The sequence below is a fragment of the Kitasatospora sp. NPDC052896 genome, from assembly GCF_044547075.1.
Taxonomy (GTDB): Bacteria; Actinomycetota; Actinomycetes; order Streptomycetales; family Streptomycetaceae; genus Kitasatospora.
The window spans coordinates 113,821-200,908 of record NZ_JBITZU010000005.1; the positions used below are offsets into that span (position 1 = coordinate 113,821).

75 protein-coding genes (1 of these 75 cut by a window edge) are annotated in these 87,088 nt (G+C 71.8%); 47 read left to right on the forward strand and 28 right to left on the reverse strand.

Annotation, left to right across the window (positions count from 1 at the left end; all coding sequences use genetic code 11):
- The 3 genes from uvrB to ACIGXM_RS13215 all read left to right on the forward strand — a co-directional run.
- Positions 1-1,454 carry the 3' portion of an excinuclease ABC subunit UvrB gene (gene uvrB / locus ACIGXM_RS13205; RefSeq protein WP_396560086.1) on the forward strand. 643 nt of this gene lie to the left of the window's left edge, so 1,454 of the gene's 2,097 nt are visible here — the last part of the coding sequence; its start codon lies off the left edge, out of view; the stop codon is at positions 1,452-1,454.
- A 193-nt stretch (positions 1,455-1,647) separates the two neighbouring features.
- Entirely contained in the window at positions 1,648-2,229 is a 582-nt protein-coding gene (locus ACIGXM_RS13210) for a TerD family protein (RefSeq protein ID WP_396560088.1), read from the forward strand.
- 218 nt (positions 2,230-2,447) lie between these two features.
- Positions 2,448-3,413: a TerC family protein gene (locus ACIGXM_RS13215; RefSeq protein ID WP_396560090.1), complete on the forward strand. Its 966-nt coding sequence runs from the start codon at positions 2,448-2,450 to the stop codon at positions 3,411-3,413.
- A gap of 39 nt (positions 3,414-3,452) precedes the next feature.
- On the opposite strand, the gene ACIGXM_RS13220 is transcribed toward ACIGXM_RS13215, so the two are convergent.
- Positions 3,453-4,106: an MBL fold metallo-hydrolase gene (locus ACIGXM_RS13220; RefSeq protein WP_396560092.1), complete on the reverse strand. Its 654-nt coding sequence runs from the start codon at positions 4,104-4,106 to the stop codon at positions 3,453-3,455.
- 52 nt (positions 4,107-4,158) lie between these two features.
- Complete coding sequence (locus tag ACIGXM_RS13225; RefSeq protein WP_396560094.1) at positions 4,159-4,923, reverse strand: maleylpyruvate isomerase family mycothiol-dependent enzyme; 765 nt, start codon at positions 4,921-4,923, stop codon at positions 4,159-4,161.
- Between the two features lie 319 nt (positions 4,924-5,242).
- On the opposite strand from ACIGXM_RS13225, the gene uvrA reads away from it, so the two are divergent.
- The 11 genes from uvrA to ACIGXM_RS13280 all read left to right on the forward strand — a co-directional run bounded on the left by uvrA (position 5,243) and on the right by ACIGXM_RS13280 (position 18,391).
- Positions 5,243-8,146, forward strand: a complete 2,904-nt coding sequence (uvrA, locus tag ACIGXM_RS13230) for an excinuclease ABC subunit UvrA (protein WP_396560096.1) — start codon at positions 5,243-5,245, stop codon at positions 8,144-8,146.
- A 117-nt stretch (positions 8,147-8,263) separates the two neighbouring features.
- Positions 8,264-8,701, forward strand: a complete 438-nt coding sequence (locus ACIGXM_RS13235) for a Rieske (2Fe-2S) protein (protein ID WP_396560098.1) — start codon at positions 8,264-8,266, stop codon at positions 8,699-8,701.
- Between the two features lie 188 nt (positions 8,702-8,889).
- Positions 8,890-10,932, forward strand: coding sequence for an excinuclease ABC subunit UvrC (gene uvrC, locus ACIGXM_RS13240; RefSeq protein WP_396560100.1), 2,043 nt, complete (start codon positions 8,890-8,892; stop codon positions 10,930-10,932).
- Positions 10,898-11,899 (forward strand): RNase adapter RapZ, encoded by a 1,002-nt coding sequence (gene rapZ / locus ACIGXM_RS13245; protein ID WP_396560102.1) that lies wholly within the window; start codon positions 10,898-10,900, stop codon positions 11,897-11,899. Before uvrC ends, rapZ begins: the two co-directional genes overlap by 35 nt.
- A 43-nt stretch (positions 11,900-11,942) precedes the next feature.
- Positions 11,943-13,022 carry a uridine diphosphate-N-acetylglucosamine-binding protein YvcK gene (gene yvcK / locus ACIGXM_RS13250; protein WP_396560104.1) on the forward strand — a complete coding sequence of 360 codons (1,080 nt, stop codon included), beginning with the start codon at positions 11,943-11,945 and terminating at the stop codon, positions 13,020-13,022.
- On the forward strand, positions 13,013-13,993 hold the full coding sequence (whiA, locus tag ACIGXM_RS13255; protein WP_396560106.1) for a DNA-binding protein WhiA: 981 nt from the start codon (positions 13,013-13,015) through the stop codon (positions 13,991-13,993). Before yvcK ends, whiA begins: the two co-directional genes overlap by 10 nt.
- A gap of 392 nt (positions 13,994-14,385) precedes the next feature.
- On the forward strand, positions 14,386-15,390 hold the full coding sequence (gap, locus tag ACIGXM_RS13260) for a type I glyceraldehyde-3-phosphate dehydrogenase (RefSeq protein ID WP_396560108.1): 1,005 nt from the start codon (positions 14,386-14,388) through the stop codon (positions 15,388-15,390).
- Between the two features lie 152 nt (positions 15,391-15,542).
- Positions 15,543-16,748 (forward strand): phosphoglycerate kinase, encoded by a 1,206-nt coding sequence (locus ACIGXM_RS13265; RefSeq protein ID WP_396560110.1) that lies wholly within the window; start codon positions 15,543-15,545, stop codon positions 16,746-16,748.
- 4 nt (positions 16,749-16,752) lie between these two features.
- Entirely contained in the window at positions 16,753-17,538 is a 786-nt protein-coding gene (gene tpiA, locus ACIGXM_RS13270) for a triose-phosphate isomerase (RefSeq protein WP_396560112.1), read from the forward strand.
- 100 nt (positions 17,539-17,638) lie between these two features.
- The gene (secG, locus tag ACIGXM_RS13275) at positions 17,639-17,875 is read left to right on the forward strand and encodes a preprotein translocase subunit SecG (protein WP_396560697.1); all 237 of its coding nucleotides are present in this window, start codon (positions 17,639-17,641) and stop codon (positions 17,873-17,875) included.
- A gap of 180 nt (positions 17,876-18,055) precedes the next feature.
- Entirely contained in the window at positions 18,056-18,391 is a 336-nt protein-coding gene (locus ACIGXM_RS13280; protein WP_035841977.1) for an RNA polymerase-binding protein RbpA, read from the forward strand.
- Between the two features lie 127 nt (positions 18,392-18,518).
- Here ACIGXM_RS13280 and pgl read toward each other — a convergent pair whose 3' ends face one another.
- The 5 genes from pgl to tkt all read right to left on the reverse strand — a co-directional run bounded on the left by pgl (position 18,519) and on the right by tkt (position 25,359).
- Positions 18,519-19,298 carry a 6-phosphogluconolactonase gene (gene pgl / locus ACIGXM_RS13285; protein ID WP_396560114.1) on the reverse strand — a complete coding sequence of 260 codons (780 nt, stop codon included), beginning with the start codon at positions 19,296-19,298 and terminating at the stop codon, positions 18,519-18,521.
- Positions 19,295-20,404 (reverse strand): glucose-6-phosphate dehydrogenase assembly protein OpcA, encoded by a 1,110-nt coding sequence (gene opcA, locus ACIGXM_RS13290; RefSeq protein ID WP_396560116.1) that lies wholly within the window; start codon positions 20,402-20,404, stop codon positions 19,295-19,297. Before opcA ends, pgl begins: the two co-directional genes overlap by 4 nt.
- Positions 20,401-21,924, reverse strand: a complete 1,524-nt coding sequence (gene zwf, locus ACIGXM_RS13295) for a glucose-6-phosphate dehydrogenase (protein WP_396560699.1) — start codon at positions 21,922-21,924, stop codon at positions 20,401-20,403. The genes opcA and zwf overlap by 4 nt, the downstream gene beginning before the upstream one ends.
- A gap of 95 nt (positions 21,925-22,019) precedes the next feature.
- A complete protein-coding gene (tal, locus tag ACIGXM_RS13300; protein ID WP_396560118.1) occupies positions 22,020-23,165 on the reverse strand; it encodes a transaldolase in 1,146 nt (381 codons plus the stop codon).
- A 94-nt stretch (positions 23,166-23,259) separates the two neighbouring features.
- Positions 23,260-25,359 (reverse strand): transketolase, encoded by a 2,100-nt coding sequence (gene tkt, locus ACIGXM_RS13305; protein WP_396560119.1) that lies wholly within the window; start codon positions 25,357-25,359, stop codon positions 23,260-23,262.
- Positions 25,360-25,811: 452 nt separating this feature from the next.
- Here tkt and ACIGXM_RS13310 point away from each other — a divergent pair, with 452 nt between their 5' ends.
- Complete coding sequence (locus ACIGXM_RS13310; protein ID WP_396560121.1) at positions 25,812-26,759, forward strand: heme o synthase; 948 nt, start codon at positions 25,812-25,814, stop codon at positions 26,757-26,759.
- A gap of 187 nt (positions 26,760-26,946) precedes the next feature.
- Positions 26,947-27,285 carry a hypothetical protein gene (locus tag ACIGXM_RS13315; protein WP_396560123.1) on the forward strand — a complete coding sequence of 113 codons (339 nt, stop codon included), beginning with the start codon at positions 26,947-26,949 and terminating at the stop codon, positions 27,283-27,285.
- Between the two features lie 94 nt (positions 27,286-27,379).
- Here the strand turns inward: ACIGXM_RS13315 and ACIGXM_RS13320 are convergent, their stop codons facing one another.
- Positions 27,380-28,351, reverse strand: a complete 972-nt coding sequence (locus ACIGXM_RS13320; protein WP_396560125.1) for a heme A synthase — start codon at positions 28,349-28,351, stop codon at positions 27,380-27,382.
- A 356-nt stretch (positions 28,352-28,707) separates the two neighbouring features.
- Between ACIGXM_RS13320 and ACIGXM_RS13325 the strand changes: the two genes are divergently transcribed.
- Positions 28,708-29,391 carry a hypothetical protein gene (locus tag ACIGXM_RS13325; protein WP_396560127.1) on the forward strand — a complete coding sequence of 228 codons (684 nt, stop codon included), beginning with the start codon at positions 28,708-28,710 and terminating at the stop codon, positions 29,389-29,391.
- Between the two features lie 87 nt (positions 29,392-29,478).
- Here the strand turns inward: ACIGXM_RS13325 and ACIGXM_RS13330 are convergent, their stop codons facing one another.
- Together ACIGXM_RS13330 and ACIGXM_RS13335 are read right to left on the reverse strand one after the other, a co-directional pair.
- A complete protein-coding gene (locus ACIGXM_RS13330) occupies positions 29,479-30,252 on the reverse strand; it encodes an ABC transporter permease (protein WP_396560129.1) in 774 nt (257 codons plus the stop codon).
- Complete coding sequence (locus ACIGXM_RS13335; RefSeq protein WP_396560131.1) at positions 30,249-31,178, reverse strand: ABC transporter ATP-binding protein; 930 nt, start codon at positions 31,176-31,178, stop codon at positions 30,249-30,251. Before ACIGXM_RS13335 ends, ACIGXM_RS13330 begins: the two co-directional genes overlap by 4 nt.
- A 165-nt stretch (positions 31,179-31,343) precedes the next feature.
- On the opposite strand from ACIGXM_RS13335, the gene ACIGXM_RS13340 reads away from it, so the two are divergent.
- The 8 genes from ACIGXM_RS13340 to ACIGXM_RS13375 are packed head-to-tail and all read left to right on the forward strand — an operon-like array spanning position 31,344 to position 38,199.
- Complete coding sequence (locus tag ACIGXM_RS13340) at positions 31,344-32,207, forward strand: helix-turn-helix transcriptional regulator (RefSeq protein WP_396560133.1); 864 nt, start codon at positions 31,344-31,346, stop codon at positions 32,205-32,207.
- Positions 32,200-33,615 carry a Fe-S cluster assembly protein SufB gene (gene sufB / locus ACIGXM_RS13345; RefSeq protein WP_396560135.1) on the forward strand — a complete coding sequence of 472 codons (1,416 nt, stop codon included), beginning with the start codon at positions 32,200-32,202 and terminating at the stop codon, positions 33,613-33,615. Before ACIGXM_RS13340 ends, sufB begins: the two co-directional genes overlap by 8 nt.
- A gap of 57 nt (positions 33,616-33,672) precedes the next feature.
- Positions 33,673-34,923 carry a Fe-S cluster assembly protein SufD gene (gene sufD, locus ACIGXM_RS13350; RefSeq protein ID WP_396560137.1) on the forward strand — a complete coding sequence of 417 codons (1,251 nt, stop codon included), beginning with the start codon at positions 33,673-33,675 and terminating at the stop codon, positions 34,921-34,923.
- Positions 34,920-35,237, forward strand: coding sequence for a non-heme iron oxygenase ferredoxin subunit (locus tag ACIGXM_RS13355; protein WP_396560139.1), 318 nt, complete (start codon positions 34,920-34,922; stop codon positions 35,235-35,237). Before sufD ends, ACIGXM_RS13355 begins: the two co-directional genes overlap by 4 nt.
- Positions 35,238-35,242: 5 nt before the next feature.
- Entirely contained in the window at positions 35,243-36,007 is a 765-nt protein-coding gene (sufC, locus tag ACIGXM_RS13360) for a Fe-S cluster assembly ATPase SufC (RefSeq protein WP_396560141.1), read from the forward strand.
- Positions 36,008-36,045: 38 nt separating this feature from the next.
- A complete protein-coding gene (locus tag ACIGXM_RS13365) occupies positions 36,046-37,299 on the forward strand; it encodes a cysteine desulfurase (protein WP_396560701.1) in 1,254 nt (417 codons plus the stop codon).
- Positions 37,300-37,313: 14 nt separating this feature from the next.
- Positions 37,314-37,766 (forward strand): Fe-S cluster assembly sulfur transfer protein SufU, encoded by a 453-nt coding sequence (gene sufU / locus ACIGXM_RS13370; RefSeq protein ID WP_396560143.1) that lies wholly within the window; start codon positions 37,314-37,316, stop codon positions 37,764-37,766.
- A 43-nt stretch (positions 37,767-37,809) separates the two neighbouring features.
- Positions 37,810-38,199, forward strand: a complete 390-nt coding sequence (locus ACIGXM_RS13375) for a metal-sulfur cluster assembly factor (RefSeq protein WP_396560145.1) — start codon at positions 37,810-37,812, stop codon at positions 38,197-38,199.
- Between the two features lie 401 nt (positions 38,200-38,600).
- Here the strand turns inward: ACIGXM_RS13375 and ACIGXM_RS13380 are convergent, their stop codons facing one another.
- Complete coding sequence (locus ACIGXM_RS13380; RefSeq protein WP_396560147.1) at positions 38,601-39,029, reverse strand: hypothetical protein; 429 nt, start codon at positions 39,027-39,029, stop codon at positions 38,601-38,603.
- Positions 39,014-48,763 (reverse strand): LamG-like jellyroll fold domain-containing protein, encoded by a 9,750-nt coding sequence (locus tag ACIGXM_RS13385; protein ID WP_396560149.1) that lies wholly within the window; start codon positions 48,761-48,763, stop codon positions 39,014-39,016. Before ACIGXM_RS13385 ends, ACIGXM_RS13380 begins: the two co-directional genes overlap by 16 nt.
- A 358-nt stretch (positions 48,764-49,121) precedes the next feature.
- Between ACIGXM_RS13385 and ACIGXM_RS13390 the strand changes: the two genes are divergently transcribed.
- Complete coding sequence (locus ACIGXM_RS13390) at positions 49,122-49,661, forward strand: hypothetical protein (protein WP_396560151.1); 540 nt, start codon at positions 49,122-49,124, stop codon at positions 49,659-49,661.
- Between the two features lie 62 nt (positions 49,662-49,723).
- Here ACIGXM_RS13390 and ACIGXM_RS13395 read toward each other — a convergent pair whose 3' ends face one another.
- Positions 49,724-49,936 carry a DUF397 domain-containing protein gene (locus ACIGXM_RS13395; protein WP_396560153.1) on the reverse strand — a complete coding sequence of 71 codons (213 nt, stop codon included), beginning with the start codon at positions 49,934-49,936 and terminating at the stop codon, positions 49,724-49,726.
- A complete protein-coding gene (locus ACIGXM_RS13400; protein WP_396560155.1) occupies positions 49,936-50,793 on the reverse strand; it encodes a helix-turn-helix domain-containing protein in 858 nt (285 codons plus the stop codon). Before ACIGXM_RS13400 ends, ACIGXM_RS13395 begins: the two co-directional genes overlap by 1 nt.
- Before the next feature lie 265 nt (positions 50,794-51,058).
- Between ACIGXM_RS13400 and ACIGXM_RS13405 the strand changes: the two genes are divergently transcribed.
- The 4 genes from ACIGXM_RS13405 (at position 51,059) to ACIGXM_RS13420 (ending at position 53,437) form a co-directional block, all read left to right on the forward strand.
- Positions 51,059-51,502 carry an ATP-binding protein gene (locus tag ACIGXM_RS13405; protein WP_396560157.1) on the forward strand — a complete coding sequence of 148 codons (444 nt, stop codon included), beginning with the start codon at positions 51,059-51,061 and terminating at the stop codon, positions 51,500-51,502.
- 5 nt (positions 51,503-51,507) lie between these two features.
- On the forward strand, positions 51,508-51,795 hold the full coding sequence (locus ACIGXM_RS13410; protein ID WP_396560159.1) for a hypothetical protein: 288 nt from the start codon (positions 51,508-51,510) through the stop codon (positions 51,793-51,795).
- Between the two features lie 141 nt (positions 51,796-51,936).
- The gene (locus ACIGXM_RS13415; RefSeq protein WP_396560160.1) at positions 51,937-52,596 is read left to right on the forward strand and encodes a Uma2 family endonuclease; all 660 of its coding nucleotides are present in this window, start codon (positions 51,937-51,939) and stop codon (positions 52,594-52,596) included.
- A 181-nt stretch (positions 52,597-52,777) separates the two neighbouring features.
- A complete protein-coding gene (locus ACIGXM_RS13420) occupies positions 52,778-53,437 on the forward strand; it encodes a Uma2 family endonuclease (protein WP_396560161.1) in 660 nt (219 codons plus the stop codon).
- 5 nt (positions 53,438-53,442) lie between these two features.
- Here ACIGXM_RS13420 and ACIGXM_RS13425 read toward each other — a convergent pair whose 3' ends face one another.
- A complete protein-coding gene (locus ACIGXM_RS13425) occupies positions 53,443-54,765 on the reverse strand; it encodes an MFS transporter (RefSeq protein ID WP_396560163.1) in 1,323 nt (440 codons plus the stop codon).
- A gap of 310 nt (positions 54,766-55,075) precedes the next feature.
- Between ACIGXM_RS13425 and ACIGXM_RS13430 the strand changes: the two genes are divergently transcribed.
- Complete coding sequence (locus tag ACIGXM_RS13430; protein ID WP_396560165.1) at positions 55,076-56,707, forward strand: hypothetical protein; 1,632 nt, start codon at positions 55,076-55,078, stop codon at positions 56,705-56,707.
- 31 nt (positions 56,708-56,738) lie between these two features.
- On the opposite strand, the gene ACIGXM_RS13435 is transcribed toward ACIGXM_RS13430, so the two are convergent.
- Complete coding sequence (locus tag ACIGXM_RS13435) at positions 56,739-57,182, reverse strand: VOC family protein (protein WP_396560167.1); 444 nt, start codon at positions 57,180-57,182, stop codon at positions 56,739-56,741.
- A gap of 175 nt (positions 57,183-57,357) precedes the next feature.
- Between ACIGXM_RS13435 and ACIGXM_RS13440 the strand changes: the two genes are divergently transcribed.
- Entirely contained in the window at positions 57,358-58,551 is a 1,194-nt protein-coding gene (locus ACIGXM_RS13440) for a hypothetical protein (protein WP_396560169.1), read from the forward strand.
- A 15-nt stretch (positions 58,552-58,566) separates the two neighbouring features.
- Here the strand turns inward: ACIGXM_RS13440 and ACIGXM_RS13445 are convergent, their stop codons facing one another.
- Positions 58,567-60,180, reverse strand: coding sequence for a PucR family transcriptional regulator (locus tag ACIGXM_RS13445; RefSeq protein ID WP_396560171.1), 1,614 nt, complete (start codon positions 60,178-60,180; stop codon positions 58,567-58,569).
- Positions 60,181-60,360: 180 nt separating this feature from the next.
- Between ACIGXM_RS13445 and pruA the strand changes: the two genes are divergently transcribed.
- From pruA to ACIGXM_RS13465, 4 genes are all read left to right on the forward strand, one after another.
- Entirely contained in the window at positions 60,361-61,989 is a 1,629-nt protein-coding gene (gene pruA, locus ACIGXM_RS13450) for an L-glutamate gamma-semialdehyde dehydrogenase (protein ID WP_396560173.1), read from the forward strand.
- A gap of 139 nt (positions 61,990-62,128) precedes the next feature.
- Positions 62,129-63,058 (forward strand): proline dehydrogenase family protein, encoded by a 930-nt coding sequence (locus ACIGXM_RS13455; RefSeq protein ID WP_396560175.1) that lies wholly within the window; start codon positions 62,129-62,131, stop codon positions 63,056-63,058.
- A 175-nt stretch (positions 63,059-63,233) separates the two neighbouring features.
- The gene (locus tag ACIGXM_RS13460; protein WP_396560177.1) at positions 63,234-64,973 is read left to right on the forward strand and encodes an ABC transporter permease; all 1,740 of its coding nucleotides are present in this window, start codon (positions 63,234-63,236) and stop codon (positions 64,971-64,973) included.
- 27 nt (positions 64,974-65,000) lie between these two features.
- On the forward strand, positions 65,001-66,344 hold the full coding sequence (locus ACIGXM_RS13465) for a nitrate/sulfonate/bicarbonate ABC transporter ATP-binding protein (RefSeq protein WP_396560179.1): 1,344 nt from the start codon (positions 65,001-65,003) through the stop codon (positions 66,342-66,344).
- A 13-nt stretch (positions 66,345-66,357) separates the two neighbouring features.
- Here the strand turns inward: ACIGXM_RS13465 and ACIGXM_RS13470 are convergent, their stop codons facing one another.
- From ACIGXM_RS13470 to ACIGXM_RS13480, 3 genes are all read right to left on the reverse strand, one after another.
- Positions 66,358-67,971 carry a peptide chain release factor 3 gene (locus ACIGXM_RS13470; protein WP_396560181.1) on the reverse strand — a complete coding sequence of 538 codons (1,614 nt, stop codon included), beginning with the start codon at positions 67,969-67,971 and terminating at the stop codon, positions 66,358-66,360.
- A gap of 155 nt (positions 67,972-68,126) precedes the next feature.
- On the reverse strand, positions 68,127-69,242 hold the full coding sequence (locus ACIGXM_RS13475) for a TerD family protein (RefSeq protein ID WP_396560703.1): 1,116 nt from the start codon (positions 69,240-69,242) through the stop codon (positions 68,127-68,129).
- A gap of 122 nt (positions 69,243-69,364) precedes the next feature.
- A complete protein-coding gene (locus ACIGXM_RS13480) occupies positions 69,365-70,423 on the reverse strand; it encodes a hypothetical protein (protein WP_396560183.1) in 1,059 nt (352 codons plus the stop codon).
- A gap of 561 nt (positions 70,424-70,984) precedes the next feature.
- On the opposite strand from ACIGXM_RS13480, the gene ACIGXM_RS13485 reads away from it, so the two are divergent.
- Positions 70,985-71,521 carry an SsgA family sporulation/cell division regulator gene (locus ACIGXM_RS13485; RefSeq protein ID WP_396560185.1) on the forward strand — a complete coding sequence of 179 codons (537 nt, stop codon included), beginning with the start codon at positions 70,985-70,987 and terminating at the stop codon, positions 71,519-71,521.
- On the opposite strand, the gene ACIGXM_RS13490 is transcribed toward ACIGXM_RS13485, so the two are convergent.
- The 4 genes from ACIGXM_RS13490 to ACIGXM_RS13505 all read right to left on the reverse strand — a co-directional run bounded on the left by ACIGXM_RS13490 (position 71,437) and on the right by ACIGXM_RS13505 (position 75,524).
- Positions 71,437-73,002: a GAF domain-containing protein gene (locus tag ACIGXM_RS13490; protein WP_396560187.1), complete on the reverse strand. Its 1,566-nt coding sequence runs from the start codon at positions 73,000-73,002 to the stop codon at positions 71,437-71,439. The genes ACIGXM_RS13485 and ACIGXM_RS13490 overlap by 85 nt on opposite strands.
- Before the next feature lie 162 nt (positions 73,003-73,164).
- Positions 73,165-74,112: a carbohydrate kinase gene (locus ACIGXM_RS13495; RefSeq protein ID WP_396560189.1), complete on the reverse strand. Its 948-nt coding sequence runs from the start codon at positions 74,110-74,112 to the stop codon at positions 73,165-73,167.
- A gap of 27 nt (positions 74,113-74,139) precedes the next feature.
- Entirely contained in the window at positions 74,140-75,132 is a 993-nt protein-coding gene (locus ACIGXM_RS13500; RefSeq protein ID WP_396560190.1) for a M56 family metallopeptidase, read from the reverse strand.
- Positions 75,129-75,524 (reverse strand): BlaI/MecI/CopY family transcriptional regulator, encoded by a 396-nt coding sequence (locus ACIGXM_RS13505; protein WP_396560192.1) that lies wholly within the window; start codon positions 75,522-75,524, stop codon positions 75,129-75,131. Before ACIGXM_RS13505 ends, ACIGXM_RS13500 begins: the two co-directional genes overlap by 4 nt.
- 111 nt (positions 75,525-75,635) lie before the next feature.
- Here ACIGXM_RS13505 and ACIGXM_RS13510 point away from each other — a divergent pair, with 111 nt between their 5' ends.
- The 5 genes from ACIGXM_RS13510 (at position 75,636) to ACIGXM_RS13530 (ending at position 79,608) form a co-directional block, all read left to right on the forward strand.
- Positions 75,636-76,295 carry a DedA family protein gene (locus ACIGXM_RS13510; protein ID WP_396560194.1) on the forward strand — a complete coding sequence of 220 codons (660 nt, stop codon included), beginning with the start codon at positions 75,636-75,638 and terminating at the stop codon, positions 76,293-76,295.
- Entirely contained in the window at positions 76,292-76,936 is a 645-nt protein-coding gene (locus ACIGXM_RS13515) for a phosphatase PAP2 family protein (RefSeq protein ID WP_396560196.1), read from the forward strand. The genes ACIGXM_RS13510 and ACIGXM_RS13515 overlap by 4 nt, the downstream gene beginning before the upstream one ends.
- A gap of 210 nt (positions 76,937-77,146) precedes the next feature.
- Positions 77,147-77,659: a pyridoxamine 5'-phosphate oxidase family protein gene (locus tag ACIGXM_RS13520; RefSeq protein ID WP_396560198.1), complete on the forward strand. Its 513-nt coding sequence runs from the start codon at positions 77,147-77,149 to the stop codon at positions 77,657-77,659.
- Between the two features lie 112 nt (positions 77,660-77,771).
- Positions 77,772-78,893: a TIGR03364 family FAD-dependent oxidoreductase gene (locus tag ACIGXM_RS13525; protein ID WP_396560200.1), complete on the forward strand. Its 1,122-nt coding sequence runs from the start codon at positions 77,772-77,774 to the stop codon at positions 78,891-78,893.
- 13 nt (positions 78,894-78,906) lie between these two features.
- A complete protein-coding gene (locus ACIGXM_RS13530; protein WP_396560202.1) occupies positions 78,907-79,608 on the forward strand; it encodes a phosphonatase-like hydrolase in 702 nt (233 codons plus the stop codon).
- Positions 79,609-79,866: 258 nt separating this feature from the next.
- On the opposite strand, the gene ACIGXM_RS13535 is transcribed toward ACIGXM_RS13530, so the two are convergent.
- Together ACIGXM_RS13535 and ACIGXM_RS13540 are read right to left on the reverse strand one after the other, a co-directional pair.
- Complete coding sequence (locus tag ACIGXM_RS13535) at positions 79,867-80,859, reverse strand: hypothetical protein (protein WP_396560204.1); 993 nt, start codon at positions 80,857-80,859, stop codon at positions 79,867-79,869.
- The gene (locus ACIGXM_RS13540) at positions 80,856-81,212 is read right to left on the reverse strand and encodes a PadR family transcriptional regulator (protein ID WP_396560206.1); all 357 of its coding nucleotides are present in this window, start codon (positions 81,210-81,212) and stop codon (positions 80,856-80,858) included. Before ACIGXM_RS13540 ends, ACIGXM_RS13535 begins: the two co-directional genes overlap by 4 nt.
- A gap of 222 nt (positions 81,213-81,434) precedes the next feature.
- Between ACIGXM_RS13540 and ACIGXM_RS13545 the strand changes: the two genes are divergently transcribed.
- On the forward strand, positions 81,435-82,517 hold the full coding sequence (locus ACIGXM_RS13545) for a hypothetical protein (RefSeq protein ID WP_396560208.1): 1,083 nt from the start codon (positions 81,435-81,437) through the stop codon (positions 82,515-82,517).
- A 15-nt stretch (positions 82,518-82,532) separates the two neighbouring features.
- On the opposite strand, the gene ACIGXM_RS13550 is transcribed toward ACIGXM_RS13545, so the two are convergent.
- Both ACIGXM_RS13550 and ACIGXM_RS13555 read right to left on the reverse strand, forming a co-directional pair.
- Complete coding sequence (locus tag ACIGXM_RS13550) at positions 82,533-83,267, reverse strand: NUDIX domain-containing protein (RefSeq protein WP_396560210.1); 735 nt, start codon at positions 83,265-83,267, stop codon at positions 82,533-82,535.
- Positions 83,257-83,472 carry a hypothetical protein gene (locus ACIGXM_RS13555; protein ID WP_396560212.1) on the reverse strand — a complete coding sequence of 72 codons (216 nt, stop codon included), beginning with the start codon at positions 83,470-83,472 and terminating at the stop codon, positions 83,257-83,259. Before ACIGXM_RS13555 ends, ACIGXM_RS13550 begins: the two co-directional genes overlap by 11 nt.
- Before the next feature lie 34 nt (positions 83,473-83,506).
- On the opposite strand from ACIGXM_RS13555, the gene ACIGXM_RS13560 reads away from it, so the two are divergent.
- The 4 genes from ACIGXM_RS13560 to ACIGXM_RS13575 all read left to right on the forward strand — a co-directional run bounded on the left by ACIGXM_RS13560 (position 83,507) and on the right by ACIGXM_RS13575 (position 87,045).
- On the forward strand, positions 83,507-84,757 hold the full coding sequence (locus ACIGXM_RS13560) for a Scr1 family TA system antitoxin-like transcriptional regulator (protein WP_396560214.1): 1,251 nt from the start codon (positions 83,507-83,509) through the stop codon (positions 84,755-84,757).
- Positions 84,754-84,963, forward strand: a complete 210-nt coding sequence (locus ACIGXM_RS13565; protein ID WP_396560216.1) for a DUF397 domain-containing protein — start codon at positions 84,754-84,756, stop codon at positions 84,961-84,963. The genes ACIGXM_RS13560 and ACIGXM_RS13565 overlap by 4 nt, the downstream gene beginning before the upstream one ends.
- A 565-nt stretch (positions 84,964-85,528) precedes the next feature.
- Positions 85,529-86,278, forward strand: coding sequence for a DUF4232 domain-containing protein (locus tag ACIGXM_RS13570; protein WP_396560218.1), 750 nt, complete (start codon positions 85,529-85,531; stop codon positions 86,276-86,278).
- A gap of 584 nt (positions 86,279-86,862) precedes the next feature.
- On the forward strand, positions 86,863-87,045 hold the full coding sequence (locus ACIGXM_RS13575; RefSeq protein WP_396560220.1) for a hypothetical protein: 183 nt from the start codon (positions 86,863-86,865) through the stop codon (positions 87,043-87,045).
- Positions 87,046-87,088 lie beyond the last annotated feature (43 nt).

The following is an 87,088-nucleotide window of genomic DNA, read 5'->3' on the forward strand; positions in this document are numbered from 1 at the left end:
ACGAGGAGCTGGCCGTCCGGATCGAGATGTTCGGCGACGAGATCGAGGCGCTCTACACCCTGCACCCGCTCACCGGTGAGATCATCAGCCAGGACGACTCGGTCTACGTCTTCCCCGCCTCGCACTACGTCGCCGGTCCGGAGCGGATGGAGCGCGCGGTCAACGGGATCGAGCGGGAGCTGGGCGAGCGGCTGGCCGTCCTGGAGAAGCAGGGCAAGCTGCTGGAGGCCCAGCGGCTGCGGATGCGCACCACCTACGACATCGAGATGCTCCGGCAGATCGGCAGCTGCTCCGGCGTCGAGAACTACTCGATGCACTTCGACGGCCGCGAACCCGGCACCGCGCCGAACACCCTGCTCGACTACTTCCCGGAGGACTTCCTCCTGGTCATCGACGAGTCGCACGTGACGGTCCCGCAGATCGGCGCGATGTACGAGGGTGACGCCTCGCGCAAGCGCACCCTGGTCGAGCACGGCTTCCGGCTGCCCTCGGCGATGGACAACCGCCCGCTGAAGTGGGAGGAGTTCCTGGGGCGGGTCGGGCAGACGGTCTACCTCTCGGCCACCCCCGGCCCGTACGAACTCTCCCGCGGTGACGGCCAGGTCGAGCAGATCATCCGCCCGACCGGCCTGATCGACCCGGAGGTGATCGTCAAGCCGACCGAGGGTCAGATCGACGACCTGGTGCACGAGGTGCGCCAGCGGGTCGAGCGGGACGAGCGGGTGCTGGTCACCACGCTCACCAAGAAGATGTCCGAGGACCTCACCGACTACCTGCTCGGCCTGGACATCCGGGTCCGCTACCTGCACAGCGACATCGACACGCTGCGCCGGGTCGAGCTGCTGCGCGAGCTGCGGGCCGGGAAGTACGACGTGCTGGTCGGCATCAACCTGCTGCGGGAGGGCCTGGACCTGCCGGAGGTCTCGCTGGTCGCGATCCTGGACGCCGACAAGGAGGGCTTCCTCCGCTCGGGAACCTCGCTGATCCAGACCATCGGCCGCGCCGCCCGCAACGTCTCCGGCCAGGTGCACATGTACGCCGACCGGATCACGCCCGCGATGGAGAAGGCGATCGAGGAGACCAACCGCCGCCGGGCCGTCCAGCAGGCCTACAACGAGAAGCACGGCATCGACCCGCAGCCGCTGCGCAAGAAGATCGGCGACATCCTGGACACCCTGGCCCGGGAGGAGATCGACACCGAGGAGCTGCTGGCCACCGGCTACCGGGACACCGGCAAGGGCAGAGCCAAGCCGACGGTGCCGGCCCTCGGCGCCGACCGGAAGCCGGCCAAGAGCCGTCCGGCCGCCGAACTCGCCGACCTGATCCAGCAGTTGACCGAGCGGATGCACGCCGCCGCGGCGGAGCTGCAGTTCGAGGTGGCCGCCAGGTTGCGTGACGAGGTTGGGGAGTTGAAGAAGGAGCTGCGGCAGATGCGCGAGGCCGGAATCGCCTGACTCCGGGGCGGTGAGACGGGGGCTCCCCTGGTCGGGCCGTCCCCGCAGGCCCTAGGGTTGGCCTGCGGGGACGCCGGGACGGCCGGCGCGCCGGCAAGTACAGGGGGGCCTCAGCCGGGGGACGGCACCGGGGTGAACCGAACCGTGGTCCGTGCGCGTCGTGTGTGTGCGGGACGAACAGAGGGGAAGCACCGTGTCGGTGAATCTGGCCAAGGGCCAGCAGGTCAGCCTGCGCAAGGCCTCGGGGGAGACGTTGAGTCTGGTCCGGATGGGCCTCGGCTGGCGGGCGGCTCCCAAGCGCGGGCTGTTCGGCAGCCGTACCCGGCAGATCGACCTGGACGCCTCGGCGCTGCTGTACGCCGAGCGCACGCCGTCCGACGTGGTCTTCTTCCAGCAGCTGGTGAGCCGGGACGGCTCGGTCCGGCACACCGGGGACAACCTGGTCGGGGGCGCGGGCGCGGGCGGCGACGACGAGTCGATCGTGGTGGACCTGACCCGGATCCCGGCGCAGATCACCCAGGTCGTCTTCACCGTCAGCTCGTACACCGGGCAGACCTTCTCCGAGGTGCTGGACGCGCACTGCCGGCTGGTGGACGAGACCAGCGGGCTGGAGCTGGCCCGTTACGAGCTGGCCGGCGGCGGCGCGCACACCGGGCAGATCATGGCCAAGGTGTACCGCGACCCGGCGGGCGGCTGGGGCATGCAGGCGATCGGCGCCCCGGCCCGGGCCCGGACCTTCCAGGACCTGCTGCCCGCCATCGAGCCCTTCCTCTGACCTGGTCGGCCCAGGGGTCCTTTACCTTCTTTACCGTTTCTTGGTCTGTTCTGTTACCGTTCGAAGAACGGAGGGGAGTATTCCCCGCACAGTGTTCCCGTCATCACGATGACCCGCCCGAGTGGTCATCCGGGTCCACTGGCCCGCACGGTCCGTGCGGGTGGAAGAGACCTCCGGCAGCCGACGTATCTCCCGCCGACCGCCGGAGGAGCAGTTCCGTGGACGTTTCCGTTGCCATGTGGGTCACCACCATCGGTGTGCTGATCGCACTGATCGTCGCCGACTTCTTCATCGGCGGCCGCAAGCCGCACGAGGTCTCGCTCAAGGAGGCCGGCGCCTGGACCGCGGTCTGGGTGGTGCTGGCACTCCTCTTCGGCGGCTTCCTCTGGTGGCACTCCGGTGCCCAGCCGGCCGGCGAGTTCTTCGCCGGGTACGTCACCGAGAAGTCGCTGAGCGTCGACAACCTCTTCGTCTTCATCCTGATCATGGGCAAGTTCGCGGTGCCGCGGATCTACCAGCAGCGGGTGCTGATGGTCGGGGTGATCATCGCCCTGGTGCTCCGCGCGGTCTTCATCGCCGGCGGCGCGGCCCTGGTCACCACCTTCTCGTGGGTCTTCTACTTCTTCGGCGCGTTCCTGGTGTGGACCGCCTGGAAGCTGATCAAGGAGGCCCGGGAGGACCACCAGGACGAGGAGTTCGAGGAGAACCGGCTGCTCAGGTCGATCGAGCGGCGTTTCCCCTCCACCGACCGCTACCACGGCACCAAGCTGCTGATCAGCCAGAACGGTCGGCGGCTGATGACGCCGATGCTGATCGTGATGCTGGCGATCGGCACCACCGACCTGCTGTTCGCACTGGACTCGATCCCGGCGATCTTCGGGCTCACCCAGCAGCCGTACGTGGTCTTCACCGCCAACGCCTTCGCCCTGATGGGGCTGCGGCAGCTGTACTTCCTGATCGGCGGGCTGCTGAAGAGGCTGGTCCACCTCTCCTACGGGCTCTCGGCGATCCTCGGCTTCATCGGCGTGAAGCTGGTGCTGCACGCGCTGCACGAGAGCGGGGTGCACGTGCCGGAGATCGGGATCCCGGTCTCGCTCGGCTTCATCGTGCTGGTGCTGGCGGTCACCACGGTCACCAGCCTGGTCGCCTCGCGGCGGCAGCCCGGTGAGCGGGTGGGGGCCTGACCACCGGCGGGGCCGCCCGGGCGGCCCCGCCGGTGTGCGCTACCAGCCGCGCTCGCGCCACTCGGCGAGCTGCGGGCGCTCGGCGCCCAGCGTGGTGTCCTTGCCGTGGCCCGGGTAGACCCAGGACTCGTCGGGGAGCACGTCGAAGAGCTTCTCGGTGACGTCCCGGTAGAGGGTCCGGAAGTTCTCCGGGTTGCCGAAGGTGTTGCCCACCCCGCCGGGGAAGAGGCAGTCCCCGGTGAAGACGTGCGGGTGGCCCTCGGGGTCGTCGTAGACCAGCACGATCGCGCCCGGGGTGTGGCCGACCAGGTGGCGCACGGTGAGGTCGACCGAGCCGACCCGGAGCAGGTCGCCGTCGGAGAGCAGCAGCTCGGTGGGCACGTCGATGCCCTCGGCGTCGTACCGGCCGGCCGCCGTCCGGGCGCCGGTGGCGGCCACCACGTCGGCCAGCGCGGCCCAGTGGTCGTGGTGCCGGTGGGTGGTGACCACGGTCGCCAGCTGCGGGCCGACCGTCTCCAGCAGGACCGGCGCGTCGGCCGCCGCGTCGATCAGCAGCTGCTCGTCGGTGGCCCGGCAGCGCAGCAGGTAGGCGTTGTTGTCGAACGGGCCGACCGCGACCTTGGTGATGATCAGGTGGGCGAGTTCGCGCACGTCCGGCGGCCCGCCGACCTTGACCGATCCGTGGTAGCTCAAGGGATCACTCCTCGCTGTTCGACTCCCGATGGGTTGGCACCTCCATGATCCGTCAGCCCATCGGCGGAAGCGTCGGCAGGGCGGAGCGCGGGTCGGCCAGCGGGCCGCCGTCGCGGTGCACCTGCAGGCCGTCACCGTCCGAGCGGCCGGAGAGCCAGGCGGTGAGCGCCCGGACCGGGCCCTCGACCCGCAGCTCGGAGGTGTCGGAGCCGAGCCGGGCGCGCTCGCCGGTGTCCTCGGCGAGCAGGTCGAGGCCCGGGATGCCGTCCAGCTTCGCGAACATGGTGGCGAGCTTGCCGAACTCGGCGGCGGCGAAGTCGGCCGGCCAGTGCGCGGGGGTGTAGCCGGCGGCCAGGTCGACGTGGTGGTACTCCAGTTCACCGAGCCGCTTGAGGGGCAGCTCGGCGGCCGGGAAGGTGTAGCCGTGCCGGTGCCTGAGGGTGGCGGCCCAGGCCTCGGCGGGCAGCGCGGCGGCGGCCTCGGCGAGCCGCCCGGCCGACTCGCGCAGGTCGGCGAGGTGCTCGGGGAGCGGGCGGCCGGCGCCCTGCTGGATGCCGTCCTCGCGGGCCTGCTCGCTCGCGTACTGCGGGATGTCCCGGCCGGTGCGGGCCGACTCCAACAGGTTGACCAGCGAGTCGGCGTTGCGGGCGAGATGCGCCAGCACGTGGCCGCGGGTCCAGCCGGGCAGCCCGGAGGGCTCGACGAGCGCCGCTGGGTTCAGCTCGGCGACCGTGTGCAGCAGGTGGCCGGTGCTCTCCGCGACGGCGCTCAGCGCGGCGGCGGCCTGCTCGGCGGGGGTGGGCTGCGGGTCGGTCATTGGACGGGCCTCCAGTGGGTGCGTGGGCGTTGCCCGGGTGGCGCGGGCTCGTTGGACCCCGGGGCGGCGGTGTGCCGCGAGTCGCAGGCTATCGCCGGGTGGTACGGGCTGGCAGCGGGTTTCGCGGGGTGGTGCGGGAGCCTGGCGCGGAGCCCGGAGAAGGGCCATTTCCGGCGACTCTCACTCGTTCGGGTGGTTCCGGCTGGACAAGGTCGATAATCGAACGCCTGAGCTATACGCTGGTCGGCGAAACTGGAAGAAAACCCACCACCTCACGCGTTGGACCAGTGTCCGATCCCGGAGAAAGGCGCCAGTAGCAGTGGCCGACCGCCTCATCGTCCGCGGTGCTCGCGAGCACAACCTCAAGAACATCTCGCTGGACCTGCCCCGGGACTCCCTGATCGTCTTCACGGGGCTCTCCGGGTCCGGCAAGTCCTCGCTGGCCTTCGACACCATCTTCGCCGAGGGCCAGCGCCGCTACGTCGAGTCGCTGTCCTCGTACGCCCGGCAGTTCCTGGGCCAGATGGACAAGCCGGACGTCGACTTCATCGAGGGCCTCTCCCCGGCCGTCTCGATCGACCAGAAGTCCACCAACCGCAACCCGCGCTCCACCGTCGGGACGATCACCGAGGTCTACGACTACCTCCGGCTGCTCTTCGCCCGGATCGGCAAGCCGCACTGCCCGCACTGCTCCCGGCCGATCGCCAAGCAGTCCCCGCAGGCGATCGTCGACCGGGTGCTGGAGCTCGCCGAGGGCACCCGTTTCCAGGTGCTCAGCCCGGTGGCGCGCGAGCGCAAGGGCGAGTTCGTCGACCTCTTCGCCGACCTCCAGTCCAAGGGTTACGCGCGCGCCCGGGTGGACGGCCAGACCATCCAGCTGACCGAGCCGCCCAAGCTCAAGAAGCAGGAGAAGCACACCATCGAGGTGGTCATCGACCGCCTCACGGTCAAGGAGAGCGCCAAGCGCCGGCTGACCGACTCGGTGGAGACCGCGCTCAAGCTCTCCGGCGGCATGGTGGTGCTCGACTTCGTCGACCTCCCGGACGACGACCCGGAGCGCGAGCGGATGTACTCCGAGCACCTCTACTGCCCCTACGACGACGTCTCCTTCGAGGAGTTGGAGCCGCGCTCGTTCTCCTTCAACTCGCCCTTCGGCGCCTGCCCGGACTGCACCGGCCTGGGCAGCCGGATGGAGGTCGATCCCGAACTCGTCGTCCCCGACGAGGAGAAGTCGCTCGACGAGGGCGCCATCCACCCCTGGTCCGGCGGCCACAGCAAGGAGTACTTCGGTCGGCTGATCGGCGCGCTGGCCGGCGAGTTGGGCTTCCGCACCGACATCCCGTGGCGCGGGCTGCCGGCCCGGGCCCGCAAGGCGCTGCTGTACGGCCACAAGGCGCAGGTCGAGGTCCGCTTCAGCACCCGGTACGGGCGAGAGCGTTCGTACATCACCGGTTTCGAGGGCGCGATCCCGTTCGTGCAGCGCCGGCACGGCGACGCGGAGACCGACAGCAGCCGCGAGCGCTTCGAGGGCTACATGCGCGAGGTGCCCTGCCCGGCCTGCGAGGGCACCCGGCTCAAGCCGGTGGTGCTCGCGGTCACCGTGCAGGGCCGTTCGATCGCCGAGGTCTCGGCGATGTCGATCAGCGACTGCGCCGAGTTCCTGGGTGCGATGAAGCTGACGGCCCGGGACAAGAAGATCGCCGAGCGGGTGCTGAAGGAGGTCAACGAGCGGCTGCGGTTCCTGGTCGACGTCGGCCTGGACTACCTCTCGCTCAACCGGGCGGCCGGCACCCTCTCCGGTGGCGAGGCGCAGCGGATCCGGCTGGCCACCCAGATCGGCTCGGGCCTGGTCGGCGTGCTCTACGTGCTGGACGAGCCCTCGATCGGCCTGCACCAGCGCGACAACCACCGGCTGATCGAGACCCTGGTCCGGCTCCGCGACATCGGCAACACCCTGATCGTCGTGGAGCACGACGAGGACACCATCAAGATGGCCGACTGGGTGGTCGACATCGGCCCGGGCGCCGGTGAGCACGGCGGCAAGGTGGTGCACTCCGGCTCGCTCGAGGAGTTGCTCCGCAACAAGGAGTCGATGACCGGTCAGTACCTCTCCGGCAAGCGCTCGATCCCGATCCCCGAGGCGCGTCGCCCGCGCGACCGCAAGCGGCAGATCGTGGTGCACGGCGCCCGCGAGCACAACCTGCGGGACGTCACGGTCGGCTTCCCGCTGGGGACGTTCACCGCGATCACCGGTGTCTCCGGCTCCGGCAAGTCCACCCTGGTCAACGACATCCTCTACACCCACCTCGCCCGCGAGCTGAACGGGGCGCGCAGCGTGCCCGGCCGGCACACCCGGATCACCGGGACGGACCTGGTGGACAAGGTGGTGCACGTCGACCAGTCGCCGATCGGCCGGACCCCGCGCTCCAACCCGGCGACCTACACCGGCGTCTTCGACCACGTCCGCAAGCTCTTCGCGGAGACCACCGAGGCGAAGGTCCGCGGCTACCTCCCCGGCCGGTTCTCCTTCAACGTCAAGGGCGGCCGCTGCGAGAACTGTTCGGGCGACGGCACCATCAAGATCGAGATGAACTTCCTGCCGGACGTCTACGTCCCCTGCGAGGTCTGCCACGGGGCGCGGTACAACCGGGAGACCCTGGAGGTGCACTACAAGGGCAAGTCCATCGCCGAGGTGCTGGACATGCCGATCGAGGAGGGGCTGCACTTCTTCGAGGCCGTCCCGGCGATCGCCCGCCACCTGCGCACGCTGAACGACGTCGGCCTCGGCTACGTCCGGCTCGGCCAGCCCGCGCCGACCCTCTCCGGCGGCGAGGCGCAGCGCGTCAAGCTCGCCTCCGAGCTGCAGAAGCGCTCCACCGGGCGGACGGTCTACGTGCTCGACGAGCCCACCACCGGCCTGCACTTCGAGGACATCAGCAAGCTGATCAAGGTGCTCTCCGGCCTGGTGGAGAAGGGCAACACGGTGATCGTCATCGAGCACAACCTCGACGTGATCAAGACCGCGGACTGGGTCGTGGACATGGGCCCCGAGGGCGGCAGCGGCGGCGGCACGGTGATCGCCGAGGGCACGCCGGAGGAGATCGCCGGGATCACCGCCAGCCACACCGGCAAGTTCCTGCGGGACATCCTGGGCGAGCGGATCAGCGACGCGGCCGTCCCGGCCCCGCGTACCCCGCGCAAGCGGGCCGCGGCGCGCAAGTAGTCGCGGGCGCCGGGTCGTGCTCCCTCGCGCGCCGAGGGTGAGCGGCCCGGTGTCCTCATCGGGCGCGGCTAGACTGCGGAGCCGACCAAGCCGAGCCGTCCGCAGGGAGCGCCACCGATGACCGAGGCAGCCCAGACCCCCGCCACCAGCCGCCGCACGCTGCTCTGCTGCGGCGCCGCCGTCCTCGCCGGGGGCACCGCGCTGACCGTGGCGGGCTGCTCCGGCAACTCCACCGCCAAGTCCTCGTCCTCCGCCGACAACGCGGTCGAGGTCGGCGCGGTGGCGGACGTCCCGGTCGGCGGCGGCAAGATCTACTCCGACCAGAAGATCGTGGTCACCCAGCCGACCGCCGGCCAGTACAAGGCGTTCAGTGCCACCTGCACCCACGCGGGCTGCACGGTGGGCCAGGTGAAGAACGGCCTGATCATGTGCCCCTGCCACGGCAGCCAGTTCAAGATCGAGGACGGCTCGGTGGTGGCCGGCCCGGCGCCCGAGTCGCTGCCCTCCTACCAGGTGACCGTGCAGAACGGGAAGTTCGAGGTCACCGAGAGCTGAGCCGCCGCGCGGCCGTCGGCCGCCCCCGGGAATCCTGGGACCCCTCCGAGAGTCGGAACACCATCCGAGTGACCGCTGGACGGCGGCTGTCCGCGCGCTGAGTGCTTCCTGAGTGCGGGCTGAACGGCGTGCTGTCACCGCGGGACGCTAGGGTTCCAGTGTCACAGCTGTCCAAGGGGGACCGACCAATGGCTGACCCGTCCACCTACCGCCCGGCGCCCGGGGCGATCCCGCTCTCGCCCGGCGTCTACCGGTTCCGGGACGCGCACGGCCGGGTGATCTACGTCGGCAAGGCGAAGAGCCTCCGTCCGCGGCTCTCGTCGTACTTCCAGGATCTGGCCAACCTGCACCCGCGGACCGCCACCATGGTCACCACCGCGGCCTCGGTGGAGTGGACGGTGGTCGGCACCGAGGTCGAGGCACTCCAGCTGGAGTACTCCTGGATCAAGGAGTTCGACCCGCGGTTCAACGTCAAGTACCGCGACGACAAGAGCTACCCGGAGCTCGCGGTCACCCTGAACGAGGAGTTCCCCCGGGTCCAGGTGATGCGCGGGGCGCACCGGAAGGGCGTGCGCTACTTCGGCCCGTACGGGCACGCCTGGGCGATCCGCGAGACGGTCGACCTGCTGCTCCGGGTCTTCCCGGTCCGTACCTGCTCCAACGGCGTCTTCCGGCGCGCCCAGCAGGTCGGCCGCCCCTGCCTGCTCGGCTACATCGGCAAGTGCGCCGCCCCCTGCGTCGGCCGGATCTCCGCCGAGGACCACCGCGAGCTGGCCGAGGAGTTCTGCGACTTCATGGCCGGCCGCACCGGCAACCACCTGCGCCGGCTGGAACTCCAGATGCAGGAGGCCGCCGCCGAGCTGGAGTACGAGCGGGCCGGCCGGCTGCGCGACGACATCGAGGCGCTCAAGCGGGCCATGGAGAAGAACGCCGTGGTGCTCGCCGACGGCACCGACGCCGACCTGCTGGCCGTGGCCGAGGACGAGCTGGAGGCGGCCGTCCAGATCTTCCACGTCCGCGGCGGCCGGGTGCGCGGCCAGCGCGGCTGGGTCACCGACAAGGTCGAGGACGTGGACACCGCCGCCCTGGTCGAGCACGCGTTGCAGCAGCTCTACGGCGGCGGCAGCGAGGCGGTGCCGCGCGAGGTGCTGGTGCCCGCCCTGCCCGAGCCGGCCGACCCGGTCCGCGAGTGGCTCAGCACCCTGCGCGGCTCCCAGGTGGACCTGCGGATCCCGCAGCGTGGTGACAAGAAGGACCTGATGGCCACCGTCGGCCGCAACGCCCAGCAGGCGCTGGCGCTGCACAAGACCAAGCGCGCCTCCGACCTGACCACCCGCAGCCGCGCCCTCCAGGAGATCGCCGACGCGCTGGAGCTGGACTCCGTGCCGCTGCGCATCGAGTGCTTCGACATCTCGCACCTGCAGGGGCAGGACGTGGTCGCCTCGATGGTGGTCTTCGAGGACGGTCTGGCCCGCAAGAGCGAGTACCGCCGGTTCCAGATCAGGAGCTTCGAAGGCCAGGACGACGTCCGCTCGATGCACGAGGTGGTCGGTCGCCGGTTCCGCCGTTACCTCCAGGAGCGCGAGCGGACCGGCGAGTGGGCGGTCCCCGAGGCCGGCGAGGACGAGCCGACCCAGCCCGACGAGCTGACCGCGGCCGGCCAGCCGGTTCCGAGCGGCCCCATCGACCCGGAGACCGGCCGCCCGCGCCGCTTCGCCTACCCGCCCCAGCTGCTGGTGGTCGACGGCGGCCAGCCGCAGGTGGCGGCCGCCGCCCGGGCGCTGGCCGAGCTGGGCATCGACGACGTCGCGCTGTGCGGGCTGGCCAAGCGGCTGGAGGAGGTCTGGCTGCCCGGCCAGGACGACCCGGTGGTGTTGCCGCGCAGCAGCGAGGGCCTCTACCTGCTCCAGCGGGTCCGCGACGAGGCGCACCGGTTCGCCATCGGCTACCAGCGCAACAAGCGGGGCAAGCGATTCACCAGCGGCGAGCTGGACACTGTGCCAGGTCTGGGGGAGACCCGGCGGAAGGCCCTGCTCAAGCACTTCGGCTCGCTGAAGAAGCTGCGCGCGGCCACCGTCGAGGAGATCTGTGCGGTACCGGGGATCGGGCGGCGCACCGCGGAGACTGTTGTCGCCGCGTTGTCCTCCCGGCCACCCGCGCCATTCGCGGTGAACACCGCGACCGGCGAGATCATGGATGACACCGGAGAACAGAGACCGGGGACGCCGTGACGGCAGGCGGCCGCAGGCGTTCTCCTCAGGGAAGCACCGAGAGCGGGGAAGTGAAGTGACAGTGTCCGACGATGGGGGTGCCACCCGGCCGCAGGCTGGGGGAGAGACCGCCCCTGAGCTGGTGATCATCTCCGGCATGTCCGGAGCCGGCCGGAGCACGGCCGCCAAGTGTCTGGAGGACCTCGGCTGGTTCGTGGTGGACAACCTGCCACCGGCCCTCATCCCCACCATGGTCGACCTCGGCGCCCGCTCGCAGGGTGCGGTGGCCCGGATCGGAGTGGTGGTCGACGTCCGCGGCCGGCAGTTCTTCGACGATCTGCGCGCCTCGCTGGAGGAGCTGGAGAAGCGTGGCGTCCAGCTGCGGGTGGTCTATCTGGAATCCTCCGACGACGCCCTGGTGCGTCGCTTCGAGAGCGTCCGCCGGCCGCACCCGCTGCAGGGCGAGGGCCGGATCACCGACGGCATCGCCCAGGAGCGCGACCTGCTGCGCGAGCTGCGCGGCGAGGCCGACCTGGTGATCGACACCTCCAACCTCAACGTCCACCAGCTGCGCGCCAAGCTGGACGCCCAGTTCGCCGACCACGACGAGCCGGAGCTGCGGGCCACCGTGATGTCCTTCGGCTTCAAGTACGGCCTGCCGGTCGACGCCGACCTGGTGGTGGACTGCCGGTTCCTGCCGAACCCGCACTGGGTGCCCGAGCTGCGGGCCCGCACCGGCACCGACCCCGACGTCTCCGACTACGTGTTCCAGCAGCCCGGTGCCAAGGAGTTCCTGGACGGTTACGCCGAGCTGTTGCGGATCATCACCGAGGGTTACCGCAGGGAGGGTAAGCGCTACATGACGCTTGCCGTAGGCTGCACCGGTGGCAAGCATCGCAGCGTGGCCATGTCGGAGCGGTTGACGAAGCGTCTGATCGCCGACGGCGTGGAAACGGTGCTGGTGCACCGCGACATGGGACGGGAGTGACGGCGGCCCGGCGCTGCCGGCAGGACAGAAACGTGGGGTAGGTGTGACGGGATACTCGCCAGGGCGGCAGCTCCAGCACAAGGCCGCCGAGCGGGGATCCCCGGGCGCCCAGCGCAGCCGTGCCGCCGCGGCGCGCGGTCCCGTACCCAAGATCACCGCGCTGGGCGGCGGCCAGGGCCTGTCGGCCTCGCTCTCGGCGCTGCGCCGGCTCACCAGCGACCTCACCGCCGTGGTCACCGTGGCCGACGACGGCGGCTCCAGCGGGCGGCTGCGCACCGAGCTCGGCGTGCTGCCCCCGGGCGACCTGCGCAAGGCGCTGGCCGCGCTGTGCGGGGACGACGACTGGGGCCGCACCTGGTCCGAGGTGATCCAGCAGCGCTTCACCGGCACCGGTGAACTGGGCGGCCACGCGGTCGGCAACCTGCTGATCGTGGCGCTCTGGGAGAAGCTCGGCGACCCGGTGGCCGCCCTGGAGTGGGTAGGCCGGCTGCTCAACGTACAGGGCCGGGTGCTCCCGATGTCGGCCGTCCCGCTGGACATCGAGGCGATCGTCCGGGGCCACGACCCGGCCCGCCCGGCCGAGCTGACCGCCGTCCGCGGCCAGGCCAGCGTGGCCGCCACCCCGGGCACCGTGCAGTCGGTGCGGCTGCTGCCGGAGGAGCCGCCGGCCGTCCCCGAGGCGGTGGCGGCGGTGCTGGAGGCGGACTGGGTGGTGCTCGGCCCCGGCTCCTGGTTCACCAGTGTGCTGCCGCACCTGCTGGTCCCCGAGCTGGCCAAGGCGCTGATCGACACCAAGGCGCGCCGGCTGCTGACCCTCAACCTGGCCCCGCAGCCCGGCGAGACCGAGGGCTTCACCCCGCAGCGCCACCTGGACGTGATCGCCGACCACGCCCCCGGCCTCGCGGTGGATGCGATCCTGGTGGACGAGCGGGCGGTGACCGGCGGCGCCTTCGGACAGGCCGACCTGGCCGGCCTGGAGAAGGCCGCCGGCCGGATGGGCGCGGCCCTGGTGCTGGACCGGGTGGCCGCCGCCGACGGCACCCCGCGACACGACCCGGAGCTTCTGGCCGCCGCGTACGACCGGATTTTCCGGACACATGGAAGGATCGGCCCATGGCGATGACGGCAGCGGTGAAGGACGAAATCAGCCGGCTCCCCGTCACCCGGGCCTGTTGCCGCAAGGCCGAGGTGTCGGCAATCCTGCGATTCGCGGGCGGACTGCACATTGTGAGCGGTCGCATCGTGATCGAGGCGGAGCTGGACACCGGCATTGCGGCCCGACGGCTGCGCAAGGACCTGCTGGAGATCTTCGGACACTCCTCGGACCTGGTGGTGATGGCCCCCAGCGGCCTGCGGCGCGGCAGTCGGTACGTGGTCCGGGTGGTCAAGGACGGTGAACTGCTGGCCCGGCAGACCGGGCTGGTCGACGGGCGGGGCCGGCCGATCCGGGGGCTGCCCCCGGCGGTGGTCTCCGGAGCGACCTGCGACGCCGAGGCGGCCTGGCGCGGGGCGTTCCTGGCGCACGGCTCGCTGACCGAGCCCGGCCGGTCCTCCTCGCTGGAGATCACCTGCCCCGGCTCGGAGGCGGCGCTCGCCCTGGTCGGCGCGGCCCGTCGGCTCGGCATCCCGGCCAAGGCCCGCGAGGTGCGCGGCGCGGACCGGGTGGTGATCCGGGACGGCGACGCGATCGGCGCGCTGCTCACCCGGCTGGGCGCCCACGAGTCGGTGCTGGCCTGGGAGGAGCGCCGGTTGCGCCGCGAGGTGCGGGCCACCGCCAACCGGCTGGCCAACTTCGACGACGCCAACCTGCGCCGCTCGGCCCGGGCCGCGGTCGCCGCCGGGGCCCGGGTGCAGCGGGCGCTGGAGATCCTCGGGGAGGAGGTGCCCGAGCACCTGGCCGCCGCCGGCCAGCTGCGGATGCAGCACAAGCAGGCCTCGCTGGAGGAGCTGGGCGCGCTGGCCGATCCGCCGCTCACCAAGGACGCGGTGGCCGGCCGGATCCGCCGGCTGCTGGCGATGGCCGACAAGCGCGCCTCCGAGCTCGGCCTGCCGAGCACCGAGGCCAACCTCACCGAGGAGATGGCGCTCAACTGACCGCCGCCGGAACGCGGCGCCGCCCCGACTTCACGAAGTCGGGGGGGGGCCCCCCGGCCGCGCCGCGGGGGCCCGGGGGCGCCGGGCGGGGGGGGGACCCGGCGCGGGCGCGCCCCCGCGCGCCCCCCCCCCCCCCGCCCCCCCCCCCCCCCCCCCCCCCCCCCCACCCCCGCCCCCGCCCCCCCCCCCCCCCCCCCCGCCCCGGTTGCCAACTGCCGTACGGGCGTGGGCCGCACCTGCCGGAGCACGCGCCGGGGGGCGCCACGCCAGGGGCTTGACCCTGGCCGGATGTGCTCACCCACTGCCCAGGGAGGTAGGGTCATGGGTGGTCGGGGACATCCCAATTCCAACCCCGTCGGCATAGCCCGGCGTACCTCAGAGGAGATCGGTTCGTGACGATCCGGGTAGGCATCAACGGATTCGGCCGCATTGGCCGCAACTTCTTCCGTGCGGTTAAGGCCCAGGGCGCGGACATCGAGATCGTCGGTGTCAACGACCTGACCGACACCAAGACCCTGGCTCACCTGCTCAAGTACGACTCCATCCTGGGCACCTTCCAGGGTGAGGTCTCGCACACTGCCGACAGCATCACGGTCGACGGCAAGACCTTCAAGGTCATCGCCGAGCGTGACCCGGCCAACCTCCCCTGGGGCGAGCTGGGCGCGGACGTCGTGATCGAGTCCACCGGCATCTTCACCAAGGCCGAGGCGGCTCGCAAGCACGTCACCGCCGGCGCCAAGAAGGTCATCATCTCGGCGCCCGCCACCGACGAGGACGTCACCATCGTGATGGGCGTCAACGACGACAAGTACGACGCCGAGAAGCACACCGTCATCTCCAATGCCTCCTGCACCACCAACTGCGTGGCGCCGCTGGCGAAGGTGCTGAACGAGAACTTCGGCATCGTCAAGGGCCTGATGACCACGGTCCACGCGTTCACCAACGACCAGGTCACCCTGGACTTCCCGCACAAGGACCTGCGCCGCGCCCGCGCCGCCTCGCTGAACATCATCCCGACCTCGACCGGTGCCGCCAAGGCCACCGCGCTGGTCCTGCCGGAGCTGAAGGGCAAGCTGGACGGCACCTCGCTGCGCGTCCCGGTCCCGACCGGTTCGATCACCGACCTGGTGGTCACCCTGGAGCGCGACGTCACCGTCGAGGAGGTCAACGCGGCCTTCCAGAAGGCCTCCGAGGGCAGCCTCAAGGGCATCCTGCAGTACACCGAGGACCCGATCGTCTCCTCCGACATCGTGAACTCGCCGTTCTCCACCATCTTCGACTCGCTGATGACCATGGTCCAGGGCAACCAGGTCAAGGTCTTCGGCTGGTACGACAACGAGTGGGGCTACTCGAACCGCCTCGTCAACCTGACCACCCTCGTCGGTGGCCAGCTCTGACACAGCGGGAGCTGACGTGATGTGAGAACCAGGGCCCGGACGGCGATGCCGCCTCCGGGCCCTGGTTCTGCCCACCCTCATCCCTCACGCTTTCCCCGGCGGCCCGGCGCTGTGCCGCCCTTCAGCGCCACCCCTCCCCAGGAGACCGAACCGTGAAGACCATCGACGACCTCGATGTCGCCGGCCAGCGGGTGTTCGTCCGCGCCGACCTGAACGTGCCGCTGTCCGGCGGCCGCATCACCGACGACGGCCGGATCCGTGCCGTCGCCCCGACCATCACCAAGCTGCTGGAGCGCGGCGCCAAGGTGATCGTCGCCTCCCACCTCGGCCGCCCCAAGGGTGAGCCGGACCCGCAGTACTCGCTCGCGCCGGTGGCCGTCCGCCTCGGCGAGATCCTCGGCAAGCCGGTCGCCTTCGCGACCGACACCGTGGGTGACAGCGCGAAGGCCACCGTCGCCGCCCTGGCCGACGGCGAGGTCACGCTGCTGGAGAACCTGCGCTTCAACGCCGGCGAGACCAGCAAGGACGACGCCGAGCGCGGCGCCTTCGCCGACCAGCTGGCGGCGCTGGCCGACCGCTACGTCGGTGACGGCTTCGGTGCCGTGCACCGCAAGCACGCCTCGGTCTACGACCTGCCGGCCCGGCTGCCGCACGCGGCCGGCCTGCTGATCGAGAAGGAGGTCGGCGTCCTCAAGAAGCTCAGCGAGGACGTCGCCCGCCCGTACGTGGTGGTGCTCGGCGGGGCCAAGGTCTCCGACAAGCTCGCGGTGATCGACAACCTGCTGGGCAAGGCCGACAAGATCCTGGTCGGCGGCGGCATGGCGTACACCTTCCTCAAGGCACTGGGCCACGAGGTGGGCATCTCGCTGCTGCAGGAGGACCAGATCCCGGTCGTGCTGGAGTACCTGGAGCGGGCGAAGGCCAACAACGTCGAGTTCGTGCTCCCGGTGGACGTCGCGGTCTCCGCGAACTTCCCGGACACCAAGACGCACGCCCCGGTGCCGGACTACGAGGTGGTCGACGCGGACAAGATCCCGGCCACCAAGGAGGGCCTGGACATCGGCCCGAAGACCCGCGAGCTGTTCGCCGAGAAGCTGGCCGACGCGCGGACGGTGTTCTGGAACGGCCCGCTGGGCGTCTTCGAGCACCCGACCTTCGCCGAGGGCTGCAAGGCCGTCGCGCAGGCGCTGACCGACAGCGACGCGTTCACCGTGGTCGGCGGCGGCGACTCCGCCGCGGCCGTCCGCATCCTGGGCTTCGACGAGACGAAGTTCGGGCACATCTCGACCGGCGGTGGCGCGAGCCTGGAATACCTGGAGGGCAAGACCCTGCCCGGTCTCGCCGCACTGGAAGGCTGAACCTGTGAGTGACCGTCTCCCGCTGATGGCGGGCAACTGGAAGATGAACCTCAACCACCTCGAGGCCATCCAGCACACCCAGAAGCTGGCCTTCGCGCTGGCCGACAAGGACTACGAGGCCGTCGAGGTCGCGGTGCTGACCCCCTTCACCGACCTGCGCTCGGTGCAGACCCTGGTGGACGGCGACAAGCTGAAGATCAAGTACGGCGCCCAGGACATCTCGGCGCACGACTCCGGTGCCTACACCGGTGAGGTCTCCGGCCCGATGCTGGCCAAGCTCAAGTGCACCTACGCGGTGATCGGCCACTCGGAGCGCCGGCAGTACCACGGCGAGAACGAGGAGATCGTCAACGCCAAGGTCAAGGCCGCCTTCCGGAACGGCATCGTGCCGATCCTCTGCGTCGGCGAGCCGCTGGACATCCGCAAGGCCGGGACCCACGTCGAGTACACGCTGGCCCAGCTGGACGGCGCGCTGGCCGGGGTGCCGGCCGCGCACGCCGAGCAGATCGTCGTCGCCTACGAGCCGGTCTGGGCGATCGGCACCGGCGAGGTGGCCACCCCGGAGGACGCGCAGGAGGTCTGCGCCGCGATCCGGGCCCGGATCGCGGAACTCTACGACGCCGAGCTGGCCGGCAAGGTCCGCGTGCTGTACGGCGGTTCGATGAAGGCGGCGAGCGCGCCGGGCCTGATGGCCAAGCCGGACATCGACGGCGGCCTGATCGGCGGTGCCTCGCTGGACGCCGACGAGTTCGTCAAGATCGTGCGCTACCGGGAGCAGGCGGTAGGCTAACGCCCCCGCGGCAACGTAGTCTTTGGGGCTGGACCGTCTTCTTCGGCGGTCCGGCCCCTTCGCCAATGAGCCAGTGAACGAGAGAGTTGGTCCCGTCGTGTTGGTTACCGGGTTCTCGATTGCCCTGATCATCTTCAGCCTGCTGATGATCCTTCTCGTGCTGCTGCACAAGGGCAAGGGTGGCGGCCTGTCCGACATGTTCGGCGGCGGCGCGATGTCGGCCGGCGGCGGTTCGGCCGTCGCGGAGCGCAACCTCGACCGCATCACGATCATCGTCGGCCTCTGCTGGTTCGCCTGCATCGTCGTGCTCGGGCTGCTCATCAAGACCAAGAGCTGACCGTCCCTCAAGCTTCGCAGGCGGTGCGGACAGATCCTTATCGGCTCCGTACACTGGGACAACTTGCCACCGTCCGCAGCGGGCGGCCGGTCGGCGGGAGTACGTGAGGCCGGTCCCCCAGGGCACGGCCGGCAGCGCCTGGGCCGACCAGGCGGACAGCGGCACGCAGGGAGTCAGACCGTGGCAAGTGGCAACGCCATCCGTGGCAGCAGGGTCGGGGCCGGCCCGATGGGTGAGGCGGAGCGCGGCGAGTCCGCTCCGCGCAATCGGATCTCCTTCTGGTGCGCCAACAAGCACGAGACGCGCCCGAGCTTCGCCGCCGAGGCCGTCATCCCGGACACCTGGGACTGCCCGCGGTGCGGTTTCCCGGCCGGGCAGGACGAGCACAACCCGCCGGCGCCCTCGCGCAACGAGCCCTACAAGACGCACCTGGCGTACGTGCGCGAGCGGCGCACGGACGCGGACGGCGAGGCGATCCTCGCCGAGGCGCTGGCCAAGCTGCGCGGCGAGATCTGAGACGACGAGAACGGGCGCCGGACCCCCGAGGGGGCCGGCGCCCGTTGCTTTCCCGTCAGGCCGAGGCCCTGGGCCCCTCCTGCTCCGTCGGCGGGCAGGAGGTGGGTCCCTCCTGCCCGCCGACGGGCTAGGACTGCGGGTGGAGCTGCGGCGGGAGCTTGCTCGCCGCCGCGCGGTCCAGCAGCCAGAGCGTGCGGCTGGTGCCGCGCGCGCCGGAGGCCGGGGCCTGCAGCTCGCCCGGGCCGGAGAGGGCCAGCGCCACCGCGTCGGCCTTGTCCTCGCCGGCCGCCAGCAGCCAGACCTCGCGGGCCGCCCGGATGGCCGGGAGGGTCAGCGAGATCCGGGTGGGTGGCGGCTTCGGCGCCCCGCGCACCCCGACCACCGTGCGCGCGGTCTCCCGCACGCCGGGGTGCTCGGGGAAGAGCGAGGCGACGTGGGTGTCCGGGCCGACGCCGAGCAGCAGCACGTCGAAGGCCGGCACCCGGGCGTGGTCCTCGGGGCCGGCGGCGTTCGCCAGCTCCTCGGCGTACCGCGCGGCGGCGGCCTCCACGTCCGTGCCGTCCACGCCGTCCGAGGCGGGCATCGCGTGCACCCGGGCCGGGTCGAGCGGGACCCGGTCGAGCAGCTCGTCGGCGGCCTGGACGGCGTTGCGCTCCGGGTCCGCGGCGGGCACGAAGCGCTCGTCGCCCCACCACAGGTCCAGCCGCGACCAGTCCACCGCGTCCCGGGCCGGGGCGGCGGCGATGGCGGCGAGCAGCGCGTTGCCGTTGCGGCCGCCGGTGAGCACCACGGAGGCCGAGCCCCGGGCGGACTGCGCGTCGACGATCTTGGTGATCAGTCGGGCGGCGGCCGCCTGGGCCATCAGCTCCTTGTCGCGGTGCACCACGAGCTGCGGTACCGGGCTCATCCGGCACTCCGCTTGCGGGGAGCGGCCTTCTTCGTGACGGCCTTGGCGCTCTTCTTGGTGGCCGACTTCTTCGCGGCGGCCGGCACCTTGGCGGTCACCCGGGGGGTGGCCACCGCGGCCTCGACCACGGTCGCGCTCTTGGCCGCCGGAGCGGCCTTGGCCTCGGGCGCGTCCGCACCGGGCTCGCTGAGCCGGTCGACGCCGGTCCGCACCGCCGAGGCGTAGATGTCGTCCGGGTCGAGCCGGCGCAGCTCCTCGGCGATCAGCTCGGCGGTCTCCCGCCGCTTGAGCGCCACGATCCGGTCCGGCGCGCCGGGGATGGACAGGGTGCCCATCAGCCCGTCCTTGCGGTCGAGCACGAACTCGCCGTCCTTGCTGCGCAGCCGCACCGCGGTGATGCCCGGGCCGTTGGTGACCATCCGCTCGACCGGGACGGAGAGCCGGTTGGCCAGCCACATCCCGAGCAGTTCCACGCTGGGGTTGTACGACTCGCCCTCGACCACCGCGGAGGTGATCTTGGACGGCCGCTGGTCCAGCGCGGCGGCCAGCATCGAGCGCCAGCCGGTGATCCGGGTCCAGGCCAGGTCGGTGTCGCCGGGGGTGTAGCCGGCGGCCAGCAGGGCCAGCTGGTCCACCGGGGACTCGGCGGTCACCGCGTCGGTGATCCGGCGCTGGGCGAGCGCCCCGAGCGGGTCCTGCGCGGCCTTCTCCGGGGCGTTCTCGGGCCACCAGACCACCACCGGGGCGTCCGGCAGCAGCAGCGGCAGCACCACGGACTGCGCGTGCGAGGCCAGCTCGCCGTGCATCCGCAGGATCACCGTCTCGCCCGGGCCGGTGTCCGAGCCGACCAGGATCTCGGCGTCGAGCCGGGTCCCGGCGCGGGCGCGCGGCGAGCGCCCGGCCCGCTTGATCACCGCGAGGATCCGCGAGGGGTGCTCGCGGGAGGCGTCGTTGGCCGACCGCAGGGCGTCGTACGCGCTGCCCTCGTCGACCACGATGACCAGGGTGAGGACCATCCCGGCGGCGGTCGAGCCGCTGGCCCGCCGGGCGTCCATCAGAGCGCTGTTGATCTTGCTGGACGTGGTGTCCGTCAGGTCGATCTTCATGGCCGGCGCCAGCTCCTGCCGTCTCGTGCGAGCATCTCGTCCGCCTCGGTCGGGCCCCAGGTGCCGGCGGAGTACTGCGCCGGCCGGCCGTGGGAGTCCCAGTACTTCTCGATCGGGTCGAGGATCTGCCAGGAGAGCTCGACCTCCTGGTGCCGCGGGAAGAGGTTGGCGTCGCCCAGCAGCACGTCCAGGATGAGCCGCTCGTACGCCTCCGGGCTGGACTCGGTGAAGGACTCGCCGTAGGCGAAGTCCATCGTGACGTCGCGGACCTCCATCGAGGTGCCGGGCACCTTGGAGCCGAACCGGACGGTCACGCCCTCGTCCGGCTGCACCCGGATGACCAGGGCGTTCTGCCCCAGCTCCTCGGTGGCGTAGGCGTCGAACGGCAGGTAGGGCGCGCGCTGGAAGACCACCGCGATCTCGGTGACCCGGCGGCCCAGCCGCTTGCCCGTGCGCAGGTAGAACGGCACGCCCGCCCAGCGCCGGTTGTTGATCTCCAGCTTGATCGCCGCGTAGGTGTCGGTCTTGGAGCTGGGGTTGATGCCCTCCTCGTCCAGGTACCCGACCACCTCCTCGCCGCCCTGCCAGCCGGCCGAGTACTGGGCGCGCACGGTGTGCAGGCCGAGGTCCTTGGGCAGCTCCACGGCGCTGAGCACCTTGAGCTTCTCGGCGACCAGGGCCTTCGGGTGGAACGAGGCCGGCTCCTCGATGGCGGTGAGCGCCATCAGCTGGAGCAGGTGGTTCTGGATCACGTCCCGGGCCGAGCCGATGCCGTCGTAGTACCCGGCCCGGCCGCCGATCCCGATGTCCTCGGCCATGGTGATCTGCACGTGGTCCACGTAGGACCGGTTCCAGATCGGCTCGAACATGGTGTTGGCGAACCGCAGCGCCAGGATGTTCTGGACGGTCTCCTTGCCCAGGTAGTGGTCGATCCGGAAGACCTCGTCGCGCGGGAAGACCTCGTGCACGACCTTGTTGAGCTCCTGGGCGCTCTTCAGATCGTGCCCGAACGGCTTCTCGATCACGGCCCGGCGCCAGGATCCCGGCGGCGGGTCGGCCAACCCGTGCTTCTTGAGCTGCTGGACCACGTTGGGGAAGAACTTCGGCGGCACCGAGAGGTAGAACGCGAAGTTGCCGCTGGTGCCCTGCGCCTTGTCGAGGTCCTCGATGGTCCGGCGCAGGGTCTCGAAGGCCTCGTCGTCGTCGAAGGTGCCCTGGACGAACCGCATGCCCTTGGCCAGCTGCTCCCAGACCTCCTCGCGGAAGGGGGTGCGGGCGTGCTGCTTGACCGCGTCGTGCACGACCTGCGCGAAGTCCTCGTCCTCCCACTCCCGGCGGGCGAAGCCCACCAGGGCGAAGCCCGGCGGCAGCAGACCGCGGTTGGCCAGGTCGTAGATGGCCGGCATCAGCTTCTTGCGCGACAGGTCGCCGGTGACCCCGAAGATCACCAGACCGGACGGTCCGGCGATCCGGGGCAGCCGGCGGTCGGCCGGGTCACGCAGCGGGTTCGGCGGCAGCAGGTCGGCCTGCCCCTCCGAGGCCCCGATGAGGTCGGGGAATTCCTGTGGATTGCTCACTGGTGGTCTCCGCTTTCAGTGCGTGAGGTGAGCCGGGGTCAGTTGCTCTCGGTCGCGAACGAGGCGAGCGACGCGGTGACCGTGTCGAGCAGCTCCTGCCAGGAGACCTCGAACTTGCTCACGCCCTCGTCCTCCAGCACCTGGACCACGTCGTCGTAGTCCACGCCGGCCGCGGCCAGCGCGTCCAGCAGGGCCTTCGCCTCGGCGTAACCGCCGGTGACGGTGTCGCCGGTGACCTCGCCGTGGTCGCCGGTGGCGTCCAGGGTGGCCTCGGGCATGGTGTTGACGGTGCCGGGGGCGACCAGCTCGGTCACGTACAGGGTGTCCGGCAGGGCCGGGTCCTTGACGCCGGTGGAGGCCCAGAGCGGGCGCTGCGGCTTGGCGCCGGCCGCCTCCAGGGCCTTCCAGCGCTCGCCGGCCGGCTTCTTGCCGTCCACCGAGCCGAAGACCTCCTCGTAGGCCTGGTAGGCCAGGCGGGCGTTGGCCAGCGCGGCCTTGGAGCGCAGCTCCTTGGTGTTGCCGCCGAGCGCGTCCAGGCGCTTGTCGATCTCGGTGTCGACCCGGGACACGAAGAAGGAGGCGACCGACTCGATCGAGGAGAGGTCGATGCCCTTGGCCTTCGCCTGCTCCAGGCCGGTCAGGTAGGCGTCCATGACGGCCTTGTAGCGGTCCAGCGAGAAGATCAGCGTGACGTTGACGCTGATGCCCTTGGAGATCACCTCGGTGATGGCGGGCAGGCCGGCCTTGGTGGCGGGGATCTTGATGAACACGTTGGGGCGGTCCACCAGCCACCAGAGCTGCTTGGCCTCGGCCACGGTCGGCGCGGTCTGGTGGGCCAGGCGCGGGTCGACCTCGATGGAGACCCGGCCGTCCCGGCCGTTGCTGGCGTCGTAGACCGGGCGCAGCACGTCGGCGGCGTCCCGGACGTCCGAGGTGGTGATCATGCGGACGGCCTCGTCCGTGCTGACCTTGCGGACCGCGAGGTCGCGCAGCTGGCCGTCGTAGGAGGTGTCGCCGCTGCCGGCGATCGCCTTCTGGAAGATGGTCGGGTTGGTGGTCACACCCACCACGTGCTTGCTCTGCACCAGCTCGGCCAGGTTGCCGGAGTTCAGCCGGGCGCGGCTCAGGTCGTCCAGCCAGATCGCCACGCCTTCGTCGCTGAGGCGCTTCAGTGCGTCAGTCATGGTGCTCAGTCCTCTTTTGTTCACATCGGTTTGCGTCTGTGGGGCGGGCAGGCCGCGCACCCGGGATCCGACCGGCGGGTGCGCGGCCGGGGGTTCAGCGGTTGACGGCTTCCAGCGAACGCAGCGACTTGTGCGCGGCGTGCGTGACGGCCTCGGCGGTGATGCCGAACTCCTGGAACAGCACCTTGTAGTCGGCGGAGGCGCCGAAGTGCTCCAGGCTGATGATCCCGCCGTGGTCGCCGACCAGCTCGCGCCAGCCCTGGGCGATGCCGGCCTCGACCGAGACCCGGGCCTTGACGCTCGGGGGCAGCACGTGGTCGCGGTAGGCCTGGTCCTGCTCGTTGAACCACTCGATCGACGGCATCGAGACCACCCGGGTGGCGATGCCCTCGGCCTCCAGCGTCTCGCGGGCGTTGACCGCGAGCTGCACCTCGGAGCCGGTGCCGATCAGGATCACCTGCGGCGCCCCGTTGGACGCCTCGGCCAGCACGTAACCGCCCTTCGCGGTGCCCTCGGCGGAGCCGAAGACCTCGCGGTCGTAGGTCGGCACGTTCTGCCGGGTGAGGGCCAGGCCGACCGGGCCGGGGTGGGTGGTGTGGCGCTCCAGGATGGTGCGCCAGGCGACCGTGGTCTCGTTGGCGTCGGCCGGGCGGACCATCGACAGGCCCGGGATGGCGCGCAGCGCGGCCAGCTGCTCCACCGGCTGGTGGGTCGGGCCGTCCTCGCCGAGGCCGATCGAGTCGTGCGTCCAGACGTAGGTGACCGGCAGCTTCATCAGCGCGGCCAGCCGGACCGCCGGGCGCATGTAGTCGGCGAAGACCAGGAAGGTGCCGCCGTAGATCCGGGTCTTGCCGTGCAGCGCGATGCCGTTCATGGTCGAGCCCATGGCGTGCTCGCGGATGCCGAAGTGGATGGTCCGGCCGTACGGGCTGGCCGACTTCAGGGCGTTGCCCTCGGGCAGGAAGGAGCTGTCCTCGTCGATCGTGGTGAGGTTGGACTCGGCGAGGTCGGCCGAGCCGCCCCACAGCTCCGGGATCACCGCGCCGAGCGCCTTGAGCGACTCGCCGCTGGCCTTGCGGGTGGCCACGTCCTTGCCGGCCGGGAAGACCGGGAGCTGCTTCTTCCAGCCCTCGGGCAGCTCGCCGGCCTCGATCCGGTCGAACTCGGCGGCGCGCTCGACGTTGGCGGCGCGCCAGGCCAGGTAGGACTCGTCCCACTCGGCGTGGGCGGCCTTGCCACGCCTGATCACCTGGCGGGCGTGCGCGAGCACCTCCTCGCTGACCTCGAAGGTCCGCTCCGGGTCGAAGCCGAGCACCTTCTTGGTCGCGGCGATCTCGGCCGCGCCCAGCGCCGAACCGTGGGCCTTGGCGGTGTTCTGGGCGTCCGGGGCCGGCCAGGCGATGATCGTCCGCATGGCGATCATGGACGGCCGCGAGGTCTCCGCCTTGGCGGCGGTCAGCGCGTCGGCCAGCGCCTGGACGTCGATGTCGCCGTTGTCCTTCGGGGCCACCCGCTGGACGTGCCAGCCGTAGGCCTCGTAGCGGGCCAGCACGTCCTCGGAGAAGGCGGTCTGGGTGTCGCCCTCGATCGAGATGTGGTTGTCGTCGTAGAGCGCGACCAGGTTGCCGAGCCGCTGGTGGCCGGCGAGCGAGGAGGCCTCGGCGGAGATGCCCTCCTCCAGGTCACCGTCCGAGACGATGGCCCAGATGGTGTGGTCGAACGGGGAGGTGCCCGGGGCGGCCTCCGGGTCGAACAGGCCGCGCTCGTAGCGGGCGGCCATCGCCATGCCCACCGCGTTGGCGATGCCCTGGCCGAGCGGGCCGGTGGTGGTCTCCACGCCCGCGGTGTGGCCGTGCTCGGGGTGGCCCGGGGTGCGGCTGCCGTGCACCCGGAACGACTTGAGGTCGTCCAGCTCCAGGCCGTAGCCGGAGAAGAAGAGCTGGGTGTAGAGGGTCAGGCTGGTGTGGCCCGGGGAGAGGACAAAGCGGTCGCGTCCCACCCAGCTGGGGTCGGTTGGGTCGTGGCGCAGGAAGCGCTGGAAGATGAGGTAGGCCGCGGGGGCGAGGGACATGGCCGTCCCGGGGTGCCCGTTGCCGACCTTCTGGACCGCGTCCATGGCCAGAACCCGGGCCGTGTCCACCGTCCGCTCGTCCAGCTCGGTCCACTCGATAGCGTTCGTCGGCGTCGTGCTCACCCTTCTCAGGGCTCCTTCCATTACTGAAGTGTGACCCCGTGAAGGGGACCGGGTCGGCCACGTCGCTGTGGACCAGACGTTTGGGCGGTGCCGGTCACGGAGGGTTGATCCCGCTTCTCCGAGCGAGCCTACCGCCCGGGCCGGGGCCTGCCCCCCGTGCCGGGGCAACCGCGAGGCCCGCGCGGCGATTCCCGTTCGTGTCGGGGGCGGTGCCGGCGGCGTGCCGAGGCCTGCCGCCGCCCGCCCCTCGTACCCACCTTCGCCCGATTTGTCGCCGGCCGCCCCTTGGTGAGCTGGGGAGTTCACCCACGGGTGTGCGGCTTGGCCCCGTCATCGGACCCCGGGGCCGGCCGGGAGATATGCACCGTCTAAGGTGGCGTGGTACGCGCAGCGTGAACGGATTCACGAGCAATCGACCCGTGGACGCCTGCGAAGATTCATCTTCAGTTGGGGTGTTCGTGACCGCCGTCGAATCCCGCCCCGCCGGGGTCCTCGGAACGACGCCCGCGCGCCGGCCGCTCGGGGCCCGTGTCGGGGCATTCGTCGCACTGACCAAGCCTCGGATCATCGAGCTGCTGCTGATGAGCACCGTGCCGGTGATGTTCCTGGCGCAGCGCGGCGTGCCGAACCTGCTACTGGTCCTCGCCGTGGTGATCGGCGGGTACCTCTCGGCCGGTGGCGCCAACGCGCTGAACATGTACATCGACCGGGACATCGACGCGGTGATGTCGCGCACCGAGCGCCGGCCGCTGGTCACCGGGATGGTCTCGCCGCGCGAGGCGGTGGTCTTCGGGATCAGCCTCGCCGTGCTGTCCACCGCCTGGCTGGCCTACTTCGTCAACTGGCTGGCCTCCGGGTTGGCCCTGGCGGGGCTGCTCTTCTACGTCTTCGTCTACACCCTCGGGCTGAAGCGGCGGACCGCGCAGAACATCGTCTGGGGCGGCATCGCGGGCTGCATGCCGGTGCTGGTCGGCTGGGCGGCGGTCAAGGACTCGCTGGGCTGGGCGCCGTTCATCCTCTTCCTGGTGATCTTCTTCTGGACGCCGCCGCACTACTGGCCGCTCTCCATGAAGGTCCGCGAGGACTACGAGAAGGCCGGCGTGCCGATGCTCCCGGTCACCGCCGGCAACCTGGCGGTCGCCCGGCAGATCGTCATCTACTCCTGGGTGATGGTCGGTGTCTCGCTGCTGCTCTGGCCGCTGGCGCACACCAGCTGGCTGTACCCGGTCTCCGCGGTGCTGCTCGGCGCGTTCTGGCTGAAGGAGGCGCACGGGCTGCACGCGCGCGCCAAGGCCGGGGTGGTCGGCGCGAAGCTCAAGGAGATGCGGCTCTTCCACTGGTCGATCACCTACCTGACGCTGCTGATGGTGGCGATCGCGGTGGACCCCTTCATCAAGTAGGTCGTCCGGCAAGTAGGTCGTTCGGCCGTTCGCCTCCGGCCCCGGCGCTCCCGCAGCGCCGGGGCCGCGGTGCGTCCGGGGGCGTCCCGCGTCTCGGGGGCGCCGTGTCCGGGGCGTCGGCGGGCTGTGGCCGGGGGCACATCGCCCAGCCGTCGCCGTGGCGTCTACTCGTGGGTAGCATGCGGGCATGAGCAGCGCAGAGACCCTCGACCCCGCCGCGTCGGACGCCCGTACCGAGCGCCGCGCCCAGCGCATCGCCAAGCACCTGACCGCCTTCGCCCGGCAGCACGGCGGCAGCGCCGACGGCGTGGTGGAGTACGTCGGCCGGGTGGGCACCCGGATCGTCCTGGTCGGCGCGGACGGTGCCTGGGGCGACCAGGTGGCCCCGAGCTACGCCGTCGGCCGGCGGGCCGCCGAGCTGGCCGGGCTGACGCTGCACGACTCCTTCGAGGGCGAGCTCGCCCTGAAGGTGCGGACCGGTCCGTACGAGTGGAAGCGCATGGCGGGCATCCAGCTCGGCGGCTGAGACCGGTACGCCGACGGCCCTGACCCCCAGGTGCGGTGGGGTCAGGGCCGTCGTCCGTTCGTCGGCAGTCGTTCGTCCGCCGTCGTCCGTTGCCTCAGACCGGGGTGGCGGCGGTCTCCGGGGTCTCCTGCGCGGGCAGCGCGGCCGGCGCCTCGACCTCGTCGCGGGCGCGCAGCGCCAGCGGGATCCGCAGCACGGCGATCCAGGTCAGTGCGGCGCCCAGCATGTGGATGCCGACCAGCAGCTCGGGCGCGTCGGTGAAGTACTGCACGAAGCCCACCGCGGCCTGCGCGAGGAGCACGACGAACAGCTCCCGGGCCCGGGCCCGGGCGGCCGGCGGGGCCTTGACGGCGGCCAGCACGAAGATCACCGCGAGTGACAGGCCGACCGTGAGGCAGGCGAAGTCGGTGTGCAGCTGGGCCAGCCGGTCGTAGTTGATCGGGACCCGCGGCACGTCGCTGGAGTCGCCCGGGTGGTGCCCGGCGCCGGTCACCATCGTGCCGGCGACCACCAGCGCGCCGGTGACGCCGACCAGCAGCTGACTCAGCCGGAGCACGGGCTGGGCGACCAGCGGCCGGGGCGGCCCGTCGCCCTCCTTGGCCCGCTCCCAGGTCAGCAGCGCGACCCAGACCAGGGCCAGCGCCGACAGCATGTGCGCGGCGACCACGTACGGGTTGAGCCTGACCAGCACGGTGATCCCGCCGAGCACGGCGTTGCTCATCACCACCCAGAACTGCCACCAGCCCAGCCGGGTCAGCGACCGCCGCCACGGCGTCGCGCAGCGCGCCGCCAGGATGGCCCAGCCGACCGCCGCGCACAGCACGTAGGTCAGCATCCGGTTGGTGAACTCGATGATCCCGTGGAAGCCCATGGCCGGCGTCGGCGTGACGCTGTCCCCGGTACAGGTCGGCCAGGTCTTGCAGCCGAGGCCCGATCCGGTCAGCCGGACCGCGCCACCGGTCACCACGATCACGACGCTCATCACCAGCGCGGCGAGCGCGGCCCGCCGCACCACCTCGGCGGACGGGTGCCAGCGCTCGGCCAGCAGGGAGAAGGGGGTACGCACGGATTCATCCTAGGTTGCGAGGTCCACGATCTTGCGGTGGGGGCACAAGTCCTGGCGTTCATCCGGCTGACCGGATTTGAGTCCTTGATGATCCTTTTTGATCTCCATTCCCTTGATCATGTGAACAGTTGTGATGAACACGACTTTTTTCTGACGAACTGCTGTTGCCCGAGGTGGGAGTTGTGATGGGCTGTTCCAGCATGTCCGTAGATGAACCGCCAGGCCTGATTCGGCCGTTCCTGGAGGGGCAACGCTGGCGCGGGTGCCGGTAGAGTCCCCGGAATCGGATGCCGCCGGTGGTCATGACGGACCGTCAACACCGGCGCCGCATAGGCTCGTTCGGAAGGACCATGGGTATGGCACGACAGGGGTGGGTATCCCGTCGAGGGCTCGCGGCGGCCGCGGTGGCTGCGGTGGCGGGCACCGGGCTGATGGCCGGTACGGCCTCGGCGCACACGTTCAACATCACGCGGACCTGTAGTTCGGTCACCGTGGACATGGAGATCTACAACGCGAAGGCCACCAACGCCTTCTCGCTCGTCATCGACGGCCAGACCGTGGTGACCAACCAGGCGTTCGGGGACCATTTCACGCAGACCTACCCGGTGCCGGCGCACACCCAGGCCGTGCAGGCCACCCTCACCGTCACCACCTCGGACGACCCCGACCACCAGCACCCCGGTTGGGACGGGGCGGAGACCGTCGACATCCCGGCCTGCCAGACGCCGACCCCGCCGTCCTCGCCGACCCCGCCTCCGCCGTCCCCGTCGCCGTCTCCGTCGAAGTCGGCCCCGGCTCCGTCGCCGAGCGCCTCCACGACCCCGCCGAGCTCGCCGACCCCGAGCCCGTCGGCCCCGGCCTCGGTCGTGCCGACCACGGCCGCGCCGGTGCCCTCGCCGAGCAGCACCTCGCCGTCGCTGGCGTTCACCGGTGGTGGTGGCGACGCGGGTCTGATCGGTGGCGTCGGTGCCGCCGTGATCGTCGTCGGCGGTGGGCTGGTCTTCATGAGCCGTCGTCGCCGGGCGGCCGGTCGGCACTGAGCCGTCGGCGAGTGAAGTGAAGTAGGCGGCAAGCAGGCGGGGCGGGGACCGGATGGTCCCCGCCCCGCCTGCCGCGTGTCGGCGGGCCTACTCCCAGCGGAAGAAGCGGGCCGCCGCGGCCAGGCCCAGCACGGCCCAGACGGCCAGCGTGCTCAGGTCGGACCAGGGCACCCCGGCGCCGGTCTGCAGCACCGAGCGCAGGCCGTCGGAGAGGGCGCTGATCGGCAGCAGCTGGAGGGCGCTCCGCACCGCCGAGGGGAACTTGGAGAGCGGCACGATCACCCCGCCGGCCAGCAGCAGCAGGATGAAGACCAGGTTGGCGGCGGCCAGGGTGGCCTCGGCGCGCAGGGTGCCGGCCATCAGCAGCCCGAGGCCGGAGAAGGCGGCGGTGCCGAGCACCAGCAGGGCCACGACGGTGAGCGGGTTGCCGTGCGGGGACCAGCCGAGCGCCAGCGCGATCAGCGAGAGCAGGGTGACCTGCAGCGCCTCGGTCACCAGCACGCAGCCGGTCTTCGCGGTGAGCAGTGCCCAGCGCGGCAGCGGGCTGGCGCCGAGCCGCTTGAGCACGCCGTAGCGGCGCTCGAAGCCGGTGGCGATCGCCTGGCCGGTGAAGGCGGTGGACATCACGGCGAGTGCCAGCAGTCCGGGGGCCAGGAAGTCCACCCGGCTGCCCGGCCCGGTCACCGCGACCACGTCGACCGAGCTGAACAGCACCAGCAGCACGGTCGGGATCACCACGGTGAGCAGCAGCTGTTCGCCGTTGCGCAGCAGCATCCGGGTCTCGAAGCCGGTCTGCGCCAGCAGCATCCGCCCGACCGGGGCCGCCCCGGGCTCGGGGGTGTAGGTCCCTGGAGTGGTCACGAGCGCAGCTCCCGTCCGGTCAGTTCGAGGAAGACGTCTTCGAGGCTGCGGCGCTGCACCGTCAGCTTCTCGGGCAGCACGCCGGACTCGGCGCACCAGCCGGTCACCAGGGCGACCAGCTTGGGGTCCATCGGGGTCGCCTGCACCCGGTACGAGCCGGGGGCCAGCTCCACCGCGGCCGCGCCGTCCGGCAGCACCTTGGTGAGCGAGCCGAGGTCGAGTCCGGCCGGGCCGTCGAAGTGCAGGCTGCTCTCGGCGCCGCCCCGGCAGAGCTCCTCCGGGCTGCCGGTGGCGATCACCCGGCCGTGGTCGACGATGTTGACCGCGTCGCAGATCTGTTCGGCCTCGTCCAGGTAGTGGGTGGTGACCACCACGGTCACCCCGTCCCGGCGCAGGTCGGCGATCAGCTCCCAGGTGGCGCGGCGGGCCTGCGGGTCGAGGCCCGCGGTCGGCTCGTCCAGGAAGGCCAGCTCGGGGCGGCCGACCACGGCCATCGCCAGGGCGAGCCGCTGCTGCTGGCCGCCGGAGAGCCGGCGGTAGGTGGTCCGGCCGCAGGAGCCGAGGCCGAGCCGTTCGACCAGGGCGTCCACGTCCAGCGGGTGGGCGTGCAGCCTGGCGGTGTGCCGGAGCATCTCGACGGCGCGCGCCCCCGGGTACACGCCACCCGCCTGGAGCATCACGCCGATCCGGGGGCGCAGCCGGGCGGCGTCCGCGACCGGGTCGAGGCCGAGCACCCGGACCGTGCCGGCGTCCGGGCGGCGGTAGCCCTCGCAGGTCTCGATGGTGGTGGTCTTGCCGGCGCCGTTCGGGCCGAGCACGGCGGTGACGGTGCCGCGCGCGATGGTCAGGTCGAGGCCGTCCACCGCGGTCTTCGTGCCGTAGCGCTTGACCAGCCCGGCCACTTCGACCGCGGGTTGTGTGTGCATACCGGCGAGTGTAAGAGGCCGCCGTGCCCGCTCCGGAGGGTGCCCCGAATGATCCGTTCCAGCGGATCAGGTAAGCCTTACCTGCGTGATGGAGCCCACGGTTGAGGCGTGGATCACGGCTTGTTGGACCGGAAGCAATTACGCAACAATGGTGTTGTGAAAAACATGCGCGAGCGCCAGCGGGAGACGGAGGCCGAGGCGGCCCCCGATTTTCCGGTGCCCGCGACCTCGGCGGAGGTGCTGCTGGACGGGCACCGGGCCACCCGGGACCGGGTCGCCCGGTCGATCCTGGACCACGGCCCCTCCTCCGCCGCCGATCTGGCCAGCCGGCTCGGCCTCACCGCCGCCGCGGTCCGCCGCCACCTGGACGGGCTTGCCGCGGCCGGCCTGGTCGAGTCCCGCGAGCAGCGGGTCTACGGCAGTCGTGGCCGGGGCCGTCCGGCCAAGGTCTTCGCGCTCACCGAGTGCGGCCGGGACGCCTTCTACCAGGCGTACGACCAGCTCGCCGCCGACGCGCTGCGCTGGATCGCCGAGGCGGTCGGCGGCGGCAAGGCGGGCGAGGAGGCGGTCGCCGCCTTCGCCCGGGCCCGCTTCGGCCGGCAGGGCGAGCGCTACCTCAGCGTGCTGGAGCGGGCCGCGGCCGGCCAGCGCACCGAGGCGCTCGCGCAGGCCCTGAGTGCCGACGGGTACGCTGCCACGGTGCGGCGTGTCCCGTCGGCGTCCGGGAAGGCGGGCCCAAGCTCTCCCGCCGGCGCCCAGCTCTGCCAGCACCACTGCCCGGTCGCGCACATCGCCGAGCAGTTCCCCCAGCTCTGCGAGGCGGAGACCGAGGTCTTCTCCCGGCTCCTGGGCACCCATGTGCAACGGCTGGCCACCATCGCCCACGGCGACGGGGTCTGCACCACCTATGTGCCGGCACCCGGTGCCGCACCGTCGCCCGCGCCCGACGCGGACTCCGGTGCAGCGCCGACTGCCGGTACGACCACCGAAGAACCGACTGCGTCCGCGCGGAGGAACCCGCATGACTGACACCGTTTCCCACCCGGAGCTCGAAGGTCTGGGCACCTACGAGTACGGCTGGTCGGACCCCGACGCGGCCGGCTCGGTGGCTCGACGCGGCCTGAGCGAGGAGGTCGTCCGTGACATCTCGGCGAAGAAGTCCGAGTCGGAGTGGATGCTCAACCTGCGGCTCAAGGGCCTGAAGCTGTTCGAGAAGAAGCCCATGCCGACCTGGGGCTCCGACCTCTCCGGCATCGACTTCGACAACATCAAGTACTTCGTGCGCTCCACCGAGAAGCAGGCCGAGTCCTGGGAGGACCTGCCGGCCGACATCAAGGCGACGTACGACAAGCTCGGTATCCCGGAGGCGGAGAAGCAGCGTCTGGTCGCCGGTGTCGCCGCGCAGTACGAGTCCGAGGTCGTCTACCACCAGATCCGCGAGGACCTGGAGCAGCAGGGCGTGATCTTCCTCGACACGGACACCGCGCTCAAGGAGCACCCGGAGCTCTTCCACGAGTACTTCGGCACCGTGATCCCGCCCGGCGACAACAAGTTCGCCTCGCTGAACACGGCGGTCTGGTCCGGCGGCTCGTTCATCTACGTGCCGAAGGGCGTGCACGTGGACATCCCGCTGCAGGCCTACTTCCGGATCAACACCGAGAACATGGGTCAGTTCGAGCGGACGCTGATCATCGTCGACGAGGACGCCTACGTCCACTACGTCGAGGGCTGCACCGCGCCGATCTACTCCTCGGACTCGCTGCACAGCGCCGTGGTCGAGATCATCGTCAAGAAGGGCGGCCGCTGCCGCTACACGACGATCCAGAACTGGTCGAACAACGTCTACAACCTGGTCACCAAGCGCGCCGTGGCGTACGAGGGCGCGACCATGGAGTGGGTCGACGGCAACATCGGCTCCAAGGTCACCATGAAGTACCCGGCCGTCTACCTGATGGGTGAGCACGCCAAGGGCGAGACCCTGTCGATCGCCTTCGCGGGCGAGGGCCAGCACCAGGACGCCGGCGCCAAGATGGTGCACATGGCGCCGAACACCTCCTCCAACATCGTCTCCAAGTCGGTGGCGCGCGGCGGCGGCCGGACCAGCTACCGCGGTCTGATCGAGATCGGCGAGGGCTCCAAGGGCGCCAAGTCCAACGTGCTCTGCGACGCGCTGCTGGTCGACACGATCTCCCGCTCGGACACCTACCCGTACGTGGACGTCCGCGAGGACGACGTGTCGATGGGCCACGAGGCGACCGTCTCCAAGGTCAGCGAGGACCAGCTCTTCTACCTGATGAGCCGCGGCATGACCGAGTTCGAGGCGATGGCGATGATCGTCCGCGGCTTCGTCGAGCCGATCGCCCGGGAGCTGCCGATGGAGTACGCGCTGGAGCTCAACCGGCTGATCGAGCTGCAGATGGAGGGCTCCGTCGGCTGACGCCAGGCCGCACGCAGTCCACCGTCCAACTTTGAGGAAGAGAGCACCACGACAGCCATGGCTGACGCCAGCAACATCGCAGGAAGCACCACCCCCGGCTCCACCACCGCGGGTTCGATCGAGGTCGGGACGGCCGGCGCCGGCGCGCAGCTGGCCGGTCCCGGCACCGGCCGGGCCGAGGTCCGGCAGCCGATCGACGCCCGGGTCGCGGTCGAGCCGTCGTACGACGTCGCCGACTTCCCGGTGCCGACCGGCCGCGAGGAGGACTGGCGGTTCACCCCGCTGCACCGCCTGGCCGGCCTGCACGACGGCACCGCGGCCGCGACCGCGACCGGCGAGGACAAGGTCGAGCTGAGCCTGCCGGACGGCGTCACCGCCGAGACGGTCGGCCGGGACGACGAGCGCCTCGGCCGGGCCGGCAAGCCGGTCGACCGGGTCGCCGCCCAGGCGTACAGCGCCTTCGAGCAGGCCCTGGTGGTGACCGTGCCCAAGGAGACCGTGCTCACCGAGCCGGTCCGGGTCGACGTGCAGGCCGCCGGCGGCACCCGCTTCGCGCACGTGGTGATCGACGTCAAGCCGTTCGCCGAGGCCGTCGTGGTGCTCAACCACACCGGCTCCGGCACCCGGGCCGCCAATGTCGAGCTGCTGGTCGGCGACGGCGCCAAGCTCACCTTCGTCTCGGTGCAGGACTGGGAGCGGGACGCGGTGCACGTCGCCCAGCAGACCGCGCTGGTCGGCCGGGACGCCTCCTTCAAGTCCGTGGTGGTCACCTTCGGCGGCGACCTGGTCCGGATCCACCCGCGGGTCACCTACGCGGCCACCGGTGGCGAGGCCGAGCTGTTCGGCCTCTACTTCGCGGACGCCGGCCAGCACCTGGAGCACCGCCTGCAGATCGACCACGACACCCCGCACTGCCGGTCCAACGTGGTCTACAAGGGCGCGCTGCAGGGCAGCGAGGCGCACGCGGTCTGGGTCGGCGACGTGCTGATCCGCGCCGCCGCCGAGGGCACCGACACCTACGAGCACAACCGCAACCTGGTGCTCACCGACGGTGCCCGGGTCGACTCGATCCCCAACCTGGAGATCGAGACCGGCGAGATCGTCGGCGCCGGCCACGCCTCGGCGACCGGCCGCTTCGACGACGAGCAGCTCTTCTACCTGCAGGCCCGTGGCATCCCGGAGGAGGAGGCCCGCCGCCTGGTGGTCCGCGGCTTCTTCGCCGAGCTGGTCCAGCAGATCGGCGTGGCCGAGATCCACGACCAGCTGATGGAGAAGATCGAGGCCGAGCTGGAAGCGAACGTCGCATGAGCTACGTCCGCGCCTGTGCGATGAGCGACTTGGCGGAGGACACCCCCAAGCGCGTGGAGCTGAACGGCGTCCCGGTGTCGATCGTCCTCACCGAGGGTGAGGTGTTCGCGATCCACGACATCTGCTCGCACGCCAACGTCTCGCTCTCCGAGGGCGAGGTCGAGGACTGCCGGATCGAGTGCTGGCTGCACGGGTCCACCTTCGACCTGCGCACCGGCAAGCCGTCCGGGCTGCCCGCCACCAGGCCGGTTCCCGTTTACCCCGTAAAGATCGAAGGGGACGAAGTGCTCGTCTCCGTCACCCAGGAGTCCTGAGCCCCATGGCAACGCTTGAAATCCGTGACCTGCACGTCTCCGTCGAAGCCGAGGGCGGCCCCCGCGAGATCCTGCGCGGCGTCGACCTGACCGTGAAGCAGGGCGAGACCCACGCCATCATGGGCCCCAACGGCTCGGGCAAGTCCACCCTGGCGTACTCGCTGGCCGGCCACCCCAAGTACACCGTCACCAAGGGTGAGGTGCTGCTGGACGGCGAGGACGTGCTCGCGATGTCGGTCGACGAGCGGGCCCGGGCCGGTGTCTTCCTGGCCATGCAGTACCCGGTCGAGGTCCCCGGCGTCTCGGTCTCCAACTTCCTGCGCACCGCGGCCACCGCGGTCCGGGGCGAGGCCCCCAAGCTGCGCACCTGGGTGAAGGAGGTCAAGGAGGCCATGGCGGCGCTCCAGATGGACCCGGCCTTCGCCGAGCGCAACGTCAACGAGGGCTTCTCCGGCGGTGAGAAGAAGCGGCACGAGATCCTCCAGCTGGAGCTGCTCAAGCCGAAGATCGCGATCCTCGACGAGACCGACTCCGGCCTGGACGTCGACGCGCTGCGGATCGTCTCCGAGGGCATCAACCGGGTCCGTTCGACCGGTGAGGTCGGCACCCTGCTGGTCACCCACTACACCCGCATCCTGCGGTACATCAAGCCCGACCACGTTCACGTCTTCGCGGCCGGCCGGATCGTCGAGTCCGGCGGTGCCGAGCTGGCCGACAAGCTGGAGAACGAGGGCTACGAGGCATATGTGAAGGGCGGCGCTTCCGAGTGACAATCCATCCTGGCTCGGCGCACACGGTGTCGGCCGGCCTGCTCGGCGCGGCCCAGGAGTTCGGCGACGCGATTCGCAAGGACTTCCCGGTGCTGCAGCGGGTGCTGCACGACGACAAGCCGCTGGTCTACCTGGACAACGCGGCGACCTCGCAGAAGCCCCGGCAGGTGCTGGACGCGCTCAACGCGTACTACGAGCAGCACAACGCCAACGTGCACCGTGGCGTGCACGTGCTGGCCGAGGAGGCGACGGCGCTGTACGAGGGCGCTCGCGACAAGGTCGCGGCGTTCATCAACGCGCCGAGCCGGGACGAGGTGATCTTCACCAAGAACGCCTCGGAGTCACTCAACCTCGTTGCCAACATGCTGGGTTGGGCGGACGAGCCGTACCGGGTGGACGCCGACTCGGAGATCGTCATCACCGAGATGGAGCACCACTCCAACATCGTGCCGTGGCAGCTGCTGGCGCAGCGCACCGGCGCGAAGCTGAAGTGGTTCGGGCTCACCGACGAGGGCCGGCTCGACCTCTCCAACATCGAGCAGCTGATCACCGAGAAGACCAAGGTCGTCTCGTTCACGCTGGTCTCCAACCTGATGGGCACCGTCAACCCGGTCGACGAGATCGTCCGGCGGGCCCAGGACGTCGGCGCGCTGGTGCTGATCGACGCCTCGCAGGCCGCCCCGCACATGGTGCTGGACGTGCAGGCACTGGGCGCCGACTTCGTCGCCTTCACCGGACACAAGATGCTCGGCCCGACCGGCATCGGCGTGCTCTGGGGCCGTCAGGAGCTGCTGGAGGACCTCCCGCCGTTCCTGGGCGGTGGCGAGATGATCGAGACCGTCACCATGGGCTCGTCCACCTACGCCCCGGCGCCGCACAAGTTCGAGGCCGGCACGCCGCCGATCGCCCAGGCGGTCGGGCTCGGCGCGGCGATCGACTACCTGACCGCGGTCGGCATGGACAGGATCGCGGCGCACGAGCACGTGATCACCGAGTACGCGATCGGGCGCCTCCAGGAGATCCCGGACCTGCGGATCATCGGCCCGCGTACGGCGGTGGACCGCGGCGCGGCGATCTCGTTCGTGCTCGGCGACATCCACCCGCACGACGTCGGCCAGGTCCTGGACGAGCAGGGCATCGCGGTCCGGGTCGGCCACCACTGCGCGCGGCCGGTCTGCCTGCGGTACGGAATTCCGGCGACCACCCGGGCGTCGTTCTACCTGTACTCGACGCCGGCCGAGGTGGACCAGCTCATCGACGGCCTGCACCACGTCCGCAACTTCTTCGGCTGAAGGGTGACGGTGACATGAAGCTCGACTCCATGTACCAGGAGATCATCCTGGACCACTACCGCAACCCGCACGGTAAGGGGCTGCGGGACGGTGACGCCGAGGTGCACCACGTCAACCCGACCTGCGGTGACGAGATCACCCTGCGGGTGCGGCTGGACGGCCCGGTGGTCGCGGACATCAGCTACGAGTCGCAGGGCTGCTCGATCAGCCAGGCCAGCGCCTCGGTGCTGAACGACCTGGTGGTCGGCAAGACGGTCGGCGACGCGCAGGCCGTCCAGGAGGCGTTCCTGGAGCTGATGCAGAGCAAGGGCCAGAGCGAGGGTGACGAGGACCTGCTGGAGGACGCGGTCGCCTTCGCCGGCGTCTCCAAGTACCCCGCCCGGGTCAAGTGCGCCCTGTTGAGCTGGATGGCCTGGAAGGACGCCACCGCCAAGGCGCTCGCCCAGCAGCCCGCCGTCACCGAGTGACGACCGACCGACCCCATTTTGCTTCGCTGAAGAGGAACCACCCATGAGCGAGACCGACCCCGGCACCCCCGCCGCGGCCACGGAGGCCGAGGGCCCTGTCGCCATCGTCGGCACCACCGCCGGCACGGTGTCCGTCGAGGACCTGACCGAGGCCCTGATGGACGTCGTCGACCCCGAGCTGGGCATCGACGTCGTCAATCTGGGCCTGATCTACGGCATCCACATCGACGAGGCCGACGTGGCCACCATCGACATGACGCTCACCTCGGCGGCCTGCCCGCTGACCGACGTCATCGAGGACCAGGCCAAGACCGCCACCGACGGCCTGGTCAAGGACCTCCGGATCAACTGGGTCTGGATGCCCCCGTGGGGCCCGGACAAGATCACCGACGACGGCCGCGAGCAGCTGCGGGCGCTGGGCTTCAACGTCTGAGAGCGGTGTTCTGAGAAGCGGGGGGGGGGGGGGGGGGGGGGCCGGGGGGGGGGGGCCCCGGGGGGGGGGCGGGGGGGGGGGCGGGGGGCGCGGGGGGGGGCGGGGGGCGCCGCCGCCCGCGCCCCCCCCCCCCCCCCCCCCCCCCCCCCCCCCCCCCCCCCCGCTTCTGTGCTGCCGGGTGTGGTGGCCGACGCGCCGTGGTCAGGAGGGTGCCCGCCCGGACGGCTTCTCCAGTCGGGCAGCCCGCGTTTCGAGGGCCTCGGCGATGTCGTCCCGGTCAGGGCCGAAGTCGGTGCCTTCCATTGTGCCCTCCGGGCTTAGAACGCGGAGACCGCGCGGTGTGGCGCCGTCGGGCGCCGCACCGCGCGGTCTCCTATAGAACTGGAGGACGCCTGGTCATATCACGCGGCTTCACGTGCCGAGTACGAGTACCCGTCTCGGCGAAGGGCGTCGACGATAACCTCGACCTCGACGGCAGTCCCGAGGGCTCCAGTGGATTTGGCTTCCTTGAATTTTGCAAGTGCCTCGCCGGGAGTGAGATCGAACATCTCCTTCAGGCGCCGTACTGCCGCGACAGTCCCGTCCGGGCCTTCGGTCAGCTGGATGCCGACCCATCCGAATTTGTCCAGCAGGCCCTGCCTGAGATCGTCGGGGCCAGGACCGTACCCGTAATCATCACTCACCAGGCCGCAGTTCGGGCATTCCCATTCGATAAACCAGCCGATTTTCTCGGACTTGAGCTCCTGGCCTTTCCAGCCGGTTGTCGCATGTCCGCACGCGGTGCAGATCTGTCGATACTCAAACGCGCGCTGAATCATTGCTTTTTCCATCCACGCAAGGCGAAGTACCTGTCAATGGTGTAGTAGAATTTTACGCTTTGCGGGTGCTCGACGCCGTTATTGGGCCGCGGGTGGTGAGGCCTTGTGAACTGATTGGGGCGTTCGAACCATCGGTGATGCAGTTCCTCGTGAATCACTGTGTTCCGAAGCTCGTATCGGCTCACGAACGACTTCCGTCCGATCTGCACCTTGTGGCCCGGCTTCGAGAGTCCCGTGTTGACCGTAGGGCTGTACTCGGCGTCGACCCTGAACCTAATGTTCGGAAAATCTGTGCGCCGCACCGAGCTGAGAGCGCGGCTCCGATTCCGGGAAGACTTGCCGGTCGCATTCTTTATTTGTTCTCGGGTACCCCATACGTTCCCCTCGGCGCCAAGGTTCTCAGGGGCGTGCCTAGCCCTGGCAACTCTGGTTGCTCCACGCGTGAGCGCGCTGCCGGCACGCCGCGCACCGTTGCCCACGTGCTTGGAGAGCTTACCGAGGACGATGCCGGTGGCGACGTCCTTGAACGCCTGCCTGTAGTGACCGTGGTAGAGCTCGTTGCCCGTGCGGTAGGCGTAGATGCCGGTGTTGATCGCGCGGGCGCCGCGGCCGATCGCTCCGGCCACCCGGGCGCCCTTGGAGGCGACCGAGGCGGCGCGAAGGGCGATGGCGCCCTCGCCGACTGCCGGGATGTACGAGGCGACCGCGAGTGCCGCCTGTGCGCAGCTGCCCCAGCCCGGGTGGGTGGCGCAGTTGACCACGTCGGCGGCGCCGGAGACCTGGTAGACGAAGTTCGCCCCGGTCTTCAGTGCGCCCACCGGGTTGTGGATCACGCTCGACGCGGTGTGCTCGGCGAAGTGTCCGGCCTTCTTCATCCAGCCCGGGATGCCCCAGTGGCCGTCCGGGTCGGTGAAGGCCAGCGGGTCGCCGTCGGCGTAGGCGTAACGGTCCTGCGCGATGCTCGGGTTGGGGTCCGACCACCACGGGTCCATGCCCTCGACCGCGTAGCGGTCCGGCAGGTCCGAGACGGCGTGGTCGGGGCTGTAGCTGTCCCGGGAGACGAAGTTGCTGGTCGACGGGTCGTACCAGCGGGACAGCATGTCGACCTTGCCGGTGGTCGGATCAGTGAAGTCCGACTGGAAACCGAGCGAGTGCCGGGTGCCCGAGGTGGCGATGGTGTTGCCGATCGGGTCGTACGCCGCGGAGTCGGCCAGCGTGCCGGCGCCGGCGGCGAAGTCGCCGACCAGGTCGTCGTGTTGGTCGGTGAGGGCGACGGTGTTGGCGCCGCCCCCGGTGATCCCGGTGATCACGCCGTCGGGGTCCCGGGAGTAGCTGACGGCGCCGTCGGACGCGACCTCGTCGCCGGTTCCGGAGTAGGCCAGCGTGGTGGTCGGGCCGCCGGTCGTACCGGTGGTGAGCAGACGGTCCAGGGAGTCGTAGTCGTAGTTCTGGTTGCCGTCGGCGCGCATCCGGTCGAAGGCGTCGAACTGCATCGCCTCGGTGGTCGTCGACCCGTTCGGCGTCTTGCCCGACATGGTGCCGCGCGCGGTGTAGGTGTACGCGGCCTTGCCGTCCGAGAGGAGGCGGTTGCGGGCGTCGTAGGTCAGCGTCTGGGCGCCGATCTGCGTGCGGTTGCCGGAGGCGTCGTAGGCGTACGGGACGGTGGTGCTCCCGTTGTTCCACGAGGTGAGGCGCCCGGCCTGGTCGTAGGTGTAGGTGTTGGTGGCGGCTCCGGCGAATCCGGTGGTGGTCTTGCTGGTCAGTTGGTCGTCGAGGTTGTAGCCGTAGGCGATCGAGGCGACGGTGGCCCCGGACGCGGTGGTGACACTGTCGGTGGTGAGCCGGTGCAGCGGGTCGTAGCCGAAGGTCCGGGTGTCGTTGCCGGTCCCGTAACCGATGCTGACGACCTGGGCGTCCTTGTCGTAACCGACCGCGGTGGTCGTCCCCGCGGCGGCGTCGGCCATGGTGGCCAGGCGTCCGGCCTGGTCGTAGGTGTAGGCGGAGGTGCCGGAGGCGTCGGTGCGGGTGGTCATCCGCCCGTCGCCGTCGTAGCCGAAGGAGGAGTTGCCCGAGGGGCCGCTCGCCGACAGCAGCTGGCCGCGGTCGTTGTAGGTGAACTGGTCGTCCGTGGTGACCGCGCCGGTGGAGGTGATCCGACCCATCAGGTCGTAGCCGAAGGCGTGGTCGCGGGTTGCCGCCTCAGCGCCGTAGCCGGTCTCCTTGGTGAGGCGTCCGAGCTGGTCGTAGGTGCGGGTGCGGGTGACGCCGCCGGGCTCCGCGAGGCTGACGGCCTGTCCGGCCGCGTCGTAGCTCGTGGTGTAGGTGCGGTCGGCCGCGTTCGGGTAGGCCGTGGTGGCCGGTTCGACCTGGGACTCGGGCAGGTTCCAACTGTTGTAGGTGGTCAGGAAGTTGTTGCCACGGCCGTCGGTGTAACGGGTGCGGTCGCCGACCGCGTCGTAGCCGAAGGAGGTGGTGATGGTCGAGCCGGGCGCGGTGGTCTCGGTCTCGGTCAGCGGGTGGTGGTCGGAGTCGTAGGTGTAGGTGGTGGTGGCACCCAGGGCCGAGGTCGCCGACGTGACGTTGCCCGCCGGGTCGTAGGCCAGGCTGTGGGTGCGCAGGACCTTGCCGGTGTTGTCCAGGTCGTTGACGGCGGTGATCCGGCCGGCCGGGTCGTAGACGGTGCTCTGACCGGTGCCGGACGGGTCGGTGGTCTTCACGTCGCGCCCGAGGGCGTCGTAGCCGAAGCCGGTGGTGTTGCCGTAGGCGTCGGTCTGGCTCGTCTTCTCGTGGTCGAGGTCGTAGCCGTAGCCGGTGACCACCCCGGTCGGGGAGGTCTCCGAGACCAGGTCGTCGGTCGCGTTGTACGCCAGCGCGGTGGTGTAGGCGGCGGCCACCGGGGAGCGTTCCAGCTGGGTCTCCGTCACCTTGCGACCGAGGAAGTCGTAGGTGGCCTGCTGGACCGCGCCGGTCGGGTCGGTCTGCGAGAGCTGCTCGCCCACGGCGTCGTAGCCGTAGTGCCACACGCCGCCGGTGGTCGCGCCGCCCACGGCCGGGTCGGTCCTGGTGACGTCGCGGCCGAGCTGGTCGTAGACCGAGCTGGTGGTGTTGCCCAACTGGTCGGTGTGGGATATCAGTTGGTCGAGTTTGTCGTAGCTGTTGCTGGTCGTGGCGGTGATCGGGGTGGTGCTGCCCGGCGCCGTGTAGTTCGGCTCGATCGTGCCGGTCACCTTGCCCACCGCGTCGTAGCTGGTGTAGGCGGTGTTGCCGTTCTCGTCGGAGTGCGAGGTCTGGTCGCCGAAGGTGTCGTAACCGAAGGTCTCGAACGGCGTGGCCGTGACGGCGGTGCCGCCCACCGCCTCGACCGGACGGGACGGCTCGGTGACGTAGGCCTGGCGGCCGGCGGTGTCGTACTGGTAGTCGGTCTCGTTCCCGGCGGGGTCCTTCTCCGCGGTGGTGAGGCCGCGCTGGTCGCGGGTCCAGGTGGTGACCAGGTTGCTCGCGCCGTTGTGCACGGTCTCGGTGAGCTCGCGGCCCATCGGGTCGTAGGTGTAGTCGGTCTGGGCGGTCACCGCGCCGGTCGAGTCGGTCCGCACCACGGAGGTCTCGTGGTCGTCCGCGTCGTAGCTGGTCGCCGTCGTGCGCCAGATCGGCTGGCTGTTGGTGTCCAGGCCGACCTTGGTCGCCTCGTTGGTGACCCGGTGGGCGGCGTCGACCGTGTAGTTGGTCAGGGTCTCGCCGTCGGCCAGGTCGGAGAGCCGGTCGCCCGCGCCGTCGTAGCTGAAGGCGTGCAGCTGGATCGTGTTGGTGGCGGTGCCGTCGGAGCGCTGCTCGGTCCTGGTCTGGTCGTCGTCGTAGTAGGTGTAGGAGTTGGTCCGGCCCATCGCGTCGGTGTCCGAGGCGAGGCGCCCTGCCGGGTCGTACGCCTTGGAGTCCAGCACCAGGTCGATGGCCGGGGAGGGCGCGGTCGGGTCGCCGGTCCAGCCCTTGAGCGTGCTGGTCAGCAGTTCGCCGCGGGGGGAGTAGGCGTAGGCGATGGTGGTGCCGTTGGCGTCGGTCTTGGAGGACCGGTTGCCGTAGGCGTCGTAGCCGTAGGACTCGCTGTGCCCGGCCGCGTCGGTCTCGGTGGCCAGCTGGCCGAGCGCGTTGTACGCGTACGTCTCGGTCCGGGAGGGGTCCTTGCCGGTCAGGTCGGACTTGACCTCGGTGAGCAGGTTCTCGTCCGGGTCGTAGGTGTACGCGGTCTGCTCGGTGTGCACCACGCCGGTGACCCGGTCGGTGGTGGCCGGCTCGGTCTCGGTGAGGAACTTGCCGTCACCGTCGTAGGTCACCGAGGTGGTCAGGCCGTTCGGGGCGCTGACCGCGTCGTAGACGGTGTGGCTGGTCATCCGGCCCAGCTGGTCGTAGCTGTACTTGGTGACCAGGCCGGCCGGGTCGGTGACCTGCGCGAGGTCGCCGTTGTGGAAGTAGCCGTAGGTCGCCTTCGCACCGCCCGCGGTGGTCTTGCTCGCGAGCAGGCCGGGCGGGACGGTGCCGGAGTCGACGGCCGCCTCGGTGCCCGTGGTGTAGGTGGTGGTGGCCACCCGACCGGTGCCGTTGGTGTACGGCGGGGTGGTCGTGGCGATCACCCGCCCCGCGGCGTCCAGGTCGTTGTGCGTCCAGTAGGTGTTGTCGCTCGCCGAGGCGGACCGGCCGTCCCGGGTGTCGGTCACCGCGTCGTTGCGCGGATCGACCGGGTTCGCGGTGTTCAGGTAGTAACTGTGGTAGCTGGTCGAGCAGATCTGGTGCGCGCGGTCCTGGCAGGTGGTCTCGCTGACCACGTTGCCGCGGGCGTCGTGCCCCTCGAGCCTGGTGTTGCCGTTCGGGTCGGTGACGGTGGCCTGGAAGCCGCCGGTGTCGTACCCGTAGGTCGTGGTCGCCCCCAGCGCGTCGGTGGACGAGATCATCCGCCCGCCGTTGTTCGGGTCGTAGGCCGAGGAGACGGTCTTCCCGCTCGGGTCGGTCACGGTCGCGGTGGTCAGCGGCGCCAGCTTGCCCGAGGCGTACGCCTGGAAGTGGTTGGCCACGTCGGCGGCGGTCAACTGGTGGTTGAAGAAGGCGAACTCGCTGATCGCGCCCTTGAAGTGACCGGCGTGGTCGCTCGGCTGGTCGGGCCAGCTGCCGGCGATCAGGCCGGCGCCGAGGTAGACGTTGGTCATCCCCCAGCCGTTCTGGCCGACCGTGCCGGTCTTCGATCCGACCTGGGTGCCGTCCAGGTAGAGCGCCTGGCCGGCGCCGGTCGCGTCGGTGGAGAGCACGACGTGGTGCCACCTGCCGTCCGCCACCGAGTTCGGGGAGCTCATCGCGTTGCCGTTGCCGTCCCAGAACTCGCCCTGCAGCTTGCCGTCACCGCCCACGTAGAGCGCGGGGGTGTAGGAGTACTGCGGACCGTTCGGGTCGGTGACCAGCTGTGCCTGGTAGGAGAAGAGCACACCGCCGGGGGTCGTGGTGTTGAACCACAGCTCCAGCGCGGACGGGCCGCTGTTCGGCACCAGGCCGCTCGGCAACGCCGTCCACGAGGACGCGCCGTCGAACGAGGCGGCGGTGATGTCGTTCGCCGCGTACGGGCCCGGGGTGCCCAGTGTCACCTTGTTGTAGTTGCCGTACGCGGTGCCCAGCTGGTTGGCCGCGTCCGCCCCCGCGGAGTCGGCCAGCCGCCAGTAGCCCTGCGGCGCCGAGCCCATCACGGCCGACCGGTAGACGCCGGAGGAGCCGGTCACCGTCGGGGTGTTGAGCTTCCAGGTGCCGCCGTTGGCGTCCGTGGTCTGGGTGACCCGGTCCGCCGCGGTGTCGTACGAGATCTGGGCGTGCACCGCGCCGGACGGCTCGGTGACCTTGGTCAGCAGCGCGTTCGCGGCGGTGCGGCCGGTCTGGTTGTGCGCGGCCGCGGTCGCCCCGCCCACCGGGTGGTTGTAGAACGCGACGTCGGAGATCTGACCGTTGAAGTACCGGTCGCCGGAGCTCTGACCGGCGCCGAGCCAGTCGGCGCTGGAGAAGCCGGCGCCGACGTAGGTGATCGGCTGGGCGGAGTTGGCGATGGTGCCGGCCAACGTGCCGACCTGGCTGCCGTCCAGGTACAGCGTCTGCGTGTTGCCGGCGCCGGAGAGCAGCACGTGGTGCCAGTTGCCGTCGTTGACCGGGTTCGCCGAGGTGATCGGCGTGGCCGCACCCTGCCAGAACTCACCGCGCAGCTTGCCGTCCGTGCCCAGGTAGAGGGCCGGGGTCCAACTGGTCGCGGGGGTGCCGAGCGTGGTGTTCTGGTAGGAGAGCAGCGGGCCGCCCGCGGTGGTCGTCTTGAACCAGAGTTCGACGGCCAGGTTCGAGCTGGACGACAGCAGGTTGTCCGGCAGCCGGATCGAGGAGTTGGTGCCGTTGAAGGAGGCCGCGGTGGCCGGCGAGCCGGCGATCGGGCCGCCCTGACCGAGCGTCACGTTGCCGTACGAGGCGTTGTCGTTGCCCTCGTTGAGCGTGACGCTGCTCGCGGCGGTGTTGCCGGCGGTCTCGTTCAGCCGCCAGTAGGACTGCGGTCCGGCGTCCAGCACCGCGGTCCGGTAGTGCGAGCCGCTGGTGTAGGCGTACGTGGTGCAGGCGGTGCCGGAGGTCGGCGGGCAGACCGAGGTCAGCTGGTCACCGGTGTAGTTGTAGAGGTAGGTCAGGTCGGTGTTCTGGTCGGTGCCGGACACCGGGTCGGTGAAGACCCGAGAGACGTGCGGGAAGCTCGCGCCGGCCGGCGTGGACCAGTTGAAGTGCAGCGCGCGGCCGCTGGTCGCGCTGGTGACGCTGCTGAGCAGGCCGTTGCCGTCGTAGGAGAAGGTGTTGGCCCGGCCGTCGGAGTCCTTGACCTGGCTGAGCTGGAAGGCGGCGGGGTTCGCGGCCGTGACCGTGAAGGTGTAGGCGGTGCCGCCCTTCTCGGTCAACGTGAACGCGGTGACCGCGTTGTTCGCGCCGGTCTGCGCGGTCAGCGTGGCGTAGGTGCCCAGTGGCGGCGCGTAGGAGGCGCACGGCGGACCGGTGCTCGGCGTGGTGCTCGGGTTGCAGCCGAACCGGATCTGCCGGCCGTCCACGTCGGTGATCACGAGGTTGTTCGAGCCGTCGTCGTCGATCACCGCCCGCATGTCCAGCGGGGAGATCCAGCCGGCACCGAACATGCCGTTGCCGCGCGGGTCGAGGCTGTTGTACGTGCGGTGCACGTCCAGCGCCGGGCCCGCGGTGGCCACGGTGGAGTCGGCGGCCTCGGTGGTGAAGTTGCCGCTCTGCGGGTCGAAGCCGCGCCCGGCCGGGTTCTCGGTCAGGTGCGAGGTGATCGGTGGCTGGCCGACCTGGGTGGTGAAGAAGCCCTGCACGAACGGGCCCGCGGTGGCGTTGCCGTCGGATATCCAGACCTGCCAGAAGTAGCTCTGGCCCCAGGCGAGTTTGCCGGTCGGGACCTGCCAGCTGGTGGCGCTGGTGAAGCCGCCGGAGTCGAAGCAGTTCACCGGCGCGGCCTGGGTGCCGCCGCAGACGCCGAACTTGTAGGTCAGCCCGGTGCCCGGCCAGTTGTCCGGGTCGTGGCCGGTGGCGAACAGCGTCGGGGTCAGCGTGGGCTCGGTCGCGTTGTTCGGCGGGTACGAGGTGTCGACCTGCGGCGGGATGTTGTTGATGGTGTACGACCAGCAGGCGTTGTGCCCGCCGACGTCGCTGAACGCGTAGAAGCCGCGCTTCTCCATCTCCCAGCAGAGCGTGTAGGTGCCGGGCGGCAGCGCGGGGCTGATCGCCTCCAGCTTCACCGACTGGTTCGGGCCGACGGCGTTCGGCAGCGAGACGCTCGAACCCCAGCCGACCAGTGATCCGTCGGCGCGGTAGGTGCGCGAGCCGAGCGCGTAGGAGCCGTTGCCGGTGCCGGACGCCCAGGTGTTGGACGAGGTGTTGGTGACCGTGACGGCGATCTGGCCCTGCTGGATGTGCGAGGGCGCGAAGTCCCAGCTGGACGCGAAGTTGAAGCTCGCGTCGTCCGGCGCGTACGTGACGTCCAGGAACGGCGGGTTCGAGCCGGAGGCGGTCGAGTTGAAGCGCTTCCAGTGGTAGACGTCGTTCGCCGAACCGTACAGCAGGAAGCCGTTGTTGGCGCCGCCGTGGGTCCAGGACGTCACCTGGCCGAGGCCGGTGGAGTTCAACGGGACGCGCTCCCACTGCGAACCGCCGCAGCCGGTACCGGTGCCGCCGGTGAACGACGCCGAGCCGGACTGGGCGGCCGGGTAGCCGACACCGGGCCAGTTCTGCGAGGTGCCCAGGTTCCAGCCGGTGGTGATGGCCTTGACGTCCACCTCGGCGGCCGTGGCGCAGTAGCCGGACCAGGTGGTGTACAGGTTGACCCCGCCGCCGATCACCGAGGCGTTCGCGATCGAGGTCTGGACCGGGAAGCGGACGAAGGAGGCCGAGGCGTGCGAGCCGTCGTAGTCGCCGACCTTGAGGTCCGAGTTGCTGGAGCTGCTCGCGATGTTGGTCTGGCCGTTGACCAGGTTCTGCTCGAAGAACGCGGTGGTGTCGGCCGTGGTGTTCGCCGAGGACGGGTCGACCTTGACCGGGAACACCCGGGCCGGGTCGTGCAGCCAGGCCGGGTCGACGCTGACCTGGAGCGCCTTGCCGCCGTGGTCGTCGACGATCGCGTAGCGCACGCCGTCCGAGAACGCGCCCTCGCCCGAACGCGGGTCGATGTTCGCGTCCGTCATGGTGCCGGCGGGGACGGTCACCTTGACGGCGCCGGAGGCGTCCACGAAGACCGCGTCGCCGTTGGCGGCGATCTTCGGGGCCAGGCCGGGAGCGGTGATCGGGAAGGTCCAGACCGTGGGCGCGTCCGTGCCGTGCAGGACGATGGTCTCCTTGAAGCCCTCGTCCACGGTCTTCAGGTCCAGGTCCGCGCCCGGGCGGGCGCCGGGGAAGACGACCTCGTTGCCGGCCACCTGGCCGGTGGCCGCGGTGGCCTCGTCCAGGCCGAAGGAGACGCGGTCGGTGCCGTCGCCGCTGATCGACATCAGCTGCGGGTCGTTCGCGGTGGTGGCGAACTCGACGTCCTGGGAGTCGGCCTTCTTGGTCAGCTTGGGGCTGCCGGTGCGGTCGCCGGGAGCGGGGCTCACGTCGCTGGCCGGGCGCGCGGCCAGGGCGAACGCGTGCGGTGCGGCGGCCTGGGTGGGGTGCGGGGTGGGGGTGGCGACCGGCTTGGTGGACGGGACCAGCGTGGGGTCGATGTCCGACCAGCTGCCGTCCGGGTTGGGGTACGAGACCCGGCCGGCGTAGGTCCGCACGGTCTGGGTGCCGTCCGGGTTGGTGAAGACCTTCTCGTGGTCGTCGCGCCTGCCGGTGTCCTCGACGCTCCTGCCGGCGTCGAAGCCGGTGAGCCCGGACTTGCCGGGCTCACTGCCGGGCGCGGTCCGCACGTTGCCCGAGCGGTCCACCAGGAACGGGTCGGCGACCCGGTCCTTCGGCGTGAACGGCGCGAGCTGGCCGGGCGCGGTGCCCGGGCCGTGACCCGGCACCGGACCGGTGCCGGTGCCGCGGGTGGTGTCGGCGGAGACCAGGTGCGACTTGCCGGCCGCCGAGCCGGACTGCTGCTGGGGCGTGGACACCTTCGTGGTGTCCACCCGCTTGCCCGCCGCCACGGCCTTGGCGGTCGGCTGCGGTATCGCCTCGGCGGCGCCGGCCGCCAGCGTGAAGCCGACCGTGAGCGTGGTCAATGACGCTGTCCAGCGCAGTAGTTGTCGTCGTCTACGGGCGGCTGGGGGTGTCCCGAAAGGTGGGCGCACTTTCCCTCCTGCTGAGTAAAGATCAGATAAGAGCCGGAGAGTTCTACCAACGCGCCTGTTGACCGGTCCACTGTGTGAGCGGATACGAACCGCACCTGCGGCGCCAGGGCTGTGGGGTTTCTTAAATATGACTGCGAGTCAGAAGAGGTTTTTCTCAGAGGATTTTGAGATAAGTTGAGTTGGCGTGGATTTTGGGGAGGAATTATGGAGCTCCTCATGCTCTAGGCTCTGCTCGGCCCGCGGGGACGTGACCGTGGGCAGCCAGGGCGAGTGCGAGGGAGCGGCAGCGGTGTCATCAACGGTCTCGGTGGCGGCGGTCATGGTGCGAAGGACGGTCCGGACCGGCGGCGCGCTGCTCGGTGCTGCCGTCGCCGCCGGGCTGCTCGGCGGCTGTGCGACGCACCGTGCCGCGCCGGCGCCGGCGCCCACCCAGCCCTTCGTCGCCTTCAACGCCTGCCTGGTCACCGGCCCGGCCGGCCTCGCGCCGGACGCGGTCGGCGCCCAGGCCTGGTCCGGCACCCAGGCGGCGGCCGGGTCGCTGCACGCCCGGGCGAGCTACGTCACCGCGGCGCCGGCGAGCCTGCCCGGCACGCTGGGCGGCCTGTTGCTCAAGCGCTGCACGCTGATCGTCGCGGCGGGGGACCAGTCGGCGGGCGATCAGTTCGACTCGGTGGTGGCCGGCTTCGCGCAGGCGCACCCCGAACAGCGCTTCCTGCTGGTGGGCGCGGGAGGCGCCGCGGGCGCGGGGGCGAACGTGCGGGTGGTGGCGGCGGGCGACGGGCTCGCGGACCGGGTGCGGCAGGCGGTGGCGCAGAGCGCCGCGGGCTGACGGGTCCGGGGCGCTGCGCCTGCCTGATCGGGCCCCGGCTTCGCCCCTGTCGCCGGGGTCCGTCAGTGGCCGGCGCGGAACCCCTCGGCGCAAACCCCGGTCACGAACGCCTGCCAGGAGGTGGCGGGGAAGATGAGGGCCGGGCCGTCCGGGTCCTTCGAGTCGCGGACGGGGATGACGCCGGGAACGCCGTCGGCGACCTCGACGCAGTTGCCGCCGTCACCACCGCTGAATGAAGACTTGCGCCACAATGCGCCGTTGAGGTCCAGCGTCATCACCTGTACTCCCTTGCAACGTCTCTCAACCAGAGGACCGATTTCTCCGGCTGGAGTGCCGAGGCCATGAGTCGATCGAAGATGTTCTGATGGTGCTCGATATCAGTTGGCTTCTCGGTGTAGATGCTGCTGGTAGGAGCCTCGGCGTAGGCGACGCTTCCAGGGATGTCCTTGAAGGAGAGCAGCGAGAACGCCTTGCCCATCGCGGGATGGGCACCCGCGCTGAACGGTAGGACCTGGACAGTGATGTGGGGACGTTCGTCAGCCATGTTCGCCAGATGCTCAAGCTGTGCGCGCATCACTTCGGGAGAGCCGATCGGGCGGCGCAAGACTGCTTCGTTGATGATGGCCCAGAGCATCGGGGGTGGCTGACGGTCAAGGATCTCCTGGCGCTGCATCCGAAGTGCGACGCGTCGTTCGTTCCCGCCTTCGTCGTCGTAGGCCCGCTGAACGGTCGCGCGCACCAGAGCCTGCATGTAGTCCTCGGTCTGAAGGAGGCCGGGGACAAGTTCAGTTTCGTACGCGCGGATGCTGGCTGCGTCGGCCTCCAGGCCAACGTATGCCTTGAACCACTCGGGTAGGGCGTCGCCGTAGCTTTGCCACCATCCAGGCTGACGGCTCTTGCGAGCCAACGCGGTGAGTTGTTTGAGCTCCTCGGGGTCAGTAACGCCGTAGAGAGACAGGAGTGGTTTGACGTCGCCCTCGCGAAGCCCTACCTCTCCGCTCTCGATGCGACTGAGCTTGCTGGCGGACCAGCCCAGCTGATCGCCAACGTCCTTGCCCGACAGGCCCGCGCGCGATCGCAACTTTCGCAGCTCGGAGCCGAGCCTACGTCGCAGCACGGTTGGACTGTCCACCCGTCACCCTCCCTGGTCGGTCGTCCAGATACACAGTCTGCCACCCCCTCTCAACTCATCGAACGTCTAGCGAAACTGAAAGTGCATCTGATCTGCACTTGCAGTGGATCTTCCAAGGAAGGCATGCTACTCGGAGTAGCTCAATGGGCGACGCACCGTGATCATCGCGGCTGGTAGCCGGGCATCCCTTTGCCCTGCTTCGACGGCCGCTGGATCGGTCGTTCCTGAACCGCATCTCCCGCCACGTCCGGAAGGTGGCCTTGCCATGCCCGAAATGCTGAACCGACCGCCGGAGTTGGCGGCCAAGGACGAGTGCTGGTTGCCGCGCAGTGTCAGATCCCCCGCGCTCGCACGGCAGTTGCTGACGAACCTGCTGGCGCGGGTCAAGGACGGCGAGCGGTTCGCGGACGCCGGGCTGATCGTCCTCTCGGAGCTGACGGTCAACGCGGTCATGCATGGCAGCCCCCGGGGGTACCTGATCCGGGTGTGCCTGGACGTGGACCCGGACCGGTTGCGGATCGAGGTGCACGACGCCGGCAGCGCGCCCCCCGAGATGCGCGAGGTGCGCGCGGACGAGGAGGCCGGACGTGGGCTGCTGCTGGTCAACTCGCTCTCTGGCAGCTGGGGTTGGTGTCCGCGCGGTGACCAGGGGATCGGCAAGGTGGTGTGGTCGGTGGTTCCTCCGGCCCGCCGGAACGGCGAACGGTGAGCGGCGTGGACCCAGCAGTCGGCCCGGTGACGGTGGAGCTGACCGGGATCACGCGACCCGCGACGTTCGCGCGGGTGCCGGACGCGCTGGCGGCGCTCTGGGAGTCGGTGCGCGTGCTGCCGCTCGGCAGCCTTCAGCTCAACTGGTTCCGGGAGATGCTGGTGGGGCTGGACGCGGTGCCCCGCGCGGAGGAGACGCTGCGGAGAGGCCAGGGCCTGGAGCTGCCGTTCACGCTCGCGGACCGCTCGCACGTGGTGATGATGCAGTCCGCCGGGCGAGAGGGGCTGGTGTGATGCGACGCCCGTGAGGCCCGGCTGGGGATCGTCACGTCACCGCCGCGTGGAACACTCCTTCGAGGGAATGTTCCATGCGGCGGTGCTGTACCTGCCTACGCTGGGCGAAGCTGGGTCCACGGCTCTGGAGGGAGTGCCGAGATGTCCGTCGTCGCGTTCGGTCAGTGGACCATGCCCGACTCGCCGTATGCCCTGTGGGTCCGTGGCGAACTCGCCGAGTTCCTGCGAATTCCGGACGACGGCACGCGGGTCGAGGTGGTCGGAGGGGAATTCGTTGTGTCGCCTGCGCCTGCGGTGGATCACAACATCATCGTGTCGGACATCAACAGGGGTGTCGTCGCGGCCGAACTGAGGGACGGCGAATTTCCCCTGCGGGCCGTCCAGACGACGGAGCTCGATCTCGTCGAGGTGAGCGACGGCTACATCCCGGATCTGATGGTGCTGAACCACGAGGTTCTGGCGAGGGCGGGTGCGGCCCGAGCCCAGCATCTCTATCCGCACCAGCTCATGCTCGTGGTCGAGGTGACGTCGCCGTCGAACGCCGCCGGGGATCACGAACCGGCGTTCGGGCGCGGGCGCCGTGAGACCAAGTGGAACGGCTATGCCCGGTCCGGAGTGCCGTTCTACCTCCTGGTCGACCGGGATCCGCGCAACCCGGGTGTCACCCTGTACGCGGATCCCGATCAGGGGACTGGCCGCTACCGCGAGCGCAGCAGCTGGCCGTTCGGCACTCCGGTGAAGCTGCCGGAGCCGTTGGGCTTCGAGTTCTCCACTGATCGCTGGCGGCCCTGGTCCGACTGATCCGGTACGGCACCGTCCCCGCCGGCCCGAGGGCCGCCGACGCGGACACTGGGCTGCAACGTTCGGGGCTGTCAGTTCGTCGCCACGTGGAACACCTCTTCGAGGGAATGTTTCCCGCGGCGGCGCGGTGTCTGCCTGGGCTGGGCGATGCTGGGTCCGCGACCGTGGAGGGAGTGCCGAGATGTCTGTTACTGCGATCGCGCACCTGATGTTGCCGGACACGCCGTACGAGATGTGGGTCCGGGACGAATTGTTCGACTTCCTGCATCTGCCGAAGGACGGCACGCGGGTCGAGGTCGTCGGCGGAGAGATCGTCGTGTCGCCTGCGCCGGTGTTTCTGCACGCTGGGATCGTCGCCACTATCCAGCGAGTGATCGATGCCAGGGGGACCATGGATCCGCTGTTCCCGTGGCGGAGCATGCAGGGTCTGGGGCTCGACATGGTCGAGATCGGCGACGGCTACATCCCCGATCTGCTGGTCTTCCACGTCGACATCGAGGCCAGGGGTTGGTCTGATGCACCAGACGCTCTCACGCCTGACCAAGTCGAGCTGGTGGTCGAGGTGACCTCGAAGTCCAACGCGCACAATGATCGCCGACCGGTCATCGGCCGCCGTACGCAGGGCACCAAGTGGAGTGGCTACGCCCGTGCGGGTATCAGCCACTACCTCCTGGTCGACCGCGACCCGAAGCGGCCGGGAGTCACCCTCTACAGCGCTCCCGACCGCTTCGCCGGTCGCTACGACGAGCAGACGACCTGGAAGTTCGGCGACGTCGTCCGGCTGCCGGAGCCCTTCGGGGTGGAGATCCCCACCGAGCTCTGGCGGCCCTGGTCCGACTAGGGTGGCTAGTCCTTCCGCAGCACGGCCGCTGCCAGCCCCAGGCAGGCGGCGGCCGCGATCACGGCGAAGCCGCTGACGGCGCTGAGCAGGCCGTAGTGCTGGGAGAGGGCGCCGACGGCGACGATCGGGAGCGAGCTGCCCAGGTAGACGATGATCCACAGGGTGGACATCTCGCTGGCCCGGCGGGACGGGTCCATCGCGGCGGTGGCGGTGGTGAAGAGCGAGCGGAAGGCCACGCCCTGGCAGGCGCCGCCGAGGACGCTGCCGATGAAGAGCAGCGCCGGCTGGTGGGCGTACTCCGAGGTGACCACCAGGGCCAGCCCGAGGGCCAGGCCGGTCATGCCGAGGGCGATCACCCGGCGGTTGGTGGTGGGCGGGATGAGCAGCTGCGCGGTGGCCGAGGAGCCCAGCAGCAGGGCGGCGACCACCGCGCCGACCATCCGGGAGTGGGTGTGCAGCAAGCCGGCCGAGAAGGCCGGGGCGAGGCTCAGGTAGACGCCGAAGACCGCGTACGAGACGAAACCGGCCCCGGCGGCGAGCAGGAAGGTGCGCCGGCCCTGGACCGGCAGCGCCAGCCGGCGCGGCCGCAGGTGGGTCGGGCTGGTGACGCGCGGCGCCGCGCTGGCCGGGCGAGTGGCGCCGGGCATCCGCGGGTGCACCAGGGCGAGCGGGACGCAGAGCACCAGCAGGGCCACCGCGTGCACCAGGAACGGGGTGAGCAGCGGGTGGCTGCCGCCGGCCAGTGAGGCGCCGACCACCGGGCCGAGCGCGACCCCGCCGGCCGAGCAGGCCAGGGTGAGCTTGGCGGCCAGGGTGGGCCGGTCCGGCAGCAGGTCGCCCAGGGCGGCGCCGGCCGCGCCGGTGGCCAGGGCGACCGCGACGCCCTGGACGGCCCGTCCGGCGGCGAGCTGGCCGAAGCTGTTGGCGGTGGCGAAGAGCGCGTCCCCGCCGGCCGCGAGGCAGACCGCGGGCAGGATCAGCGCCCGCCGGCCGACCAGGTCCGACCAGTGCCCGACCGCGGCCAGCACCGGGACCAGCGCGAAGACGTAGACCGTGAAGAGCAGTGTGGTGTCGAAGGCGGTCAGCCCGAGCCGCTGCTGGAGCAGGGCGTAGACCGGGGTGGCGAGGTTGGCCCCGATCAGGAGCAGGAGCAGCGCGGCGGCACAGAGGCCGACGCGTATGCCGCGCAGCGCGTTCCAACGGCTGACGGCGGCGAGCTGGAGCTGGGTCCGCGGAGCGAGCTCCAGGGTGTGCAGGGCCTCCGAGAGTCGACTACCGGGCAGCTGCGCGGTGGGCAGGCCGGAGCCGGCGGGGGAGAGGTCCGCCATGGCAGGGGTCTCCTGTGGCTGGGCACCACCTCGGTCGGCGGGATCGGCCGAGCCACCCGCCCGGGTCTGCCGTGGGGTGGCCGGGGTGCGGGGATTTCCGTGGTGGGGCAGGTGTGCGAGGTGAGCCGGACATCGTTGCCCGGGGGTGACCACGCGCGGGGTGTGCACGAGGTCAGAGGGAAGGATAAGGGGTGGTGTGCAAAGGGCGTGCCAGGGTGGCGCGCGCCCCCCACAGGACGGGCACAGCCGGGCCTCTGGCCGATACGCTGATCGCAGTGCAGCCTGACCCCCCTGAGGAGATCGCGCGACCATGGCCGGAAGACGCCGCAAGACCACTGACAACCCGTCGGCGACCGGGCCGGCCGGGTCGCCGGCCGAGGGTCTGCTGCCCGCCGACTTCGACCTGGCCGACCTCTACGGCGCGCACGGCTCGGAGGACGACGAGGACCTCGACGACGCGGCCGTCCTGGTGCCCCCGGTCCGGCTGCTGCCGGAGACCGAGCTGGCCGCCGCCGCGCTGGAGGTGCCACTGCTGGCGCGGGCGGTCCGGCTGGCCCGCTGGGCCACCCCGGAGCGTCCGGTCGACGAGCTCGGCGACCTGCTGGAGCCGGACCGGGAGGCGGCGGCCCGGTTCCTCGGGCTGGCCCCGGCCGAGGGCGAGGTCGCCGAGGAGGCCGTGCTGGAGGCGATGCGGGCCTGGTCGCTCGCCGGTGACCTGGAGCTGGTGCTGCTGCTGACCGCCGAGGACGGCCGCCGGGTGGCCGCGCCGAGCGACGAGCTGGCCCCGGTCGAGAAGGGTGACCCGGAGGCGGTGCTGGAGCTCTGGCTGACCGCCGCCGACATCGTCGCCGAGGTGGCGGTGGAGATCGAGCCGCTGGACGACGAGCCGGAGACCGGCGGGGACGCCGACGAGGAGCGCGCCGAGGAGCTGGTCGCGCAGTTCGAGGAGGTCCAGGAGGAGGCCTCCGAGCTGCTGGACGAGGCGCTGCAGGTGCTCTACGAGGCCACCGCCTTCACCGAGCCCGGGCAGGAGACCATGCCGCTGGGCGTGCTGGCCGCGCTGCTGGTGGTGCCCGAGGGCGAGGAGCCGGACGAGGAGATGCTCGGCGACATCACCGATGTGATGGTCGCGCTGGACCCGATGCTCGCCGATCTGGCCGAGATCGGCCTGGTCGAGTACCAGCCGATCGACCCGGAGCTCTTCGACGAGGAGGAGGAAGGGGAGGGCGCCGTCCGGGAGCCCGCCGAGGCGGGTGAGCCGCTGGACGAGGCGGAGGCGGCCCGGTTCGGCCTGGTCCGGCTCACCCCGCTCGGCCAGTACGGGATCCGGCAGTGGCTGCTGGAGGACGGCTTCGACGCCCCGCTGGTCGGCGAGTACGCCACCGGTGACGCGGCGGCCCTGTTGCAGGGCGTGGCCGAGGCCGGGAACGTGCTGCCCGAGCAGGAGATCCGGGCCTGGCTGGCCGAGCGCGAGCCGCTGCCGGCCGCCCGGGAGCTGCTGGCGGCGTCCCGGGGGGCTGACCGGATCGCCCCGCTGCGCCGGATGCTCTGCCAGCTGGCGCTGAACGAGCTGGGCGGGGCGGCCGAGCCGGCCGCCCGCGAGGTGCTGGAGGATCCGGAGCTGGGCGGCGGCGCGCGGGCCTGGCTGGTGTCGCGCGGTGCCACGGATGTGCCCGCGCCGGAGCGCGTGATGGTGCTCTGGACGATGGTGGACACCTTCGCCGGCCAGTTGCTGGAGAACGAGGGCGACGCGGCGGTGTTGCGCGAGCTGATCGCCGGGCTGCCGGTGACCGACAACCCGGCGAGCTTCTTCGGCGAGCTGTGGCGGGTCGAGCACCCGTTCACGGCGGAGGTGCTGGAGGCCGTGGGGGAGCTGCACGTCGACCGCGGAGTGGCGAAGGAGGCCCGCAAGGCGGCCTTCAAGGCCCGCTCCCGGGGCTGAGCGGGGACCGGCGCGGGCGGGTGGAGGCCGGCTACGGCAGGTCGAGCTGGCCCGAGGGGGTGAAGGGGAATCCCGGGTTGTGCGCCAGCTCCCACAGGTGGCCGTCCGGGTCCTCGAAGTAGCCCGAGTAGCCGCCCCAGTCGGTGGCGGCCGGCGGCTTGACCACCGTCGCGCCGGCCGCCACCGCGACGGCCAGCGCGGCGTCCACGGCCTGCGGTGACTCCAGGTTGATCGCCAGGGTCACCCCGCGGAAGGCCGGCTCGCCGCCGGCCGGCACGCCCGCGTCGGCCGCCAGCTCGTCGACGGGGAAGAGGCCGAGCGCCGAGTCGGCGGTGCGGAACCAGACGATCTCCGGACTGGAGGCGCTCGACCGCTCCCAGCCGAGGGCGGAGTAGAAGGCGCTGCTGCGGTCGAGGTCGGCCACCCCGAGGGTGACGATGCTGATCCGGGCGGGTACGGCGTTGCTCGTGGTCATGGCGTCAGGGTAGGCAGTGCCACCGACCCCGCCGGCCGCCCCGCCGGAGAGGGGGAAGCCGATGGCCCGGTCCGGGCGGCCGACGTATCGTATGGCCACGCGGATCGGCTCGGGCGACCCCGCCCGACCCGCCGGTCACGGAACGGTACGGCGAGACCCGGGGGTGCGGCAGGCGATGGGATTCAGCAGCGGGGGCCGCCCCGCGCAGCCGGAGGAGTTCTTCGACGACCAGGAGAGCCGCTGTCGTCAGGTGATCGGCGAGGCGGACTTCCCGATCTTCGGAGTCGACCGTTCGGGACACGGCGTCCGAGGCATCGCCCCGGCGCGCGACGAGGAGTACTCGCGCCCCCTGGAGGGCGCGGGCCACGGCCCGGTGGACAGCGACGCGCTGAGCGCCTTCGAGACCCACAACGGCGAGCTCAGCTGGGTCGAACTGCGCTCCGGCGACTGGAGCTCGCTGGACGGTCCGTACGTCACGGTGCGCACCTACCGGCCCGGCGCCGAGCGCAGCCACCCGCTGCCCGAGCTGGAGGACGTGGTCGAGGACGAGCGCGACCGGGTCTACCACCAGCTCGGCGTGGACGAGGAGGAGGTCCCGGCCCGGGTCCGCGCGCTGCGCGAGTGGATCACCGTGGAGGGTGAGCCGACCGCGGTGCAACTGCACGAGGAGCGTCGCGCCGACGCCTACCCGGGCGAGGACCCGCGGGCGGTCTGGGCCGGCCGGCTGCGGGTGGCCGGCAGCACCGTCACGATCTGCGGCCGTGGCATCGCCCCGGGCCGGGTCGAGCTGGCCCGGGTGCTCGACACCGACCGCTTCGTCCGCGGCCGCACCGCGCTGCTCCAGACACTGGCCGCCCGGAGGGCCCGGGCCGCGCTGGCCGCCGAGCGGCAGCCGGTCAACGTCACCGGTCTGGACGCGCACCGGGCGATCATCGAGTACACCGTGGCGCACGCGCTGGCCCTGCAGACCCAGCAGAGCGGCTGCCGGCCGTCCCGGCTGCCGCGCCGGCTGCGCGGCGCGGACCAGGCGGAGCGCTGGGAGGCGGCGGTCCGCCAGCAGATGCGGCTCGCCTCGGAGAGCCGGGAGGAGGCGGACGCGGCGGTGGCGGCGATGGTCGACCACCTGACCAGGCTGGCCGAGCAGACCGACTGGGCGCAGGACACCGCGGACGGCCGGGCGGCGCTGGAGGAGGTGGTCCGCTACACCGCCTTCGCCAGCCACGTGCCGAGCCTGCCCGCGCAGCAGGCCTGGGAGCTGCTGACCGCGGGCCCGCGGAGCGCGGCGGACGCGGAGGAGCGGCGGTGGACCGCCGAGCAGGCCTGGCTGGCCGCCTGGGAGCAGTGGCGCCGGGAACGGGCCCGCGGCTGAGCCCCCCGCGGGCGACTACGGGTGGAGCTCCGGCTCCTCGGCCGGCAGCCGCAGTTGCAGCATCGCCAGCAGGCGCTGCTGCGGCTGCGCCAGGTCGACACCGGTGAGCTGCTCGGCCCGCCGTACCCGGTAGCGCAGCGTGTTGGGGTGGATGTGCAGCGCCTGCGCGGCCACCCGCACCTCGCCCAGCGCGTCCAACCAGGCCAGCACCGACTCGGCGAGCCGGGTTCCGTGCCGCGCGTCGTAGGAGGTCAGCGCGGACAGCCGCGGATCGCGCAGCGCCGGCCGCTCCTGCAGCAGCGCCAGCACCTCGCTGACCAGCACCTCCGCCTGCACGTCGATCAGCGCGGCGACCTCGGTGGCCACCCCGCCGCGCCCCATCGCGTCCAGGATCCGGTCGGCCTGCGTCCGCGAGGCCGGCACCGCCGCGAGCCCGCCGACCGTGCTGCCGATCGCGGCGCGCAGCGGCACGCCCAGGTGGTCCCGGGCCGCGTCCACCGCCTCCTGCGCCCAGCCGCGCACGGTGGCCAGCGGCAGGGCGGCGGGCAGTTCGGGCAGCAGCACGTAGATCCGCGACTCGATCGGGGCGAGCAGCGCGCCGCGGTGTCGGGCGGCGGCGTGCACCGAGACCAGGCCGGTCACGTCGGCCCGGGTGGCGTCCGATCCCTCGGCCGAGTACGCCAGCACGGTGGCCGCCCGGTGCGGGTCGAGGCCGAGATGGGTGGCCAGCGACTGCGGCCCGGTGCTGCCCTCCAGCAACCCGGTCAGCAGGGTGCGGGTGAGCCGGACGTCCGCCGACAGCTCCCGCCGCCGGCGCACCAGCTGGCCGGCGGCCACCCGGGCCGCGCCGACCAGTGCCTGCTCGGCCCGTTCGGTGAGCGGCTGCGCGCCCTCCTGCACCCAGATCGTGCCGAGCGGCTGCGTGCCCGCCCGGATCCCGATCGCCAGCCGTCGGCGCAGGCCCAGCTCGGGGTGCGGCTCGACCGCGATCACCCGGTCCGAGCTGCGCAGGTGCTGGAAGATGCCCCACTCGCGGAGCTTGGAGAGGTAGGGCTCGGGGCCCTGCCAGCCGAGGATGGAGAGCCGCCGCAGGTCGTCCACCTCGTCGGTGTCCGAGGAGCGGGAGTAGGCCAGCACCCGACTGGAGGTGTCCTCGATGGAGACGATCCCGCCGGTCAGCACGGCGGTGGTCTGGGCCAGCGAGAAGAGGTCGCCGACGTTGTGGTCGGCGGTGTCCGGAGCGTCCGGACCGCCGAGGACGGCCCTGGCCAGCCCGTCCAGCTGCTCCCAGCGGGTCTCCCGGCGCACCGACAGCAGCGCCACGCCCGCCTCGGTGGCCGCCTCGCGCAGCGCGTCCGCCTGGCCGGGGCCGTCCAGCTTGACGGCGACGGCCGCCGCGCCGGCCCGCCCGGCGGCCCGCAGCGCGGGCAGCGCGGCCCGGCCGCGCGCGCCGATGGCCAGCACCAGCTCGCCGGGGGCCGCGGTGGCCGGGTCCTCGGGGTCGAGGATGGCGACGTCCAGGACCGGGACGTCCAGCCCGGCCGGGGCGGCCTGCAACTCGACCAGCGGTTCGCCGAGCGACATCAACAACTGTCGCAGCGAGAGACCAGTGGGAGACGGCTCGGGCACTGGGAAACCTGCTTCGTGCACATGGACAACTCCGTTGGGATGACTTTAGCCGCTCGGCCAAGCCTGCGGGCCCGGTGCACGGCTTAGTTTGTCCCCATGGCCTGCGTGTGACCCGCCTCCCCAGCTTTCGGCCGGGGGGACCCCAGGCCGTCCCCCACCCCCACGAAGGAGTGCGCGCCCATGGACGCTGTGACCCAGGTCCCCGCGCCGGTCAACGAGCCGGTCCACAGCTACGCCCCCGGCAGCCCGGAACGGGCCCGGCTGGAGGCCAAGCTGAAGGAGCTGGGAGGCCAGGAGCCGGTCCAGCTCACCATGACGATCAACGGCGAGCGCCGGATGGGTGGCGGCGAGGAGATCCACGTCGTCCAGCCGCACAACCACGCGGCCCGGCTCGGCACCCTGCGCAACGCCACCCAGGACGACGCCCGCGACGCCATCGACGCCGCGCTGGCCGCCGCCCCGGCCTGGCAGGCGCTCTCCTTCGACTCGCGGGCCGCGATCTTCCTCAGGGCCGCCGACCTGCTGGCCGGCCCCTGGCGCGAGACGCTGGCCGCCGCCACCATGCTCGGCCAGTCGAAGACCGCGCAGCAGGCCGAGATCGACACCCCCTGCGAGCTGGTCGACTTCCTGCGCTTCAACGTCCACTTCGCCCGGCAGATCATCGCCGAGCAGCCGATCTCCTCGGACGGCGTGTGGAACCGCAGCGACCACCGCCCGCTGGAGGGCTTCGTCTACGCGATCACCCCGTTCAACTTCACCGCCATCGCGGGCAACCTGCCCACCGCCCCGGCGCTGATGGGCAACGTGGTGCTCTGGAAGCCGTCGCCGACCCAGCAGTTCTCCGCGCACCTGCTGATGCGGCTGCTGGAGGAGGCCGGCCTGCCCAAGGGCGTCATCAACATGGTGACCGGTGACGGCAAGGCGGTCTCCGAGGTGGCGCTCAAGCACCCGGCGCTGGCCGGCATCCACTTCACCGGCTCCACCGCGACCTTCCAGCACCTGTGGCGCGAGGTCGGCAACAACATCGCCGGCTACCGCAGCTACCCGCGGATCGTCGGCGAGACCGGAGGCAAGGACTTCCTGGTCGCCCACCCGTCCGCCGACCCGGCCGTGCTGAAGACCGCGCTGACCCGCGGCGCCTTCGAGTTCCAGGGCCAGAAGTGCTCGGCGCTCTCCCGCGCCTACGTCCCGGCCTCGCTCTGGGCCGGCCTCAAGGACGAGTTCCGGGCCGAGGTCGAGGGCCTGACCATGGGCGACGTCAGCGACCTGACCAACTTCATGAGCGCCGTGATCGACGACCGCGCCTTCGCCAAGAACAAGGCCGCGATCGACCGCGCCCAGGCCGACCCGACCGTCGAGGTGCTGGCCGGCGGCACGTACGACGACTCGGTCGGCTACTTCGTCCGCCCGACCGTGCTGGTCTGCTCCGACCCGGCCAGCGAGTACTTCCGCGACGAGTACTTCGGCCCGATCCTCGCCGTGCACGTCTACCAGGACGACCAGTACGAGGAGACGCTCGCGCAGATGGAGTCGGTCTCCCCGTACGGCCTGACCGGCTCGATCATCGCCCAGGACCGGGCCGCCGCGCAGGACGCGATGCACAAGCTGCGCTTCGCGGCCGGCAACTTCTACATCAACGACAAGCCCACCGGTGCGGTGGTCGGCCAGCAGCCGTTCGGCGGCGGCCGGGCCTCGGGGACCAACGACAAGGCCGGCGCCAAGCAGAACCTGGCCCGCTGGACCTCGACCCGGTCGATCAAGGAGACCTTCGTCCCGCCGACCGACTACCGCTACCCGCACATGGGCTGATCACGGCTCACCGGTGGCCGCCGACCCCCTGCCCGGGTCGACGGCCGCCCTTCCCGGGGGAGGCGGCCAAACCCTCAGCCGCCTCCCCCTCTTCCTGCCCCGCACCTTCCCCCACACATGACCCGCTCCAGGAGTACCGATGCTCCGTTCCGCCCTCCTCGCCGCCTCGCGCTCCCCGCAGGTGCGCACCGTCGTCGAGAAGTTCCCGCCGACCCACGCGATAGTCGAGCGCTTCGTCGCCGGCGAGCTGCTCGATGACGCCGTGACGACCTGCGACGACCTGGTCGCCTCCGGCCGCCGGGTCACCCTCGACCACCTCGGCGAGGACACCAAGGACGCCGCCCAGGCCGCCGGCACCGCCGAGGCCTACGAGCACCTGCTCACCGCGCTCAAGGAGACCGGCCTGGCCGCCAACGCGGAGGTCTCGGTCAAGCTCTCCGCGGTCGGCCAGTTCCTCCCGGTGGACGGCGAGAAGATCGCGCTGGAGAACGCCCGGCGGATCTGCGAGGCGGCGGCGGACGCCGGCACCACGGTCACCCTGGACATGGAGGACCACACCACCACCGACTCCACCCTGTCGATCGCCCGCGAGCTGCGCACCGACTTCCCCTGGCTGGGCGTCGTGCTGCAGGCCTACCTGCGGCGCACCGAGGCGGACTGCAAGGAGTTCGCCGGCCCGGGCTCGCGGGTCCGGCTCTGCAAGGGCGCCTACAAGGAGCCCGAGTCGGTGGCCTTCCAGGGCAAGCACGAGGTGGACCTCTCCTACGTGCGCTGCCTCAAGGTCCTGATGGGCGGCGAGGGCTACCCGATGATCGCCTCGCACGACCCCAACATGATCAAGATCGCCGGCCAGCTGGCCGAGTGGAACGGCCGGGCCCGGGACAGCTTCGAGTACCAGATGCTCTACGGCATCCGGCCCGAGGAGCAGCTGCGCCTGGTCGACGAGGGCAACACCATGCGCGTCTACCTGCCGTACGGCCAGGAGTGGTACGGCTACTTCATGCGCCGCCTGGCGGAGCGCCCGGCCAACCTGACCTTCTTCCTGCGCGCGATGGCGACCCGCGACTGACGGTCCGCCGCCACGGCCACCGGCCCGCACCCCTGCGGAGGGGGTGCGGGCCGGTCCTCTTCCGCTCCCCGTCCGGTGAGTGTTCGCGTGTCGGCCCAGGTTGCGGGGGTGCTGGGATTCCCGCGCGTGGTTTCCTGGCCCAGGCGGCAGGCCCGGAGCGTGCGGAGGCGGCGGAATGGCGGGTGGTCAGGGCGGTTTCCCCGCACGGGGGGTGTGGCGGCGGCCGGCGTTGCGCTGGGTGGACGTCCTGGTGGTGGCCGCGCTGGTCGGGCTGCTCTACGGGCTGCTGCGGCTGGCGCCGGCGCTGAACGCGCCGTTCCTGCCGAGGACCGCGCCCACGAGCGTGTCCACCGACCCGTCGAACCTGCCGTACTACGCGGTGCGCTCGCTGCTGCGGATGTTCGTCGCGCTGGTCGCCTCGGTGGTCTTCACCTTCTGCTACGCGACCGCGGCGGCCCGGGTGCGGCGGCTGGACAAGGTCCTGCTGCCGGTGCTCGACATCCTGCAGTCCGTCCCGGTGCTGGGCTTCCTCTCGGTCACCGTCACCGCGTTCATCAACCTCTTCCCGGGCTCGCTGCTGGGCCTGGAGTGCGCTTCGATCTTCGCCATCTTCACCGCGATGGCCTGGAACATGACCTTCGCCTTCTACTACTCGCTGGTCTCCCAGCCGCGCGAGCTGGACGAGGCGGCCCGGGTGATGCGGCTGACCAAGTGGCAGCGGTTCTGGCGGCTGGACGTCCCCAGCGGGATGATCCCGCTGGTCTGGAACGGGATGATGAGCTTCGGCGGCGCCTGGTTCTTCCTGGCCGCCTCCGAGTCGATCAGCGTGCTCGGCCACCAGTACGCGCTGCCCGGCATGGGCTCGTACGCCGCCGCGGCGATCGCCAAGGGCGACCTGGGCGGGGTCGGCATCGCGATCGCCGTGATGATCGTGCTGGTGGTCGGCGTGAACGTGCTGTTCTGGCGGCCGATGGTGGCCTGGTCGGAGCGGTTCCGGGTGGAGGAGTCGGGGGCGGCCGAGCGCCCGCGCAGCCTGGTGCTCGACGTGCTGCGCCGCTCCAGCGTGCCCGAGCTGCTGGGCCGCCCGCTGCGCCCGGTGGGCGGCGCGCTGGACCGGCTCACCCGGCCGTTCGGGCTGGCCGAGCACGCGATCGGCCGCCCGGTGATCCGGGAGCGGACCGGGGACGTCTTCTTCGCCGGCGCGGTGAGCGTGCTGGTGATCTGGGGCGCCTGGAAGGCGATCGACTACGTCAGGGCCACGGTCGGGCTCGGCGAGTTCGGGTACGCCTTCGCGCTCGGCGCGGCGACCTTCGCGCGGGTGGTGGTGCTGCTGGTGGCGGCCACCGTGGTGTGGGTGCCGATCGGGGTGTGGATCGGGATGAACCCGAAGGTCACCCGGTACGCCCAGCCGGTCGTCCAGGTGCTGGCCAGCTTCCCGGCGAACTTCCTCTTCCCCTTCGCCACCGTCGCCTTCGTCGCGCTCGGCATCTCGCTGGACTACGGCTCGATCCTGCTGATGGCCCTGGGCGCCCAGTGGTACATCCTGTTCAACGTCATCGCCGGGGCCTCCGCGATCCCCACCGACCTCCGCGAGGCGATGACCTCGATGCGGGTCGGTGGACGGCTCAGGTGGCGGGCGTTCATCCTGCCCGCCGTCTTCCCCTCGTACGTCACCGGCGGCATCACCGCGGCGGGCGGGGCGTGGAACGCCGCGATCGTCGCCGAGGTGGTCGGCTACGGCCCGCACCACCTGACGGCCACCGGCCTGGGCGCCTACATCACCAAGGCGACGGCGGTCGGGGACTTCCCGGAGATCCTGGTCGGCATCGTGGTGATGGCGATCTACGTGGTCGCCGCCAACCGGCTCTTCTGGCGCCGGCTGTACGCACTGGCCGAGACCCGCTATGCCCTGTGAGCACCGCAATCCCGTGGAGGCAGGACCGTGACCAGCAGCGACCCCAGGCCGACCGGTGCGGTGATCATCCGTGCCGACCAGGTGACCAAGACCTTCACCACACCGGACGGCCGGGCGCTGCCGGTGCTGGAGGACATCGGCTGCCAGCTGGTCGAGGGCGAGATCGTCGCACTGCTCGGCAAGTCCGGCTCGGGCAAGTCCACCCTGCTGCGCTGCATGGCCGGCCTGATCGCCCCCTCGGCCGGCACGGTCGACTACCGCGGCACCCCGCTGACCGGCGCCAACCCCGGCGTGTCGATGGTGTTCCAGTCCTTCGCGCTGCTGCCCTGGCTGACCGTCCAGCAGAACGTCGAACTCGGCCTGACCGCGCGCGGCGTGCCGGAGGACGAGCGGCGGGAGCGGGCGCTCAAGGCGATCGACCTGATCGGTCTGGACGGCTTCGAGTCCGCCTACCCCAAGGAGCTGTCCGGCGGCATGCGCCAGCGGGTCGGCTTCGCCCGGGCGATCGTGGTCGAGCCGGACGCGCTGCTGATGGACGAGCCGTTCTCGGCGCTCGACGTGCTGACCGCCGAGAACCTGCGCACCGAGCTGGTGGGCCTCTGGGAGGGGCACGAGGCCCCGGTGAAGTCGATCCTGATCGTCACCCACAACATCGAGGAGGCGGTGCTGCTGGCCGACCGGATCCTGGTGCTCTCCGCCAACCCGGGCCGGATCCAGGCCGAACTGCGGGTCGACCTGCCCCGGCCGCGCAACCGCCAGGACCCGCGTCTCGAGGCGCTGGTCGACACCGTCTACGGCATCCTCACCGGCCGGGAGGCGGCGGTGGCGGCCGCGGTGACCGCCCCCGGCGCACCCACCCGGCCGGCGCCGACCCCGGTCAGCGCGCCGCTGCCGGAGGTCAGCGTGGGCGGGCTGGCCGGTCTGCTGGAGATCCTGGTCGCCCGGGGCGGCGAGGACGGCCTGGCCGAGCTCGCCGACGAGCTCAACTTCGAGGTGGACGACCTGCTGCCGCTGGTCGACGCCGCCGTGCTGCTCGGGCTCGCCGCCACCGACGGCCCGCGGATCCGCCTCACCGCGGCGGGACGGGAGTTCGCCGCCGCCGACATCCTCACCAGCAAGCAGCTCTTCGCCCGCCACGCCGCCACCCGGGCGCCGCTGGTCCGGGCCATCGTCCAGGCCCTGAGCAGCACCGACGACCAGCGGCTGCGCGAGGGCTTCTTCCTGGACGTGCTGCGCCGGGGCTTCGACGCGGTGGAGGCGCGCCGGCAGCTGGACACCGCGATCGACTGGGGACGGTACGCCGAGCTGTTCGACTACGACGCCGACGACGGCGTGCTCACCCTCGAACCGGGCGCGCAGAAGAACCTCTGACGCCCGGCCACCGTCAGTCCGCGGTGGCGATCAGCGGCTCCAGCCGGATGTCCGGCTTGGCCCGCTGGAAGGCGTTGAGGTGCCACTTGTCGGCGAACAGGGCCAGCAGCACCTCGTCCGAGCGGCGGGTCAGCACCTCGGCGTCGGTGAGCCGGGCCTTGCCGATCTCGGTGGCGCCGTCCGCGTCGGTGACCCGGGCCAGCCGGTAGGAGAGGTGGTCCAGGGTGATCGGGGAGGAGAACTCGTGCTCCATCCGGTGCAGCACGACGTCGAACTGCATCGGGCCGACCGCGGCCATCACCGGCGCCTGGTCGCCGCGCCGGTCGGAGACCAGCACCTGGACCACGCCCTCCTCGTCCAGCTGCGAGACACCCTTGCGGAACTGCTTGGACCGGCTGATGTCCTTCGGCCGGGCGACCGCGAAGTACTCGGGCGCGAACGCGGGCAGCGGCGGGAACTCGGCCTTCTTGCCGGCGTAGAGGGTGTCGCCGACCCGCAGCGCGCTCGCGTTGATCAGGCCGACCACGTCGCCCGGGTAGGCGGTGTCGACCACGGTGCGCTCGGCGCCGAAGACGGTGTGCGCGTACTTGGTGGCGAAGGAGCGGCCGCTGGCCGCGCGGGTGACGTTCATGCCGCGCTCGAAGACGCCGGAGCAGACCCGGACGAAGGCGATCCGGTCGCGGTGCGCCGGGTCCATGTTGGCCTGGATCTTGAACACCAGACCGGAGAAGTCCTCGCCGACCTCGCGGGCGCCGCCCTTGGCCAGCGGGCGCGGGCTCGGCGCGGGGGCCAGGTCGACCACCGCGTCCAGCAGCAGCTTCACGCCGATGTTGGTCAGCGCGGCGCCGAAGAAGACCGGGCTGATCTTGCCCTCCTCGAACGCCTGCTGGTCGTAGCCGGGGCCGGAGGACAGCACCAGCTCCAGCTCCTCCAGCGCGTTCAGCCAGGCCTCGCCCTCCTGCTCGCTGGCCTGCTCGGAGGTGAGGGTCTCCTCCAGGGCGGCGTGCGTGCCGGCCGGCACCTTGGTGTAGCGGAGCATGTGGTCGGTGTCCGCGGCCTGGACCAGGCCACGCAGGTTGCCGGCGTTGCCGACCGGCCAGACCACCGGCACCGGGGTGATGCCCAGGTGGGTCTCGATGTCGTCGAGCAGGGCGAGCGCCTCGCGACCGCGGCGGTCCCACTTGTTGATGAAGGTGATCACCGGGACGCCGCGGTGCCGGCAGACCGCGAAGAGCTTGCGGGTCTGCTCCTCCAGGCCCTTGGCGGCGTCCACCAGCATGATCGCGCAGTCGACGGCGGCCAGGACGCGGTAGGTGTCCTCGGAGAAGTCGGCGTGGCCGGGGGTGTCGACCAGGTTCATCACGTGGTCGCGGTGGCCGAACTGGAGGGCCGCGGAGGTGACCGAGATGCCGCGGTCGCGCTCCAGCTCCATCCAGTCACTGGTGACGCCGCGGCGGCCGCCCTTGCCGTGCACCGCGCCGGCCGAGGTGATCGCCCGGGCGTGCAGGGCGAGCGCCTCGGTCAGCGTGGACTTGCCGGCGTCCGGGTGGCTGATCACGGCGAAGGTCCGGCGGCGACCCGCCTCGTCGAGGACCTGGACGGTGCTGGCGGACAGTTCGTTGCTCACGTGGATCCCTTGTTCCCTCGGGCGACTGCGGCTGCGACTGCCGGTCGGCACCAGGCCGACGATGCCGCCACGCGCCCGCCAGACCCACGCGCGTTCGCCGCAGGCACAAGGAGGAATTGTACGTGGCCGGCGCGCGGAACGGGCCTCCGCTCCGGTCAGAGCAGGGCGGCGGAGGGCTGGACCATGCCGCGGGCGGTCTTGGCGTCCACGTACTCGCCGAGCGCGGTCATCACCCACTCGCCGGCGTACTGGCGGACCAGCTTGCACATCACCACGCCGGTGTGCGGCTCGGCGTTGGTCAGGTCGAAGCGGACCAGCTCGTTGCCGGTGCGGGAGTCGATCAGGCGGCAGTAGGCGTTGGCGATCTCGGTGAACTTCTGGCCGGAGAAGGAGTTGACCACGAAGACCAGGCCGCAGACCTCGGGCGGCAGGCCGTCCAGGTGGACGTCGATCGCCTCGTCGTCGCCGCTGCCCGCGCCGGTGAGGTTGTCGCCGGTGTGCTGGATGGCGCCGTTGAAGACGTTGAGCTTCATGAACCAGACGGTCTCCAGGCGCTCGCGCCGGGCGTCGAAGGCGATGCAGGAGGCGTCCAGGTCGATGTTGCGCCCGCGCCGGGCGGGCTCCCAGCCGAGGGCCATCCGGACCGAGGTGAGCAGCGGTCGGCCGTCCTTGACCAGCGAGACCGAGCCGCCCTTGACCAGGCTGACCCGGCCCTTGTCCAGGGTGACCCGGGGCGGGGTGGCGGGTACCGGCGGGGCGGGCGGGGTCCGCGGGGCGGGGCGGTCGATCGTCACGCCGAAGTCCCCGGCGACGCCGGCCAGCCCGTCGGCGTAGCCCTGGCCGACCGCGCGCAGCTTCCACTCCGTGCCGCGCCGGTACACCTCGACCACCACCAGGGCGGTCTCCCGGCCGAGCCGATGCGGGGTGAAGGTGACCAGGACGTCGCCGGTGGCGGCGTCCCGGACGGTGGCGGTGGGCTCGGTGCCCGCGAAGGTTCCGGCCGGGGCGTCCAGGCTGGCGGTGATCACCACCCGGGCGACGTCCGCGGGGACCGCCCAGGTGTCGACGGTGATCGCGTCGGGCAGCGCGCCGGTGGCGGGGCGGTGGCTGACGCCGGGGCCCTGCGGGGCGTTGAAGAAGACGAGGTCGGCGTCCGAGCGCACCTTGCCGTTGGCGCCGAGGAGCAGGGCGGAGACGTCCAGCCGCTTGGGCGCGGTCACCTCCACGGTCACCCGGGAAGCGGTCAGCGGGGCGTTGCCACCCTGGGTCAGGGCCGTGCTCACGGTGTCCTCCTCGGCTGGGATGGCACAGATGTGCGAGGCCAACCATAGGCCCTGACGGTGAGACGGTTTTCTGCCCCCGATCGTGCCCGGGACCGCCCCCCCGGAGAGGGTCAGCCGAGGAGCGAGGGGAGCGGGACCGCGCGGTGGCGCCGGAAGGCGCCGTGGGTGGCGACCGCGCGGGGGTGCCGGAGGGCGAAGCCGGAGGCGGACCAGGTGCCGCGGCAGCGGGCGGAGGCGCCGGTGAGGTCGGCGGCGGCCTGCACGGTGAAGGTGTAGCGGCCCGGTGCGACGTCCTCGCCGGGGGCCGGAGCGAAGCGGTAGACCACCGCGGGGCCGTCCTGGTGGACGGTCACCCCGGCGTCGGGCAGGGAGCTCCAGGCCATCGCGCCGGCGGCGTCGACGCGGTCCAGGCGCAGCTCGACCTCGACGGCGGCGAGCGGTTCGCCGACCGTGAGGGTGAGGGTCCGCAGCCGGCCGGCGGCGAGCGGCGAGCTGCTGCTGCCCGTGCCGCTGAGGGCCGAGTCGGGGGCGTCGTCGGAGGTGTCGCCGGGGCTCGACGGAGCGTTCTGGACGGGCGGGCCGCCGGGAGTGCCGGGCAGCACGCCCGGTGTGACGCTCGGGCGCGGCTGGGGCGGGGTCTGCGCGGCGCTGGTCGGGGTGGACGCGGTCGGGGCGGAGGCGGCCGGCTGCTCGGCGCTGGACGTCGGACCGGTCGACGCCGCGGGAGTGGGCGTGGCCGTGCTGGCGGGCGCACTCGGCCCGGACGCCTGCGCGGTGGGCGCGGGGGAGGAGGGCGCCGGCCCGGCGGGCGCCCGGTCGGGCCGGGCCCGGTCGGCGGGCGCCGCCACCGCCGCCGGCCCGACCAGTCCGCCGGCGTCGGGCATCGGCGTGACGGTGAGCGGCCGGGCGGTGGGTGACGAGGCGGCGAGCGGTGTCGGGGTGGGCATCGGCGGCGTGGCGCCGACCGTGGACATCCGCGTCCCGATGCCGATCCGCTGCTGGGCGCTGACCAGCCAGGTGGTGGCGATGCTGATCCCGACCACCGTCGACATCGCCATCGCGGCACCGGAGACCTTGATCGCGGGCAGCCGGAAGTGCCCGCCGAACGGCTTGGGCCGCCCGTGCCGACCGTGCGCCGCGGGCACCGGCCCGTCCGTGCGTCGCGCCACCCCAGGGGTGCCTTCCCGGTGGACCACCGGACTCCTCTCCTCCCCGCCGGACGCGCCCGCGCGCTGCTCCCACGCGTGCGCCGCTCCGATGAGCCGGCGCACTCCCACCGCGCTCACCCGCAGCGGCAGAGGCACGAGAGTACCAGCGCGACGACGGGAAGTGACCGGCCCGGTGGCGGCAGATCAATAACGCCGACCGGCCACCTCCGGGCCGCAATTGACGTACCGTCGGAGGACGCGATCGGCTGCGCGGGCGGGGCGTCGCGCCGGCGTGGCACGCGCCCCGTGCGCGGGCGCGCGGTTGCCCGCGAGGGTTGCCCGGAGGGGCAACGCAGCTGCGCCGAGCAGTTGCAACCCCCTGCAACCTTTGCGGCCCGTGGCGGCAACGGAGCAGGCTGGGCCCAGTCCGGCCGATCTTGCCGGGCGCCGCGACGTCTGCCCGACCAGGGCTCGGGGGACTCGACGCCGCGCGCCCCACGGTGGCGGCCACTGGTGTCGCGGCCACCCAGGTCGACCGGACAGGACCCAAGCCTGGTCCCGTCTCGCCCCGGAGAAACAGCCATGCCGCGCGATCCACTGTTCAGTAGCGCCACGTCGATCAGCTCCACCGTCCCGGCCGGCAGTGCCGCCACCTCGCTCCCGGCGGTGCCCGGCACCCGGCCCCAGCTGCCGTTCCTGCCGGCCCTGCCGGTGGAGGAGGTGCTGACTCTGCGCATCGCCCTCGGCCGTGACAAGGTCGGCACCGTGCCGACCCGGTTCCGCTACGAGCCCGAGCGTCCCTACGAGGTCCTGGTCACCTTCCACCTCGGCCGTCCGGACGAGGTGGACTGGGTCTTCTCCCGTGAGCTGCTCCGGGACGGCCTGCGCGGCCTGACCGGCCACGGCGACGTCCGGCTCTGGCCGGCGCACTGCCCGTGCCACGGCGCCACCCTGCACCTCGCGCTGGAGTCGCCGTACGGCAGCGCGCTGCTGGAGGCCTCGGCGCCGCGGGTCCGGGACTGGCTGGACCGCACCTACGCCGAGGTGCCCGAGGGGGCCGAGCCGGACTGCGGGCCGACCGACGCCCAGCTCTCGGAGTTCCTGCTCGGCGACGGCTGAGCCGGCTGGAGCGGCGGGGACGGGACCTGGGACCGCCGGGAGGCGGCCGCCGGCGCTGCCACTCCGGCGGTCGGTTGCTCGCCGCCGCGCTGTCTCGGGCTCGGGATGTGCTGGTCCGCCGCGCCCCTCGACCGCCCGGTGGCCGCCCCCATCACCCGGCAGCCGGGCAGCAGCTGGGCGCCGCCGTCCAGCAGCGCGCGCAGCCGCCGCACGCCCGGGGCCGAGGAGGACGGCAGCAGCTGGTACGGATCGTCCGGCCCGACCACCTCGACCTGCACGGTCTCCGCGAAGCGGTACGGCCGGTGCTCCAGCAGCCCGCCCAGGTAGCGGCGCAGCCGGGAGAGTTCGGCCCGGACCGTCACGGTCCGCCCGGAGTCGCCGAAGAGCCCGTCGGCCAGCTCGGCGGCGGTCCGCCCGGGCCGGTGGGCGGCCAGCAGCAGGAGCAGCTCGGCGTGGCGCGGGCTCAGCGCGTGCGACCAGCTGCCCACCCCGCCCGTGACGAGGACCTCGGGTCGGTCGGCCCGGCTGAGGTCGAGCACCACCCGGGCGCCCTCGGACTGCTCGCTCACCGCCTGCGGGGACCCGGTGAGCGGCCGGACCAGCCAGCCGTCGGCCAGCGGCTCGACCGCGCACTCGCCGAGCGAGGGCAGCCAGTGCACCGCCGCCGAGCCCCAGCCGTCGGCGGGCAGCCGCAGCCGGCTGACCGGGGGCAGACCGGAGGTGGCGGCCGTCCAGCCGTCCCGGTCGACCACCAGCGCGGGGGTGGAGGTCTGGGCGAGCAGTGGCGCGGCGACCGTGCGCAGCCGGTGCAGCGCCTCCAGCTGGGCGGCCCGCAGCTCGGTCTCGGCCAGTCTGGCGGCGGTCACGGCGAGCGCCAGCAGCTGCGGATGGACGCCGCGGGCCGGGCCGCTGAGGTCCACCACGCCGGTCACCCGGCCGGTGCGCGGATCGCGGACCGGTGCCGAGACGCAGGTCCAGTTGTGCTGGTTGCGCAGGTAGTGCTCGGCGGAGTGCACCCGCAGCGGCCTGCCGGTGCGCAGCGCGGTACCGATGCCGTTGGTGCCGACCGACTCCTCGCCCCAGTGGCCGCCGGTCATGAAGCCGATCAGGTCCGCGCTGCGGCGCAGTTGGCGCGGGCCCTCGTGCCAGAGCACGTCGCCCTGGGAGTCGGCGACGGCGAGGATCAGCGGAAGGTCGTTGGTGGGGTCGAGCAGGGTGCCGCGCAGGGTGGGCAGCACGGCGTCCAGCCCGCTGGCCCGGCGGCGGTGCTCGACCTCGGCGGCGCTCAGGTGTTCGGGGGTGCGGCCGCGCTCGGGGTCGAGGCCGAGTCTGCGCACCCGTTCCCAGGAGTCACCGATCTCGGGGCGCGGCGCCTGCCGGGGGATCTCCCCGGTGACGGCCTGCTCGTGGGTCCTGGCCAGTTCGGCCTTGGCCCGGTTGGAGACCTCACCGGTCCGGTCCAGGTGTGCGGTGTCCCGCATGATGGCTCCCCTCGCCCGCAGTCCGGTCCCGCTCGGCCGGGGCAGGGCCGTGCGGCCCTGTCGCCCACAGCGTACGGGGGCTTGCGGCACGGCGGTCGAGAGATCCTCGTACGAGGGAAGGAGCGGGGCTTGTGGACTGACACGCCGGCAGCGGACGGTGGATCAGGCCGGGCGCCGCAGCTGTTCGGCGCGGGGCGGGTTGGCGCCGGCGACGGCGCAGGTCAGGGCGGCCACCTCGGCCGCGAACCGGCAGCCGTCGGCGAGTTGTTCGAGGGTCAGGGTGGACAGCCGGCCGCCGAGCAGCCGTCGGCCGGCCAGCGCGTGCAGCAGGCCGCCGGTGAAGGCGTCGCCGGCGCCCACGGTGTCGACGACTCGGGTGCGAACGGCCGGGACGCTCAGGCGGGTGCCGTTGAGCGAGACCAGCGCGCCCCGGTCGCCGAGGGTCAGCACGACCACCGGGACGCCCAGTTCGTGCCAGTGGTCGCAGGCCTGCTCGGGGGTGTGCTCGGGGCTCAGCAGAGCGAGGTCGTCCGAGGAGAGGCGCAGCAGGTCGGCGAGCGTGCACCAGCGCGCGATGCGCTGCCGATAGTGCTCCGGTGCGACCAGCAGCGGGCGGAGGTTGGGGTCGATCGAGATGGTGGCGTGCGCGCCGGCGCGGGCCAGGAACTCCTCGATCACCTGACCACTGGGGGCGCGTACCAGGGCGAGTGAGCCGGTGTGCACGGCCTGCGTGCCGGTGAGATCGACGGTGGCCAGCTCCTCGGGGCGCCACTGCCAGTCGGCGGTGCCCTCGGCGTGGAAGGAGTAGCCGGCCTGGCCCCGCTCGTCCAGCGCGGCGATCGCCAGGGTGCTGGGCTCGGCGGCGGCCACGCAGTCGGTGAGGTCGACGCCGGCCTCGGCGAGCCGGTCGCGGAAGAGCGCGCCGAAGGGGTCGGCGGCCAGCCGGCCGAGGAACCGGGTCGGGGTGCCGAGCCGGGCCAGCGCGGTGGCGGTGTTGGCCGGGCCGCCGCCGGGGTGCACCTCCAGCGCGAGCGCGCCGCCGGGGGCGCCCTGGGTCCGTGGCAGGACGAAGGCGTCGGCGACGCACTCGCCGAGGACGGTGACGCTCATCTGGCTGGCCCCCTCGGTCGCGCGCGGCTAGCGGTGCTCGACGCCGGCCTGCGCGGTCTCCACGGTCTGGTGCAGGTCGCTGGTGGCCTCCACGGTAGCGGCCGTGCTGATCGCCAGGCAGCCGGCCAGGGCCAGCGCGGCCGCCGTCCGCCACCGGCCCCGCGGGCGCGGGCGCGGGGCGAGCAGCGCGGCGACCCGGCGCGGCACCGGACCGGCGGCCACCGCCGGGGTCAGCAGCGGCCGGGCCGGGCGCGGGGTGCGAGCGGCGGCGAGGGCGGCCCGGCCGACCGCGCGCGCGGTCACCGCCCGGTCGCCGACCGCGTGGGCGGCGACCTCGTCGGCCCAGCGCTCCAGGTGGTACCCGAGCGGCGCGCGCAGTCCGCGGAGCGCCGGGTGGATCACGCCGGCGTACTCGGCCACGGCCAGGAAGAGGTGGTGCCGGCCGGCCAGGTGGGCCCGCTCGTGGGCGAGCAGGGCGGCCCGCTCGGGGCCGGAGAGCGCCCGCAGCATCCCGGCGGTGACCACGATCCGGCCGGGCCGGCCGGGCAGCGCGTAGGCGTCGGCGTGTTCGTCGTCCAGCACCGCGAGCGGGTGGTCGGGCCGGCCCGTGCGCCGCTGACCCGCGAACCAGTCGCGCGGCCGTGGCGGGGGCGGCGTGGGCACCCCGGCGGCGGTCCGGGCCCGGCGCAGGTCGGCGTACTGGCGGCGCGCGGTGCGCACGGCCAGCGCGCAGATCGCGACCAGCGCCAACGTGGCCGGCACGGCGAGCAGCGTGGCGCCCTGGGTGGAGCGGTCGAGCCAGGGCAGCGAGAGGTGCCCGAGCGCGGCCACCGGCGGCAGGCGCAGCAGGCCGGCGGCGGTGAGCAGGCCGAGTGAGGCGGTGGTGGCGCCGGCCAGGGTCACCGCGGTGGCGGTGAGCACCCAGGCGGCGGCGCGCGGCGCCAGCGCGTCGGCGAGCAGCCGGGCGGCCGGCGCGGCGAGCAGCGGAACCAGCAGCGGGGCCCAGACGGCGAGGATCATCGGCCGCTGCCGCGCTGCTGGTCCGGTCCGTCGCCGAGCAGCTCGCGCAGCAGCCGCTCGTCGTCGTCGGAGAGGTCGGAGACGAACCGGGCGAGCACGGTGGAGCGGTCCTGCTCGCGGTCCAGCTCGGTGCGCATCCGGCGGGCGGCCAGGCCGGCCGGGTCCTGCACGGTGGGGGTGTAGGCGTAGGCGCGGCCGGCTCTGGTGCGTTCGACGGTGCCCTTGTCGTGCAGCCGGGCCAGGATCGTGGCGATCGTGGTGCGGGCCAGCCCGTCGCCGAGGGCCAGCTGGACGTCCTGCGGGGTGAGCGGCTGGTCGGCGGCCCAGAGCGCGGCGAGCACCTGGGCCTCCAGCTCTCCGGACGGGCGGCGCGCGGCTGGCAACTCGGGCATGCGACGTGGCCTCCAGTCGTCGTCTACAGTGTCGTAGACCGTCTACATCACTGTAGACGGTCGGGGCGGTCCGCTCAGGGCTGCCTCGAACAGTATGGGAGGTCCGCCAGCTTGCCTTCTCCGTCCACCCTGCTCGCCGTGAACGTGCTCGACGCCTCGTCGCTGCTCGCCGCCTTCGGCGCCCTGGGGATCGCCGTCGTCATGTTCGCCGAGACCGGCCTGCTGGTCGGCTTCTTCCTGCCCGGCGACTCCCTGCTGTTCACCGCCGGCCTGCTCTGCGTCTCCGGCACGCACAGCGGCCCGCACCTGGTGCTCTGGCAGGTGATCGCGGCGGCCCTGGTCGGCGCGTTGGCCGGCGCCCAGGTCGGCTTCCTCGTCGGCCGGCGCGGTGGCCGGGCGCTGCTGCGTCGAACGAGGCGCAGGAGCCTGTTGCAGGGCGCCGAGCGGGCCGAGCAGCTGCTGGCGCAGTACGGGCACGGCCGGGCGATCGTGCTGGCCCGGTTCATCCCGGTGGTGCGGACCGTGCTCAACCCGCTGGCCGGGGCGCTGGACGTGCCGGCGCGGACCTTCGCGCTCTGGCAGGTGCTGGGCGGCACGGCCTGGGCGGTGGGCGTGGTGCTGGCCGGCTACGGCCTGGGGTCGAGCGTTCCTGATATCGACACTTATCTGTTGCCCATCATTGGTCTGGTAGTAGTTGTCTCCATGATCCCGATTGCGCTGGAAATCCTCCGCGCCCGCAGGACCGCCCGGGCCGGCGGGGGTGCGGTGTGACGAACCCCCTGCTCGCCTACGACGGCAGCAAGATCGACGGCGGCCTGTACACCACCGTGACGCACTGGGCCGCCAGTGCGCCGAGCTGGTTCGACGAGCTGGTGAAAGCCTGGTCGAACTTCGGGCTCGGCCTGTTCGCGGTCTTCATGCTGTGGGCCTGGTGGCGGGCCCGGCGGGACGACTCGGTGGTGATGGCCCGGGTGCTGGCCTCGCCGCTGATCGTGGTCGCCGCCTACGCCGTCAACTCGGTGCTCAAGAGCATGGTCGACGAGGTCCGGCCGTGCCGGCAGATCGCCGGCAGCGTGCCGCTGGACCCGTGCCCGGCGGCCAACGACTGGTCCTTCCCGAGCAACCACTCGGTGATCGCCTTCGCGGCGGCCGTCGCGCTGCTCTTCGCCTACCGGCGGCTGGGCTGGGGCGTGCTGGTCGCGGCGGTGCTGATGGCCGCCTCGCGGGTCTGGGTCGGCGTGCACTACCCGCACGACGTGCTGGTCGGCGCGCTGGTCGGCACGGTGATCGGGATCCCGCTGGCGATCGCCGCCGGGCGGGCCGAGCCCTGGGTGGCCCGGGCGCGTGCCGGGGCGCTGGCACCGTTCCTGGGCGCCGGGCCGGTGGGGGCGGTGCGACCGCAGCTGCGGTGACCTTGTGCGGCCGGGCCGCACGGGAGCAGCATGAGAGCCGGGTTTCGCCCGGGCCGAAGGCCCACGGGCGGGGCCCGGCTCCGCTGTTCCGCCGCGGCACGTCCGCGCCCCCGCCCGTCGGGGGTGTGCGCCACCCCGCCTCGCGCCGCGGTCCTGCTCCGTTGCTCCGCAGGTGTGCCGTGCCGCGCACGGCCGGTGGAAGGGACGCACATGCCGTACCGGCTCGACATCATCCAGGGCGACTGGCCCGCCGAGGAGCTCCGCAAGGGCGTCGAAGGCCTGCTGGCCGAGTCCATGGTGCTCACCCTGGCCACCGCGGGGCCCGAGCACGGCCCGCACGCCAACCTCGCCTTCTTCGCCTTCGACGACGACCTCTGCCTCTACTTCGTCAGCGAGCGCTCCACCCGGCACAGCCTGCACCTGGCCGAGGAGGCCCGGGCGGCGGCCACCGTCTTCCTGCCGCCGCCGGTCTTCGGCGAGCAGCTGCGCGGGGTCCAGCTGCTCGGCCGGGCCGGCGAGGCCCGGGGGCGACAGGCGCGGGAGGCGCTGACGGCCTACCAGGGCCGCTACCCGGTCTTCGCCCGGGACGCCGACGCACGGGCGCAGTACCTGGCCGGTGGGGGTGCGGCGGCGCTCTACCGGTTCCAGGTCGGGGAGCTGACCGCGGTGGACGAGCCGCACTTCGGTCGTCGCAACTACCTGCGGGCCCGGGTGTGCAGGTAGGCCGACCTGTCCAGGTCTTTTCGAGGTGTTGTCTGTACAACTTGGCGATTGTTGGCCCGGTCGTCGCCGCTCGGACACCTGCGCGACACCCCGGCCGAGCAGCCTGGTCGCCATGAGAGTCATCGTCGTAGGAGCAGGCGTGCTCGGCACCATGCACGCCTGGCAGGCCGTCGAGCGCGGCCACGAAGTCGTCCACATCGAGCGCGAGGCCGAGGCGCGCGGGGCGTCGGTCCGCAACTTCGGCCTGGTCTGGGTCAGCGGGCGGTCGAGCGGTGAGGAGCTGGCCACCGCGCTGCGCGCCCGGGAGCTGTGGGAGGGCATCGGCGCCCGGGTGCCGGCGCTCGGCTTCCGGCCCTCCGGCTCGCTGACCGCGATCCGCACCGAGGCCGAACTCGCCGTCGCCGAGCAGGCGTTGACGATGGACGACGCCGAGGCGCGCGGGTTCCGGCTGCTCGACGCGGCGGAGACCCGGGCGGTCAACCCGGCGCTGCGCGGCAAGCTGCTCGGCGCGCTCTGGTGCGAGCGGGACGGCGCCGTCGAGCCGCGCACCGCCCAGCCCGCGCTGCGCGAGGCGCTGTTGGCGAGCGGCCGGTACACCTTCCTGCCCGGCCGCGAGGTGCGCGAGGTGATCGGCGAGCACGCGGTGCGCGACGACCACGGCGACGTGCACACCGGCGACGTCGTGGTGCTCTGCACCGGTGCCTGGCTGGGCGGCCTGGTCCGCGAGCTGGCCCCCGAACTCCCGGTCCGCCGGGTGCGGCTGCAGATGATGCAGACCGACCCGCTGGACGAGCCGCTGACCACCGCGGTGGCCGACGGCGACAGCTTCCGCTACTACCCCGCCTTCGCCGGCACCGCGCTGGACGCGCTGCGCGCCGCCCAGCCGCAGCCGCCGGTGGCCGCCGAGCACAAGATGCAGCTGCTGATGGTCCAGCGCAAGGACGGCGGGCTGACCATCGGCGACACCCACGAGTACGAGCACCCGTTCTCCTTCGACGTGGTCGAGGAGCCGTACGAGCACCTGGCCGGCGTGGCCGAGGAGCTGCTCGGCCGCCCGCTGCCGCGGATCCGCCGCCGCTGGGCCGGGGTGTACGCGCAGTGCGTCGACACCACCCGGGTGGTGCACCGCGAGCGGGTGCGCGACGGCGTCTGGCTGGTCACCGGTCCGGGCGGACGCGGCATGACCTGCTCGCCGGCGATCGCCGAGACCACCGCGAACCTTCTCAACCTGTAAGGACCCCTGAGCAATGAACGCCATCAGCACTGATCTCCGAGGCACTGACATCCGCCTGGTCGTCCTGGACATGGCCGGCACCACGGTCGCCGACGACGGCCTGGTCGAGCAGGCCTTCCAGGCCGCCGCCGGCGCGCTCGGGGTCGAGGCCGGCAGCCCGGAGCACCAGCGGATGCTGGAGCACGTCCGGGCCACCATGGGCGAGTCCAAGATCTCGGTCTTCCGCCACCTGTTCGGCGCCGAGGAGAAGGCCCAGCGGGCCAACATCGCCTTCGAGCAGGCCTACCACGACCTGGTGGACGCCGGGCACTGCGCGCCGATCCCGGGCGCGGCCGAGGCCATCGCCGAACTCCGCGGCCAGGGCCGCAAGGTGGTGCTCACCACCGGCTTCTCGCGGGCCACCCAGGACCAGATCCTCAAGGCGCTGGGCTGGCAGGACATCGCCGACCTGACGCTCTGCCCGGCCGACGCGGGCCGCGGCCGTCCGTTCCCCGACCTGGCGCTCACCGCGCTGCTGCGCACCGGGACCGACTCGGTGCGCGAGATGGCCGTCGCCGGCGACACCAGGTACGACATGCTGACCGGCACCCGGGCCGGCGCCTCGGTGGTGGCCGGCGTGCTGACCGGCGCGCACGACGCCGAGCGGCTGCGGGCGGACGGCGCGACCCACGTGCTGGGCTCGATCGCGGAGCTGCCGGCGCTGCTGGCCGGCTGACGGCACGGACGCCGGGCGGGCCCCGGGCGGTCGCGACCGCGATGCCGTCGCTCCAGCCGGCCGTGGGGCGGCGGCCTCCGGGCGACCGGCGGTGCCGCGCCCGCTTCGCTCCGCCCGGGTGGTCGCTCCCCCACTTCCCGTTGTCGCACCCATCGGTGAGCGGCAACGGGAAGTGGGACAGCGCGGCGGTGGTCGGGACGACGGACGCGGGCAGGCCGCGGCAGTGGCGGCGGTCCGCGGAGACGGCGCCGAGGGGCGTCAGCCGGACGTGGGCGGCTGACGGTCGCGGAGCCTCGGCAGCCAGCGGCACAGTGCCACCGCGAGCAGTACGGCCGCGCCGAGCAGCGCCACGGCGGTGGCGTGGCCGCCGTTCTTCCATACCTGGCCGATGGTCATGAAGAGCATCAGGAAGGCGATGGGAGACCCGGCCAGCGCTGCGGCGGCCGGACCGTACCGGCCGCGCAGCCCGGCGGGTCCGGCCGCGGCGAGCAGCGCGAGTTCCGTCGCGCCGAGCGCCAGGGCCAGCGCCATGCTGGCGGTGCCGTAGTTCAGCGACGTCACCGGCCCCAGCCCGAGCGCGGTGTTGAGCACGAAGCCGCCCACCAGCGCCCCCGCCAAGGCGCTCCAGGTGCGCCGGCGGGTAGCCGGCCCGAGCAGGTCGCGCGGTGCGGCCAGCAGGATCAGCACCCACAGTGCCTGCGGACCGTACGGGAGGGCGACCTCGTGGACCAGCCGATAGGCCCACAGGTCAGCCCACCCCACAGCGGTCATCCCCTGGTTGATCACGCAGGTCAGCGTCAGCAGCAGGCCGACCAGGCCGGACAGCCGGGCAGTCGCCCAGCGCCCGAACACGGCCGCGACGGCGGCCACCAGAGAGAGCAGCAGGCCGCACTGGCCGGCCAGGAAGACGACGTTGCAGCTGCCGTACTCCGCCCCCAGGACTTGGGTCAGCATTCCGTGTCGCTGCCAGCTCGCCATGTCCCTCAGCTGCGACGCGAGCCCGCCGGCCACTGCCGCCGTCGCCGCGAACGGTGCGGCCAGCGCCGCCAACTGCGCGAGCACCCCGTCGGAGCTGGTCCCGAGCCGCAGCCGCACTCCGTGCCCGGCCAGGTCGACCACCTCGCGCGCGGTGGCCCAGCGCCCCACGCCGGTGGTGGTGTCCGCGAACACCGCGGCCAACTCCTCGCCCCGCTCCCGCCGATAGGCGGCCGGGTGGAGCAGCAGTGCCAGCTTCAACCCGCGCCCGCTCACGAGGCGAACCCGGTGCGCAGCTTCGGGCTGCGGACGGGAGCGGAGAGCCGGCGCTCGGCTTCGGCAGCGATCGCCCGCAGCCGATCCGCCTCGGCGGTCAGCACCTCGCGCCCACTGTCGCTGAGCGCGTAGGTCCGGCGGGCCCGCCCGTCCACCACCTCCTCGCTGTCCACTCGGACCAGTCCCTGCTTGAGCAGGCGGTCCAGGGCTCCGTAGAGCGTCCCGGTGCGCAGTTTCACTCGGCCCCCGGAGATCGCGGCGACCTCCTGGAGCAGTGCGTACCCGTGCCGGGGCGCATCGGCCAGTGCGGTGAGCAGGAGCAGCGTGGGCTCCTGCATCGAACGATCAGTCATGAAGCTATATATATCGGTGACTTGCATATGCAGTCCAGGATGGTCCGGGTGGCGTGCGAACTCACGACGAACGGCCGTACGAGAAGGCCTGGCCGACCAGTGGCGGCTCGTGACCGACTGTGCCACGATGCTCACCGAAGTTGACTGATCATCATCGGGGGAGATCGTGAGCAACGGCAGAGCGACCCGCGCGCACCACCACGTGACACCTGCGGGCAGCCGGTGAACTGGCCGCCGCTGCGGCCCGATCCGGAGCTGTCCCGGGCGGTGCTGGTCGGCGTCGGCAGCTTCACCGACCCGGGCCTGCCCGACCTGCCGGAGGCACAGCCGTCCGTCGACGAGCTGGCGGACGCGCTGACCGGCCCGACCGGGCCGCTGCGCCGGGACCGGGTGACCCGGATCGTGGACCCGCGCTCCCCGGCGGACGTGCTGCGCCCGCTCGCCGAGGCCGCCGCCGACACCGCCGGCCTGCTGCTCTTCCACTACGTCGGGCACGGCGTGAAGAACGGCGCCGGCCGGCTGCACCTGGCGCTGCCCGGCACCGACGCCCACCCCGACCGCGTGCCGCGCACCGCGCTCTCCGCGCAGGCCGTGCTGGAGCTGGTCGGCGGCACCGCGACCACGGCCCGGCACCGGGCCGCCTGGCTGGACTGCTGCTTCGGCGGGCTGGCACTGGACCTCCCGGCGGCGGCTGACGTCAACCTGCTCACCGCCGCCAACCGGACCCGCAGGGCGCTGGTCCCGCCCGGGAGCCGGACCACGGCCTTCACCGCCGAACTCACCGGCCTGTTGCGCCGCGGGGTGCCCGACGGCCCGGAGCACCTGGACCTGCCGCTGCTGCACCGGCGGGTCGCGCTGGCCCTGGAGAGCGTCCCGGAGGGGATGCCCCGGCACACCCAGCCGCCCAACCCGTGCCACCGGCTGGTGCACAGCGGGGGCGAGTTGGCGATCGCCCGGAACGCGGCGCACGGCACCGCGCTGACCCGGGGCGGCCTGCTGGAGCGCGCCCGGTTCGCCTACCGGGTGGCCGACGCGGCGCGGGACGGCCGCAAGGCGCAGGCCGCCGAGCTGCTGGCCGCGATCGTCGTGGACGCCGGGCGGGCGCTGGGCCCGACCGATCCGGACACCCTGCGGCTGCGGCACGCGCACGCCTGGGTGGTCGGCGAGGCGGCGGGCCGACAGGCCTGCCTGGAGCTGCTCGGTCCGCTGCTGGCCGACCTGGCGGAGACGCTGCCCGCCGACCATCCGGAGCTGCAACGGGCCCGCGAGAGCCTGCGCGGCTGGACCCTCGTGGGAATCGAGTGAACCGGTGGCACGGCGTCACTCGGCCGGTACACCCGCCGCCAGGAGGGGAGCCGAGACGCCGTCGGTGAACCAGCTGAGGGCCTTCGTGACCCGGCGGACGTGGTACCCCTCGCAGACGCTGGAGAGGTCCTTCGGGGTGACCCAGTCGAAGCCGCGCAGGTCGGGGCCGGCGTCCTGCAGCGGGCGCGCCAAGTCCGCCTGGTTCCTGGTGAGTTGCCGGACGAAGACGAAGTTGTACCCCTCGCGGGCATCCTTGGCGGGGTCGGCCGCCGCGTAGTCGACCAACGCGAGGTCCGTCCCCGTGATCGGGAGCGAGAGGCCGAGCTGCGCGCCCACCAGCCGGCGGGCGGCCCGGTGCGGCGGCTCGTCGGGGGCGGCGTGGCCGCCGGGGAGCCGACGGCACGGCCGGTGCGCCATGTCGAGGAGGACGAAACGGTCGCCGTCGGGGTGGACGAGGACGGCCTGCCCGGCGATCCGGCGGGCGGGCGGCTTCCTGGCGTGCGCACGGTCCCAGGCGGTGCGCGGTGCCGGGGCGGGCGCGGGCCTGTGGCCCAGCTCGGCCGTGATCCGGTCGTGCACGGCCCGCATCACGCTCAGCGTGGCGTCCAGTTCGGTGGCGCCCGCGCCCGTTCCGGTGCTCACCTGGTGACTGAGCTGTCGACCGAGGGCGCGGAGGTCGTCCAGCGCCTCCGTGCGGTCGTACGGGCGGCCGAGGCTGCTGCCGGGTGGCGGCAGGGGTTCAGCGGGCATCGGGCAACTCCTCGTCAGTTGAGGGGGGTTCGGGAGCGCCGGCTCCCGACCGGGCGGCGCAGCGCGGGCATTCGCACGGGGCGTCCTGGTGGCTGCGCCGGCTCCGGTACGGTTCGGCCAGGCGGACGCGGTCACTGGTCACTTCGCGCCGCTCGCCCTCGGGGGTGATCCGGTAGACCCGGATGGTCAGCAGGCTCCTGGCCACTGATCGACCTCATGTTGCTCGACAGACAGGGCAGTTGGGCCAGCCCAGTGGGCACGATCCGGCCGCGCTGGATTCGGCCCAGGCAGCGGACGTGCGCCAGGACGAAGTCAGTGAGCGCCTGAACCGTCCGAACGTTGCAACCGCCCAGTTCGACGTGAACGCCTTCGGGGAGCAGGGTGATCCGTCCGAGGCCCGGGAGGGGCGGCAGTTCGGCCAGCTCGAATGCGTCTTCGAGCTGTCGGATCGCGGATCGGGCCAGGGCGCGCAGCTCGCGTGCCATGCGTTGGTCTTCGGTCTCAACTCGACCTTCCACTGGTGGAGTTCGCCTCCTTGTGAACATCAGTACTTGGGCATAGTCGTCTCGCTAAGTAGTGGATCGACTACCGAGCGAGTTCAGAGTCCTCTACTATCGGGAACTGTTCAACTGATCTGGCATCAAAGTCGAGTTGGAGTTGATCACTTGAACCGGAAGAAGCTTGACCCGCAGGCATCTCCAGGCGCTGCCTTTGGATCGCAACTTCGCAGTTCACGCGAAGCGCTTGGGTGGTCACAAGATCAACTAGGTGAGCGCATGGGGTACTCCGGCGCGTACGTTTCAGCTGTAGAAAGAGCCACCAAGTCGCCCACGCTCAAGTTCGCAAAGTCGGCCGACGCTGCGATGAGAACAGGGCAGACGCTTGAGCTGATGTGGTGGGGCGTGAAGCGCAGCGCACTGCCGGGGTTCCCCGAGCACGCCGCGCAAGAGGCGCGGGCGACGGAGATCCGAGTCTTCGAGCCAACCATCATCCCTGGGCTACTTCAGACTCCGGACTACGCCGCCGCCCATGCCGCAGCCAATGTGGAGCGGGGTGCTATCACCCAGGCCCAGGCCGACGAACGGCTCAAGTTCCTGGCCGCGCGGCAACGGCTTCACGAGCGCTCCACGCCACCCCTTGTGCATGCCGTCCTAGATGAGAGTGCCATCCGCAGGCCGATCGGTGGCGCGACCATCCTGGCGGCCCAGCTCGACCACCTTGTTGCAATGGCATCGCGCCCGCACGTGGTTCTGCAGATCGCACCCTTTGCGCTGGCTGAGCCTGTCCCGTTCAGTGGCTTCGTCACGCTGCTGACCTTCGCGGATCGCTCGGTTGCCGGCTACACGGAATCGGCAGAGCGAGGGTTCGTGATCCGTGACGCCACCACGGTCACCGCGTGGGAGAGGGCCTACGATCGACTCCAGGTAGAGGCGCTGCCGAGGGCGGCATCTCTAGCCCTGATCCGCGACGCGCGAAAGGAACTGACATGACGGACCTAGACTTGTCCGCCGCTTCCTGGTTCAAGTCCAGCCACAGCCAGAACGGCGGCTCCTGCGTCGAGGTTGCTCCCAACTTCCCCGGTGTCGTCCCCGTCCGTGACTCGAAGGACCCCGAGGGGCCTGCTCTGGTGCTCTCGGCGGGCGCGTGGGCGTCGTTCGTCGCCGGGGTCAAGGCGGGCGCCTTCCCGACCCTTTGACGAGCCCGTGAAGTCCAACTCGCAGCCCCGGTAAGGCTCCTCGTCTTCCGGGGCTGTTCACTGCCCACTCGCAGGCGAGCCGTTACGGACGCCGGCCGGTGTCATCTCTCCTGCGGGCGGTCTTGCTGATGGTGTGAGAGGCGGAAGGGGTCTGCTCGGCGGCTCGGCGGGCTGTCTCCCGGTTGCCTCCGTGGCGCCGAGTCCTCAGCGCCGGGGTGGGGGAAGGGGACCTCCCACCGCCGCCTACCAAGCGGGGGAAGGAGGCATGCCAACGGTTGTGGTCAAGATCCGCCGGGTCACGGGTCTGTCCCAGCGGACGACGGCCGCGAACGGGTGCGGAACGGCGGCGGGAACCGCTGTCCTGGCTGGCCGGCGCCGTACCCTGGCTCGGTGCGCCCGGTGGTGGCGCGCGTCGTGCTCGGCTGTGTGTGTAACAGCACTGTACTGGCGGCTGGTTGGGCGCAACGGTTCGCCGGGCCCGGGCGGTCCTGATCACCAGAGACGCCCGCTCGTACCGACCCGTAGCGAGCACCTGGTCCTGCCACCCGATACTGAGGAAGACACAATGCGCGTTCACAAGCTCACCTTCGCAGCCCTGGCCGTTGCCGCGGGTCTCTCGCTCACGGCCTGCCAGGGCGACGACGGTGGCACGGCGCAGAGCAAGTCGTCGTCCGCGCCGCTCACGTCCGCCGTGCCCATCGCGCCCATCGCTTCTTCCCCGGGCGGTGGTTCGGCTTCGGGCGGTTCGGTTCAGGGTGGTGGGACGACTTCCGGTGGGACGACTTCCGGTGGGACGACTTCCGGTGGGTCGGCCTCCGGTGGGACGGCCTCGAGCGCGACGGGCTCCACCGGGAAGGGTACGGCTGCCGGGACGAGCTCCACCGGGAACGGCAAGGTGGGCGAGTGCCGCACGGACGAGCTGGCGATCACGGCCGTGGACGCCACCATCTCCGGCGAGCCCGACGGTACCGTCGGGGTGGAGCTGAAGAACCGTAGCGGCCAGGACTGCGCGATCTCCGGGTACGCGGGCGTCGACCTGGAGACCAACGCGGGGGCGCTGTCCGCGCAGCGCGATGGTGAGCCGGTCGTCTCAGCCGTCCTCAAGAGCGGGAAGTCGACTTACTTCGACATCAGTTACCCGCTCAACACGACGGGCGGCTCCGGCGTCAGTGTCACCGGGCTGGTGGTGACCCCGCCGAACGAGACGAAGTCGGTCACCCTCAACTGGCCGGGCGCCAGCACGCTGCCCGTCACGGACGGTTCCGGCTCCCCGGTGAAGATCGGCCCGATGGGAAGCGCCGGCCAGGGCAACTGACCAGCATTCGCCCAACTCCCGGTGCGAGCGCGGCCACGCCGGCGGTGAGGGTGGCCGGTTGTCGCCAACGGAACGTCAGAGTGCGTGTGAGCATGGGGTGATGGCTCTCGTGCCCGCAAAGCCTGACAGATCTGCTCAGGGCTCCACTTCTTGTCGAGGCGGTCCTGGATGAAGTCCCGTAGTTCCGGGTTCTGCTCTCGAAGTCCATTGCACCCCCGAGCTGGGGTGTTGCAACGACTCCCAGAACCCAAGTTCTCGTCTTCCGGTGCTGTTCACTGTCCACCAGCAGGTGAGCCGGTCTGGCCGCGCGGTTTCTCGCACGGCACAAGCGGCGTACCGACGGGCACGGGAGTGGAGCCGGCGGCAGTGGTCGCCCCGCTACGACCACGCCAACTCGCATCTGCGCCCGCAGGGGGCGCCGGACCGCAGCGCGCTCCGAGGGAAGCAGCAGCTGTGGGCGGGCCGGCAGAACGGCTCGCTCGGGAACTCCGGCTGGTAGGACCCGGACCTGGAAGACGGTGGTGCGGACGGCGGTCGCCGCCCGCACCACCGTCCTGTGACGGTCGATCTGGTCCCGATCTCAGGTGGCCCGGCTCGATTCGCTCGTCATCTCAGGCGATCCGGTCGAGCGGCCCGCCGAGGCAGCCAGCCTGCTGACGGCCTGCCAGCTCCGGGTCGCCGGCCTGCGTGGTCAGGGTCTTGTCGCGGTGGCCGTTGCGCCAGGTGGTGCGGGCGTTGGTGTGCTCGCCGGGTTCGGCGCCGATTGACTACGGGGTCGGGGTCACCACGGGGTTGCCGGCTTGCCCGGTC

What these genes read in the sequence shown, in the direction of transcription:
- rapZ (WP_396560102.1), top strand. Translation starts at nt 10,898, where the DNA reads ATGACACCGGAGAACAGAGACCGGGGACGCCGTGACGGCAGGCGGCCG.
- uvrC (WP_396560100.1), top strand. Translation starts at nt 8,890, where the DNA reads ATGGCTGACCCGTCCACCTACCGCCCGGCGCCCGGGGCGATCCCGCTC.
- ACIGXM_RS13540 (WP_396560206.1), bottom strand. Translation starts at nt 81,212, where the DNA reads ATGACTGATCGTTCGATGCAGGAGCCCACGCTGCTCCTGCTCACCGCA.
- ACIGXM_RS13375 (WP_396560145.1), top strand. Translation starts at nt 37,810, where the DNA reads ATGAGCGAGACCGACCCCGGCACCCCCGCCGCGGCCACGGAGGCCGAG.
- ACIGXM_RS13435 (WP_396560167.1), bottom strand. Translation starts at nt 57,182, where the DNA reads ATGACCACGAGCAACGCCGTACCCGCCCGGATCAGCATCGTCACCCTC.
- ACIGXM_RS13440 (WP_396560169.1), top strand. Translation starts at nt 57,358, where the DNA reads ATGGGATTCAGCAGCGGGGGCCGCCCCGCGCAGCCGGAGGAGTTCTTC.
- ACIGXM_RS13460 (WP_396560177.1), top strand. Translation starts at nt 63,234, where the DNA reads ATGGCGGGTGGTCAGGGCGGTTTCCCCGCACGGGGGGTGTGGCGGCGG.
- ACIGXM_RS13530 (WP_396560202.1), top strand. Translation starts at nt 78,907, where the DNA reads ATGAACGCCATCAGCACTGATCTCCGAGGCACTGACATCCGCCTGGTC.
- ACIGXM_RS13525 (WP_396560200.1), top strand. Translation starts at nt 77,772, where the DNA reads ATGAGAGTCATCGTCGTAGGAGCAGGCGTGCTCGGCACCATGCACGCC.
- ACIGXM_RS13490 (WP_396560187.1), bottom strand. Translation starts at nt 73,002, where the DNA reads ATGCGGGACACCGCACACCTGGACCGGACCGGTGAGGTCTCCAACCGG.
- ACIGXM_RS13505 (WP_396560192.1), bottom strand. Translation starts at nt 75,524, where the DNA reads ATGCCCGAGTTGCCAGCCGCGCGCCGCCCGTCCGGAGAGCTGGAGGCC.
- sufB (WP_396560135.1), top strand. Translation starts at nt 32,200, where the DNA reads ATGACTGACACCGTTTCCCACCCGGAGCTCGAAGGTCTGGGCACCTAC.
- sufU (WP_396560143.1), top strand. Translation starts at nt 37,314, where the DNA reads ATGAAGCTCGACTCCATGTACCAGGAGATCATCCTGGACCACTACCGC.
- ACIGXM_RS13405 (WP_396560157.1), top strand. Translation starts at nt 51,059, where the DNA reads ATGCCCGAAATGCTGAACCGACCGCCGGAGTTGGCGGCCAAGGACGAG.
- ACIGXM_RS13485 (WP_396560185.1), top strand. Translation starts at nt 70,985, where the DNA reads ATGCCGCGCGATCCACTGTTCAGTAGCGCCACGTCGATCAGCTCCACC.
- ACIGXM_RS13315 (WP_396560123.1), top strand. Translation starts at nt 26,947, where the DNA reads ATGAGCAGCGCAGAGACCCTCGACCCCGCCGCGTCGGACGCCCGTACC.
- ACIGXM_RS13225 (WP_396560094.1), bottom strand. Translation starts at nt 4,923, where the DNA reads ATGACCGACCCGCAGCCCACCCCCGCCGAGCAGGCCGCCGCCGCGCTG.
- ACIGXM_RS13430 (WP_396560165.1), top strand. Translation starts at nt 55,076, where the DNA reads ATGGCCGGAAGACGCCGCAAGACCACTGACAACCCGTCGGCGACCGGG.
- ACIGXM_RS13340 (WP_396560133.1), top strand. Translation starts at nt 31,344, where the DNA reads ATGCGCGAGCGCCAGCGGGAGACGGAGGCCGAGGCGGCCCCCGATTTT.
- ACIGXM_RS13415 (WP_396560160.1), top strand. Translation starts at nt 51,937, where the DNA reads ATGTCCGTCGTCGCGTTCGGTCAGTGGACCATGCCCGACTCGCCGTAT.
- ACIGXM_RS13520 (WP_396560198.1), top strand. Translation starts at nt 77,147, where the DNA reads ATGCCGTACCGGCTCGACATCATCCAGGGCGACTGGCCCGCCGAGGAG.
- ACIGXM_RS13565 (WP_396560216.1), top strand. Translation starts at nt 84,754, where the DNA reads ATGACGGACCTAGACTTGTCCGCCGCTTCCTGGTTCAAGTCCAGCCAC.
- ACIGXM_RS13570 (WP_396560218.1), top strand. Translation starts at nt 85,529, where the DNA reads ATGCGCGTTCACAAGCTCACCTTCGCAGCCCTGGCCGTTGCCGCGGGT.
- ACIGXM_RS13495 (WP_396560189.1), bottom strand. Translation starts at nt 74,112, where the DNA reads ATGAGCGTCACCGTCCTCGGCGAGTGCGTCGCCGACGCCTTCGTCCTG.
- ACIGXM_RS13550 (WP_396560210.1), bottom strand. Translation starts at nt 83,267, where the DNA reads ATGCCCGCTGAACCCCTGCCGCCACCCGGCAGCAGCCTCGGCCGCCCG.
- sufD (WP_396560137.1), top strand. Translation starts at nt 33,673, where the DNA reads ATGGCTGACGCCAGCAACATCGCAGGAAGCACCACCCCCGGCTCCACC.
- tal (WP_396560118.1), bottom strand. Translation starts at nt 23,165, where the DNA reads ATGACTGACGCACTGAAGCGCCTCAGCGACGAAGGCGTGGCGATCTGG.
- whiA (WP_396560106.1), top strand. Translation starts at nt 13,013, where the DNA reads ATGGCGATGACGGCAGCGGTGAAGGACGAAATCAGCCGGCTCCCCGTC.
- pruA (WP_396560173.1), top strand. Translation starts at nt 60,361, where the DNA reads ATGGACGCTGTGACCCAGGTCCCCGCGCCGGTCAACGAGCCGGTCCAC.
- sufC (WP_396560141.1), top strand. Translation starts at nt 35,243, where the DNA reads ATGGCAACGCTTGAAATCCGTGACCTGCACGTCTCCGTCGAAGCCGAG.
- ACIGXM_RS13355 (WP_396560139.1), top strand. Translation starts at nt 34,920, where the DNA reads ATGAGCTACGTCCGCGCCTGTGCGATGAGCGACTTGGCGGAGGACACC.
- ACIGXM_RS13455 (WP_396560175.1), top strand. Translation starts at nt 62,129, where the DNA reads ATGCTCCGTTCCGCCCTCCTCGCCGCCTCGCGCTCCCCGCAGGTGCGC.
- ACIGXM_RS13235 (WP_396560098.1), top strand. Translation starts at nt 8,264, where the DNA reads ATGACCGAGGCAGCCCAGACCCCCGCCACCAGCCGCCGCACGCTGCTC.
- ACIGXM_RS13425 (WP_396560163.1), bottom strand. Translation starts at nt 54,765, where the DNA reads ATGGCGGACCTCTCCCCCGCCGGCTCCGGCCTGCCCACCGCGCAGCTG.
- opcA (WP_396560116.1), bottom strand. Translation starts at nt 20,404, where the DNA reads ATGAAGATCGACCTGACGGACACCACGTCCAGCAAGATCAACAGCGCT.
- pgl (WP_396560114.1), bottom strand. Translation starts at nt 19,298, where the DNA reads ATGAGCCCGGTACCGCAGCTCGTGGTGCACCGCGACAAGGAGCTGATG.
- ACIGXM_RS13380 (WP_396560147.1), bottom strand. Translation starts at nt 39,029, where the DNA reads ATGGAAAAAGCAATGATTCAGCGCGCGTTTGAGTATCGACAGATCTGC.
- ACIGXM_RS13395 (WP_396560153.1), bottom strand. Translation starts at nt 49,936, where the DNA reads ATGACGCTGGACCTCAACGGCGCATTGTGGCGCAAGTCTTCATTCAGC.
- ACIGXM_RS13420 (WP_396560161.1), top strand. Translation starts at nt 52,778, where the DNA reads ATGTCTGTTACTGCGATCGCGCACCTGATGTTGCCGGACACGCCGTAC.
- ACIGXM_RS13500 (WP_396560190.1), bottom strand. Translation starts at nt 75,132, where the DNA reads ATGATCCTCGCCGTCTGGGCCCCGCTGCTGGTTCCGCTGCTCGCCGCG.
- ACIGXM_RS13335 (WP_396560131.1), bottom strand. Translation starts at nt 31,178, where the DNA reads ATGCACACACAACCCGCGGTCGAAGTGGCCGGGCTGGTCAAGCGCTAC.
- ACIGXM_RS13325 (WP_396560127.1), top strand. Translation starts at nt 28,708, where the DNA reads ATGGCACGACAGGGGTGGGTATCCCGTCGAGGGCTCGCGGCGGCCGCG.